General features: G+C 65.8%; 81 protein-coding genes, 1 tRNA gene, 1 riboswitch and 1 other annotated feature (1 of these 84 cut by a window edge). Of the genes, 49 read left to right on the forward strand and 33 right to left on the reverse strand.

Going from position 1 to position 92,251, the window contains the following annotated elements; all coding sequences use genetic code 11:
* From ACR0R4_RS08215 to ACR0R4_RS08230, 4 genes are all read right to left on the reverse strand, one after another.
* On the reverse strand, positions 1–585 hold the 5' portion of the coding sequence (locus ACR0R4_RS08215) for a DUF4192 family protein (RefSeq protein ID WP_433646859.1). It extends 570 nt beyond the left edge of the window; only the first 585 of its 1,155 coding nucleotides appear in the window; its start codon is at positions 583–585; its stop codon lies beyond the left edge, outside the window.
* Between the two features lie 147 nt (positions 586–732).
* On the reverse strand, positions 733–1,200 hold the full coding sequence (sufU, locus tag ACR0R4_RS08220) for a Fe-S cluster assembly sulfur transfer protein SufU (RefSeq protein ID WP_433646861.1): 468 nt from the start codon (positions 1,198–1,200) through the stop codon (positions 733–735).
* Positions 1,197–2,495, reverse strand: coding sequence for an aminotransferase class V-fold PLP-dependent enzyme (locus ACR0R4_RS08225; RefSeq protein ID WP_433646862.1), 1,299 nt, complete (start codon positions 2,493–2,495; stop codon positions 1,197–1,199). Before ACR0R4_RS08225 ends, sufU begins: the two co-directional genes overlap by 4 nt.
* A gap of 82 nt (positions 2,496–2,577) precedes the next feature.
* Complete coding sequence (locus ACR0R4_RS08230; protein WP_433646863.1) at positions 2,578–3,732, reverse strand: DsbA family protein; 1,155 nt, start codon at positions 3,730–3,732, stop codon at positions 2,578–2,580.
* A gap of 42 nt (positions 3,733–3,774) precedes the next feature.
* On the opposite strand from ACR0R4_RS08230, the gene rsmI reads away from it, so the two are divergent.
* From rsmI to ACR0R4_RS08270, 8 genes are all read left to right on the forward strand, one after another.
* A complete protein-coding gene (gene rsmI / locus ACR0R4_RS08235) occupies positions 3,775–4,647 on the forward strand; it encodes a 16S rRNA (cytidine(1402)-2'-O)-methyltransferase (RefSeq protein WP_433646864.1) in 873 nt (290 codons plus the stop codon).
* A 16-nt stretch (positions 4,648–4,663) separates the two neighbouring features.
* Entirely contained in the window at positions 4,664–5,167 is a 504-nt protein-coding gene (locus ACR0R4_RS08240; RefSeq protein ID WP_433646865.1) for a hypothetical protein, read from the forward strand.
* Positions 5,168–5,300: 133 nt separating this feature from the next.
* Positions 5,301–6,284, forward strand: coding sequence for an FKBP-type peptidyl-prolyl cis-trans isomerase (locus ACR0R4_RS08245; protein WP_433646866.1), 984 nt, complete (start codon positions 5,301–5,303; stop codon positions 6,282–6,284).
* A 188-nt stretch (positions 6,285–6,472) separates the two neighbouring features.
* Complete coding sequence (gene dxr, locus ACR0R4_RS08250) at positions 6,473–7,561, forward strand: 1-deoxy-D-xylulose-5-phosphate reductoisomerase (RefSeq protein WP_433646867.1); 1,089 nt, start codon at positions 6,473–6,475, stop codon at positions 7,559–7,561.
* Positions 7,562–7,686: 125 nt separating this feature from the next.
* Positions 7,687–7,777, forward strand: a riboswitch (glycine riboswitch).
* Between the two features lie 143 nt (positions 7,778–7,920).
* Complete coding sequence (gcvP, locus tag ACR0R4_RS08255) at positions 7,921–10,779, forward strand: aminomethyl-transferring glycine dehydrogenase (RefSeq protein WP_433646868.1); 2,859 nt, start codon at positions 7,921–7,923, stop codon at positions 10,777–10,779.
* Between the two features lie 50 nt (positions 10,780–10,829).
* A complete protein-coding gene (locus ACR0R4_RS08260; RefSeq protein WP_433646869.1) occupies positions 10,830–12,047 on the forward strand; it encodes a glycine cleavage system aminomethyltransferase GcvT in 1,218 nt (405 codons plus the stop codon).
* 73 nt (positions 12,048–12,120) lie between these two features.
* Entirely contained in the window at positions 12,121–12,498 is a 378-nt protein-coding gene (gene gcvH / locus ACR0R4_RS08265) for a glycine cleavage system protein GcvH (RefSeq protein WP_433646870.1), read from the forward strand.
* A 40-nt stretch (positions 12,499–12,538) separates the two neighbouring features.
* Positions 12,539–13,870, forward strand: a complete 1,332-nt coding sequence (locus ACR0R4_RS08270) for a M50 family metallopeptidase (protein WP_433646871.1) — start codon at positions 12,539–12,541, stop codon at positions 13,868–13,870.
* 22 nt (positions 13,871–13,892) lie between these two features.
* Here the strand turns inward: ACR0R4_RS08270 and ACR0R4_RS08275 are convergent, their stop codons facing one another.
* Positions 13,893–14,849 (reverse strand): M15 family metallopeptidase, encoded by a 957-nt coding sequence (locus ACR0R4_RS08275; protein WP_433646872.1) that lies wholly within the window; start codon positions 14,847–14,849, stop codon positions 13,893–13,895.
* Between the two features lie 95 nt (positions 14,850–14,944).
* On the opposite strand from ACR0R4_RS08275, the gene ispG reads away from it, so the two are divergent.
* Together ispG and ACR0R4_RS08285 are read left to right on the forward strand one after the other, a co-directional pair.
* Complete coding sequence (gene ispG / locus ACR0R4_RS08280; protein WP_433646873.1) at positions 14,945–16,096, forward strand: flavodoxin-dependent (E)-4-hydroxy-3-methylbut-2-enyl-diphosphate synthase; 1,152 nt, start codon at positions 14,945–14,947, stop codon at positions 16,094–16,096.
* A gap of 13 nt (positions 16,097–16,109) precedes the next feature.
* Positions 16,110–17,288, forward strand: a complete 1,179-nt coding sequence (locus ACR0R4_RS08285) for an LOG family protein (protein ID WP_433646874.1) — start codon at positions 16,110–16,112, stop codon at positions 17,286–17,288.
* On the opposite strand, the gene ACR0R4_RS08290 is transcribed toward ACR0R4_RS08285, so the two are convergent.
* Positions 17,267–19,660: an ATP-binding cassette domain-containing protein gene (locus ACR0R4_RS08290; RefSeq protein WP_433646875.1), complete on the reverse strand. Its 2,394-nt coding sequence runs from the start codon at positions 19,658–19,660 to the stop codon at positions 17,267–17,269. The two genes, ACR0R4_RS08285 and ACR0R4_RS08290, sit on opposite strands and share 22 nt — an antisense overlap.
* A gap of 272 nt (positions 19,661–19,932) precedes the next feature.
* On the opposite strand from ACR0R4_RS08290, the gene ACR0R4_RS08295 reads away from it, so the two are divergent.
* The gene (locus ACR0R4_RS08295) at positions 19,933–20,778 is read left to right on the forward strand and encodes a CPBP family intramembrane glutamic endopeptidase (protein ID WP_433646952.1); all 846 of its coding nucleotides are present in this window, start codon (positions 19,933–19,935) and stop codon (positions 20,776–20,778) included.
* A gap of 65 nt (positions 20,779–20,843) precedes the next feature.
* Here the strand turns inward: ACR0R4_RS08295 and aroQ are convergent, their stop codons facing one another.
* Positions 20,844–21,281, reverse strand: coding sequence for a type II 3-dehydroquinate dehydratase (gene aroQ, locus ACR0R4_RS08300; protein ID WP_433646876.1), 438 nt, complete (start codon positions 21,279–21,281; stop codon positions 20,844–20,846).
* 54 nt (positions 21,282–21,335) lie between these two features.
* Here aroQ and trmB point away from each other — a divergent pair, with 54 nt between their 5' ends.
* Positions 21,336–22,100 (forward strand): tRNA (guanosine(46)-N7)-methyltransferase TrmB, encoded by a 765-nt coding sequence (trmB, locus tag ACR0R4_RS08305; protein ID WP_433646877.1) that lies wholly within the window; start codon positions 21,336–21,338, stop codon positions 22,098–22,100.
* A gap of 21 nt (positions 22,101–22,121) precedes the next feature.
* On the opposite strand, the gene ACR0R4_RS08310 is transcribed toward trmB, so the two are convergent.
* Positions 22,122–22,988 carry an inositol monophosphatase family protein gene (locus ACR0R4_RS08310; protein ID WP_433646879.1) on the reverse strand — a complete coding sequence of 289 codons (867 nt, stop codon included), beginning with the start codon at positions 22,986–22,988 and terminating at the stop codon, positions 22,122–22,124.
* Positions 22,989–23,085: 97 nt separating this feature from the next.
* Positions 23,086–24,303 (reverse strand): ammonium transporter, encoded by a 1,218-nt coding sequence (locus ACR0R4_RS08315; RefSeq protein WP_433646880.1) that lies wholly within the window; start codon positions 24,301–24,303, stop codon positions 23,086–23,088.
* A gap of 298 nt (positions 24,304–24,601) precedes the next feature.
* Here ACR0R4_RS08315 and rpsO point away from each other — a divergent pair, with 298 nt between their 5' ends.
* Entirely contained in the window at positions 24,602–24,871 is a 270-nt protein-coding gene (gene rpsO / locus ACR0R4_RS08320; protein ID WP_433646881.1) for a 30S ribosomal protein S15, read from the forward strand.
* A 272-nt stretch (positions 24,872–25,143) separates the two neighbouring features.
* Here rpsO and ACR0R4_RS08325 read toward each other — a convergent pair whose 3' ends face one another.
* Positions 25,144–26,538: an aspartate aminotransferase family protein gene (locus tag ACR0R4_RS08325; RefSeq protein WP_433646883.1), complete on the reverse strand. Its 1,395-nt coding sequence runs from the start codon at positions 26,536–26,538 to the stop codon at positions 25,144–25,146.
* Positions 26,539–26,540: 2 nt separating this feature from the next.
* Entirely contained in the window at positions 26,541–27,008 is a 468-nt protein-coding gene (locus ACR0R4_RS08330) for an Lrp/AsnC family transcriptional regulator (RefSeq protein ID WP_433646884.1), read from the reverse strand.
* Between the two features lie 123 nt (positions 27,009–27,131).
* Here ACR0R4_RS08330 and ACR0R4_RS08335 point away from each other — a divergent pair, with 123 nt between their 5' ends.
* The 10 genes from ACR0R4_RS08335 (at position 27,132) to ACR0R4_RS08380 (ending at position 38,811) form a co-directional block, all read left to right on the forward strand.
* Positions 27,132–28,562: a gamma-aminobutyraldehyde dehydrogenase gene (locus ACR0R4_RS08335; RefSeq protein WP_433646885.1), complete on the forward strand. Its 1,431-nt coding sequence runs from the start codon at positions 27,132–27,134 to the stop codon at positions 28,560–28,562.
* Positions 28,563–28,839: 277 nt separating this feature from the next.
* Entirely contained in the window at positions 28,840–30,057 is a 1,218-nt protein-coding gene (locus ACR0R4_RS08340) for an ABC transporter substrate-binding protein (RefSeq protein ID WP_433646886.1), read from the forward strand.
* Positions 30,058–30,059: 2 nt separating this feature from the next.
* A complete protein-coding gene (locus ACR0R4_RS08345; RefSeq protein ID WP_433646887.1) occupies positions 30,060–31,241 on the forward strand; it encodes an ABC transporter ATP-binding protein in 1,182 nt (393 codons plus the stop codon).
* Between the two features lie 9 nt (positions 31,242–31,250).
* Entirely contained in the window at positions 31,251–32,111 is an 861-nt protein-coding gene (locus ACR0R4_RS08350; protein WP_433646888.1) for an ABC transporter permease, read from the forward strand.
* The gene (locus ACR0R4_RS08355) at positions 32,108–32,911 is read left to right on the forward strand and encodes an ABC transporter permease (protein WP_433646890.1); all 804 of its coding nucleotides are present in this window, start codon (positions 32,108–32,110) and stop codon (positions 32,909–32,911) included. The genes ACR0R4_RS08350 and ACR0R4_RS08355 overlap by 4 nt, the downstream gene beginning before the upstream one ends.
* A 107-nt stretch (positions 32,912–33,018) precedes the next feature.
* Positions 33,019–34,128, forward strand: a complete 1,110-nt coding sequence (prfB, locus tag ACR0R4_RS08360) for a peptide chain release factor 2 (protein WP_433646892.1) — start codon at positions 33,019–33,021, stop codon at positions 34,126–34,128.
* 65 nt (positions 34,129–34,193) lie between these two features.
* Positions 34,194–35,318 (forward strand): cell division ATP-binding protein FtsE, encoded by a 1,125-nt coding sequence (gene ftsE, locus ACR0R4_RS08365; protein ID WP_433646893.1) that lies wholly within the window; start codon positions 34,194–34,196, stop codon positions 35,316–35,318.
* Positions 35,315–36,229, forward strand: a complete 915-nt coding sequence (gene ftsX / locus ACR0R4_RS08370) for a permease-like cell division protein FtsX (protein WP_433646895.1) — start codon at positions 35,315–35,317, stop codon at positions 36,227–36,229. Before ftsE ends, ftsX begins: the two co-directional genes overlap by 4 nt.
* Positions 36,230–36,310: 81 nt before the next feature.
* A complete protein-coding gene (gene smpB, locus ACR0R4_RS08375; RefSeq protein WP_433646897.1) occupies positions 36,311–36,787 on the forward strand; it encodes an SsrA-binding protein SmpB in 477 nt (158 codons plus the stop codon).
* Positions 36,788–36,915: 128 nt separating this feature from the next.
* Complete coding sequence (locus tag ACR0R4_RS08380; RefSeq protein ID WP_433646898.1) at positions 36,916–38,811, forward strand: FAD-binding monooxygenase; 1,896 nt, start codon at positions 36,916–36,918, stop codon at positions 38,809–38,811.
* Between the two features lie 64 nt (positions 38,812–38,875).
* Here the strand turns inward: ACR0R4_RS08380 and ACR0R4_RS08385 are convergent, their stop codons facing one another.
* The 3 genes from ACR0R4_RS08385 to hrpA form a co-directional block, all read right to left on the reverse strand.
* Positions 38,876–40,228: an NAD-dependent succinate-semialdehyde dehydrogenase gene (locus tag ACR0R4_RS08385; RefSeq protein ID WP_433646899.1), complete on the reverse strand. Its 1,353-nt coding sequence runs from the start codon at positions 40,226–40,228 to the stop codon at positions 38,876–38,878.
* A gap of 165 nt (positions 40,229–40,393) precedes the next feature.
* A complete protein-coding gene (locus ACR0R4_RS08390) occupies positions 40,394–41,602 on the reverse strand; it encodes an MFS transporter (protein ID WP_433646900.1) in 1,209 nt (402 codons plus the stop codon).
* 9 nt (positions 41,603–41,611) lie between these two features.
* Positions 41,612–45,580, reverse strand: coding sequence for an ATP-dependent RNA helicase HrpA (gene hrpA / locus ACR0R4_RS08395; RefSeq protein WP_433646901.1), 3,969 nt, complete (start codon positions 45,578–45,580; stop codon positions 41,612–41,614).
* A gap of 114 nt (positions 45,581–45,694) precedes the next feature.
* Between hrpA and ACR0R4_RS08400 the strand changes: the two genes are divergently transcribed.
* The 3 genes from ACR0R4_RS08400 to ACR0R4_RS08410 all read left to right on the forward strand — a co-directional run bounded on the left by ACR0R4_RS08400 (position 45,695) and on the right by ACR0R4_RS08410 (position 49,597).
* Complete coding sequence (locus ACR0R4_RS08400; protein WP_433646902.1) at positions 45,695–46,531, forward strand: aldo/keto reductase; 837 nt, start codon at positions 45,695–45,697, stop codon at positions 46,529–46,531.
* 30 nt (positions 46,532–46,561) lie between these two features.
* The gene (argG, locus tag ACR0R4_RS08405) at positions 46,562–47,983 is read left to right on the forward strand and encodes an argininosuccinate synthase (protein WP_433646903.1); all 1,422 of its coding nucleotides are present in this window, start codon (positions 46,562–46,564) and stop codon (positions 47,981–47,983) included.
* A gap of 183 nt (positions 47,984–48,166) precedes the next feature.
* Positions 48,167–49,597, forward strand: coding sequence for a hypothetical protein (locus ACR0R4_RS08410; protein WP_433646904.1), 1,431 nt, complete (start codon positions 48,167–48,169; stop codon positions 49,595–49,597).
* A gap of 130 nt (positions 49,598–49,727) precedes the next feature.
* On the opposite strand, the gene ACR0R4_RS08415 is transcribed toward ACR0R4_RS08410, so the two are convergent.
* Positions 49,728–49,976, reverse strand: a complete 249-nt coding sequence (locus ACR0R4_RS08415) for a WhiB family transcriptional regulator (RefSeq protein WP_433646905.1) — start codon at positions 49,974–49,976, stop codon at positions 49,728–49,730.
* Between the two features lie 183 nt (positions 49,977–50,159).
* Here ACR0R4_RS08415 and ACR0R4_RS08420 point away from each other — a divergent pair, with 183 nt between their 5' ends.
* Positions 50,160–50,585, forward strand: a complete 426-nt coding sequence (locus tag ACR0R4_RS08420) for a hypothetical protein (protein WP_433646906.1) — start codon at positions 50,160–50,162, stop codon at positions 50,583–50,585.
* Here the strand turns inward: ACR0R4_RS08420 and bcp are convergent.
* The 3 genes from bcp to aroA are packed head-to-tail and all read right to left on the reverse strand — an operon-like array spanning position 50,582 to position 53,582.
* The gene (gene bcp, locus ACR0R4_RS08425) at positions 50,582–51,055 is read right to left on the reverse strand and encodes a thioredoxin-dependent thiol peroxidase (protein WP_433646907.1); all 474 of its coding nucleotides are present in this window, start codon (positions 51,053–51,055) and stop codon (positions 50,582–50,584) included. The genes ACR0R4_RS08420 and bcp overlap by 4 nt on opposite strands.
* A 23-nt stretch (positions 51,056–51,078) precedes the next feature.
* Positions 51,079–52,143: a ribosome small subunit-dependent GTPase A gene (rsgA, locus tag ACR0R4_RS08430; RefSeq protein WP_433646909.1), complete on the reverse strand. Its 1,065-nt coding sequence runs from the start codon at positions 52,141–52,143 to the stop codon at positions 51,079–51,081.
* Positions 52,140–53,582, reverse strand: coding sequence for a 3-phosphoshikimate 1-carboxyvinyltransferase (gene aroA / locus ACR0R4_RS08435; protein ID WP_433646910.1), 1,443 nt, complete (start codon positions 53,580–53,582; stop codon positions 52,140–52,142). Before aroA ends, rsgA begins: the two co-directional genes overlap by 4 nt.
* Positions 53,583–53,770: 188 nt before the next feature.
* On the opposite strand from aroA, the gene ACR0R4_RS08440 reads away from it, so the two are divergent.
* Both ACR0R4_RS08440 and ACR0R4_RS08445 read left to right on the forward strand, forming a co-directional pair.
* The gene (locus ACR0R4_RS08440; RefSeq protein ID WP_433646911.1) at positions 53,771–54,394 is read left to right on the forward strand and encodes a sigma-70 family RNA polymerase sigma factor; all 624 of its coding nucleotides are present in this window, start codon (positions 53,771–53,773) and stop codon (positions 54,392–54,394) included.
* Complete coding sequence (locus ACR0R4_RS08445) at positions 54,391–54,627, forward strand: zf-HC2 domain-containing protein (RefSeq protein ID WP_433646912.1); 237 nt, start codon at positions 54,391–54,393, stop codon at positions 54,625–54,627. Before ACR0R4_RS08440 ends, ACR0R4_RS08445 begins: the two co-directional genes overlap by 4 nt.
* A gap of 9 nt (positions 54,628–54,636) precedes the next feature.
* On the opposite strand, the gene ACR0R4_RS08450 is transcribed toward ACR0R4_RS08445, so the two are convergent.
* From ACR0R4_RS08450 to ACR0R4_RS08460, 3 genes are read right to left on the reverse strand one after another with little or no spacing between them, the layout of a single operon-like run.
* Positions 54,637–55,041, reverse strand: coding sequence for a Fe-S oxidoreductase (locus ACR0R4_RS08450; protein ID WP_433646913.1), 405 nt, complete (start codon positions 55,039–55,041; stop codon positions 54,637–54,639).
* The gene (locus ACR0R4_RS08455) at positions 55,038–55,898 is read right to left on the reverse strand and encodes an arginase family protein (RefSeq protein ID WP_433646914.1); all 861 of its coding nucleotides are present in this window, start codon (positions 55,896–55,898) and stop codon (positions 55,038–55,040) included. Before ACR0R4_RS08455 ends, ACR0R4_RS08450 begins: the two co-directional genes overlap by 4 nt.
* A gap of 19 nt (positions 55,899–55,917) precedes the next feature.
* Positions 55,918–56,754 carry a DUF3097 family protein gene (locus ACR0R4_RS08460; RefSeq protein ID WP_433646915.1) on the reverse strand — a complete coding sequence of 279 codons (837 nt, stop codon included), beginning with the start codon at positions 56,752–56,754 and terminating at the stop codon, positions 55,918–55,920.
* Positions 56,755–56,809: 55 nt separating this feature from the next.
* Here ACR0R4_RS08460 and ACR0R4_RS08465 point away from each other — a divergent pair, with 55 nt between their 5' ends.
* A complete protein-coding gene (locus tag ACR0R4_RS08465; protein ID WP_433646917.1) occupies positions 56,810–58,153 on the forward strand; it encodes an MFS transporter in 1,344 nt (447 codons plus the stop codon).
* A gap of 55 nt (positions 58,154–58,208) precedes the next feature.
* Here the strand turns inward: ACR0R4_RS08465 and pdxT are convergent, their stop codons facing one another.
* On the reverse strand, positions 58,209–58,883 hold the full coding sequence (pdxT, locus tag ACR0R4_RS08470) for a pyridoxal 5'-phosphate synthase glutaminase subunit PdxT (protein WP_433646918.1): 675 nt from the start codon (positions 58,881–58,883) through the stop codon (positions 58,209–58,211).
* Between the two features lie 2 nt (positions 58,884–58,885).
* Positions 58,886–59,794: a pyridoxal 5'-phosphate synthase lyase subunit PdxS gene (gene pdxS / locus ACR0R4_RS08475; RefSeq protein WP_433646919.1), complete on the reverse strand. Its 909-nt coding sequence runs from the start codon at positions 59,792–59,794 to the stop codon at positions 58,886–58,888.
* Positions 59,795–59,889: 95 nt separating this feature from the next.
* Between pdxS and pdxR the strand changes: the two genes are divergently transcribed.
* Entirely contained in the window at positions 59,890–61,398 is a 1,509-nt protein-coding gene (pdxR, locus tag ACR0R4_RS08480) for a MocR-like pyridoxine biosynthesis transcription factor PdxR (protein ID WP_433646920.1), read from the forward strand.
* A 76-nt stretch (positions 61,399–61,474) separates the two neighbouring features.
* Positions 61,475–62,119 (forward strand): asparagine synthase, encoded by a 645-nt coding sequence (locus tag ACR0R4_RS08485; protein ID WP_433646921.1) that lies wholly within the window; start codon positions 61,475–61,477, stop codon positions 62,117–62,119.
* A gap of 49 nt (positions 62,120–62,168) precedes the next feature.
* On the opposite strand, the gene ACR0R4_RS08490 is transcribed toward ACR0R4_RS08485, so the two are convergent.
* A complete protein-coding gene (locus tag ACR0R4_RS08490) occupies positions 62,169–62,489 on the reverse strand; it encodes a GNAT family N-acetyltransferase (protein WP_433646922.1) in 321 nt (106 codons plus the stop codon).
* Between the two features lie 62 nt (positions 62,490–62,551).
* On the opposite strand from ACR0R4_RS08490, the gene ACR0R4_RS08495 reads away from it, so the two are divergent.
* Together ACR0R4_RS08495 and ACR0R4_RS08500 are read left to right on the forward strand one after the other, a co-directional pair.
* Positions 62,552–63,850, forward strand: coding sequence for an MFS transporter (locus ACR0R4_RS08495; protein ID WP_433646924.1), 1,299 nt, complete (start codon positions 62,552–62,554; stop codon positions 63,848–63,850).
* A 55-nt stretch (positions 63,851–63,905) separates the two neighbouring features.
* Complete coding sequence (locus ACR0R4_RS08500) at positions 63,906–65,387, forward strand: DHA2 family efflux MFS transporter permease subunit (protein WP_433646925.1); 1,482 nt, start codon at positions 63,906–63,908, stop codon at positions 65,385–65,387.
* A 61-nt stretch (positions 65,388–65,448) separates the two neighbouring features.
* On the opposite strand, the gene ACR0R4_RS08505 is transcribed toward ACR0R4_RS08500, so the two are convergent.
* The gene (locus ACR0R4_RS08505) at positions 65,449–66,417 is read right to left on the reverse strand and encodes a LysR family transcriptional regulator (RefSeq protein ID WP_433646926.1); all 969 of its coding nucleotides are present in this window, start codon (positions 66,415–66,417) and stop codon (positions 65,449–65,451) included.
* Between the two features lie 68 nt (positions 66,418–66,485).
* Between ACR0R4_RS08505 and ACR0R4_RS08510 the strand changes: the two genes are divergently transcribed.
* The gene (locus tag ACR0R4_RS08510) at positions 66,486–68,096 is read left to right on the forward strand and encodes an aminotransferase class I/II-fold pyridoxal phosphate-dependent enzyme (protein ID WP_433646927.1); all 1,611 of its coding nucleotides are present in this window, start codon (positions 66,486–66,488) and stop codon (positions 68,094–68,096) included.
* Between the two features lie 5 nt (positions 68,097–68,101).
* Here the strand turns inward: ACR0R4_RS08510 and ACR0R4_RS08515 are convergent, their stop codons facing one another.
* Both ACR0R4_RS08515 and ACR0R4_RS08520 read right to left on the reverse strand, forming a co-directional pair.
* On the reverse strand, positions 68,102–68,977 hold the full coding sequence (locus ACR0R4_RS08515) for an enoyl-CoA hydratase/isomerase family protein (RefSeq protein WP_433646928.1): 876 nt from the start codon (positions 68,975–68,977) through the stop codon (positions 68,102–68,104).
* Between the two features lie 3 nt (positions 68,978–68,980).
* A complete protein-coding gene (locus ACR0R4_RS08520) occupies positions 68,981–69,220 on the reverse strand; it encodes a hypothetical protein (RefSeq protein WP_433646929.1) in 240 nt (79 codons plus the stop codon).
* A 122-nt stretch (positions 69,221–69,342) separates the two neighbouring features.
* On the opposite strand from ACR0R4_RS08520, the gene ACR0R4_RS08525 reads away from it, so the two are divergent.
* Positions 69,343–69,828 carry a YchJ family protein gene (locus ACR0R4_RS08525; protein WP_433646930.1) on the forward strand — a complete coding sequence of 162 codons (486 nt, stop codon included), beginning with the start codon at positions 69,343–69,345 and terminating at the stop codon, positions 69,826–69,828.
* A gap of 124 nt (positions 69,829–69,952) precedes the next feature.
* On the opposite strand, the gene ACR0R4_RS08530 is transcribed toward ACR0R4_RS08525, so the two are convergent.
* A complete protein-coding gene (locus ACR0R4_RS08530; RefSeq protein ID WP_433646931.1) occupies positions 69,953–71,494 on the reverse strand; it encodes a DEAD/DEAH box helicase in 1,542 nt (513 codons plus the stop codon).
* 295 nt (positions 71,495–71,789) lie between these two features.
* Between ACR0R4_RS08530 and ACR0R4_RS08535 the strand changes: the two genes are divergently transcribed.
* A complete protein-coding gene (locus ACR0R4_RS08535) occupies positions 71,790–75,437 on the forward strand; it encodes a TM0106 family RecB-like putative nuclease (protein WP_433646932.1) in 3,648 nt (1,215 codons plus the stop codon).
* A 104-nt stretch (positions 75,438–75,541) separates the two neighbouring features.
* Here the strand turns inward: ACR0R4_RS08535 and ACR0R4_RS08540 are convergent, their stop codons facing one another.
* Genes ACR0R4_RS08540 through ald form a run of 3 tightly spaced genes read right to left on the reverse strand, consistent with a single transcriptional unit; the run spans position 75,542 to position 78,418 of the window.
* A complete protein-coding gene (locus ACR0R4_RS08540; RefSeq protein ID WP_433646933.1) occupies positions 75,542–76,729 on the reverse strand; it encodes a pyridoxal phosphate-dependent aminotransferase in 1,188 nt (395 codons plus the stop codon).
* A 59-nt stretch (positions 76,730–76,788) separates the two neighbouring features.
* Complete coding sequence (locus tag ACR0R4_RS08545) at positions 76,789–77,250, reverse strand: hypothetical protein (protein WP_433646935.1); 462 nt, start codon at positions 77,248–77,250, stop codon at positions 76,789–76,791.
* Positions 77,251–77,293: 43 nt separating this feature from the next.
* Positions 77,294–78,418 carry an alanine dehydrogenase gene (gene ald / locus ACR0R4_RS08550; RefSeq protein ID WP_433646936.1) on the reverse strand — a complete coding sequence of 375 codons (1,125 nt, stop codon included), beginning with the start codon at positions 78,416–78,418 and terminating at the stop codon, positions 77,294–77,296.
* A gap of 225 nt (positions 78,419–78,643) precedes the next feature.
* Here ald and ACR0R4_RS08555 point away from each other — a divergent pair, with 225 nt between their 5' ends.
* Positions 78,644–79,135 (forward strand): Lrp/AsnC family transcriptional regulator, encoded by a 492-nt coding sequence (locus ACR0R4_RS08555; RefSeq protein ID WP_433646937.1) that lies wholly within the window; start codon positions 78,644–78,646, stop codon positions 79,133–79,135.
* Between the two features lie 45 nt (positions 79,136–79,180).
* Here the strand turns inward: ACR0R4_RS08555 and ACR0R4_RS08560 are convergent, their stop codons facing one another.
* Positions 79,181–80,956 (reverse strand): cation:proton antiporter, encoded by a 1,776-nt coding sequence (locus ACR0R4_RS08560; protein ID WP_433646938.1) that lies wholly within the window; start codon positions 80,954–80,956, stop codon positions 79,181–79,183.
* 21 nt (positions 80,957–80,977) lie between these two features.
* Entirely contained in the window at positions 80,978–82,069 is a 1,092-nt protein-coding gene (locus ACR0R4_RS08565) for an oxidoreductase (protein WP_433646939.1), read from the reverse strand.
* Positions 82,070–82,365: 296 nt separating this feature from the next.
* Between ACR0R4_RS08565 and ACR0R4_RS08570 the strand changes: the two genes are divergently transcribed.
* The 11 genes from ACR0R4_RS08570 to ACR0R4_RS08620 all read left to right on the forward strand — a co-directional run bounded on the left by ACR0R4_RS08570 (position 82,366) and on the right by ACR0R4_RS08620 (position 92,220).
* Complete coding sequence (locus tag ACR0R4_RS08570) at positions 82,366–85,068, forward strand: DEAD/DEAH box helicase (RefSeq protein ID WP_433646940.1); 2,703 nt, start codon at positions 82,366–82,368, stop codon at positions 85,066–85,068.
* Between the two features lie 82 nt (positions 85,069–85,150).
* A complete protein-coding gene (locus ACR0R4_RS08575; RefSeq protein ID WP_433646941.1) occupies positions 85,151–86,722 on the forward strand; it encodes a glycosyltransferase family 2 protein in 1,572 nt (523 codons plus the stop codon).
* Entirely contained in the window at positions 86,722–86,931 is a 210-nt protein-coding gene (locus tag ACR0R4_RS08580) for a hypothetical protein (protein ID WP_433646942.1), read from the forward strand. The genes ACR0R4_RS08575 and ACR0R4_RS08580 overlap by 1 nt, the downstream gene beginning before the upstream one ends.
* 455 nt (positions 86,932–87,386) lie before the next feature.
* Positions 87,387–88,088 (forward strand): deoxyribose-phosphate aldolase, encoded by a 702-nt coding sequence (gene deoC / locus ACR0R4_RS08585; RefSeq protein ID WP_433646943.1) that lies wholly within the window; start codon positions 87,387–87,389, stop codon positions 88,086–88,088.
* Between the two features lie 94 nt (positions 88,089–88,182).
* Positions 88,183–89,145 carry a Ppx/GppA phosphatase family protein gene (locus ACR0R4_RS08590; protein WP_433646944.1) on the forward strand — a complete coding sequence of 321 codons (963 nt, stop codon included), beginning with the start codon at positions 88,183–88,185 and terminating at the stop codon, positions 89,143–89,145.
* A gap of 105 nt (positions 89,146–89,250) precedes the next feature.
* The gene (locus tag ACR0R4_RS08595; protein WP_433646945.1) at positions 89,251–89,694 is read left to right on the forward strand and encodes a hypothetical protein; all 444 of its coding nucleotides are present in this window, start codon (positions 89,251–89,253) and stop codon (positions 89,692–89,694) included.
* A gap of 73 nt (positions 89,695–89,767) precedes the next feature.
* Complete coding sequence (locus ACR0R4_RS08600; protein ID WP_433646946.1) at positions 89,768–89,998, forward strand: type II toxin-antitoxin system Phd/YefM family antitoxin; 231 nt, start codon at positions 89,768–89,770, stop codon at positions 89,996–89,998.
* Positions 89,995–90,384: a type II toxin-antitoxin system VapC family toxin gene (locus tag ACR0R4_RS08605; RefSeq protein ID WP_433646947.1), complete on the forward strand. Its 390-nt coding sequence runs from the start codon at positions 89,995–89,997 to the stop codon at positions 90,382–90,384. The genes ACR0R4_RS08600 and ACR0R4_RS08605 overlap by 4 nt, the downstream gene beginning before the upstream one ends.
* A gap of 146 nt (positions 90,385–90,530) precedes the next feature.
* A tRNA-Gln gene (locus ACR0R4_RS08610) sits at positions 90,531–90,605 on the forward strand.
* 134 nt (positions 90,606–90,739) lie between these two features.
* The gene (locus ACR0R4_RS08615) at positions 90,740–90,958 is read left to right on the forward strand and encodes an aldo-keto reductase family protein (protein WP_433646949.1); all 219 of its coding nucleotides are present in this window, start codon (positions 90,740–90,742) and stop codon (positions 90,956–90,958) included.
* 27 nt (positions 90,959–90,985) lie between these two features.
* Positions 90,986–92,220 (forward strand): IS3 family transposase gene (locus ACR0R4_RS08620; protein ID WP_433646411.1). Its coding sequence is split into 2 segments (ribosomal slippage): positions 90,986–91,268 and positions 91,268–92,220, totalling 1,236 coding nucleotides; the frame shifts between segments, so codons are not numbered across the junction.
* Positions 91,258–91,392: a sequence feature (AL1L pseudoknot), on the forward strand. It overlaps the preceding gene by 135 nt.
* Positions 92,221–92,251 lie beyond the last annotated feature (31 nt).

The raw sequence follows: 92,251 nt of genomic DNA on the forward strand, positions 1-92,251 counted from the left end.
CAGCTCGCCCGCGACCTCCGAGGCGAGAGCGGGCTCTGGCAGTGGTAGCTCGCCGATCGTGTCGAGGGGCCCGTGCGGGCCGCCGAGCGCCTCGCCCTCTTTCGTGATCGGACTCGTCCTGATCTCGCTGAGCGGGCGCCCGCGACGGGGCGTCGACGGGTCGCGGTAGGCCGCCCAACCGTCGGGGGCGATGCAGGCGAGCTCGCGCAGCCACCAGCCCTCCCGCACGAACCGTCGCTCGAGCCGCTTCGCGAATCGGCGCCACGGAGCATCGCCCGACTCGGCAAATGTGCGTTCGCAGGTGATCACGAGGGCGGGCCCGTCGAATCCGGCGCCGGTCTCTCGCATTAACGAGCAGATGGCATCAAGGAGGAGGCCGGTGTCGCTTGGGCTATCGCTGGGCGGCAGGTCGACGCGAATGGCGCGGCCGGCGCGACGGCCCTCAAAGAGCACCAGGAAGAGGCTGTCGTGCGCGGTGAACCCGGTGAGGAATGGCAGCGCCGCGAGGAAATCTGCGGTGCCGGAGCAGCGCAGTACCGTGAGGTCGCCGGTGGGGGAGATTTCGGGTGGTGTCGTGAGCGTCATGTTCCGATGCTCGCCGAGATTGGCGAGGCACGAACGGTTATCCCCAGGGTTGTGCTGCCGCCAGGGAAATCACCGGGTGCGACGGAGTGTGAGCGCCGAATGGCGCGAACACGATCCACCCAAACGCGCCCGGTCACTGCCGGAGAGCTACCCGGCGGCCTCAATCTGGCGCATGTCGGCCTCCAGCGCGACCCAGCCGAGCATGGCGCACTTCACGCGCATCACGAACTTGGCGACCCCCTGCAGCGCGATCGCGTCGCCCAGCAGATCCTCGTCGGGCTCGATCTCCCCGCGAGATTGGATCATCTCGCGAAAGGCATCGACGCGAGTTTGCGCCTCGGCCATCGTGAGACTCTCGTCTCGCACCAGCTGGGCCAAAATCGACACCGAGGCCATCGAGATGCTGCAGCCCGCTCCCTCCCAGGCGAGCTTCTCGATCTTGCCCGTTGCAGGGTCGACCGCGATGCTCAACGTGAGTTCGTCGCCGCAGCTCGGATTGAACTCGTGGTGAGCTGCGGTCAGGGTTCCCGCTGGGGCCTCAAGCTCGCCCTTGCCGATGGGGCGTTTCGAGTGGTCGAGAATGAGTTCTTGATACAGTCCGTCGAGCGCGCTCACGCCGACACCTCCAAGCCGAAGTACCGCTGCGCGCCGCGGATCGCGTCGAGGAAACGATCTACCTCGTCCTCAGTGGTGGTTAGATGCACGCTCGCCCGCGTGCTCGATGCGAGGCCGAGGGCGCGATGGAGTGGCTGCGCGCAGTGATGGCCGACGCGCACGAGCACGCCCTGTTCATCGAGGAACTGGCCCACATCGTGTGCGTGCAAGCCCTCGATCGAGACCGCGGCAAGGGCGACGCGATCAGTCATGCCCTGCGGGCCAAGCAGGCGCACGCCGGGCAACTCGAGAATGCCGGCAACGAGGCGCTCCACGAGTTCATGCTCGTGTGCAGCGGATCGGCGCATGTCCGCCTGCTGCAGAAAGTCGACGGCGGCCCCGAGGCCCACCACCTGCGACACAGGCTGTGTGCCTGCCTCAAATCTCAGGGGCGGCGGCATGAACTCGGCACCCTCCATGGTGACCTTGGTGATGATAGATCCACCAGTTCGGGCCGGGGGAAGGGCCGCGAGCATCTCGGGGGTGCCGTAAAGCACGCCGATACCGTTCGGGCCGAGCATCTTGTGCCCGGAAAATGCGGCGAAGTCGACACCCAGCTCAGCCAAATTCACGGGGATGTGCGGCACCGACTGGCACGCATCCAACACTGTGATCGCGCCGACCGCGCGCGCCATCTGGGCGAGTTCTGCCACCGGAGCGACATAGCCGGTGACATTCGATACGTGCGCGAAGGCGAATATGCGCGTGCGGGCATTGATTGCCGCGCGCGCGTCGTCGAGCGACCAGGTGCCAGTTTCATCAGCGGGAATGTAGCGAAACGAGGCGCCGGTCTTTGCCGCGAGCCGCTGCCACGGGATGAGGTTCGCGTGGTGCTCCGCCTCGGTGACGAGAATCTCATCGCCCGGGCCGAGCAGGAAGCGGTCCGACCCTGCGACCCCGAGGCCCGCGTTCGCCTCGCCAATTCCGAGGGCCACGATGTTCAGTGCATCGGTCGCGTTCTCGGCCCACACAATCTGCTCGGGGGTGTGAGCCCCCACAAAATCCGCAACCTTCGCGCGGGCACCCTCGAAGTACTCGGTTGCGGTGCCGACGGCCTGGTAGGTACCGCGGTGCACCGGGGCATTTGCCGTCTCGAGGAAGTGACGCTCGGCATCCAACACCGCAGTCGGGCGTTGCGAGGTTGCACCCGAGTCAAGGTAGGCGACGGGCTTGCCCCCTACCAGTGGAGGGTTGGCGAAGTACGGGAACGCTGCGCGCAGCTGATCCACTTCGTCGGGAGTGAGTGAGGGCTGCATGCTCCCATTCTCCCACCTTGCCTGTTGCGGCACCCCCATCAGGTTGCGCCCAGAGCGAAGCCTGTGCAGGCGGCGCCTAGGTTTAATACCCTGCGATCTCCGAGAGGAACTCGGTGAACGCAAGCGCATCGTCAGGGTTGCCTGGGTATGGGATGCCATTCACCACGACGAAGGGCGTCGCAGTGACCTGCAGCTGCGGGTTCTCCGCGTGCGGCACCGGGGTGGAGAACACCCAACTGTTGAGTGCCTGAGAAAACGGAACGAAACGCTCGGTCGTGATGCAGTCTTCGACCGAAGTATTCAGGCCACCGGTGCTGCCATCGAGGATCGCGAAGAGCTCCTCGTTGGTGTGGCCAGGGCCGCCCTCGGCGGGCTGGACCTCGGGTGCCAGCAGGGTGGAATGTGCCGCCCATGCAGACTCGGGCTGACCGTCGACCACGCAGGCAACGGCCGCCGAGGCGCGCGACGAGTAGTAGCTGCCCTCGGAGAGCTTGTCGAGAAACGTCAACGGCACCAACTCGAGGGTCGCGGCCCCGCCGTGTACGAGTTCAGACAGCATCGGGCCGTTCGTCTGCTCGAAGATGCCGCAGTAGGGGCAGCGGTAGTCGACATACAACCGAATATCGAGCACCCCGCTGCCGCGATCCACCTCGCTGGCGGCGGGTGCCTCGCCCGGCTCGAGCGGGGCCGACGCCACCGGTTCCAGAAATTCGCCGAAGATGATGCCGCCGGTCGCCATGTTTGCGGGCCATTCGATGAGCGCGGGCTGCGTCTCAGCCTCCCCTGGGCTCGACTCGGGGCCCGGGCCTTGCGAATCCTCCGCAACGCCCGGCGAGGCGCTGAACGCCTGCAGCGCCATCGCGCCGACACCGAGCGCGCCGATCACCAGGCCCAGCAGCATCGCCAGGGCGCCGGCCGCGAGGCCCGTGATCCACGTGCCCACAGGCCGCTGTTTCTTCACCAGCGCGATGATGCCGAGCACCAGCGCGATGAGACCGAGGAAGCCGCCGATGAGTGCGGCGGGCGCAAAATACGCTGCGGCAGTCAGTGCGGTGAGGAGTGCGACGAGCCCGACCGCCATGGATGCGATGCCAAGCCCCTTGCCCGGACGTCCGCCGCCCGCCTGCGCGTATGGGTTCGGCGGTGGCACCGGGATCCACTGCGGCGAGGGGGATTGCGGGGTCGCCTGCGGTTGCTGTGGCTGCTCGGGCTGAATCGGGGGCTGCGGGTCGCTCATGCCTCTCATTCTGGCAGGACGCCTCGGGCGTAGCATGGGAGCATGCTCTGGCTCGCCGCGACACCCATCGGAAATCTCGGCGACGCGTCGACTCGGCTGCGGGAGGCGCTCGCCTCGGCGGACGTGATCGCCGCGGAGGACACCCGGCACACCGCCCAGCTGCTGCGTCTGCTCGGCATTGACGCACGGCCCGAGCTCATCGCCCTGCATGACCACAACGAGCGTGATCGCGCGGCTACATTGGTGGATCGCGCGGCCACCGAAGAGGTGCTTCTCGTGAGCGATGCGGGTATGCCGACCGTTTCAGACCCCGGGTTTCGGGTCGTGCAACTCGCCGCGGAGCGAGGTGTGCAGGTGAGCGCGATCCCGGGCCCGAGCGCGGTGATCACCGCGCTCGCCGTCTCTGGGCTGCCGACCGATCGGTTCGCATTCGAAGGCTTCCTGCCGCGCAAGGCGGGCGACCGGTCGCGCGCGCTGCGTGCGCTTGCCGCCGAGCGTCGCACACTCGTGTTTTTTGAGGCCCCCAGTCGCATCGCCGAGACCCTCGCGGCCGCGGCAGAAGCGTTTGGTGCCGAGCGCCCGGCAGCCGTGTGCCGTGAACTCACAAAGCTGTACGAGGAGGTGCGCCGCGGCGGCCTCGGCGAACTGGCCGAGTGGGCATCGGCGGGGGTTCGCGGCGAAATCGTGCTCGTGGTGGCCGGTGCACCCGAGGTCGCTCCCTCGCCCGAGAACGCACTCGCCGAGGTGCAGGTGCGGGTGGCCGCTGGCGACCGGTTGAAGGATGCCACGCGAGAGGTCGCGGAGGCCACGGGCCTCTCCGCCCGCGAACTCTACGCCGCGGCGCTCGCCGCGAGATCCACAACACACGTTGTGACGAAGCAGGACGAACCCGCCAGCTTGCCCCCACGCCGGTGAGAGAAGGAGTAAGACCATGGAGACGAAGCTGCGGCTCGAGATGTGGCGGCACGCGCTGCCGGTGCTGTGGATCGGCCTGATCGTCGCGATTTCGTTCATCGAGGCGCCGCTGAAGTTCCAGGCCGAGGGCATCACGATTCCACTCGGCCTGGGCATCGGCAGGCTCGTCTTTGCCGCGCTCAACATCACTGAGGCGGTGCTGCTGGTGATGCTCACGATCGTGACATTCTGGCCCAGGGTCGCCCGTGTCTCTCGTGACCGGGTGTGGTGGTGGCTCGCGCTGGCCCTCGTGTTTCTCTTCAAAGTGGCCATCGTTCGCCCGCCGCTCAACGCTCGCACCGACTTGGTGCTTGCAGGCGCGGACCCCGGGCAGTCGCTCTGGCACTACGCGTACATTGCCTGCGATCTAGTGACGCTGGTGCTGCTGCTCGTCGTCGCGCTCCAAGCGGGGAAAGCTGTGCGCCGCGTCGCAAGCGAGGCAGTGACCGCTGCGGGTGACGCTTCGGCAAACGAAAGATGACAATTTGGGGGATCGGCGACTGAGCCGCCGCGCGCGCCTCACGGCTCACCCTCAGACACCTCTAACTTGCGTGCGAGACAATCAAGGTGACCATACGGGTGGCATCCGCGACCCCACAGTGAATGAGGAATTAGTGAAGCGCTCCCGTGCCCTGGCCGCCGCCATCCTGCCCGCGACTCTCGTGGGTACCCTGCTTGTGACTGGCTGCTCCGCCGGCACCGATGTGAATTGCGCCCCCGAGGGTAGCGTCAGTAAGGCCATCACCGTTGAGGGGGATTTCGGCGAAGATGTCACGCTCACCTCGGAGACGCCGATTGCGGCGACCGAGTTCGAGCGTTCCGTGCTCGAGAAGGGCGACGGAGAGAAGATCGAGGCCGACGAACTCGTCGTCACGAGCCTCACTGCGATCAACGGCGACACCGGAGAAGTGATTTCCACCGAATCCGCGCAGATGCAGAATTCCGCCGAGACGATGGCCCCGTGGGTCGCTGACTCCCTGAACTGCTCGGCGATCGGCGATCGCGTGGTTGCAGTGTCGCCCGTGGCCGACATCGTGGGCGAGGGCAACGAAGCAAGCTTCGGCATGGAGGCCGGAGGCACCATCGTATTGGTGCTTGACCTGATGGAAAAGGCACCAACCCCTCCAGGTACCCTTGAGCCCGGCGACCTGCTCGAGGGTCCCGATGGCGCAGCGAAAGACGCACCCGAGGGCTTCCCGACGGTCACGGCCGATGCCGACGGCTCGCCGATCATTACCATGCCCGAGGGGGTGGCACCGCCGACCGAGTTGTCGGTAGCGACGCTGATCACGGGCACCGGCGAAGAGGTGCAGCCGGGTGACCGCGTGTATGTGAACTACCGTGGCATCATCTGGCGCACGGGCGAAGAGTTCGATTCGAGCTGGAGCCGCGGCGAGGCCACGAGCTTCCTCACCACCGAGGTCATCGAGGGCTTCAAGGTCGCGCTCGAGGGCCAGACCGTCGGCTCGCAGGTCATCGCGGTGGTGCCAGCGAACGATGGCGGCTACGGCAGCGACTGGCTCGTCTCGCAGGGCTACGAGCCCGAAGATGTGATGGTCTTCGTGCTCGACATTCTGGGTACCGTGCACGCTGGTTAGCCCAGATATTTCTGAGTGGATCGTGGGGGGGGGAGAAAGAGAGGCGGGCGCCCACTCCCCTTTCCGCACCCGGGCTGGGGAAGCGAGTGTTGGTGAGCAGGAGTTTTTGGGGGGGCCTGGGGGCCCCCCCACCCCCCCCCCCCCCCCCCACTTCCGTCTCCGGCGCCTGAGTCGGGCAGAATGGAGACATGAGACGCGTCGTCATTTTGGGGTCCACAGGTTCGATCGGCGAGCAGGCGCTCGATGTGATCCGCGCGAACCCCGGCAGGTTCCAGGTGGTGGGTCTCGCTGCAGGCACCCAGCACGAGCGAGTGCGCGAGCAGGCCGACGAGTTTCACGTCGAGCACACCGCGATGGGGGCGGAAGAGGCGGCGACCCTCGTGCGCGAGGTTCCCGCAGACGTGGTGCTGAATGGCATCACCGGGTCGATCGGGCTCGGTCCGACCATCGCAGCGCTTGAGGCCGGCCGTACCCTGGCGCTTGCAAACAAGGAGTCGCTGATCGTGGGCGGCGACCTGGTGACCGGGCTCGCCGCGCCCGGTCAGATCGTGCCCGTCGACTCCGAGCACTCGGCCATTGCCCAGGCCCTTCGCTCGGGCGAGGCCTCCGAGGTGCGTCGACTCGTGCTCACGGCCTCGGGCGGCCCGTTTCGCGGGCGCACCCGCGAGCAGTTGCGTGACGTCACCCCCGCCGAGGCCCTCGCGCACCCCACCTGGAACATGGGTCGGGTGGTCACGACGAACTCGGCGACCCTCATCAACAAGGGCCTCGAGGTGATCGAGGCCCACCTGTTGTTTGGAATCTCATACGGTGCCATCGACGTGGTCGTGCACCCGCAGTCGATCGTGCACTCGATGGTCGAGTTTCACGACGGTTCGACCATCGCGCAGGCGTCGCCGCCAGACATGCGGCTGCCGATTTCGCTCGGGCTCGACTGGCCGAAGCGCATCGCCGGCGTCGGCGCCCCCATCGACTGGACGCGCGCGACATCGTGGGACTTCGAGCCGCTCGACACCGAGGCCTTCCCCGCGGTCGAGCTCGCGAAGGAGGTGGGGCGGGCCCGCAAGACCTTCCCTGCCGTGTACAACGCTGCGAACGAAGAGGCGGTCGACGCGTTCCACGAGGGGCGCATCGGGTTCACCGACATCGTCGACACGGTACAAGAGGTGTTGCACGCGCACACCGCACCCGAGGTGCTGACTCTCGAGGCGCTGGCTGAGGCCGAACGATGGGCGCGCGAACGGGCGCAACGCGTGATCGCGGCCCGCGCGGCCTGATCCACTCCGCTCACAGTCCGACTTTCCCGAAATTGATGCTCGAGGGGCGTGTATGCATCAACTTGGGGAAAGCAAGCGTGATTCCGGGGTAGAATCAGAAGCGCAGACACAACTCAACACGCCGCTCACCCGTCGCGGGAGAGCCCGGCCCAGGCCGGCGCCGTAGGAGCAATCCCTCCCCGGGAATCTCTCAGGCCCATGTACCGCGACGAATAGGCAACTCTGGAAAGCAGCGGGCACGCGCCCGCTCACCGACGGTGCAAGGGAGCCCACAGGCACCCGAATCTCTCAGGTTCCCTACAGAGCGGGGAGGATCACAGTCGCGAGGCCCGAGGGCCCCGCCCGATCCGGAGAACCCCTTGAGCACACGCGCACACGCCGCCACCTTCGCAGACCGACACATCGGCATCGCCCACCCCGCAGACCGGGCCGCCATGCTGGCGGAGCTTGGCTACCCGAGTCTCGACGCGCTCGTCGACACCGCGGTGCCGGAGAGCATCCGCTCGCACGAGCCGCTCGATCTGCCGCCCGCCCGCAGCGAGCAGGAAATCCTGGCGGACCTTCGGGACTTCGCGAGCCGCAATGTGGTGAAGACCCAGATGATCGGCCAGGGCTTCTACGACACGCACACGCCGCCGGTGATCCTGCGCAACGTACTCGAGAGCCCGGCCTGGTACACGGCATACACGCCCTACCAGCCCGAGATCTCGCAGGGCCGGCTCGAGGCGCTGCTGAACTTCCAGACCATGGTGGCCGACCTGACGGGGCTGCCGATCGCGAACGCGTCGATGCTCGATGAATCCTCGGCGACGGCAGAGGCCGTGCTGCTCATGCGTCGGGCGGGCAAGGCCACCGCCGATGCGGTGACCGTGCTCGACGCCAATCTGTTCCCGCAGACCATTGCGGTGGTGCGCGGGCGCGCCGAGGCCCTGGGCTTCGAGGTCATCGTTGCCGACCTCACCCAGGGGCTGCCAGAGGGTGCGATTTCGGGCATCGTGCTGCAGCAGCCGGGTAACGACGGCGCGGTGGTGGATCACGCGGCCCTCATCGCCGAGGCCAAAGCGCGCGGCGCGATGGTCACTGTGGTGGCCGACCTCCTGGCACTCACCCTCATCGTGCCGCCGGGCGAGCAGGGTGCCGATGTCGCGGTCGGGAACACCCAGCGCTTCGGGGTGCCTCTCTTCTTCGGCGGGCCGCACGCGGCCTACCTCGCGGTGCGGCAGGGCCTCGAGCGCACGCTGCCGGGTCGCCTCGTGGGGGTCTCGAAGGATGCCGCGGGAGCCCCCGCGTACCGGCTCGCGCTGCAGACGCGTGAGCAGCACATCCGCCGCGAGAAGGCCACCAGCAACATCTGTACCGCGCAGGCGCTGCTCGCGATCACCGCGTCGATGTATGCGGTCTATCACGGGCCGCAGGGGCTGAAGGCGATCGCGGAACGCACCCACGCGCACGCCCGCACCCTGGCCGCGGCGCTCGTGGCCTCCGGCATCGAACTCGCGAGCGATTCGTTCTTCGACACGGTCGTCGCCAGGGTGCCCGGCCGCGCGGATGCCGTCGTGGCGGCGGCGGCCGACGCGGGCATCAACCTGCGTCGCATCGACGCAGACAGCGTCGGGGTCTCGGCCGACGAGACCACGACGGCGGAAACCGTCGCGGTGGCTGCACGGGCATTTGGTGCGACGGTCGCGGAGGCGACCGTGATCCACCCCGGAGATCTCGGCTTCGCACCCTCGCTTGCGCGCACGAGCGACTATCTCACGCATTCGATCTTCCACTCGGTGCGCAGCGAGACGCAGATGCTGCGCTACCTGCGCCGCCTCGCCGACCGAGATCTGGCGCTCGATCGCACCATGATTCCGCTCGGCTCGTGCACGATGAAGCTCAACTCGACCGCCGAGATGGAATCGATTTCGTGGCCGGAGTTCGCCGGGATCCACCCGTTTGTGCCCGCGGAGCAGAGCGTGGGCTGGCGCGATCTCATCGCCGATCTCGAAGCGCGGCTCATCGAGATCACTGGGTACGCGGGCATCTCGCTGCAGCCGAATGCCGGCTCGCAGGGGGAGTACGCGGGGCTGCTCGCGATCCGTCGTTACCACCTCGCGAACGGCGACGCGGCGCGCGATATCTGCCTGATTCCCGCCTCCGCGCACGGCACGAACGCGGCATCCGCGGTGCTCGCGGGCATGCGCGTCGTCGTGGTCAAGAACACCGAAGACGGTCACATCGACATGGTGGATCTCGATGCGAAGCTCGCTGCGCACGGTGAGCAGCTCTCGGCGATCATGCTCACCTACCCCTCGACCTATGGCGTATACGACGCCGACGTGCGCGAGGTGTGCGACAAGGTGCACGCCGCGGGTGGGCAGGTCTACATCGACGGCGCGAACATGAACGCGCTCGTGGGTCTCGCGCAGCCCGGCAAGTTCGGCGGTGACGTGTCGCACCTGAACCTGCACAAGACGTTCGCCATTCCGCACGGCGGCGGAGGGCCGGGCGTCGGCCCGGTTGCGGTGGCCGAACACCTGCTGCCGTACCTGCCGGGAGACCCGACCGGCGATTTCGCGACCGCAGACGGCGGCGTGCCCGTGGTGGCCACCCTCTTCGGCTCGGCCGGAGTACTGCCGATTTCGTACGCGTACATCGCCATGATGGGCGGCGACGGGCTGACGCTCGCCACCCAGGCGGCACTGCTGTCGGCGAACTACATCGCTTCGCGCCTTGCCGACTCCTTTCCGGTGCTGTTCACGGGCATTCAGGGGCTCGTTGCGCACGAGTGCATCCTCGACCTGCGCGAGCTCACCGCGAAGTCGGGCGTGACCGCCGAAGACGTCGCGAAGCGTCTCATCGACTTCGGGTTCCACGCACCCACCCTGGCGTTCCCCGTCGCGGGCACGCTGATGGTCGAGCCGACCGAATCTGAAGATCTCGTCGAGATCGAGCGCTTCATCGAGGCCATGATCGCCATACGCGGCGAGATCGACGCGGTGATCGCGGGGGAGGTCCCGCTCGCGGAGTCGCCGCTGCGGAACGCCCCGCACACGGCCGCCGCGGTGGTGAGTGACGAGTGGACGCGCCCGTACACGCGCGAGCAGGCCGCGTTCCCGGTGGATCGCCTCCGGCAAGACAAGTACTTCCCGCCCGTCGGCCGCATCGACGGCGCGTTCGGCGACCGCAACCTCGTCTGCGCGTGCCCCGCGCCCGAGGCTTTCGAAATCTGACACCGCGTGATCCACCTGACAGTGGATCGCGATGAACGAAAGGCGACCCGATGATCGAGGCGCAGCACACCCCGCTTCGCGCCGAGCACGTGAAGCTCGGCGCGACCTTCACCGACTTCGGTGGCTGGGACATGCCGCTGAAGTACGGCTCGGAGCTCGCCGAGCACCGTGCCGTGCGCGAGGCCGCGGGGCTCTTTGACCTCTCGCATATGGGCGAGATCTGGGTCGAGGGGCCGGATGCCGTCGGGTTTCTGAACACCGCGCTCGTGGGTGACCTCGGGAAGGTGGCGGTGGGTCGGGCCAAGTACTCGCTGATCTGCGACGAGCGCGGCGGCATCATCGACGACCTCATCACGTACCGCCTCGGCGACGAGCGGTTCCTCGTGGTGCCCAACGCCGGCAACGCCCCGGTAGTGTTCGAGGCCTTTCTCGAGCGGGCGGCGGGCTTCGACGTCAGCGTGACCGACGCGTCGGCGAGCACCTCCCTGATTGCGGTGCAGGGGCCGGCGTCGGCGCAGATCGTGCGTGAGCTGATTTTGGCGGGTGCGGCTACTGGTGATGTTGCTGGTTCGGGCACACAGTCTGGCGCTCGTGCTGTAGATGCTCCTGCTGTGGGAGCTGGCAGCGCTGACTCCATAGAGACTGCGGAACGCGTGCTGGCGCTGCGCTACTACGCCTGCACCGAGGCGGAAATCGGTGGCATCCCGGTGCTCGTCGCGCGCACCGGCTACACCGGCGAAGACGGCTTCGAGCTGTACGTGCCGAACGAGCGCGCGGCTGAGATGTGGGTCGCGCTGCTCACCGCGGGGGAGCCGCACGGGTTGATTCCGGCGGGGCTCGCCGCGCGCGATTCGCTGCGTCTCGAGGCCGGGATGCCCCTCTACGGCAACGAGCTGAGCCGGGAGGTCACCCCAGTCGAAGCCGGCCTGGGCACGGTGGTGTCGTTCGCGAAGCCGGAGGCATTCGTCGGGCGCGAGGCGCTTGAGCGGGTGCAGGTGCAGGGAGCCGGGCTCGTGCTTGTGGGCCTACGCGGCCTCGGTCGCCGCGCGGGCCGCGGCGGGTACCTGGTGTACCCGGGTGATGCCGCTGATCCCGCGATCGGCCGCATCACCAGTGGACAGCCGAGCCCCACCCTCGGCACCCCAATCGCGCTCGCCTACGTCGAGCCCGAGTTTGCCGAGATCGGCACTTCCGTGAACGTCGACCTGCGTGGCAAGCTCGAACCATTCGAAGTCGTGTCACTGCCGTTTTACCGTCGGCACGCATAGGCGCGCGATCCACCATCGTTCCTACCCACGTCTTTCAACCACATTTTCAGCCCAGCAACGAAAGAAGAATGACATGAGCACAGTTCAGCCAGGCCTGCGGTACTCGGCAGAGCACGAGTGGATCAACGACGACAGCCCAGTGACGGTCGGGATCAGCGCCGTCGCTGCCGACGCGCTCGGCGAGGTCGTCTACGTGGAGCTACCCGAGGTGGGCGCACAGCTGACCGCGGGCCAGGTCTGCGGCGAGATCGAGTCGACCAAGTCGGTCTCCGAGCTGTTCGCTCCCGTGTCGGGAGAGGTGGTGCAGATCAATGAGGCGGCGGCCGCCGATCCCGCGCTGATCAACTCTGACCCCTACGGGGAGGGATGGCTGTTCCGCGTCGCGGTCAGCGACGAAGGCCCGCTGCTCTCGGCTGAGGAGTACGCCGCCGCGAACGACGCGGAGCTGTAGCCCGCAGCGCTCACCAAGCTCCGCGCGCTAGCCTGATCGGGTGCAAGACGTGCTGCTGTATCTCCTGGGCATCCTCATCATCGTGATCGGGCTCGCCGTGTCGATCGGCCTGCACGAAATCGGGCACCTGGTACCCGCGAAGCTCTTCGGCGTCAAAGTCACGCAGTACATGATCGGCTTCGGGAAGACCCTGTGGTCGCGGCGCCGCGGCGAGACCGAATACGGTGTGAAGGCGATCCCGCTCGGCGGCTACGTCGCTATGACGGGCATGTACCCGCCCGAGAAACCGGGCGGCGGCGCGCGCGCCTCGAGCACCGGGTTCTTCGACACCATGGTGCAAGACGGGCGCGACGCGAGTGCCGAAAGCATCGCCGAGGGCGAAGATCACCGCACGTTCTACCGGCTTGCCGTGTGGAAGAAGATCGTCATCATGCTCGGCGGGCCCCTCATGAACCTTGTGCTGGCGTTCGTGTTTTTCGGCATCGTGCTCATGGGGTTTGGGGTTGCGCAGAACACGACGACCCTGGGCGCGGTGAGCCAGTGCCTCATTCCGGCGTCGAGCAGCGCGGTCGAGTGCACGGCGGCGGATCCCGCGGCTCCCGCCGCGGCTGCTGGCCTCACGCCCGGCGATCAGGTCGTCGCTATCGATGGTGCCGAAATCACCACCTGGGAGCAGTTTCGCGACATCGTCAGCCAGGCCCCCGGGCAGGCGCTCCGCGTGACCGTTGAACGGGCCGGAGCCGAACAGACGGTGACACTGACCCCCGCGCCCAATGAGCGTTGGGCGACCGATGAGAACGGTCAAATCGTCGAGGGCCCGAATGGCGACCCCGTAGTAGAGACCGTTGGTATGGTCGGGGTCACGCCCACGGCCGAGATGGTGCGGCAACCGGTTACTGAGGTGCCCGTCTTCGTCGGCGAGAACATCGCGAGCGTCGCCCAAATCATCATCGGCCTGCCTCAGCGCATGGTCGATGTGTGGAACGCGGCATTTGGCGCGGAGGAGCGCGACCCGAACGGCCCGATCAGCGTCGTGGGTGTCGGCAGGCTCGCGGGCGAGGTCGTGAGCATGGACGAGGCCCCGGTCGCCGCGCGGGCGCAGACGATGCTTGGCCTGCTGGGCTCACTGAACGTTGCCCTGTTCGTGTTCAACCTGGTACCGCTCATGCCCCTCGATGGTGGCCACGTCGCTGGCGCATTGTATGAGGGCGCGAAGCGCGGTCTGGCGAAGCTGTTCCGCAGGCCCGACCCGGGCCCGGTTGACACCGCAAAGATGGCCCCCGTCACGTTGGCCGTCGTCATTGTGCTCGGCGCCATGAGCATCCTGCTCATCTACGCCGATCTGGTGAAACCGATCTCGCTCTTCGGCTGACCGTCAAGCGTGATTCACCGCGTTAGTACCCGGGTGCCGCGGGAAGACCGAAGTACTCCTCAAGGTTGACGATACCCTTCGCGCGCATATCGGTGGCGATGTCGATGCCCACGTAGCGGAAGTGCCAGGGCTCGTAGATGTAGCCCACCACGCCCTGCTGCCCGTTGTCGTAACGCAGGATGAAGCCGAACTGGTGCGCATTCTCGCGCAGCCACAGGCCCGTAGCGGTCTCCCCGAAACACGACATGAAGGCGCAGCCGGAACCGTCGTCGAGGTCGGCGGCGAGCCCGGTCTGGTGCTCGGAATGGCTGGGCCGTGCCGAATAGGTCTCGGCCGCGGCGACTCCGTCGCGGGCTGCGTAGTTGTTGAACAGGCTGGTCTGCATCCAGTAATCGCGATGCGCGCTCGTGATGATGAACGGCACGCCTGCTGCGGTCGCCGACTGATACATCTGCTGCAGCGCACCCGCAGCCTCGGATCGCAGGGGCTGCCCGTTGGTATTGGGGATGCCCTGCGGCATCACGAGATCACTCGGTGCCCACTCGGCAGGCTGCAGTGGGCGCTGCTTGTTCACGACGACAGTGATCGAGTTTGGGTCGTCGAGACTTCCTTGCGGTGCCGGGGCCTGCTCGGGTGTGGGTTCCGGTATCGGTTCGGGCGCTGGCTCGGCAGTTGGGGTGGGTGTGGGTGTGGGTGTGGGAGTGGGAGTGGGTGTTGCCTTCTCCGGTGGATCGGGTCGCTCAGCCGCGACTTCGCCGCGGCTGCCGTTCGCCGCAACCGCCCAAGCTGTGGCTCCGCCACCGAGCACCACGAGAAGAGTGACCGCTCCGGCGATGAGGGCGCGACGCTTGCGCGCGAGCGTCCGCGCCGGCCGGCGGCGGAGGTGCGACTCAGGGAGTGCGGTTGCACCCGGAGCTTCGGGGGTGGTCTGATCCTTGCGTGCCGGGTTGGTGGGGTCTTCAGGAGGTGAAATCGACATCAGCTGTTTCCGTGAGTTTCTATGGGGCACTGCGATCCTACGTCAGGAGGCTGGTTCCAAGGTCGCCCCGGGTCGGCCGCGCTAGACTCCATGTCGTGGCTGCAATCAATCTCGGAATGCCGAAAGTACCCGAAGTTCTTGCCCCGCGGCGCAAGTCCCGCGAGATCAAGGTCGGGTCGGTGATGGTGGGCGGAAACGCGCCGGTGTCTGTGCAATCTATGACGACGACCCCGACGACCGACATCAACGCGACACTGCAACAGATCGCCGAGCTCACGGCTTCCGGCTGCGACATCGTGCGCGTCGCGTGCCCGAGCCGGGATGATGCCGAGGCGCTGCCGATCATCGCGAAGAAGAGTCAGATTCCGGTCATTGCTGACATTCACTTCCAGCCCAGCTACGTCTTCTCGGCCATCGATGCAGGGTGTGCGGCGGTCCGCGTGAACCCAGGCAACATTCGCAAGTTCGACGACCAAGTCGGCGAAATTGCCCGCCGAGCAAAAGCCGCGGGAGTGTCGATCCGCATCGGTGTGAACGCTGGATCGCTTGACCCGCGTCTGCTCCAGAAGTACGGCAAGGCGACCCCCGAGGCGCTCGTCGAGAGCGCAGTATGGGAGGCGTCGCTGTTCGAGGAGCATGACTTCCACGACTTTAAGATCTCGGTCAAGCACAACGACCCAGTTGTGATGGTCAAGGCATATCGGCAGCTCGCAGAGCGGGGCGATTGGCCGCTGCACCTCGGCGTGACCGAGGCCGGCCCCGCCTTCCAAGGCACCATTAAGAGCGCGACCGCGTTCGGCATCCTGCTGTCCGAGGGCATCGGCGACACGATCCGTGTGTCACTGTCGGCGCCTCCGGTCGAGGAAGTAAAGGTGGGGCTGCAGATTCTGCAGTCGCTGAATCTTCGCGAGCGCAAGCTCGAGATTGTGTCGTGCCCCTCGTGCGGACGTGCGCAGGTCGACGTGTACACGCTGGCGGAAGAGGTTACGAAGGGCCTCGAGGGAATGAGCGTGCCCCTGCGCGTGGCCGTCATGGGCTGCGTGGTGAATGGCCCGGGCGAGGCGCGCGAGGCCGATCTCGGGGTCGCATCCGGCAACGGCAAGGGCCAGATCTTCGTGAAGGGAGAGGTCATCAAGACTGTTCCCGAGAGCGAGATCGTGCGCACTCTGATCGAAGAGGCCAACCGTCTCGCCGCCTCAATGCCCGCGAGCGAGACGGGCACACCCGAGGTGGTCACCGTTTCGTGAGTGACACCGTTTCGTGAGCAATACTGACGCGCGCGCGTCGGTGGGCGCGCCAGATCCCGAGTTGAGCGACGCACTGTCGTCGTTGCTCGACGAGGCTGGCGTGACCGCGCACAGGAAATTGGTATCGCGGATCCTGGCCACGGGAATCGGGCTTGGCCTCGATGACACCGAACGGCTTGACCTCAAGATCTCCGCTGCAGCCCTCGAAGAAATGCGTGAGGCGTTTCAGGTGTTCGCAGCGCATCGCGGTGTGCCGAAGGTCACGATCTTCGGATCTGCGCGCACACAGTCGCACGATCCACTTTTTGAGCAGGCTGAGGGCGCGGCCCGTGGTCTCGCGCTTCGCGGGTGGATGGTGGTTACCGGAGCCGGGCCGGGCATCATGGAGGCGGCAACCATCGGGGCCGGGCCCGAGCGTTCGCTCGGAGTGTCGATCCGGTTACCGTTTGAGGAGAAGCCCAACGCTGTTGTCGCCCACAACGGGCGACACGTCTCGATGAAATACTTCTTCACTCGCAAACTGATGCTGGTGAAGGAATCGCGCGGATTCGTGTGCCTGCCTGGCGGCTTCGGCACGATGGACGAGACGTTCGAGCTGCTCACCCTGCAGCAGACCGGCAAGATGATGCCCGTGCCGATCATCTTGCTGGATCGGCCTGGTGGAACATTCTGGCGCGGATTCGAGCGCTTCGCGCTTGAGCAGCTCGAGGGCAGCGGGGTTATCTCACCCGGAGATCTCGACCGAGTGTTGATCACCGATTCCGTCGAGGAAGCCGTGGCCGAGGTCACGGGCTTCTGGCGCAACTATGACTCGCTGCGCTGGGAAAAGGAGCGCCTGGTTATGCGGCTCAGGGTGGCACCGACCGTCGCGGAGCTTGACGAGCTGAACCATCGCTTCTCGGGAATCTTGGAGTCCGGTCGCATCGCACACACTGATCCGCTTCCGGCGGAGTTACGTGACAACGACCGGCTTCACCTTGCTCGAGTGGTGCTGGTTCCCAAACAGCGTGCCGTCGGAGAACTCCACCGCCTGGTTCGCGCGCTCAACTGCCTCGCATCTGCCCCGGATGAGATGGGGCTCCCCGGTGCGGAGGCAGAGGGCGGCGACTCGGGGACGACGGTGCCCGCCGAACGCCGGAGTGACAAGGATCCGGTTGAGCCAGGTCTTCCTCAGGATCCGCTCGCCGATTGACCGCTCCCTACGTACTGTGCGAGATGCTGCCCGGTCAGGGTTGATTGTGTCGCAACAAGCTCTGCTGGCGCGCCCGCGAACACCACGCGGCCGCCCGCCAACCCGGCACCCGGACCCAGGTCGATGAGGTGATCGGCGTGTGCCATCACCGCCTGGTGGTGCTCGATGACAATCACCGTTGTGCCGGCATCGACCAGACGATCGAGCAGCGCGAGCAACTGCTCGACATCGGCCAAGTGCAGGCCAGTCGTGGGTTCATCGAGTACAAAGATCGAGGCATTCTCTGCCATCGCGATGGCAAGCTTGAGGCGCTGTCGCTCTCCGCCTGAGAACGTCGAGAGGGGTTGCCCGAGCGTCAAGTACCCGAGGCCCACATCGACCATGCGCTCAAGGATCTTTGCGGCCTTCGCCACCTTCGATTCGGGCGCAGCAAAGTACTCCCGAGCCTCGATCACGCTGAAGGCGAGTACCTCGACGATGTTCCGTCCCCCGAGTCGATAATCGAGCACATCGCTCTGGAACCTCTGCCCCTCGCACACCTCGCACACGCTCTCGACGCTCGCCATGACACCCAGGTCGGTGGTGATGACTCCGGCACCCTTGCACTCAGGGCACGCGCCCTCCGAGTTTGCGCTGAAGAGTGCCGGTTTGACCCCGTTCGCCTTCGCGAACGCACTGCGAATCGGGTCGAGCAGTCCGGTGTACGTCGCCGGGTTGCTGCGGCGCGAGCCCTTGATCGTGCCCTGATCCACCGTGATCACCCCGTCTCGATTCGCCACCGAACCGTCGATGAGGGAACTCTTGCCGGATCCGGCGACTCCGGTGATGACGGTCAGCACCCCGAGTGGAATGTCCACCTCGAGATCGCGCAGATTGTTGCGGGTCGCGCCACGAATCTCCAGCACACCGGTGGGGGTCCGCACTGCGGGCTTCAGTCGCGCCCGGTCATCCAAGTGCCGACCGGTTACGGTGTCGCTGCGGCGGAGGCCGTCGACGGTGCCCTCGAAGCAGATTCGCCCGCCCGACTTGCCTGCCCCTGGGCCGAGATCGACGACGTGGTCGGCGATCTCGATCATCTCGGGTTTGTGCTCGACTACGAGCACCGTGTTGCCTTTATCGCGGAGACGTAGGAGCAACTCGTTCATGCGTTGAATATCGTGTGGGTGCAGGCCGATGCTCGGTTCGTCGAAGACATAGGTCACATCAGTGAGGCTCGAACCCAGATGTCGGATCATTTTCGTTCGCTGCGCCTCACCACCTGAAAGCGTGCCTGCCGGGCGGTTGAGACTCAGATATCCGAGCCCGATCTCCACGAATGACGTGAGCGTGTCGCGCAGGTTCGCCAGCAGTGGTGCGAGCCCGCGCGCCTGGGGCTTCGCAGCGAGATCGGCGATCCACTGCGCGAGGTCACTGATCTGCATCGCGCAGGCATCGGCGATATTCACCCCCTCGATGCGCGATGAACGCGCGGCCTCGCTGAGGCGCGTGCCCTCACACTCGGGGCAGATTTGAAAGGTGATCGCTCGATCCACAAACGCGCGAATATGCGGTTGCATCGCCTCGCGATCCTTCGAGAGGAACGACTTCTGGATCTTCGGAATGAGGCCCTCAAAAGTGACGTTAATGCCGTCGACCTTGATTTTGGTTGGGGCTTGATACAGCAAGGCCTCGAGCTGCTTCGGGGTGAAGCTTCGGATCGGGGTGTCGGCATCGAAGAATCCGCTGGCGCGATAGATGCGCCCGTACCAGCCGTCCATGCTGTACCCCGGGATGGTCAGGGCTCCCTCGCTCAGGGTCTTTTCGGCGTCAAACAGCGCGGTGAGGTCGAAATCGGATACGCTGCCACGACCCTCGCAACGCGCGCACATGCCGCCCGTGATGCTGAACTCGCGCCGCTCTTTCACCGTGCGACCGCCCTGAGTGTGCGTGAGTGCACCGGCGCCGCTCACCGTGGCGACGTTGAACGAGAAGGCCTGCGGTCCGCCAACATGGGGCTCGCCCAGTCGGCTAAACAGGATGCGCAGCAACGCGTTCGCGTCGGTCGCGGTGCCCACGGTGGATCGCGGGTCGCTGCCCATGCGCTGTTGATCGACGATGATCGCCGTCGTGAGTCCCTCGAGCACGTCGACATCGGGGCGTGGAAGCTGGGGCATGAACCCCTGCACGAACGAACTGTATGTCTCGTTGATGAGGCGCTGAGATTCGGCGGCGATGGTCGAGAAAACCAGCGAACTCTTGCCCGATCCTGACACGCCCGTGAAGACCGTGAGGCGGCGCTTGGGCAGTTCGACGTTGATGTTCTGCAGGTTATTTTCGCGTGCGCCCAGCACTCGGATCGTGTCGTGCGTATCAGCGGGGTGCGGTGTATCCATGGCGACAGGGTACTCGCTCGGTCGGGATCAGAGTCGATACGCTGTTGGCTATGCGCCCCGACACTCATGCTCTGGCAGTGAAGAGACCCGTTCGCCTCGGGTACCTGGCTGCGGCGCTGCTGGTGTGCCTTGCGGCCCCGGCGTTTTTTGTCGCCGAGATCGCGTGGCTGGGGTGGGTGCTGCTCGCGGCGGGGCTTGTCAGTGCGTGGATCGCGGAGCGAATCGAGGGTGGGCGAGCCGGGGCGAACGCGCCGGCGATCCACCAACCCGAGATGATGCCGCGACCAGCGTCGCTGCTGCGCGACCTGTCACTGATTGCGATCGGCCTCGCGATCGTGCGTTCGATTCCCCTCGCCGCCGAGCTCGACAACTTGGCGTTCGTGCGGTTTACGCTGGCCCTCGGTGGGGCGGTGCTCGTGCCGTACCTCATCTCGCGGTATGTCTACCGCGACCGCGCGACCGGGTTTCCATGGCGCGGGCGTCAAGCGGCATCACAGAGTGATGTCGCAGCCCGCGGTGCCGCCCACGGCGGCAGCCCACGGAGCGAAGCGCGGGGTGGGGGGCGTCTAGCGGCATCACAGAGTGATGTCGTAGCCCGCGGTGCCGCCCACGGCGGCAGCCCACGGAGCGAAGCGCGGGGTGGGGGAGGTGGACAGTGGGGTCTCCTGCACTGGGGGTGGCTCGTCGCGGTGCTCGTGCTCGGTTGGCTGATCCTGCCCTTCTATTTTATCGGGTCGGGGGTCTACCAGAACTGGCCGGTGGTCGACTCGCCCGAACTCATCGCACGACTCTTCGTGGGTGTCGGTGCCGTCGGCATCTGGGATGAGCTCTTCTTCATCTGCACAGTGTTCGCGCTGCTGCGTCGGCACTTTCCCGACTGGCTGGCAAACGGGCTGCAGGCTATCGTCTTCGTCTCGTTCCTCTGGGAACTCGGCTACCGCGCCTGGGGCCCGGCGCTCACGATCCCGTTTGCGCTCATTCAGGGGTGGATCTTCGTGCGCACACGATCGCTGTCTTACGTGGTCACCGTGCACCTATTGTTTGACGCGGTCGTGTTTGCGGTGCTCGTGCACGCGCACAACCCCGACTTGTTTGCGATATTTCCGACGGCACCGTAGATCGGCTGATTGGGGGCGTGGCGGCGGCACCTGCCGCCACAGTGGGTGCGGCGAGCTCGCTGCGGCTAGCCGAGAAGGTGCGCGAGCCTGCGCACTGCGAACTCATACCCTTGAATGCCTGCGCCCGCGATCACGAACTCGGCGATGGGGGAGATGTAGGAGTGGTGACGGAATTCCTCGCGCGCATGGACGTTGCTCAGGTGCACCTCTGCGACGGGAAGAGCGACACCAGAGAGCGCATCGCGCAGGGCGATCGACGTGTGCGTGAGGGCACCCGGGTTGATGACGATGGCATCGCAGTCGGTTCGGGCGGCGTGGATCGCGTCGATCAGCACACCCTCGTGGTTGCTCTGTACCGCGCGCACGCCGAAGCCGAGCCCGTCTGCGGTTTCGGTGACCAGGTCAACGATGTCGTCTAGGGTGTCGGTACCGTACACGCCGGGCTCGCGCACGCCGAGCAGGTTGAGGTTCGGCCCGTTCACGAGCAAGATCTTCCGCGTCATGCCCCCATGCTACCGATCGGCATCCATTCAGTGCGGCTGCGCTACCGTTGAAGCGTGAACGAGACCACCGTGCAGCCCCTGCCCGCCAAGAGCTTCGACCCGCGCACCTTTCGCGACAAGCCCGTCTCGTTCGTGCGCCGCAGCGGGCGGATGACGCCCTCGCAGGAGCGTGCGTGGGAGGATCTGGGCCCGCGCTACCTGGTTGAGCTGCCCCGCGGGCACGCGGTGACGAGCATTTCGGAGGATGCCAGGCTGCACCCCGCCGAGGCATTCGGCCGTGATGCCCCTCTTGTCGTCGAGATCGGCTCGGGGCAGGGGCACGCGATCGTGCACGCGGCGAAGGAGCGCCCCGAGCACAACTTCCTCGCGATTGAGGTGTTTCGTGCGGGGCTTGCCCGCACGATTATTCGCGCGGATTGGGCCGAGACCGAGAATCTGCGACTCGTCGAGGCAAACGCGCCCGAGGTGCTGGATCAGGCGTTGCCCGCGGGGTCAGTAGATGAGCTCTGGGTCTTCTTCCCCGACCCGTGGAAGAAATCTCGGCACACCAAACGTCGTCTCGTGTCGGAAGACTTCGTGCCCACGGCACAGCGTGCGCTCAAGTCGGGCGGCGTATTGCGGCTCGCGACCGACTGGGCCGACTACGCGAAGCAGATGAGGGAAGTCTTGGACGCGGCACCAGGCTTCGAGCGCGCCTTCGACGGCGACTGGGCCCCGCGTTTCGAGGGCCGGGTGCTCACCGCGTTCGAGGAAAAGGGCGCAAAGGCTGGGCGGGACATTCGCGACCTCACCTACCGCCGCACAGAAGCGATCCTGTAGCTCTGGGATCGCCGAAAGCCTCTAGCCCGCGGCGTAGGCCGCAGCAACCGAGTCGCGAAGCTTGCGCGCGAGCGTAGGTGGCCCGGCGATGAGCAGCGGCTCCCCGGGGAGGGTATCGCCGTCGCGGCCAAGAATCTCGGCTCCCGCCTCGCGCGCGATGAGCACGCCAGCGGCGTAGTCCCACGGTTGCAATCCCCGTTCGTAGTAGGCATCGAGTCGCCCCGAGGCGATCATGCAGAGATCCACCGACGCCGATCCCATACGGCGAAGATCCCGAATCTGGGGGATGATGCGCCGCGCGACGTTTGCCTGTTCGGTTCGACGTTCCAGCGTGTACCCAAAGCCGGTACCCACCAGGGCGAGGCCGAGATCCTCTTCGGTCGAGACAGCGACGGCCACGCCGCCCAACATGGCGCCACCGCCCTCGAAGGCGGTGAAGAGTTCGTCTGTGACCGGGATGTACACGGCCCCCGCGATTGCGCGTCGCCCGTCGTGGGTATTGCCTGACTGCAGGCCAGCTGCCGAACCATCGGCCACGGTGGCCGCCACGCTCACGCCGTAGGCGGGCAGCCCGTACAGGTAGTTCGTGGTGCCGTCGATCGGGTCGATCACCCAGGTGATACCTGTGGTGCCAGACAAGTCGGCACCTTCCTCCCCGAGAAACCCATCATCGGGGCGTGCCGCCAGGATTCCGGCGACTAACAGTTCTTCTGCCTCGCGGTCTGCCGCGGTGACGACATCGGTGAGGCTTGATTTCGTGGCCGCGACATCGACTCCCTGCTCGCGCATCGCACGGATCCGCACTCCGACGCTTCTGGCGAGTTCACCCGCAAGACGAGCCAATTCGGAGGGATCAACGTGCAGTGCGGGGGTGGGGGCGCCAGGCATGACTCCGAGCCTACTCGCGCCGATCCACCCCCGCACATCATAGGGGCGGGCCCAGACGACGCTGCCTGGACCCGACCCGCTTGGTGAGGTGCTTCGCCTACTTGGCGATCGCAACCTCGGTCTCATCGAGAGCGTAGGCCTCTTCCCCGTGGATCGAGTCGATCCCGCCCTCTTCCACCTCGACTGGCACTCGCAGCCCGGTCGCGAGCTTCACGCCGAAGGCGATGAGCAGCGAGACCACGAAGCTGTAGAGAGCGACCGCGAGAACCGAGATTGTCTGCACCAGCAGCTGCCCGCCGTCGCCACCGGTGAAGAGGCCGGTGTCGATCGCAAAGAATCCGAGGTACAGGGTGCCGATGACGCCGGCGACCAGGTGCAGCCCAACCACATCGAGCGAATCGTCGAACCCAAGGCGGTACTTCCAGTCGATCGCGATGGCGCTCGCGGCTCCTGCGATCAGGCCGAGGAGCAGACCCCAGATCGGAGACACATTCGCGCAGGCCGGGGTGATTGCCACGAGACCGGCGACAGCACCCGAAGCTGCGCCGATAACGCCCGGTTTGCGCCCGCGGGCCGCGTCTGTGAGGAGCCAGCCGATGATACCCGCTGCCGGGGCGGCGATCGTGTTGACCACGATGAGCCCGACCTGCACGTCGTCGCCGGCGGTGCCAGCGTTAAACCCGATCCAGCCGAACCACAGGAGCGCTGCACCGATGGTCACGAGTGGCACGCTGTGTGGGCGGTGTGAGCCGCGGGCGAAGCCAACTCGCTTGCCAGCCACCAGCGCCAGTGCCAGTGCTGCGGCACCCGCGTTGATGTGCACGGCCGTGCCACCTGCCCAGTCAATGACCTCTGCGGTGCCGAGCATGGTGCCAAGGGTCTGGATCCATCCACCGCCCCAGACCCATGCGGCGACGGGGAAGTAGACGAGTGCAGCCCAGAATCCGGCGAACAGCACCCATGAGCCGAGGCCGACGCGGTCTGCGATTGCGCCCGAGATCAGGGCGGTGCTGATCATGGCGAAGGTCACGCCGAAGCCGGCGCCGACGAAGCCCGCCGGGTCAGTCGAGATGAGGCCGAAATCCTTCAGCGGATCGCCCGCCCAGATCGGCGCCTCTCCGTCGGCGAAGTACGTCATGCTGTACCCGAAGATGATCCAGAGGATCCCGACCACGCCCATTGCGCTCAGGCTGAACAACATCATGTTGACGACGGATCGCACCCGCACAAGCCCGCCATAGAACAGGGCCAGGCCCGGGGTCATCAGCAGCACCAGTGCGGTGCTGGTAACCATCCAAACGGCATTTGGAGTCATGTCTGCCGCCTTTCTCCGACAAGCTGCCGGGGTTTGAGAGATCGTGTGCAGTCAGTTTGCGCGCCGGGTGTTTCGACAGCGTTACGCGTCAGTTGCCCGGGCGTAACCGTTTTCGAACAGCTTCGCGCCCGGCGTTGTCGAACAGCAGTGGTGGATCGCGCAGACGTCAGGCCGATCCACTGTGCGCCGGCGCTGCAACTCCTGGTAGGCTGTACAGGTTGCCGTCAGAACGGCCGCGGATCGAGAGAGCCACAACATCGTGTTATTGGCGCCGCGCAACAAACGAAAGGGAGCCCCTATGTCATTGAACGCAGAGGTCAAGAAGTCCATCATCGATGAGTACGCAACCAAGCCCGGTGACACCGGTTCTCCCGAGGTGCAGGTGGCAATGCTCACCCAGCGCATCAAGGATCTGACCGAGCACCTGAAGGAGCACAAGCACGATCACCACTCGCGTCGTGGTCTGCTGCTGCTCGTGGGCCAGCGTCGTCGTTTGCTCGGATACCTGCAGCAGGTCGACATCGCCCGTTACCGTTCGCTCATCGAGCGCCTGGGCCTGCGCCGCTAGTCGCGCACGCTCGAAGCCAGAAGCCCCGTTCCGTTTGGAGTGGGGCTTTTGGCGTGCCCGCCTGATTCTCGCGTGTCACTCGTGTGCCACTGGTCTGTCACCGGTGTGTCCCCGGTTGGCGCTCAAGGCTCAACCGGCAGTGTGACCTCTATCCGGCAGATGATGCGAGATTCTGCAGGTTGAAGGTGACTCTGAAGGTAGGAAGTCAGCGAACGCAAATGGCCCGCGCCTGCCGAAGCAGAGCGCGGGCCATTCCGAGGATCACCCGAAGACTAGATCTTCGAGGAGGCATCCTTCAGTACGCTGCGGAGAATGCCACCAATTTCGGCGAACTCGGCCGGGCCGATCGTGAGCGGCGGCGCGAGCTGGATGACGGGGTCTCCCCGGTCGTCAGCGCGGCAGTAGAGGCCGGCCTCCCAGAGTGCGGGGGAGAGGTAGTCGCGCAGCAGGCGATCCGACTCCTCGGCGTTGAAGGTTTCCTTCGTCGCCTTGTCTTTCACGAGCTCGATGCCGAAGAAGTAGCCCTCGCCGCGCACGTCACCGACGATGTCGATGTCGAGCAACTTCTCGAGCTCGGCACGGAACAACGGGCTGTTCTCGCGCACGCGACCGTTGAGGTCTTCTTCCTCGAAAATATCGAGGTTTGCAAGCGCAGCCGCGGCTGCAGCCGGATGGCCAGCGAAGGTGAAGCCGTGGTAGAAGGTGTTCTCGACCGAGTTGAACGGTTCGGATACCTTGTCGCTCACGAGCATCGCGCCCAGGGGCACGTAGCCCGAAGTGATGCCCTTGGCCGAGGTGATGATGTCGGGCTCGTACCCAAGCGCCTTCGACGCGAAAAAGTCGCCGATGCGGCCGTAGGCGCAGATGACCTCATCGCTGACGAGCAGCACATCGTACTGATCGCAGATCTCACGCACGCGCTTGAAGTATCCGGGGGGAGGCGGGAAGCAACCACCCGAATTCTGTACTGGCTCGAGGAAGACGGCCGCCACGGTGTCTTCACCCTCGAAGAGAATCGCCTCTTCGATGCGGTTCGCTGCCCACTGGCCGAACGCCTCGATGTCGTCAGACGGCGCGCCGGCCTCGCTTGCGCGGTAGAAGTTGGTGTTGGGCACGCGGTGACCACCCGGGGTCAGGGGCTCATAGAACTTCTTCATGTCGGGGATGCCGGTGATAGCCAGCGCGCCCTGCGGGGTGCCGTGGTAGGCAACCGCACGCGAAATCACCTTGTGCTTCATCGGCTTGCCCTGGATCTTCCAGAAGTGCTTGGCCAGCTTGAAGGCTGACTCAACGGCCTCGCCACCACCGGTGGTGAAGAACACCTTGTTCATCTCGCCGGGTGCGTAGCTCGACAGGCGCTCGGCCAGCTCGACGGCGGCCGGGTGCGCATATGACCACAGCGGCATGAAGTCAAGCTGCTTCATCTGCTTCGCTGCGGCCTCAACGATCCGGTCGCGGCCGTGGCCGGCGTTGACGACGAACAGGCCCGAGAGGCCGTCGAAGTACTTCTTGCCCGATGCGTCGTAGATGTGGTGACCTTCCGCGCGCGTCACGACGGGGATGCCGTCGTTCAGCACCTTGCGGTTGGTGAAGTGAGGCCACAGGTGTTTCTTGGCGCTCGCCTGAAGGGCCGTGGTGTCGGCCTGGGCTGTTGGATCGTAAGACATGGTTATCGTGTTCCCCAGTCGTATTTCTGTTTCTTCAGTTGGAGGTAGACGAACGTCTCGGTTGTCGAGACGCCATCCAGGGCCCGGATCTTGTGATTCAGGAGTTCAATGAGCGCGTCGTCGTCTTCGCAGACGACTTCGGCAAGGATGTCAAACGAGCCTGCGCTGAGGACAACGTAGTCAACCTCGGGCATTTCGGAGAGTCGGTCGGCAACGACTCGGGTATCACCCGAGACCCGGATCCCGAGCATCGCCTGGCGACTAAAGCCGAGGCGCATCGGGTCAGTGACCGCGACGATCTGCATCACACCCGCCTCGGTGAGCTTCTGCACGCGCTGACGCACGGCCGCCTCACTGAGACCAACCGCCTTGCCAATTTCAGCGTACGAACGACGGCCATCAAGCTGCAGTTGCTCGATGATCGCCTTCGAGGTCGCGTCAAGCGCGACGTTGGTTCGTTTGGTGCTCACACCACTGATCTTGACACCTCGTCGGCAAAAATGCAAAGGAATTCGCAGAGAAGAGGCACCTGCCCAGCTGATTTTCGAAGTTGCCTAGTGTTTGGGCGGTCGATTTCATCTAGGCTGGTTCGCATGCGCCTACTACAGAACTTCATCAACGGTGATTTCGTTCCATCCGAGTCTGACCAGAGTTTTGACGTGATCAATCCGGTCACGGAGGAAGTCATTGCGACGGGTCCGGTCTCCTCTGCTGCAGAGGTGGATCGCGCCTATCGCGCCGCCCAATCGGCCTTTGAGGGCGAGTGGGGTGCGACCACCCCGCAGCAGCGTTCACTTGCGCTGCACAGGATCGCCGCTGAAATGGAACGCCGCGCTGACGACTTTGCCGACGCGGAGTCACTCGACTGCGGGAAGCCACGGCACTCGATCATCGCTGACGAGATCATGCAGTCCGTCGATCAGCTCCGTTTTTTCGCGGGAGCTGCCCGCAACCTTGAAGGTAAGGGCGCGACCGAGTACCTTGCTGGCCACACCTCGTATGTGCGCCGGGAGCCCATCGGGGTCGTCGGTCAGGTGACGCCGTGGAATTATCCGCTCAACATGGCGGTGTGGAAGATCGGGCCCGCGCTCGCGGCGGGAAACACGATCGTGCTGAAGCCGGCCTCGGTCACCCCGCTCTCGACACTTCTCCTCGCCGAGATCACCCAGGGCATTCTGCCCCCGGGAGTCTTCAACGTCGTTCTTGGCGATCGTGTGACGGGACAGGCCCTGACCGAGCATCCGGTGCCCGAGCTCGTCGCGATCACCGGCTCTGTGCGCGCGGGCATGGAGGTCGCGCACTCGGCAATTGACGGCATGAAGCGCACGCACCTTGAGCTCGGTGGCAAGGCGCCGGCGGTGGTCTTCGCCGACGCTGACATTGCGAAGACCGCCGAGGCTATCGCGACAGCCGCGTTTTTCAACGCAGGCCAAGACTGCACGGCCGCGACCAGGCTCATTGTGCAGGCCAGCGTGCACGATGAGTTAGTTTCCGAACTCAAACGCTTTGTGGAATCGACGGTCACGATTGGCCCCGATGTTGCCGAGCCCTTCTACGGGCCGATGAACAACGACCGCCAGTTTGCGAGCGTGCTGGGGGTCATTGAACGGCTGCCAGAGCACGCGACGATTGTCACCGGCGGGACGCGTATCGGCGAGTCGGGATACTTCATCGCGCCCACCATTGTGACCGGCATGCGTCAAGACGACGAGGCTGTGCAGGAGGAAATCTTCGGGCCGGTACTCACCGTGCAGACGTTCGAAACCGAATCCGAGGCGCTTGAACTGGCCAACGGCGTGCGCTATGCGCTTGCCGCCTCAGTGTTCACGAAGGACCACGGCACCGCCATGCGACTGACCAAGCGCCTTGACTTTGGGTGTGTGTGGGTCAACACGCACATTCCCTTTGTCTCTGAGATGCCGCACGGTGGCTTCAAGTATTCCGGCTACGGGAAAGACCTCTCGATGTACGGATTCGAGGACTACACCCGCATTAAGCACGTCATGCACTTCCTTGACGAGTAGCCAGATCCACTAGCGGATCATGAAGCCCCTGCCACCCGGATAGGGTACACGTGCTTCATTCACGACGAGATTCACTCCCAAAGCGGGGATTTGCAACTGATTCCGTAGCTCGAGTTTCGACTGTGTAACTGTTTCATGAAGAATCTTCGGATTTGGGTGCGGTGAGGTTGTCTCATAGGGCGCACCTGTGACATTCTCTGATTACCGACCCCGGCGAGGACGCCACTGGCGACTCGAACGGGATCCATTAGCTGTAAACGAGTCAAGGAGTCCCCTCGTGGTACGTCGCATCCCCCAAGACCCCATCGTCCGCGATCTGGTGAGCATGGTTCGCCAGTCTCAGTTCAACCGGCGCGCCCTCCTGCGCGGCGGCGCTGTCGGTGCCGCGGGTGCCGGCGCGCTGGCTCTGAGTGCTTGCGCGGGCGGAGGTGGCGCGGGGGTCGAGCAGGGCGACGGCTCTGCGGGCTCGATCGTCTGGGGCAACTGGACCTACTACCTCGATTACGATGAGGAAACCGGCACCTGGCCAAGTCTCGATGCGTTTATGGCACAGACCAACATCGGTGTCGAATACATCGAAGACATCGACGACAACAACACGTTCTACGGCAAGATCAAGGATCAGCTGGCGCTCGACCAGTTCACCGGGTACGACACCATCACTCTGACCGACTGGATGAATGGCCGCCTGATTCAGGACGGGCAGGTTCAGGAACTCGACGCGGCGAACATGCCGAACACGAAGAACCTCCTCCCGTCGCTACTGAACAGCCTTGACCTCGACCCGGGTCGGAAGTTTACGATGCCGTGGCAGGCTCCCGCCTCGGGGTTCGTCTGGAATACCGAGGCAGTGCCGAACGGCATCATGACCCTCGACGATTTCCTCCGCCCTGAGCTCAAGGGCAAAGTGGGCGTGCTCACCGAGATGCGCGACACGATGGGCATCATCATGTCGGCGCAGGGTGTCGATACTGCCGGGGCGTGGGGTGATGCCGAATTCGACGCTGCACTCGCATGGCTTGACGACGCGATCCAAAGCGGTCAGATTGCGCAGATCAAGGGCAACTCCTACACGCAAGACCTGGAGCAGGACGTGACGCTCGCGGCGATCGCGTGGACCGGTGACATCGCGATCCTGAACGCTGAGCAGGGTGAGCGGTGGACGCTGGAGGTGCCCGAGTCGGGCGGTATGATCACCGCTGATTCGTTCACCGTTCCCAACGGCACGAGTGCAGAAAACAAGGCCCTCGTCGAGGAACTCATCAACTACTACTACGAGCCTGAGGTCGCGGCGGAGGTCGCCGACTACGTGTGGTTTGTGACTCCGGTTGTCGGTGCACAGGAGGCAATGGAGAAGGTGAACCCGGATCAGGTCAACAACCCGCTGATCTTCCCCGACGACGAAATGAATGCCCGACTGAAGGGGTTCCGCACGCTGACCCCGCAGGAAGACAAGAAGTACACGAGCGACTTCAACAAGGTTCTGGGGCTCTAAAGATGGCCGATGTGCAGGCATTCGCCGAGGCGGGAGCCGACCTGGAATTGGTCGGAATCCAGAAGCGGTTTCCCGGGTTTACCGCGATCGAGCACCTCGACCTGAAGATCCCCGCAGGATCGTTCTTTGCGCTTCTCGGGCCTTCTGGCTGTGGAAAGACCACGACACTTCGCCTCGTTGCGGGTCTCGAGGATCCCACCGCAGGCAATATCCTGATCGGCGGGAAAGACGTGACCGCGTTAAAGCCGCACAAGCGGCAGGTCAACACGGTGTTCCAGTCATACGCGCTCTTTCCGCACATGACGATTCTCGAAAACGTCGCCTTCGGCCTGCGCCGACGCAAGGTCGCTGATCCACTCGCGAAGGCGCATGATGCGCTGAAGCTTGTGGAACTCGATCACGTGGCGGATCGCAAGCCAGCACAGCTCTCAGGCGGCCAGCAGCAGCGCGTGGCACTCGCCCGAGCTGTCGTCAACAGGCCGGCGCTTCTCTTGCTCGACGAACCGCTCGGAGCGCTTGACCTGAAGCTTCGGCGCCAGATGCAACAAGAGCTGAAGCAGATTCAGCAGGAGGTCGGCCTGACGTTCCTCCACGTCACACACGACCAGGAGGAGGCCATGACCATGGCCGACACCGTGGCCGTGATGAACAAGGGGCGCATCGAGCAGATGGGAGCTCCTGCGGAACTGTATGAGCTACCCCGCACGGTCTTCGTCGCCAACTTCCTGGGGCAGTCGAATCTCTTCGCGGTGCAGGTGGTCGGGGGCACCGATCAGGTGCTCCACACCGACCTGGGGGGCCACCGCATCACGCTGCTTCGCAGTCGCAGCGCCCGAGACTCCGGAACGATCACGGTGGGCGTGCGCCCGGAGAAGATGCGGCTGCACACCCAGGCTCCGCCTGAGGATCCAGCGGTCAATGTCATCGGCCCTGGGCGCATCACCGATGTCTCCTTCACTGGCGTAAGCACTCAGTATTCGGTGCAAGCGCCGGAATTTGGGGAGGTGCAGGTCTTCGCGCAGAACGTCGAAGCGGGCCCCGCCGCTCACCTGGGTGACACTGTGTGGCTCAGCTGGTTGGCAGAACATACCTTCGGGCTCGCCGATGACCGACTTGATACGGGAGCTCTCAACGGCGACTTCTCGACTCGGGCCATCGCCACCCAGGCGAGCCTCGCGGAGTAGGGGGAGGCTATGGCTTTCACCGCTTTTGCCGGGAACGCGCCGGTTATCGAGCAGGCACCGCGTACGCGCTCATGGACGGCCCTGGTGCTGCTGGCACCGGGCATCGCCTACATGGCACTGTTCTTCGTTGCGCCGTTCATTCAACTCATCATCACGTCGCTGCAGATGGCACCCGAAAACGCGGGCATCGGCGAGTACGTTACGGCCTTCCAGATCTCCAACTACGGCGCAGCGATTGCCGAGTACTGGCAGCATATTCTGCGGTCGTTCGTGTACGCACTCGTCGCGACCATCGCCGGGTTGCTGATCAGCTACCCCCTGGCCTACCTGATCGGTGTGAAACTGCGCCCGTTCCCGATGCTCCAGGGCTTGGCCCTGATCCTCGTGATCGCGCCCTTCTTCATCAGCTTCTTGCTGCGCACCCTCGCGTGGAAGCAGATACTGCCCGCCGAACTCATCGGCACCGATTTCTCAGTGATTTTTGGCTTGACGTATAACTTCATACCGTTCATGACGTTACCCATCTTTGCCTCGCTCCAATCGCTTGACCTGCGCATGTTGGAGGCGGGTTCTGACCTGTATGCGTCGCCGGTGACCACGTTCTTCAGGGTCACGCTGCCGCTGTCGATGACGGGGGTGGTGTCGGGCACGCTGCTCAGCTTCATTCCGATGTCGGGTGATTACATCAACGCGTCGCGCGAGTTCCTCGGTGGCACCGGAACCGCGATGATCGGTAACGTCATCGAATCGAACTTCCTGTCGTCCCAGAACTATCCAATGGCGGCAACGCTCTCGGTGATCCTGATGGCGATCATTCTCGTGATTGTCGCCACCTATGTGCGTAGGAGTGGAACGGAGGATCTGCTGTGAGAAATTTCAGTCTCGGCAAGGCGTTCGTTCCGACGGTCGGAATCATCGCGCTCATCTACTTACTGCTGCCGATTTTCTGGGTCATCGTGTTCTCGTTCAACGACGCGGGACGCAATAACATCACCTGGCGAGGGTTCACACTCGACAATTGGATGAATCCCTGCGGCGCTCCCAATGTCTGTCAGGCGTTTGGCAACAGCATTCTCGTCGGCGTTGTTGCCACGATTGCCGCGACCGTGCTCGGAACCATGATCGCGATCGCCCTCGTGCGCTACAAGTTCAAGGGTCGCTCGACGGTCAGTCTGCTGCTGTTCACGCCCATGGCCACCCCCGAGGTCGTCTTGGGTGCCGGTCTTGCGGCGCAGTTCCTGCTTGCAGGTGTCGAGAAGGGCATCGGCACGATCATCCTCGCGCACACGATGTTCTGTGTCTCGTACGTCGTGGTGGCAGTCAAGGCCCGCGTGGCAGGACTGAACCCGGCCATCGAGGAAGCGGGACGCGATCTGTACGCCTCGCCAGGTCAGGTGTTCTGGCGAATCACTCTCCCGATGCTCATGCCCGGCATCATCGGGGCGGCTCTGCTGAGCTTCGCATTGTCGTTCGATGACTTCATCATCACGAACTTCAACTCGGGCACGGCAAGCACCTTCCCGAAGTTCATCTACACCTCAGCACTTCGCGGGGTGCCCGCGCAAGCAAACGTGCTTGCCGCGATGGTGTTCCTCACCGCGATCATCCTCGTTATCGCGGTACAGATGTCGCGCATCAACCGAGCAAAGCGGCTTGCGAAGGCCGCGTAGCGACTCCACAGTGGATCGGCCGCGTGCCCTGGCCATGCCAGAGCCGTGGCCGATCCACTGTGCGTGAGGCCGCCCGCTGTGCCGCAGGAAGGTAGGCTTGCAGGATCATGCTTGATCTCGATCTCGGTAGCCGCATCCGCGCGGTGCGCTCTACATACGCTGACATTGCCGCTGTCATGGACCTGCCGAAGCTCGAGCGCGAGATCGGTGAACTTGAGGAGCAGGCCGCCGTGCCCGGCCTCTGGGATGACCAGGAGGAGGCGCAGCGCGTCACCAGTGGCCTGAGTCACCGCAAGGCGCGGGTCGCGAAACTGCGCGGGGTGCAAAACCGGCTCGACGACCTTGAGGTGCTCATCGAGTTGGCCCAGGAAATGGACGACGACGACTCCGCCAACGAAGCGAAGAGCGAACTCGCGGCCATCGAGGCGCTCGTGGGAGAACTCGAGGTGCAGACAATGCTCTCGGGGGAGTACGACGACAATCCGGCGGTGGTGACGATTCGATCGGGTGCAGGTGGTGTCGATGCGGCCGACTTCGCCGAGATGCTCCAGCGCATGTACCTGCGCTGGGCCGAAAAGCACGGGTATCGGGTGCAGGTCATGGAGACGAGCTACGCGGAGGAGGCCGGCATCAAGTCGACCACCTTCGAAATCGATGCCCCCTATGCCTTCGGCACACTCTCGGTTGAGGCCGGCACGCATCGTCTGGTGCGAATGAGCCCTTTCGGCGCAGCAGGCAAGCGACAGACCAGCTTCGCCGCGGTCGAGGTGATTCCATTGATGCCCGAGGCTGTTGAGGTTGAGATTCCCGAGGGCGACCTGCGCATCGATGTGTACCGATCGAGCGGTCCTGGGGGCCAGTCGGTGAACACCACCGACTCGGCTGTGCGCATCACCCATATTCCTACCGGCACCGTGGTGTCGATGCAGAACGAGAAGAGTCAGATTCAGAACCGGGCCGCCGGCATGCGTGTGCTGCAGTCCCGACTGCTGCTGCTGCAGCGCGAGGAGGAAGCCGCGAAGAAGAAGGAGTTCGCGGGCACCATTACCGCGAGCTGGGGCGATCAGATGCGCAGTTACGTGCTCGCTCCCTACCAGATGGTCAAAGATTTGCGCACCGAGCATGAGGTGAACAACCCCCAAGCGGTGTTCGATGGAGACATTGACGGCTTCATCGCGGCGGGCATCCGGTGGCGCTCGCTGGGCAAAGCGAGCTAAGACCTGCCCGCTCCTCCGCGAGTCGCGGGGGAGGAGACCACAGCTCGGCGTAAGGTCGATCCGTCATGATCCTCTTTGAGAACGTCAGCAAGAAGTACCGGGGCACTCAGCGCCCGGCGCTTGACCGCGTCAACCTGCGCGTCGATCGCGGTGAGTTCGTCTTTATTGTCGGGGCCTCGGGTTCCGGCAAGTCGAGCTGTCTCAGGCTTATCCTGCGCGAGGAGCAACCCTCTAGCGGCAGCATCCACGTCTTGGGTCACGACCTGAGTAAGATCTCGAGCCGCAAGGTGCCCTACTTCAGACGCAACTTGGGCGTGGTCTTCCAAGACTTTCGGTTGCTTGCGAACAAGACGGTGTACGACAACGTGGCCTTCTCTCTGCAGGTGATTGGGAAATCGCGCGGCTTCATTCAGGAAGCGGTGCCAGACACACTCAAAATGGTGGGTCTCGAGGGCAAGTTCAAGCGCTTCCCGCACGAGCTTTCGGGTGGCGAGCAACAGCGCGTCGCGATTGCCCGGGCTATCGTAAACAAGCCCGCGATCTTGCTCGCCGACGAACCGACCGGCAACCTCGATCCCGCGACGAGTCTCGGCATCATGCAGTTGCTGCGTGCAATCAACGCCTCGGGTACCACGGTCGTCATGGCGACGCACGAGGCGACGTTTGTCGACATCATGCAGCAGCGTGTGGTCGAGCTGTCGCAGGGTGTTGTCGTGCGCGACGAACAAAGCGGCGGGTACGGCGAAACGGCCTCCATTCCGTTGGCGGATCTCACGGCCGCTGGTGCGCAGGTGTTGCGTGCGAGTGAAGATGTCGTGCGTCAGACTCTTGCCCCTGAGCCCGGCCCCGAGACAGACGGTGCCGAGGCATTGGATGCCGGGCCAGCTCCGTCCGCGCAGTCCACCGCGACCATTCCTGACAGCTCGGCAGAGGCCGCGCCCACGATGGTGAAGCCAGTATCCACGGCACCAGCGCAACCGGCCGAAGCGCTCGCGCTGCCTGAGACACCTGACGATCTCGACCGCACCGTCCGCGCGACTCGGGCCCCCGGTTCCCGTATCCCGGCGTTCTTGGAACCCGGCGAAGACATGGACCCGGTGCGTCTGGCCGAGCGTGGAAGCTTGGCCGAGCGACTGGGGCTGAATGCCCGAGATGACGACGATCAAACAGATGTGGGGCCCGTGCGATGAGGGTGGGGCTTGTTCTCGGCGAGGTGTGGAGCGGTCTCCGTCGCAATCTTTCCGTGGTGATTTCTGTCGTACTTGTGACCTTCGTGTCGCTCACCTTCGTGGGGGCCGCGATCCTGATGCAGCTTCAGGTGCAGCAGATGAAGGCGTTTTGGTATGATCGAGCCCAGGTGGCGATTTACCTGTGCACGGACTTCGACCAGAGTGCAACCTGTTCGGGTGACGATGTGACACCGGAGCAGATCACGGCCATCGAAGAGGCGCTGAACTCTCCCACGCTGCAGCCGTACATTTCCGAGTATTTCTTTGTGGATCACGATGAGGCCTACGCCGAGTTCACTGAGCAGTTCGCCGGTAACCCGATTGTCGACATCACGACCCCCGAGCAACTCAACCAGACGTTCTGGCTGAAGCTTGAGGATCCATCACGGTCGGCAATTATCCAAGAGACCTTCACCGGCATTCCCGGAGTGCAGAGCGTGACCGATCAGCGCAGTCTGCTCGATCGCATCTTCCTCTTCCTCGGTGTGGCCAGCTACACCGCAATCGCCATCGCCGGTCTCATGCTGGTCGCTGCGATGCTGTTGATCTCCACCACCATCCGGCTGTCCGCCTTCTCCCGCCGCCGCGAGATTGGGATCATGCGGCTCGTCGGTGCGTCGAACCGGTTCATCCAAACTCCGTTCATTCTTGAGGGCATCATCTCGGCGCTCATTGGGGCGGTGCTCGCGGGAGTGGCATCGGTGGCCGTGGTGAAGTTCTTCGTACAGGACTACTTGGTGGTCAATCTGCCCTTCACGAGCTACGTCACGGTAGAGCAATCGCTCATTGTTCCACCGATCTTGGTGGGCATCGGTGTTGTGCTGTCTGCGATCGCCGCGAAGATCGCGATCAGCCGATACCTGCGCGTCTAGAACGCCAGGTCCTCGCACGGCCGCGGCGGTAAGCTGAGAGTCCGTGTAGCGATCCACTGTGGGAAGAAACTGGGGTATCCGATGCCGAAAGAGACCGGTCAGAAGTTGATCGCGTCGAACAAGAAGGCGCGGCACGATTACCACATCCTCGACACGCTCGAGGCCGGAATGGTGCTCTCCGGCAGCGAAGTGAAGTCGCTGCGAATGGGGCGCGCATCGTTGCTCGACGGCTATGTGTTTATCGAGAACGGTGAAGCATGGCTCGATGCCGTCTACATTCCCGAGTACCTGAATGGATCGTGGACGAATCACGCGCCCAGGCGTAAGCGCAAACTGCTGCTGCACCGCCAACAAATTGACAAGCTGTATAGCAAGACGCGCGAAGGTGGCATGACGATTGTGCCGCTGCAGCTGTACTTCTTGAACGGCCGCGCGAAGGTGGAAATTGCACTCGCGAAGGGCAAGAAGGAATACGACAAGCGCCAGACGCTGCGCGAACGACAGGATCGGCGCGAGGCGGAGCGTGCGATTTCTTCGCGAAAGCATCTCGGTGAATAGTTCGCGCTTTGCGTTTGGGAATTAGAGGCCTAGAATGAGGATTGCAGTATTTAGAATGTGTGTTCACATAGCGAACATTTAGCGGCGATCAGCCTTCGACGCCGCTCACAGTGCAGTGAGGAGACAGCGTGCAATTCCACCACTACGGGTATGTATCGGAAGACCCGAGGCTCCTGCCTGCCGCGGGAGTCGGGCTGAACCGGCCCGAAGAGTTGCCCGAGGAAATCGATGTGCTCATCGTGGGCTCAGGTCCCGCTGGCATCATCGCCGCGGCTCAGTTGGCCCAGTTCCCGAATGTGGTGACGCGCATCATTGAGCGTCGACCGAGCCGCCTCGTTCTTGGCCAGGCCGACGGAATTCAGGCGCGCAGCGTCGAGACGTTCCAGGCGTTCGATTTCGCCCCGCAGATCGTGCAGGAGGCCTATCAGATCACTGAGATGGCGTTCTGGAAGCCCGACACGAAAAACCCGGGCTCCATCACACGCACCGCGATTACCCCGGATGATCCCAACGGGATCAGCGAGTTCCCCCACCTCATCGTGAACCAGGCGCGTGTCATCGACTACTTCGCCGAATACGCTGCAAAGGCGCCCGCGCGCGGCAAGGTCGACTACGGGTACGAGTTTGTCGGTCTTGAGGTTACCGGGGAGGGCGACTACCCAGTCACCGTGACGCTGAAGCACACCTCAGGTCCCCAGGAGGGGCAGGAGAAGGTGGTGCGGGCCAAGTACGTTGTCGGCGCTGACGGTGCTCGGTCGGGGGTGCGCCACGCGATTGGCGGCAGCCTGAAGGGTGATCAGTCCTTCCACGCCTGGGGCGTGATGGACGTGCTCGCCGAGACCGACTTCCCTGACATTCGCAAGAAGTGCGCGATCCAGTCCGAAGACGGCGGAAACATCCTCCACATCCCGCGCGAGGGAAACCACCTCTTCCGCATGTACGTCGACCTCGGCGAGATCGACGAGAACGACAATGGGAAGGTGCGGGAGACGCCGCTCGAAAAGATCGTCGAGCGCGCGCAGGCGATCATTCACCCCTACACGCTTGAGGTGCGCAACGTCGCCTGGAGCAGCGTCTACGAGGTGGCACACCGGCTGACCGATCGCTTTGACGACGCGGCGACCTCGCCCGACGGCAAGCCACGTGTCTTCCTCCTCGGCGACGCCTGCCACACGCACAGTGCAAAAGCTGGCCAGGGCATGAACGTGTCGATGCAGGACGGCTGGAACCTCGCCTGGAAGCTCGGGTACGTGCTTGAGGGGCGGAGCCCAGAGAGTCTGCTGGAGACCTTCAGCGACGAGCGTCAGGTGATCGCGAAGAACCTGATCGACTTTGACCGTGAGTGGTCGTCGATGATGGCCAAGCGCCCGGAGGAGTTTGATTCCCCCTCGGAGCTTGAGGACTTCTATGTCGCCACCGCCGAGTTCCCCGCGGGCTTCATGACGCAGTACCAGCCGGGAACCCTGACCGCAGACAATGCGAATCAAGAACTCGCAATTGGATACCCGTTGGGAAAGCGCTTCCGGTCGGCCGAGACCGTCCGCGTCTGCGACGCGGTGCCCGTGCAGATCGGGCATCACCACCGCGCCGACGGCCGCTACCGGGTGTACGCGTTCGCCGATGCCGACCGCACGCAGCTCGATGCGTGGGCTGATTGGATGTTGACAAGCCCCGAGTCACCGCTGCAGCGTTTTACCCCGCTCGGCGCAGACATCGATAGCATTTTCGACGTGAAGGTCATCTTCCAGGAGGGTCACCGAGAGGTGGATTTCGGTGGGGTATCGAAGCTCTTCCTCCCGAAGGTGGGCCCTTTCCAACTCGTCGATTACGAGAAGGTCTATGCCGCGGGCTCGGGTGACACCTCTCACGGAACGGGTGAAGACATCTTCGACAGCCGTGGCATCAGCCGTGACGGTGCCGTCGTGGTCGTGCGTCCTGACCACTACGTCTCGCACATCCTGCCGCTGACCGCCACGCAGGAGCTGGCAGACTTCTTCGCTGGTTTCTTGACGCAACGCGCGTAGCCGGAGCAGGCACAAGAAAAGGCCCGGGGGGAACCCCGGGCCTTTTCCCGTTCAGCAGCTGAAACTACTCAGCGAAGCGGAAGAGCTTCTTGTTTGCGAACTCGAGCATACCGCCCTTGCCCATCTCGCGGCCGAAGCCCGACTTTTTCACGCCGCCGAAGGGCACGTCAACGCCCTCGAGGCCGGCGCCGCCGATGAAGACCATGCCCACGTCGAGTTGGTTACCGACGCGCTCAGCGCGCTCCAGGTCGTCGCAGATGATGACTGAGCCGAGGCCGTACGGCGAGGAATTCGCGAGCTTGATGGCCTCTTCATCGCTGGATACGCGGTAGAGCTGCGCGACGGGCCCGAAGAGCTCCTCGCTGTACACGTCCATCGAAGGGGTGATGTCGGTGAGTACCGTCGGGGTGAACACGTTGCCCTCAGGCTCGTTGTCGCCGACAAGTACCGTGGCGCCCTGATCGAGCGCACTCTGCACCTGCGCGGCGAGGGTCTGTGTCGCAGCGTCGCTCGAGAGCGGGCCGAAGTCGTCGCCGTAGCTCAGGCCGCCGATGGCTGCCTTGTACTTCGCGGCGAACTCGTCGTAGTACTTGTCGAGCACCACGATGCGCTTGGAACCGTTGCAAGCCTGGCCCGTGTTTTCCATGCGGCCCATGACCGCGTGCTCGACCGCGTGGTCGAGATTGTCGGTGTCGAGCACGAGGAACACGTCACTGCCACCCAACTCGAGCACACACTTCTTGAGCGCGCGGCCAGCCTGCTCGCCGATGATGGCACCTGCGCGTTCGCTGCCGGTGAGCGAGACACCCTGAATGCGATCATCAGCGATGATGTCTGCAATCTGCTCGTGCGTCGCGAAAATGTTGACATAGGCACCCTCGGGGAACCCCGCGTCGCGGAAGATTGTCTCGATCGCGAGCGCCGACTCGGGGCACTGGTTCGCGTGTTTCAATACGATGGTGTTGCCGAGAATCATGTTCGGGGCAGCGAAACGCGCGACCTGATAGTACGGGTAGTTCCACGGCATGATGCCGAGAATGACGCCGATGCCCTGGTTGCGGACGAAGGTTTTCATTCCGTCTTCAACGTTGAGCACCTCGTCTGCAAGCCACTCTTCGGCGTTCTTGGCGAACGCGCTGATGATGCCAGCCGAGAACTCGACCTCACCGATCGCGTCGGCGAGGGGCTTACCCATCTCGCGATTGATGATCGCACCGAGTTCTTCTTTGCGCTCCACGAACAGGTCTGCTGCACGCTGCGCCAGTGCCGCACGCTCGGCGACGGTGGTGGTGCGCGACCACGCGGTGTATGCCTGCTGGGCCGACGCGATGGCCTGCTCAATTTCAGCGGCGGTGGCATCGGGGTAGGTGGCGAGTTCTTCGCCAGTAGCCGGGTTAATGACGGCGTATTTGCCCATGAATCATTCACTCCTCAGTGCACTTCATCGTTGACGGGTGCAGCCAGTTTGACACACCAGGCCAGGCAACTCCACATCAGGTGGGCGCGGCACTGACGATTCGCAGAATCAATCCTTTTCGATAGTGGATCAGGCCTGCAGCCACGGATTCCGTCGTGCTTTTCGCTACAGCGGGGGAAGCCGTACCGGCTCGGTGTCGGTAAGGGGGCTCGCATCCTTACCGCGAAGATCGGGCACCCAGGGCACCGCGATGACCGCCGTAATTGCGGTGGCGATCAGCAAGGCCGCCGACACGATGATCCCACCATTCGCGCCAACTTGATCGATGGCGACGCCCGCAGCAGCGGAGCCAAGTGCGACCCCTACAAGCATTCCGGTGCCGACCCAGCCGTACGCTTCTGCTGTCTCTGAGAACTTCACAGTTGAGCTCACGATCGCAAGTGACGCGGCGAAGAACGGGGCGATTCCCGCGCCACCAAAGAACAGCACGATTGACAGCCAGATTGGGTTCAGGCTCACCAGGCACAGCAAGGTGCCAACGAGCACGATCATGACCCGCCAGAACATCGACCACGGGCGCACGTCTCGGTGCCCGAGGATCAGCCCGCCCACAACGGATCCGGCCGAGAAGATCGCAAGGATGATGCCCGCTTCGATCCCACCGTGTCCGAAGGCGGCGACGATGCCCGCCTCGACTGCGGCGAAAGACGCGACGAAGAAGAAGGTCAGCACGGTCGAGACCACGACGGTGGGCCGGGTGAGCACCGCCCCCAGGCGGCGACGTGAGGGCGGGACCGTGATCCGCCCCACCTCTGGGCTCAGAATGAACCAGAACCCACCGACAAACATGAAGCCCGCCGCGATGAGCAGGCCCCAGACGGTACTGATCTGGCCCGAGATGACGACGGCAACCACCGGACCGATGATCCAGATGATCTCCTGCGCGGAAGCGTCGAGAGAGAAGAGCCCGGTGAGCCGGTTTCCCGGAACCATGGTGGGGTATAGGGTGCGCACGGCCGGCGTGATCGGCGGCGTTGTGAGCCCAACGACAAACGCGATGGCGGTGAGAAGTGCGATCGGGAAATGAGTGAGGGCTATCGTGACGAGCAGTGCGGTGCATACGATGGTGGTGGCGGTCAACACCGGTCGCATACCTAAGCGGCCCATGAGCCTGCTCGCGAGGGGACCCGAGATTGCCTGGCCGATGCTCTGGGCGGCGAGAATGAGCCCGGCCGAGGTGTAATTGCCATAGGTCAGTTGGATGTGCAGCAGCACGGTGATCGACAGCATCCCGAACGGGAAGCGCGCGAGGAGCTGCGCTGCAAGGATGCGGAAGACCCCCGGGCTGCGACTGAGTTCGCGATAGATGCCCACCGGGTGATTCTAGTGCTCTGTCAGTGATTTCTGTATGCGCGCGAGAGAAGCCGGCTCCGCGGTGCGCAGGTGCTGTGCGAAGAGGCTGACTCGCAGCTCCTCGATGAGCCACCGGGCCCGCACCAGATGCGATGGCGCATCGGCTGGCAGTGGAATCACGCCCCCGGCCTCGGCGAAGAGTTCCAGCGCGCGATCCACCTCGTTTTGCCAGGCGCGGTCGCGGCCGGGCTGCGCGGTGAGCTGATTCATGCGATGGCGGATCGCCTCGAGGTACACGGGCAGACGCTCGAGTCGCGCGGTGCCCGTGCGGGAGACGAAGCCGTCGCCACCAGCCGCGGCCCACACGAGTAGATCGAGTTGCGTCGCTGCGTCGGACACCTGGCTGAGCACCTGCAACGACTTGGCTGACTCGATGGCCTTCCGCGCCTGGCGCGCTCCCTCGAGCACGCGCGCGGTGAGCGCGATCGTGCCATAGATCTCGTCGATGAGCGCGGCCGCGTAGTCATTCGCGATCGCCTCGAATTCGGCGGCCCGCCACACCATGCCGTTCGGGGCATGCTTCCTGATGAGCTTGTCGGCGACCGCGAGCGATACATCGGCGATCGCCTGATCGAGAGAGCGGTAGGGCCCGGCCGCGAGAAGCAGCTTCTCGGAGTTTGACAGGTGTTCGCGAATGTAGCTCGCGGGCGACGGGGAACTGAGCGCCACAAGCCGGCGTATGCCGCGTATCGAGAGCCTGGCCTGCTCACCCGCATCTGCCACCAGCATGAGGTCGACGCTGGTGCGGCGATCCACAATCGCCGGGTAGGCGCGCACAACCCCGCCGCCCCCGCGCCCGCCGGAGAACGCGGTATCGACGTGCTGCGGGAGGTCGCCAAATATCCAGGCGGTGGCACCCTTGTGCTCGAGGTCGCTGCGCGCCTGCGCGGCTGCGGCCACGCGGGCGACACCGCGGGTCGACTGCTCCTTGTGAGCGGCCTGCAGCTCGGTCAGGTTCTTTCCGGTGCCGACGCTGCGGCCACGCGCGTCGACGACACGAAAGGTGGGGGTGAGGTGTGCGGGGAGCCGGGCGACGTCGAAATCAGCCGCGGTCACCTGCACGCTCGTGCGGCGGCGGATCTCGGCCGCGAGCAGCGCGGTGAGCGTATCTGCGGTGTCTGACGGCCCGGTGCCCGCGTGGGTGGTGCCGGATGTCTGAGCGTCGCGGCGGTCGAGCTGCGGGCCCACTGCCTGCAGCAGCGTTCGCGCCCAGTCGCCGGCGGGCACCACGTGTTTGCGGATCGCCTTGGGCAGCGTCTTGATCAGGGCGGTGACGAGTTCTTCGCGCAGCCCGGGCACGAGCTTCTCGAACTCCCGGCCGTCGATGCGTGGCAGGAGCGGCAGGGGAACCGTCACGGTGACCCCGTCGTCGTCGGAACCCGGTTCAAACCGGTAGCGCAACCTGAGCGTCTGGTCGCCGTGCCGCCACTCGCGTGGGAACTCACGCTCGTCGACCTCCGGGGCCTCCTCCTCGAGCAGGTCCTCGCGGCGCATCGAGAGCAGCTTGGGTGTCTCGCGCTGTGCCTTGCCCCACCACCCCTCGAAATCCCGCACGCTGGTGACCTCGGCGGGCACGCGCGCGTCGTAGAACTCGAACACGCGGTCGTCGTCACCCACGAGCCCGCGCTGGCGGGTGCGTTCCTCGAGCTGCTCGAGCTCGCGGCGCAGCTGCCGGTTTGCCCGGTCGAAGGCCTGTGGCGAATCCCAATCGCCCTCGACGAGCGCGTGCCGGATGAAGAGTTCTCGAGCGTGCACCGCGTCGAAGCGCGAGAGCAACACGCGGCGGCGATCCACAATGGGCACCCCGTAGAGGGTGACACGTTCGTAGGCAACCGCGGCGCCCTGCTTGCGCTCCCAGTGCGGCTCACCGAGTTGCCGTTTGGCGAGCGGACCCGCGAGTTCTTCAGCCCAGGCGGGGTCGACTGCGGCGTTGCCCCGCGCGAAGAGTCTGCTGGTTTCAACGAGTTCGACGCTCATCACGACTTCGGGTGGGCGCTTCGCGAGGCTCGAGCCTGGGTACAGCGCGAAGCGGGTACCGCGCGAGCCCAGGTATTCCTGCGGGGGCTTCCGGCGGCCTTGCGAGGCGCGCCGATCTTGCCGGTCGTCGCGCACGCCGAGGTGCGAGAGTAGCCCCGCGAGCACCGAGCGGTGGATCGCCTCTGCCGATCCACCCGCCGCTGTGGGTAGCTCTTGGGGTGTGTTCTGAGGTTTCTCCAGCTTCCGGGACGCCTGCCCGCGATCCGTGGATCGCCCTGGCCGTGCGATGCGCTCGAGCTGGCGCACGAGATCCATCCACTCGCGCACGCGCAGAAAGTTCAGAAACTCGGCCTTGCAGAGGCGCCGAAACGCGCTTGATGAAAGCGCTCGCTGCTGTTCTTGCAGATAGTTCCAAAGGTTCAGCAATGACATCAGATCGCCCAGTGGATCGGCGAATCGTGCGTGCAGTTCGTCGGCCTTGCCCCGCTCTGCCTGCGGGCGTTCGCGCACGTCTTGAATGGTGAGGCCCGCGACGATCGCAAGCACCTGGGGAAGGACATCGTGCCGGCGGGCTTCGATGACCATTCGGGCAAATCTCGGCTCGATGGGAAGGCGCGACAGTTCGCGCCCGACCTGGGTGATGCGATGCGTCTTGCCGTGCTTCGACACCGCTCCCAGCTCAAGCAGCAGGCCCAGCCCGTCGCTCACGCCGCGGCTGTCGGGCGGGGTAAGGAACGGGTAGTCGCCGATCTCGCCGAGATCAAGGGCAAGCATCTGCAAGATGACGCTCGCGAGGCCGGTGCGGAGAATCTCGGGTTCGGTAAATGCGGGCCGAGTCGCGTAGTCGTCTTCGCTGTACAGGCGGATCGCGATGCCGGGGCTCGTGCGACCCGAGCGCCCCGACCGCTGGTTCGCGCTCGCCTGCGCGATCGCCTCGATGGGGAGGCGCTGCACCTTGCTGCGCGAGCTGTAGCGCGAGATGCGTGCGGTGCCGGCATCGATGACATATCGAATGCCCGGAACGGTGAGGCTCGTCTCGGCGACGTTGGTCGCGAGCACGATCCGCCGGGCCCCGGCGCTGGCACCGCTGCGACGTTCAAACACGCGGTGTTGCTCGGCGGCACTGAGCCGTCCGTACAGCGGGAGGATCTCCGTGCGCGCGACACGGCCGTTCGCGCGCAGTCGGCCGTTCAGTACGTCGGCGGCATCGCGGATCTCGGCCTCGCCTGAGAGGAAGACGAGCACGTCGCCCGGCTGCTCCTTCGCGAGCTCGTCGACCGCCTCGCCGATCGCATCAAACATGTCACGCTCGACCTTGCGCACCTTCGGGGGGCCGCCCTTTGGATCCGGTACCTCGATCTCCTCAATGAGTGGGCGATAGCGAATCTCGACCGGATACGTGCGACCCGACACCTCGATGATCGGCGCGGGTTCACCGGTGCGAGGGTCGGCGAAGTGGGCAGCGAACGATGCCGGGTCGATCGTCGCCGAGGTGATGATGACCTTGAGGTCAGGGCGGCGGGGGAGGAGGGTCTGCAGGTACCCGATCAGGAAATCGATGTTGAGGCTGCGTTCGTGCGCCTCGTCGATGATGATCGTGTCGTACGCCAACAGATCGCGGTCGCGGTGGATCGCGTTCAGCAAGATGCCGTCGGTCATGAGGCGGATCCGCGTATTCGCGCTGACCTTGTCGGTGAAGCGCACCTGGTAGCCCACGAGATCGCCGAGCTCCGAACCGAGTTCCTCAGCGATGCGTTCCGCAATGGTGCGGGCGGCGATGCGGCGGGGCTGGGTGTGGGCGATGCGCTCGCGGCCGAGCGCAAGGGCGATTTTCGGGAGCTGCGTCGTCTTACCCGAACCGGTCTCGCCCGCGACGATCACCACCTGATGCTCCGAGATGGCGGCCTCTATCTCGCTCCGCATTTGGCTGACGGGCAGCTCTGGCGGAAACTCGATTTTCATTACTCCATTATCGCGGTCGCGGGGTGGGGTGCTTGACCTGGGGTCGTCGTGGATAAGCTGGGTCCACCCGTAATTTCGTAGTCTGTTTGATAGCCCGTTCACAAGGAGTGCCGCATGACTGCTCTACCGATCCCGTCGATCGCGTTGAATGATGGCAATCAGATTCCCCAATTAGGGCTCGGAGTCTTCATGGTCGAACCCGGTGAGACCGAGCGCATCGTCAGTGAGGCGCTTGAGGTCGGGTACCGCCACATCGACACGGCGTTCATTTACCAGAACGAAGCTGGGGTGGGTCGCGCGATTGCTCAAAGCGGCATTCCGCGCGACGAGTTGTTCATTACCACGAAGCTCTGGAATACCGATCATGAGGATCCGCGCAGCGCGTTCGAGAAGAGCCTCGATCGACTCGGGCTTGATCGACTCGATCTGTACCTGATCCACTGGCCGATGCCCATGCTGGGTACCGCGTTGGAAGCCTGGCGCGGAATGGTGCAACTGGTCGGCGCGGGGCTGACCGAGTCGATCGGCGTCTCGAACTTCGAGGTTGAGCACCTGCGCGAGCTGCACGAGGAGACTGGAGTTGTGCCCGCCGTGAACCAGATCGAACTGCACCCGTTCCATCAGCGGCGTGAGCTGCGCGCATACTGTCGGGCCAACGGCATCGCCGTCGAGGCCTGGGGTCCACTCGCCCAGGGGAAGAGCGATCTCCTGAGACGCCCGGCGATCACGAACGCTGGCGTTGCGCACTCGAAGTCCCCGGCTCAGGTGGTGCTGCGCTGGCACGTGCAACAAGGAACCATTGTCTTTCCGAAGACCACCCGCAAGAAGCGGATGCTCGAGAACGCCGACGTGTTTGATTTCACCCTCACCGAGGCGCAGATGGCGGCGATTGGCTCGCTCGAGGCGGGCCAGAACTTCGGCCCGGATCCTCGCACCTTCGACGTACTGTAGGCAGGGTGTCGGGCCTCTAGACTAGAGGGCATGTCTAAGGTTCTTTCTTCCCTGCCCGTAGGCGAGCGTGTCGGCATCGCCTTTTCCGGCGGTCTCGACACCAGTTGCGCGGTCGCGTGGATGCGCGAGAAGGGTGCGATTCCCTGCACCTATACCGCCGATATTGGTCAGTACGACGAGCCCGATATCGATGGGGTCGCCGGGCGCGCGACCGAATACGGTGCCGAGATCGCGCGCCTCGTTGACGCGAAGCTTCCGCTCGTAGAGGAGGGCCTGGTGGCCCTGCAGTGCGGTGCGTTCAACGTGCGCTCGGGTGGCAAGACCTACTTCAACACCACGCCACTCGGACGCGCAGTCACGGGCACCCTGCTGGTGCGCGCGATGAAAGACGACGGCGTCGACATTTGGGGTGACGGTTCCACCTACAAGGGCAATGACATCGAGCGGTTCTATCGGTACGGTCTCATGGCCAACCCGGGGCTGCGTATCTACAAGCCCTGGCTCGACTCGAGCTTCGTCGAGGAGTTGGGCGGGCGCCACGAAATGAGCGAATGGCTCGTTGAGCGCGGTTTCCCGTACCGCGACGCGACGGAGAAGGCCTACTCGACCGACGCGAATATTTGGGGCGCGACTCACGAGGCGAAGAAACTCGAGTTTCTCGACACCGGACTCGACATTATCGAGCCGATCATGGGCGTCGCCGCGTGGCGCGACGATGTTGAGGTCGCCACGGAAGAGGTAGCGGTCACGTTTGAGGCCGGTCGCCCGGTCGCGATCAACGGGGTTGAATTTGCGGATCCCGTCGCTCTCGTGCTCGAAGCCAATTCCATCGGCGGCCGTCACGGGCTCGGCGTCAGCGACCAGATCGAAAACAGGATCATTGAGGCAAAGTCGCGTGGCATCTACGAGGCGCCCGGCATGGCGCTGCTGCACATCGCCTACGAGCGGTTGCTGAACGCGATTCACAACGAAGATACGGTCGCTTCGTACCACAACGAGGGCCGCCGACTCGGACGACTGATGTACGAGGGGCGCTGGCTTGATCCGCAGTCGCTCATGCTGCGCGAGTCGATTCAGCGCTGGGTAGGATCCGCGATCTCTGGCGAGGTCACGTTGCGACTGCGCCGCGGCGACGACTACACGATCCTGAACACCACCGGACCAAACCTCAGCTACCACCCCGAGAAGCTCTCGATGGAGCGCACCATCGGTGCTGCGTTCGGCCCCGAGGATCGTATCGGCCAGCTCACGATGCGCAACCTCGACATTGCCGATTCCCGCGCTCGCCTGGAGCAGTACGCGCAGCTGGGCCTCGTGGGTGGCCCGACCGCGGAGCTCGTGGGTGAGCTTGAGCGAGGCGGCGCCGAGAAAATCGCCGATGCGGTGTCGGGTATCGACGAGGAAGCCGACGAGCTGGGCCTGTCGGCCGCGTTCGACTCCGGCACCGACTGAGGCAAGCCGCGCGCACACCCCCACACCGCATGCCGCACGCTGGGTATGCGGTGTTTGGTAGGCCCGGATTCAGGGAGGTCGGAGGGTTCTTGGTGCTGATGCGCAAGTGATTGTGATATGGGATTGCTCTTGTTAGGATGCGAGCAATAGGGGAACGACACTTTGTGAGTTGGGACCCTAACCATGTCTACGTTGATCTATCACCGGAAATCGAGTCAGCGGAAGCAGGGGGTTGGCCTTGTCGCCGGCGCCCTGCTCTGCGTCGCCAGTCTGGTTTTTGCGCCAGCAATTGCGTATGCGGACGATGGTCCGCCCGCGGAAGAGGTTGCGTCGGAGACGGTGGAGGCACCGGCGACCGAACCGGCGCCCGAACCGGCGCCCGAACCGTCACCCGTTACTGAACCAGCGCCCGCGCCTGCCCTCGAACCAGAACCCGTGGCTCCACTGGAGGTGGTCACCACCGACGAGGATGTCGAAGCCGTGTTGAAGAGCGAGGTTACAGAACCAACGGTGACCTTGTTCGCGGAGACACCGACGGTCCCCGAACCGGGAGACCCGTGCTACCCGGCGGTCTGCATCGACAATGGCACCATCCTCCTCGCGGTCAACCCCACGGGTGAGCTGAACGCCGATGACGGCACCGGCTCGGAGGCTGGCCCGGGTGATGTGGGGCTGCACTTCATACCCACCGGCAACGAGGCGACGTCGCCCGGGTGCTTGTGCGAGGGATGGGGTGTCGCCGATCCCGCGACCGGAACCTGGGGTGGTGCGAACATTGCAGAGCTCGGAGAAGGCGGGGAGAACCTGACGCTCGAGAGCTTCGAGTGGACGGATTCGACCGCGAAGTCGGTCGTGCTCGTGAACGACGAATCGGGTGCCCCGGTCTTCCGCGTCACGCACGAGTACGTGCCTTCGCCTCTCACGCCGAACCTCTACCAGGTCAACGTGTCCATCCAGAACGTGACCGGCGAGACGATCGCGGTGGTGCAGTACCGACGGGTCATGGACTGGGACATCGAGCCCACCGAGTTTGACGAGCTCGTGACGCTCGACACGGGCACCGCGGTCGCGATCACCTTCACCAGCAACGATGGGTTCGCTTCATCAAACCCGCTTGACGGTCCGAGTGACATTGGCTTCACCGGGAACTTCACCAACGCCGGGCCCGACGATCACGGTGCGCTGTTCGACTTCACCTTTGGCGCGCTGAGCCCGGGACAGGTGTTGACCTTCATCACCTTCTATGGGGCGGCTGCGAATGAGGCCTTGGCAATCGAGGCGCTACGTGCGGTTGGTGCCGAGGCATACTCCTTCGGCAAGCCGAATCTCGAACCCTACGACGGATCACCAAACACCTTCATTTTCGCGTTCGGCAACGTAGGCGGAAGTGTGATCTTCCCGACCGATCCCGAGCCCGAGACGCCGGCCGCGGTGCTACCTGCCCCCGCACCCCAGATTCGGGTGCCCGCGATGATGGCAGCAGCGCCGATGCTCGAGGTGACCGGTGCCGGAGAGGAGACAGGGTTGCAGGGCATGCTCGCGGCAACGCTGTTGCTTCTCCTGGGCGGAGTGGCGCTGGGAGCAGGTCGTCGGCTCGGAAACCAGAGAAGCTAAGGTGCGAAACTGACAGGGCACCAGACGCAGCGACACCCCGGACTGAAATCGTCCGGGGTGTCGCTGCGTCTGACGAGGGAGTCTCGGGCTTTAGCGCACGGTGGTGTGCCAGCCTCACCTTCGCGTGGAACTAGGAGGCGCGGCGCGCGCGAGCGGCGCGACGCTTCAACGCCCGACGCTCATCTTCGCTGAGGCCGCCCCAGACACCAGAATCCTGACCTGTGTCCATGGCGTACTGCAGGCACATCTCGGTAACCTTGCACCGGGCGCACACCGACTTGGCGCGCTCAATCTGGTCAACGGCCGGGCCGGTGTTGCCGACCGGAAAAAAGAGTTCAGGGTCTACTGTGAGGCAAGCTGCCTGTTCGCGCCAGTCCATGTGGTTCCTCCTTGTGTGCATGCGCGAAGAACCAAGGCCGGGTAGGTAATGATCTCGCGCAAATCCTAAATTGCGGGCTGAGATTGCCCACCACGACGTGCGCGAAACTCGATAGATATATAGTTTCATGGTTGAAGGCGCAAATCAATAGCCAATTTGCAACCTCCTGGAAAGGAACCCGTAATGCCGAGTTCACACGATGTTACTGGCCGTGCACGTTCCGCCTGGGGTGTGTTGCTGTCGGTGCTCGCGGTGGAGGCGTTCGGCGGGATTGCCGCGCTCGTTCCGATCACGACGGACTTTCTTGGGGCGAGCGATGAGCCGCTGGGTCCACGCCTGAGCATCCTTCTGGCCGCACTCATCTCCTGGGCGTGGGTACTCATCACCCTTTGGGGCGCAGCGCGCACGCGAGCGAGTTGGGCCCGCGGATCCGCACTCACCATGCACGTGCTGATCTTTGCCGCGGGAACCGGGGTACTGCAGATGGGCGGAGCAATCGGCGGACCCATGCTCGGGTGGGGGCTTGTGGTGCTCGCGCTCGTCGGCTTCTTCGCCGCGCTGCTTGCTCGCCCTGAGGCCACAGACCCTGAACTCAGCGCGGCAGGCTAGACACCCAGAAGCTTCCGCACGCGCGCGACGTGACCGGTCGCCTTCACGTTGTAGAGCGCATGCTCGATGGTGCCATTCTCGTCAATCACGAACGTCGAACGGATCACGCCAACCGTGATCTTGCCGTACATGCTCTTCTCGCCATAGGCACCGTAGGCCTGCAATAGCTGATGGTCGGGATCGCTCAGCAGCGGGTAGGTGAGACCGTCGCGCTCGGCGAAGCGCTGCTGCTTCTCAGGTGCATCGGGGGAGATGCCGAGTACCTGGTAGCCAGCCGCCTGCAGCGGCGCGAGCGAGTCACGGAAGTCGCAGGCCTCAGTGGTGCAGCCGGGGGTCATGGCAGCCGGGTAGACAAAGAGGATGACTCGCTGGCCGCGGAACTCACTGAGCGATACCGTGGTGCCACTTTGATCGAGGAGGTTGAAATCTGGGGCGGTTTGACCGGCTGCAAGTACGACGCGTTCACTCATGTCAACAGCCTAGCGAAGCTGGATCAGTGTAGGAGCCGTCGCAGCGACTCCACGCGGGCCGCGCCAGTGGCATCGAGACGTCCATCTGCGATCGCGGCATCGAGCTCGCAGTCGGGGGCGTCGCCAGAGTGCGTGCACCCGCGCGGGCACTCATCGATCAGGGAAGCGAGATCTACGAACCCACGCAGTACCCCGTCGCTCGTGACATGCCCGAGCCCGAATGATCGCACGCCGGGGGTGTCGATGACCCAGCCGTGGTCGCCGCCCGCACACCCCGGCGTGAGTGCCCGCAAGGCCACCGATGAGGAGGACGTGTGACGGCCACGCCCCGTGACCTCGTTGACGTGCCCAATGGCACGCAGTGCATCTGGCACGAGCGCGTTAATCAGCGTCGATTTGCCGACCCCAGAGTGTCCCACGAACACCGTCGTCTTGCCCGCGAGCGCCTCACGAATTGCTTGGAGTGGCTCGTCTCCCGGGCGTGAGCGAAACACCGGCACCTCGAGCGCTGCGAAGTGGGAGAGAAACGGCTCGGGGTCTGCGACGTCGGTCTTCGTGATGCAGATAAGGGGCGCAATGCCCGCGTCGTAGGCGGCTACGAGGTAGCGATCCACCAGCCGCACCCGCGGCTCGGGGTTCGCGGCCGCGATGACGATGAGCATCTGGTCGGCGTTGGCGACCATCACGCGTTCGAGCCGATCGGAGTCGTCGGCGCTTCTGCGCAGCAGAGTGCGTCGCTCCTCGAGCCCGACGATGCGCGCGAGCGAGCCCTCGTCGCCGCTCGTGTCGCCGACCAGCTGGGCGCGGTCTCCGATCACGATGGGAGTGCGGTGCAGTTCGCGGGCGCGTGCAGCAGTGACGGTGCGCACGTCTCCGGTTGCCGTGGATCGGGAGTCGCCGACGAGCACCTGGTAACGCCCCCGGTCGACTCCCGTGACCATACCGATCACCGCGTCGGCGTGTTCGGGGCGTCGCTTGGTGCGCGGCCGGTTAGCCTTCGGATTCGGTCGCTGACGCACCTCAAGGTCGGCGTACGCGCCGTACGGCTCGTCAGCATCTCCGTCGTCGTCGATAGGAAGCCAGCTCATGCGCCCGACACGCCGCCCATGAGGGGGAAAACCCCGTTGCCGCCGGAGGCGCTGCCAGCTCCCGCACCGCCGAGCATGCGCTCCCAGAGTTGAGTGAACTGCGGGAGGGTTTTCGCCGTGCTTTCGACATCTTCGATCTCAACGCCCGCGGTGCGAAGCCCCAGGAGCGCTCCGGTAGTGGCCATGCGGTGATCGGCGTACGACCTCCACAACCCATCGTGCAGGCTGGCGGGGCGAATTGCGATGCCGTCTTCGAGCTCGTCAGCGCCCCCGCCGAGGCCGCGGATCTCAGCGACAAGCGCCGCGATGCGGTCGGTCTCGTGATGGCGAATGTGCCCAATGCCGGTGATCTCGCTCGGTTCATCGGCGAGCGCTGCGAGCCCCACCAGGGTCGGGGCGAGTTCGCCCGCCTCGGGCACGTGCAGGTGAACCCCGCGAATCTTGCCGGAACCCGTGACGGTGAGCGATCCGCTGCCCGAGGGGCCCGGCGTGTACGTGACCTCGGCACCAAACGCCGGCAGTAGCCCGCGCAACTGGTCGCCGACTTGGGTGGTGGTGGCGGGCCAGTTCGGCACGGTCACGTGCCCGCCCGCGACGAGCGCCGCCGCGAGAAACGGTGCAGCGTTCGACAGATCTGGTTCGATGGTGAGGTCGCGCGCGCGGATCGGGCCGGGTGCCACTCGCCACTCGCCGGGCGCCGGGCTGTCGGCCTCGACCCCGCGGGCGCGCAGCACGTCGAGCGTCATCTCGATGTGGGGCACGCTGGGCAGCCGTGCGCCACGGTGGATCACGTGCACGCCCTCGTCAAAGCGGGCGGCGCTGAGCAGGAGCCCCGACACGAACTGACTCGAGAGCGACGCGTCGAGTTCGACCAGGCCGCCTCGCAAGGATCCCGTGCCGTGCACGGTGAAGGGAAGCGCTCCTCGGCCCTCGTCAGCGATGTCGGCACCGAGGGCGCGGAGCGCCTCCAAGATTGCGCGCATGGGGCGCTTCCGAGCGTACGGGTCGCCATCGAAAGCGGTCGGGCCGAGCGCGAGTGCCGCCACCGGGGGCATGAAGCGCATCACGGTGCCGGCAAGGCCGCACTCGATACTGGTCGATCCGGTGAGTGTCTGTGCGGGGGTGATGCGAAGGTCGGAGCCAAACGGGCCCGGCGTGCCGACCTCTTCAATGGTGGTACCCAGAGCGCGCAGCGCCTCGATCATCAGTGCCGAGTCGCGCGAATGCAGGGGTGCGCGAAGAATGCTCGGTCCGTCGGCGAGTGCCGCCAGGATAAGTTCGCGCCCGGTGAGCGATTTCGATCCGGGAAGTGGGACGGTCGCGGCGAGCGGGCCAGTTGCCTGGGGTGCCGCCCAGGGTGGGGTGACTCCCGCACCAGCATCGCCCTGGCCCGCCGGATCCTCGTCATCACGACCGGAGTTCAGCTTGGCGATCAGCATGTTTCAGGCAGCTCCAACGGGGAATATTTCGCGGGTGACAGTCGTTGTGAAGTGTACCGGCACACGATGGGAAACGGGGAGGTGGCATGGTCACGCTGACATTGGTTGACCGCCCCGACACACGCACTCGCGTCGCAGAGGAGTGTGTGCAGCGAGTGCGGATCCGCCCCCCGGTAAGCTGTGCAAGTGTGAGCCGCACAGAATCTTCGCCAACCGATCGCGCCGATGTCGAGCGCCGGTTCACTCGCGATGCCATGCCGTATCTCGATCAACTCTACGGTGCCGCGATGAAGATGACGCGAAACCCTCAAGACGCGCAGGATCTCGTGCAGGAGACCTTCATGAAGGCCTTCGCCGCTTTCGAGAGCTTCGCCGAGGGCACAAACCTCAAGGCCTGGTTGTACCGCATCATGACGAATGCGTACATCAACACGTACCGAAAGAAACAGCGCGAACCTTACCTTGGGGTCGTCGAGGATCTTGAAGACTGGCAGTTGGGCGGTGCCGAATCCACGACCGCGATGGCCTCGCGCTCTGCCGAGGCCGAGGCGATCGATCGCACCCCGGCGACGGTAGTGACCGACGCGCTGAACGATCTCGCCGAGGAATTTCGCATGGTGGTCTACCTCGCCGATGTCGAGGGCTTCAGTTACCAAGAGATTGCCGACATCATCGAGCGTCCGATCGGAACGGTAATGAGCCGTCTGCATCGCGGTCGAGCGAAGCTGCGCAGTGTGCTCGGCGAGTATGCGCGTGAGCAGGGCGTGGGTCTTGATGCGCAGAGCGTTGCGAACACGGGAGGTGCACGATGAGTGGATGCGGCTGCGAGTACGCACAGGCCAACCTCGAAGAACTCATACGCGGCGAGCTGTGCGCGACTGATTCGGAGACCATTCGCGAGCACCTCGACGACTGCCCCGAATGTCGAGACGAGCAGCAGGTCTTCGAGAAACTCACCGTTGCCGTGCGGCGCGCGTGCGAGGGCGCGGCGCCGCCGACCCTGCGCGACGCGATCCTCGGGTCGATGCGCGACCTGCACGCGTAAGGAGCAGGTCTATCTGCGGCCCCGCGATTTCGGCAGGTATCCGCCGTCTTCGAGACCAGCCTCGATTTCAAATCGGTTGCGCAGAGGATCGCGCCCGGAGAGCAGGTAGAGAACGGGCAACGCCATGCCGTAGTGCCGCCACTGTTCGCGGTGCACACGCTCGTGGCGCAGCACCGACTCGCTGACGTTGTGCGCGGTGAGATAGCACCCTCCGACGCAGCTGCCGCCACGGCCAAAGGTCCACTTCGGCATGCCGGTGAAGACCCAGAGCCCGCCGCTGCGCCTGATGCGCCCCGTGCTCCAGAGTGCGCCCCAGGCGAATCCAATGGCTGTGGCGTAGAGATACCCAAGCCCGGCGAATGGCCACGGGCGCGTGCTGCGGCCGGGAGCCGGTGCCGCCTGTGACCCCGTCACGCGGTCTGCCGCCCGCCCGAGGTCAGTGCTGCGAGCACGCGCAGCACGCTCGGGAGATCTGCCGCCGCGGCCTCGGCATCACGTGGCGCGAACTCGCTGATGGTAGCCCCGGCAAGGGGGAGGGTCGCAACCGCGCTGCGCACCGCCTCGGTGAGCTGCGCGAGACTCAATCCAAAGGGCTCCGGGGCGTGCACCGCAGCGAACTCGGCTGGGTCGAGCACGTCGAGATCGATGTGCACGTAGACGTGCGTCGCGCCGGTGGATCGGAGTCGTTCGCCTACCGCATGAGCGAGGGTGTCATGCCCGGAGTCCGTGGGAACCGCGATGTGGGTAATGCCGCGCGATGCGACCTCAATAACTTCCTCGTCGTCAAATGCGCGCGTGCCGATTAGCGTGAGCAACTCATGTCGCACCGGATCGGCGAAGGCCAGGTCTTCAACACCATCCCCGAGCGCGTGGCGCAGTGCCATGCCCGAGATGGCACCATTCGGAGAGGTGGCTGGGTGGTGCAGATCGGGGTGCGCATCAAACCACAGCACGGCGAGGCGATCCGCACCGTGTCGCGCGATCGACGCGGCGAGCCCCGCAAAGGTTGAGGCGCAGTCGCCCCCGACCGTGATAGGTGGCGCGTCGATTTCGCGGAGCGCCTGCGCCGCAGCGTCGCGCGAGCGGAGCACGCTGCTGAGTCGGAGAGCCGGCGTGCCGAGCGCGTCGCCAGCGCCGAGCGGAACGGGTACCTCGACCGTCGTGGAAGGCAGGTCTTCGCGAATGGCGGAGGCGCCCTCGACGAGCTGCATCGCTCGCGACGAGGACGACCCCTGCCACTCGGCCATCAGAATGTATGCGGGCCCAGGCATATTCTTCCCTCGCCTTCGGTCAGGATTCTACGGTGACGAAATCGATGAGTTGCTCAACCCGGCCAACGAGGCTCGGTTCAAGGTCGCGAAAGGATCGCACGCGACCCCGAATGCGCGACCAGGCATCCGCGAGGTCGGCGGGATCATCTGCGGGCCAGCCGAGCGCGCGACAGATTCCGGTCTTCCACTCCACGTTCCGGGGAACCTCCGGCCACGCGGCGAGCCCGAGTCGTTCCGGCTTGACCGCCGCCCAGATGTCGACGAAGGGGTGGCCAACGATCAGTACGTTCGAGCCGAACTGGCCGCGTGTGATCTGGTCAGCGATGCGAGTCTCTTTGCTGCCCGCAACCAGGTGATCGAGCAGTACCCCCGCGCGTCGCTCCGGTCTCGGTCCAAACTCGGTAAGTACCTGCTCGAGATTGTCGGCGCCCTCGAGCAATTCGACCACCACGCCCTCTACGCGGAGGTCGTCGCCCCACACCTGTTCGACGAGTTCAGCGTCGTGCTTGCCCTCGACGAAGATGCGGCTGGGCATCGCGACCTTGGCGCGATGCTGATCCACAGCGAAAGAGCCCGACGCGGTGCGCTGCCGCTGCGGAGCGCGCTGCGGCATGGCGAGCGTGACGGGCGTGCCATCGACGAGGAAGCCGTCGGAGAGCGCGAACGCGCGCACCTTGCCGCGAAAGTCCTCGAGCTGCACGAGTCCATCACGCGCACCCACCACCGCGCCGCACCACTCGGTCTCGGTGTGTTCTACGACGAGGCCACGTGCGAGGGTGACCTGTCGCCGCGGGGCGGACACGCGGCGAGGCTTCATCGCGTTCACCGGGTCGTGATCGTATCGGTCGTCGTACACGCCCCGAGTTTACCCCTCCGCGCAGGGAATCGGCGGTGCGGTGTAGGGTTCGGGGGTGGGTGAACTGGAGACATCGGGGGACCAACCGAGCGCGCGCCGGAGTCGCCTCGCGTCACTGCTCGTCGATCTCAGACCCCTGCAGCAGAGCCCCCAATTCGCCAGACTGTGGATCGGCACTTCCGTCGCGCAAATTGGCGCGCAGGTGACGATTGTCGCCGTTGGTCTGCACGTCTACGCGCTGACCCGATCCACCCTCGCCGTCGCCCTCGTCGCGCTGTGGGCGCTCGGCCCAATGGTCCTCGCCGGATTCGTCGGCGGCGCACTCGCCGACCGCTTCGACCGTCGCGCGGTCTCGCTCGTCACCGCCGCCGTTGCGTGGCTCAGCATCGGCGCAATGACGACCATCGCGTTTTTCGACGTCACCGCGACCTGGCCGTACTATGCGCTCGCGGCCATCAACGCCGCCTCCGCCACAATTCTCGGAGCCACCCGCGGCGCGATCCTGCCCCGCCTGCTACCGACGCAGCTCCTTCCGGCCGCCGCCGCGCTGAGCGGCATCACGATGGGGCTGTCGGTAACGGTGGGCCCGGCCATCGCCGGGGTGCTGGTCGCCACCGCGGGATTCGCTTGGACCTACCTGCTCGATGCCGTGCTCTTCACCGCGGCCTTCATCGGCATTCTGGGTCTTCCGGCGATGCGTCCGGAGGGCAGGCCAAGCGCCCCGGGGTTCTCCTCTCTGGTCGAGAGCCTGCGCTTTCTGCGTCGCGCACCCAATGTGCGCGCGACCTTCATCTTCGACCTGGTGGCGATGACGCTGGGTACGCCGCGCGTGGTCTTTCCCGCGGTGGGTGCGCTCGTGCTGGGGGGCGGTGCCGTCACCGTCGGTCTGCTCACCGCAGCGTTCGCGGTGGGTGCGCTCGTGAGCGGGCTCCTGTCTGGGCCCCTCGGCCGCGTGCGACGACAGGGCCTGGCCGTGACGTGGGCGATCGCCGCGTATGGCGCATTCACCGCCCTGTTTGGCTTGGTGCTGCTCATCACCGGTATTGTTCTGCCCGCACCCCCGGGGGTGGATCGCAACACCGTCTGGCCCGCACTGCTGCTCGCGGGCACAGCGCTCGCGGGGGCGGGCGCGGCAGATAACGTGAGTGCGGTGTTCCGCACCACGATTCTGCAGGCGGCAGCCCCCGACGAGGTGCGCGGGCGCATGCAGGGGCTTTTCTACGTGGTGGTCGCCGGCGGGCCGCGCGTCGGCGATCTTCTCGCCGGAGCTCTCGCGACCGTGATCGCACTCTGGGCGCCCGCGCTCCTGGGCGGCCTCGTGATTCTCGCCCTCATGATGGTATTTCTTCGCGAATTTGGCGGGTTTCAACGCTACGACGCGCTGCATCCCACCCCGTAGTCGAACGTCACAGCGACGCGCGCTGCCGTGGCGTCGCCGACGCCTCTCTCGCGCCTTACCGCGCCTGCGCGAGAAGCGCCCGATGGAAGGCCGGATCTCCCGAAATTTCGGGGTGGAAAGCGATGCCGGTCATTGACCCGAGCGGCAGACGACTTTCCGGGGTGGTTGCCCCGGGTGTCGCACCAGGCGGGAGTGAGGTTGCCGCGAGGATCCGGCCGTCGCGCACGGCAAGCACCCGGGCACCCGCTCCGACCGACACGATCTCGGGAGCGCGGATCAGGGCGCCGCGCACATCTCCCAACGCGCCGAGCCCCGACACTTCGGCAGCCTGCACGGTGAACTCGGCCTCGATGGACGCGACCTGCGCTCCGAGCGCGTTGCGCCGCACGCGCACGTCGAGCAGGCCGAGCGTGCGCTGCCCTGGCGCGGGATCCTGTACCGCGCGCGCGAGCAGAATCAGCCCCGCGCAGGTGCCAAGCGTGGGGAGTCCGCCCGCGATGACCTCGCGCAGTGGATCCGCAATATCGAAGGTTCGCAGGAGCCGGTCTTGTGTGCTCGACTCGCCGCCGGGCAGTACGAGAGCATCGAGTCTTGGTCCGTCGGGCCCGATGAGATCGCTCGCGCGCCGCACCAGTGTGACCGTCGCGCCCAGCTGTTCGAGCATTGCCGCGTGCTCCGCGACCCCGCCCTGCAACGCGAGTACTCCGGCGCGGAGCGTCTGGGCCCTCATGCTTACCAGCCGCGCTGGGCGAGACGGTGGGGGGCTGCGAGATCAGATACGTTGATGCCGACCATGGCCTCCCCAAGCCCGCGTGATGCCTCGGTGATCGCTCGTGGGTCGTCAAAACGGGCCGTGGCCTTGACGATTGCTGCGGCGCGCCGGGCGGGGTCGCCCGATTTGAAGATGCCCGAACCGACGAAGACACCGTCGGCGCCGAGTTGCATCATCATGGCCGCATCGGCCGGGGTGGCGACGCCACCCGCGGTGAAGAGCACCACGGGGAGCTTGCCGGTGGCCGCGACCTCTGCGACGAGGTCGTAGGGTGCCTGCAGCTCCTTCGCAGCGACGTAGAGCTCGTCGGTGCCGAGTGAGGTGAGCCGGGCGATTTCGCCCCGGATCGTGCGAATATGATTGGTCGCCTCCGACACGTCGCCGGTGCCCGCCTCACCCTTCGAGCGGATCATCGCCGCACCCTCGGTGATGCGCCGCAGTGCCTCGCCCAGGTTGGTCGCCCCGCACACGAAGGGCACGGTGAAGCCTCGCTTGTCGATGTGGTTGACGTAATCGGCGGGGGAGAGCACTTCGGACTCGTCGATGTAGTCGACCTCGAGTGTCTCGAGAATCTGGGCTTCGACGAAGTGGCCGATGCGGGCCTTGGCCATGACGGGAATCGAGACGGTCGCCTTGATCCTGTCGATGAGATCGGGGTCGCTCATGCGGGCGACTCCTCCCTGTGCGCGGATGTCGGCCGGCACGCGTTCGAGTGCCATGACGGCGACGGCACCCGCGTCTTCGGCGATCCGCGCCTGCTCGGGGGTGACCACATCCATGATGACCCCGCCCTTCAACATGTCGGCGAGGCCGCGCTTCACGAGCGGTGAACCGGTGATGGGCGGGTGGGTAGCAGAGTTCTCAGTCATGAGTTCTACTCTCGCGGGCCGCGTGGTACCTCACAAGTGCCAAATTTAATTTGTTCTGGTAGACCAAGACACAGGATGGGTGTCAGAATATTCGTATGCCCGACGCACGCTCCGCAGCCGAGCTGCCGATCCACCTCGACCGCAGCGCCGAGGCTCCACTCCCCGCGCAACTCGCGGTCGCGCTGCGGAGTGCGATCGACGCTGGTGCGCTCAGGCCCGGGGAGGTCGTGCCCGCGACCCGCACTCTCGCCTCGCGACTGGGGGTCGCCCGTGGGGTGGTCGTCGAGGCCTACGAACAGCTCACCTCAGAGGGGTACCTCCTGGCTGGCCACGGCCGAGGCACACGCGTGAGCCCAGATCTCGGGGTGGCGCACACGGCGGCTTTCTCGTCTGGCAGCGCTTCAGCCGCGATGCCACGCACGGAGCCTCGGCGTGCGGATCGCCCGCAGGCTCGCCCTGTCGACGCGGAGACGTTACGCCGCGCTGATCCACTGCCGCTCGCACCGGGTGTGCCAGACACGAGCTCGATCGATAGACCCGCGTGGCGCACCGCGTGGCGGCACGCTGCACTGCGCGCCCACGTCGAGGCCCCGGAGCTTGGCGATCCAGATCTCCGGCTCGAGATTGCCGAACACCTGCGCCGCATGCGCGGCACGACACGCCCGGCGGAGGATGTGATCGTGACTGCGGGCACGCGCGAGGGGCTTGGACTACTGCTCACCGCGCTGGGCACCACCAGCGGTCGCGGTCTGGTTGTGGGCGTGGAAGATCCCGGCTACCCCTCGCTGCGGCGCGTCGCCGCGCGGCACGGTGCGCACATCGTCGCACTCCCCGTTGACGCTGAGGGGCTCGACCCCGGGGCACTGCCCGTGGGCATGCTTGACGCCATCATCGTGACACCCAGCCATCAGTATCCACTCGGTGGATCACTGCCACTCGCCAGGCGCCGCGAGCTTCTGGCCTGGGCGAAACGTACCGGAGCGGTGATCGTCGAGGATGACTACGATTCGGAGCTGCGCCACGCGGGGAGCCCGCTGCCGGCATTGGCGGCGCTCGACGACCCCGAGTCGGGCTCGGTCGTGCTGCTCGGCACCTTTTCGAAGACGGTGTCGCAGTCGCTTGCCGCGGGGTATCTCCTCGCCCCGCCCAGGCTCCGCGATCTCATCGAGCCGGTGCGCCGTGACCTGGGCGGGGCGGTTTCGGCTGTCGTGCAGGCCGCCCTCAGCGACTATCTCGGAAGCGGTGAGTTGCGGCGCCACACCACGCGCATGCGACGCCGCTATGCAATGCGGCGCGAGTTGGTGGTCACGCACCTGTCGGATGTGCCGGGCCTCTCGGTTCGCCCGATGAGCGGCGGACTGCACGCCGTGCTCGAACTGGGGGAAGGTGAACGGGCGCCCCACGTGGAGTCGAGGGTGATCTCGCGATCCACGGAATGCGGGCTCGGTGCGGTGCCCCTCAGCGGATACTGGCAGCGGCACAGCCACGCCACCGAGAGGTTCGGGCTGGTGATCGGAACGGGTGGGCCGGATGTCGTGCAGTTCGAACGAGCGCTCGTCACGCTGCGCGAGATTATCGCCGAGGAAATCGGTGCCGGGAAGTGAGTCGCGAAATCGGTGCCGTGCAGACCCCGATCTGAGAGATACTGGGAAGACTATTGAGAGCGGTGGGAGAAACATAGTGGTCAGCTGGTTCAAGCGTCGCGGGCGCAGGCTTCCGCGGAGGCTTCCCCAGCGTCAGCTTGCTCCCGTTGCAGACATAGTTGAGCAAGGCTTGCTCGTCGCCGATGTCGCGGTGCGTATGAGTGTGAAAAATACGATCATCATGAACGCACTCAAGCGCAAGGTCGACTATGACGAGCAGGAGATCGTCGACATGGTGCGCGACTCGATTACCGAACTCGCACTCGAGCGCGAGCGCGACGCGCGACACATCGAGCAGATGCGCAAAGAGATTCGGAAGACGGGCCGCAGCTCTTGGAGTGATTCGGAGTATGGCGACGGCGATAACCGCACACTTCGGCACCGGCAAGAAGTCTACCAAGGCGTGGCGGTTGAACTGCGCGCGCGGGCGACCGACCCGGAGTATCTGAAGGTCACCACGGCGCGTGCTCGAGAAGCTGCCTGGCACGAAATTGGTGATTCACTGAAGGAGCGCGCGACGCATCCGTACTATTCGGGTGGGGCGAGCGAGGAGTATCAGGCAGCGCGTGACGAGCGCATCGAGCTTCTGATTTCCCGCGATCTGACAGAACTCATTCGGCAGCAGGGCGCTCGCTCGGACGGCGGAAAGAAGCGTCGCTTGGGAAAGAAGGCAGACGCGTGAGAGCGGTCTCGATGCAGCCGCACAGGGCCACTCGGACCAGAAATGCTCGTTACTGATCAGGAGCGTCGAGCAGTTCGGGGTGCTTCGCGAGGTAGTCTTCGATGAACCAGCACGAGGCTGCGATCTTGCGCCCCCGCACGATTTCGTCGGTGACCGCGCGATGCGCAAGTCGCGTCGAGAGGCCGGTGCCGCGGTAGCTCGGTGCGACGACTGTGTGGTCGAAGTTAATGCCGGTCTCGCCGAGCAGACTGTAGTGCGCCTCTCCAATGACCTGCGAGTTCTTGATGAGGGCGAACCGCTGCAACTGAGGCTCGTGGACGATCTGGAAACCGTCGCCTGCCGCGTCATCGTCGGTGAGGTATCTGACCATACCCTCACCCTACGCCGAAGGAGGGTCGTTGCCATAGACTCGGCACGGCAAGGGAGGCGGAGATGAACGAACCCGAAGTGCACCCAGCGCCGGCACAGCTGTCACTGCAGGCAGCTCGCAAGGTCGCGCTCGCCGCGCTCGTCGGCACCGCGATGGAATGGTTTGACTACTACCTCTTCGGGCTCGCCGCGGCGCTGGTGTTCAACCGGCTGTTCTTCACCGAGCTTGACCCGCAGGCCGCAGCGCTCGCCGCGTTCGCGACCTTCGGCGTAGGGTTCGTTGCCCGGCCCCTGGGTGCGGTGCTCTTTGGGAGCCTCGGCGATCGCATCGGGCGCCGACCCACCCTGATTCTCAGCGTCGTGCTGATCGGTGTCGCGACCGCGCTCATCGGCATGTTGCCGGACTTCTATGCGATCGGAATCGTCGCACCGATCATGCTCGTCGTGTTGCGACTGCTGCAGGGGGTCGCGGTCGGCGGCGAGTGGAGCGGTGCCATGACCATGGCGGTCGAGCACGCCCCGCTGGCGTACCGCAACCGCCTCGCCGCGCTGGTGCAGCTTTCCTCGCCGATCGCCACGCTCCTGTCGAGTGGCGCGTTCACCCTCGTGCTGCTCCTGCCACCCGAATCGTTCGATGCGTGGGGCTGGCGACTCCCGTTCCTCGCGGCGCTCCCGCTCCTGCTCGTCGCGGTGTTCCTGCGCGTGGGCATCGAAGAATCTCCGGAGTTTCAGCGGCTCGTCGCCGCCGGCGAGCGGGTGCGCGTGCCGGTGATCGAACTCTTCCGGCGCACGCCCGGCCGACTCGGCATCGCGATCCTCGTGTCGCTTCTGGGCGTTGGCGGTTTCTATTTCATGAACACCTTCCTCGTGAATTTCGGCGCCAACGAGCGCGGCCTCGACCGGCAACTGATGGTGAACGCGACCCTCATCGCCGCGGTCGTGCAGGTGGGTGTCACGCTGCTCTCGGGCCGCCTCGCCGAGCGCTTCGGTCCCGGGCGCGTCACCTCCTGGGGTGGCCTCGCGACCGCGCTCGTCGCGTTCCCGGTGTTTTGGCTGATCGACAGTGGATCACCCGGCGCCGCGATCGCCGCAGTCAGCCTCGGGCTCGCCGCCGTGATCCTCGCGTACGGGGTCGCGGGCCCGACGCTCGCCATGCTCTTTCCGACCGAGCTGCGGTACTCGGGTGTCAGCCTCGGCTACAACCTGGCCGCGGTCGTGGGCGGCTTCCTGCCGCTCGCCGCGCAGGCCTCGCTCGGCTGGTCCGGTGGGGGATCCTGGGGCCCGGCGATCCTCTTTGCGATCTTCGGACTCGCGACCGCGCTGGGTGGCATCCTCGCACGACGGGTTGTCGCGCATGACTGAACTCTGATGCGCACACGTGCTGGCAGTTGCTTGAATGAGATAGCATTGTTCTCTTATGCCTGCGCACCCTGAACACACTTCCTCCCCGCACGACTCGGCGACCGAGAAGGTGTTTGGTCCGCGCGAGCGACTGGCCATTTGGCTGCTCTTAGCGAGTGCGTTCGTGGTGATCTTGAACGAGACCATCATGAGCGTCGCGCTGCCTAAGCTGATGTCGGATCTCGACATCACCGCGGCCGCGGGTCAGTGGCTGACGACCGCGTTTCTGTTGACGATGAGTGTCGTGATTCCCATCACCGGCATGCTCATTCAGCGCATGAAGACGCGCACGCTGTTCATGATCGCGATGGGCCTGTTCTCTCTGGGAACGCTCATCGCCGCGCTCGCGCCGGGGTTCTTCGTGCTGCTGCTCGGTCGTGTGGTGCAGGCGGGCGGCACCGCGATCATGATGCCGCTTCTCATGACGACCGTGGTGGTGTTGGTACCTGAACAGCAGCGTGGCAGGCTGATGGGGCGGATCGCGATCGTCATTTCCGTGGCCCCCGCGCTCGGCCCGACCGTGTCCGGGCTCATTCTGCAGTGGCTCAGCTGGCGGTGGCTCTTCATCTTTGTTCTTCCCATCGCGCTCACCGCGCTCATCATCGGTGTGTTGCGGCTGCCCAACGTCGGCACGCAACGCAAGGTGCGCGTCGATTTCCTCTCGGTGCTCCTCTCGATCGTTGGCTTCGGCGGCATCGTGTGGGGGCTGAGCGCCGTCGGCGAGAGCGCGAATGCCGAGCACTCGATTCCGCCGCTCGCCCTCATCGTGGTGGGCGTGGCTGGCCTCGCGCTCTTCATCTGGCGACAGCTGCGACTCCAGCGGCAAGACCGCGCGCTGCTCGACCTGCGCACGTTCCACACACGTCCGTTCGCGCTCTCGGTGATCCTCTTCACCTTCGCCTCGATTGCCCTCTTCGGCAGCCTCATCCTCCTGCCCATCTATGGGCAAAACGTGCTGGGATTCTCGGTGCTCGAATCGGGTCTGGTGCTGCTGCCTGGCGGCTTGTTGATGGGGTTTCTGGGGCCGATAGTCGGGCGCTTAGTTGATCAGCGTGGGGCTCGCTTCGTGCTGGTTCCTGGCGTGATCGTCGCTGCTTTGGCGCTGTGGAGCATGGCGCTGTTGAGCGACACGAGCACCATTTGGCAGGTGCTCGCCTCGCATATCGGATTGAGTATTGGCCTCGCGGGCACGTTCACGCCGCTCTTTTCCGTTTCTCTCGGCTCTCTTCCCAGTCGCTTGGCCTCTCATGGCAGCGCGACCCTGTCAACGGTGCAGCAGGTCGGTGGCGCGGCTGGCACCGCGCTGTTCGTGACGGTCATGACGGTGGCGTCGACCGCCGCTGCGGGGTCGCCCGACGCGGTTGACGCGCACGCGCTGGCCGCGGGCACCAGGGTGGCCTTCATGATTGGCGGGCTGGCGATGACGGTCGGAGCCCTTATTGCTCCGTTTGTGACCGAGGTTCCGAAGTCTTCCCAGGTGGCTCCCGCCCGAGATTAGGCTGTGCTGCCCATGGGCGCACCGGGCACGACGCGTCTCTGGTCAAAACCAATCGCCCGGGCTAGTCCAGTGCGGCGATCGCCCGCCGCACGGCCTCGGCGAGCTGTCGCACGGCGGGAGAGGGACCGCCCGGTGACGCCGGGGTGGCGAGGAGTATCTCGCGTGCGAAACGCGCGTCGTCGATGGGCCTGAGTACCACGCCGATCGGCACGTGTTCGGTCGCGAGCCGGGGCACGAGCCCGACCCCCAGGTCGGCCGCGACCATCCCGAGAGCCACGGCGTAGTCGTCGGTGCGCACCGCCACCTGAAAGGGCTGAGATGCCGCAGCGAACACGTCGCGCACCACGTCGTCGAGCGTGTCGCCCGGAGTTGCGCTGAAGACCCATGAGGAATCGCTGAGCGCGAGCAGGCCCTCCACGTCGATGCTGGCCCGCCCCGCGGCGGGGTGCTGCGCGGGAAGGGCAAGCAGGAGCGGGTCGGTGAGGAGGTGCGTGGTCTGCACGTCCGAGCGGAAGGGCAGGGAGAACCCGCTCGCCGTGTACACGAGGGCGGCATCGAGGGTGCGCTGATTGACCTGGGCAACGAGGGGTGAGATCTCCTCGAGCACCGCAGCGAGTTCAATGCCGACCTCCCGGAGTCGTGTGGCGATCGCGGGCAGCAGTCGTGCCGCGGCCGTCGGGAAGGAGCCAAATCGCAGCTTGGTGCGGCCAATCTGTGCAAACTCCCGCACATCGGTGAGGGCCCGGTCGGAGAGCGCGAGGATCTCAGCGCCTCGCTCGAGCAAGAGCCGCCCTGCCGCGGTGAGCGTGCTTCCCCGTGTGGACCTCGCGACCAGTGGACTGCCGACGAGGCGATCGAGCGCCTTGAGGTGGTAGTCGACGGTGGGCTGGCTCCAACCCAGGCGGCGAGCGGCGCGTGAGACGGAGCCTTCAGCGGCAACCGCGGAGAGGGCCTGGAGCTGTCGAGGGTCGAGCACAGGCTCACCAGCTTTCTTGATGAGTAGAGGGCTGATCCACTGCTCTTGATGCATACAGTATATGGGGGCATCGAGACATCTGGCGGGTACCGAATACGGCTCACGGCGGACACTATGGAAGCATGCTGCAGCAACTGAGTGACTCGATGGTGCCCGGAGAAGAAACAGGCGCGCGGGCCCAGGCCTACGCGCATGCCGAATTCGGGGCGACCCCACAGGCGCACGCCGAGGCCCAGTCGCGCGCGCCCTATGTCGAGGCGCTGCAGCGACACGCTGACTCGCACCCGATGCACGTGATGGTGCCGGGGCATGGAAGTGATGCCGGCGGCGGCGCGGCGCACCTCGCGGCGGTGTTTGGTCCCCGCGTCACCGAGCTTGACGTGCCGCTGATGCTTGACGGGATCGACCTGGGCGAGGGTTCACCCCTAGCCGAAGCGTTGCAGCTGGCGGCGGATGCCTGGGGTGCCTATCGCGCGTGGTATCTCACGAACGGCGCGTCGCAGGGCAACCGCACCGCGGCGCTCGCGGTGCGGGGGCTCGGCGAACGCGTGCTTATGCAGCGCAGTTCGCACTCGAGTTTCACCGACGGGGTGCTGCTGGCCGGCCTGATTCCGGCCTTCGTGGCCCCGAGCATCGACGCACGCAACGGGATCGCCCACGGTCTCACCCCCGCACAGCTTGAGGCCGCGCTGGCACACGAGGTCGAGGCGGGGCGCGCCGTGTCGAGCGTGTATGTGGTGTCGCCGAGCTACTTCGGGTCGACCGCCGATGTCGCCGGCCTCGCGGAGGTGGCGCATCGCTACGATGCCGCACTCATCGTTGATGGGGCGTGGGGAGCGCACTTCGGGTTTCATCCCGAGCTGCCCGAATCACCGGCGAGAGTGGGTGCGGATCTCGTGATCTCCAGCACCCACAAACTGGCCGGGTCGCTCACCCAGTCAGCGATGCTGCTCCTGGGCGATTCACCGATTTCCGAGCGACTCGAGCCGCTCGTCGCACGCGCCTTCACCATGACCTCCTCGACCTCCGCCAGTGCGATCCTGATGGGATCGCTCGACGCGGCCCGGCACGCGCTCGTGCAGGGCACGGAGGCAATTGGCCGCGCGATCCACCAATCGAATCTGTTGCGACAGTTCTTGCGTGCCGACCCGAGGTTCAGCGTGCTCTCGGATGATTTCGGGCAGTATGCCGACATCGTGGCGATCGACCCGCTGCGGGTGCCGATCGATGTCTCGCGGCTCGGGCAGAGCGGGCATTGGGTGCGCGAGCGATTGATCACGGCGCACGGGGTGTACCTCGAGATGTCGACCGCGACGAGTGTGGTCGCCGTGATCGGGGCGCTCTCGACGCTGGATCTTGAGCGGCTGCAGGCGGCGCTCGTGTCGGTTGCCGACGAGGCCGCGTCGGTGCCTGTCGACCCAGTGGAGCAGGCTGCTTTCCCGCCGCTTCCGGCGGCCGGAACCCTGCGCATGTTGCCGCGTACGGCCTACTTCGCCGAGAGCGTGGTGATGCCGGCCGAGCAGGCCATTGGTCGCGTCTCCGCGGATACCCTCGCGGCGTACCCCCCGGGAATTCCGAACCTCGTGCCCGGCGAGGAGATCACCGAGGAGACGGTCGCGTTCTTGCAGGCGGTCGCAGCATCGCCGACCGGGTTTGTGCGGGGTGCGGCGGATCCGCGAGTCGCCACACTCCGCGTCGTGCGAGACCCGGTGAGTGCCAGCCTGCAGAGTTGACCGAACTAGTTGCCGGGGAAGTTTGGCTTGCGCTTCTCGATGAAGGCGGTCGTGCCCTCAATCATGTCGCCCGTGCCGAAGCAGGCGGCGAACGCTTCACGTTCGATTACGAGCCCCTCATCGGTGGGCAACGACTGAGTAGCGCGCACGGCCCGCTTGGCCATCGCCACGGCCACTGGTGACTGCTTCGCGATGAGCCGCATGGCCTCCTCAGCGCCGACGTGAAGCGCGCCGGTATCGGGGAAGACGTGGGCCACGAGGCCGAGTTTCTCGGCCTCGAAGGCATCGATACGGCGGCCGGTGAAGATCAGGTCTCGCGCCGCCGCGATCCCGACATACTGCTGCAGACGCACGCAGCCACCGAATCCGGGGATCAAGCCGAGACCGACCTCAGGCTGCCCGAAGCTCGCATTTTCGCTCGCGTAGATGAAGTCGCACGCCATCGCGAGCTCGCAGCCCCCGCCGAGGGCGAATCCGTTCACCGCCGCGATGACGGGCACCGGCAGTGTTTCGATCCAGCTAGTGAGTTCTTGCGCGCCCGCCGCATACTGTGCCGACTGCTCGGGCGTCATGGCGCGCATGACCGAGATGTCGGCCCCGGCGACAAACGACCTGCTGCCCTCGCCCGTGAAGATGACGCCGCGGATCGACCAGTCGTTTGCGGTGTGCTCGGCGGCCTCTCCGCCGGGCTTGCCGGGCAGAGTCGGCTGGCCAAGCGATTCGTGCAGCTCGCCGAAGACCTGGCGCAACTCGGCGATCACCTGAGGTGAGAGCGCGTTGAGCACCTCCGGGCGATTGATGGTGACCGTGAGGATCGCATCGCGAACCTGCAATTCGATCGTCTCGTACGTGAGCGCCTCAAGCCGCGCGGCGGTGTTCAATGTTTAGGCGTCTTTCTTCTCGAACAGGTTGCCGACCACCTGGGATGCCCCGAGTATGACGACCAGCAGGATCGCTCCGACGATGAGAATGGCGACCACGTTCACCGGGTCACCCGCCGAGGAGAACTGCTCGCGAGGGTCGAACTTCTCGCCCCCGCCCTCGGATGCGAACGCTGGAGCCGCCGCGAAGAGCGACACGACGACCGCGACGATGGCGGTGGTGATACGGGTGAGAGTCTTCACTTCGGTTCTCCTCGCGGTGATGCGATGTCGGGCGCGGCACGTCGCCGCACGCGTCTGATGCTCACTCTATTCTGCCGTGCTCGTGCGCTTCGCGCGAACTCCCGCTGCTCTAGGCTCGTGGCATGGCTCTGGCAGACAGTGACACCCCGCATTTCTCGGTGGATCAGCCCTGCCCCTGCGGGCGCGGCGAGGCGTACGGGGCGTGCTGCGGCCCCCTGCACTCGGGCGCGGCTGCACCCACGGCGGAACGCCTGATGCGCTCACGGTACAGCGCCTTCGCTCTGGGCAAGGCCGAGTACCTGTTCGACACCTGGCACTCGTCCACGCGCCCGGACGATCTCGAACTCGACCCGGGCTGGGAGTGGCGACGCCTAGTGATTGAGGCAACCACTGCGGGCGGCCCCTTCGATGACGCGGGTACGGTGACGTTCACGGCGATCGCGCGCACCCCGGAGGGCCGTGTGTCGCAGCGCGAGCGGAGCCGCTTCGTGCGCGAGTCGCGCTCAGGTTGGGGTGCGGCCGCTGGTGAGGGCGGTGCGCGCGTTGGTGGCGCTGCGGTGACTGGGTCCCGCTGGGTCTACCTCGATGGAGACCAGCTCGAGGGCTAACTCGGAACCCCGTGCCCTCTTCTCGGGCTCGTGCCCCGCGCCCGCGCTCGTGCCCCGCGCCGAGGGGTCGCAGATCCACCGTGTTCCCTCTCGGGGTGGTGGAATTGCGACCCCTCGGTGGATATCAGCCCTGCGCGCGGCGCGAGCCCTGGCTGCGCGGTGCGGAGGCCTTGGAGCTGGTCGAGTACAACGCCCCGCCGGTGCTGCCCGCGCGGCGCGGCGCGGATCCACTGGTTGCACCCCGACGCTGGCCGCCCTGCGGCTGGCCCTGCGAACGGGACTGACCCGACTGGCCTGACGCAGCCGAACGGCCGGTAGCTGCACCCTGGCCGCCACCCTGGCCACCTTGGCCGCCACGACCGCCGCGCGAGCGCTTCCGCTTCGCGTTGGCACCCTGCGACTGACCCTCGCCTGACGGGTTGTGACCCGCGGCACGCTGCTGCGCGACGTGAGCCTCATTGCGCTTGCGCTCGATCTCGCGCGGGTCGACGCGCGGCGCGACCTCGCCGATCAGCGACACCACCTCGGCATCGGCGGCCGTGACGGGGCGAGGCGTTACCTGAATCTTCGCGGCCTTCAGCAGCTGACGCATCTCGGAGCGCTGCTCGGGCAGCACCACGGTCACGACATCGCCCTCGTTGCCCGCACGCGCGGTGCGGCCCGAGCGGTGCAGGTACGCCTTGTGCTCAACGGGCGGATCAATGTGCACGACCAGCTCGACCCCGTCGACGTGCACGCCACGTGCCGCGACGTCGGTCGCGACGAGCACGCGTGACTCGCCGCTCACAAACTCAGCGAGGTTGCGGTCGCGCGCGTTCTGCGAGAGATTTCCCTGCAGCTCGACCGCGGGAATCCCGGCGGTGGTGAGCTGCTTCGCGAGTTTCTTCGCCTGGTGCTTCATGCGGGTGAAGAAGATGCGGCGGCCGGTGCCCGAGGCGAGTGCCTCGATGAGGGCTTCCTTGCCGGCCTTGCTCTGCACCTCGAACACGTGGTGGGTGAGCTGGGGCACGGGCGATTCGGCACTGTCGACCGAGTGCATGATCGGATCGTGCAGGTACTTCTTCACGATGTTGTCGACCCCGTTGTCGAGGGTCGCGCTGAACAGCAAACGCTGCCCCTGCTGGGGGGTCTTGTTCATGATGCGGGTGACGACGGGCAGGAAGCCCATGTCGGCCATGTGATCCGCCTCGTCGAGCACCGTGATCTCGACCCTGTCGAGGTTGACCAGGCCCTGCTTCATCAGGTCATCGAGACGGCCGGGGGCTGCGACGATAATGTCGACTCCGCGCTCGAGTACGATTTCCTGACGACGCTGCGGCACGCCGCCGAAGATGGTGGTGACGCGCACGCCCACCGGGTCGGCGAGCATCTTCACGGTCTCGGCGATCTGCGTGACGAGCTCGCGGGTCGGGGCGAGCACGATGCCGCGGGGCCGGTTCGGCTGACGCTTCTTGTCGACGTCTTGTGCGATGTTCGCAACGAGCGGGATCGCAAACGCGATGGTCTTTCCCGAGCCGGTGCGGCCGCGGCCGAGCACATCGCGGCCCTTGAGCGTGTCGGGCAGGGTGTCGCGCTGAATGGGGAAGGCCTCGGTCTTGCCGGTCTTTTCGAGGGCGTGAACGAGGGCGGTGGGCACGCCGAGATCGGCGAAGGTAGGAGTGGTCACTGGGACCTTTCATGCTGGCGGCATGCCGCGCGCAGCTCAATTCGATCGTGTGATCGTGAGTGTCTGCGCGTCGCTGCCGATATTTCGAAGGCGCGGGATCGCGCTTCCGTTCGCCGCAGATCCGGCCGAACGGCGCCCAGGCTCGTAGAGCGGGCGGTACGGTGAAAGCGACGCGTGACGCCAAGAAAGGCATCACTGGTTTCCAGCATAGCCTATGCAACATGTCGGAGGCCTGAGGTAGCTTCGAATTGACCCCCGGCGGCGACAGCAACTCGGGCCAGCGAAGGGAATCCGCATGTTTGTGCAGCACCTCACGGGCGATGACCTTCGGCTGGTCACGAGCGCGAGCGACCTGACCGCGGCGAGCACCTGCGAGTTCGCATTTCTGCGCCGCGTCGACCGCAGGCTCGGCCGCGACATCGAGGTGCCCGACAACGACGACGCGATGCTCGCTCGGGCGGCCAAGCTTGGCGAGGCTCACGAGGCTCGGGTGCTCGCGAGCTACGTCGCAGAGTTTGGCAGCGGATCGGCGGGCGAGCCCGGCGGGGTCGTCGAGCTGCCGCCCCGCGGCGACATGACCGCGGAGGCGCTGACCGGGCTCGCCGAACTGAGCCGGCGCGCGCTTCTGGGTGATGCCGACATCGTGTTTCAGGCCACGTTTTTTGACCCCGAGGTGCGCCCGGCCGATCCACATACCGGCGACCCGGCAATCGGGTTCGTGGGCTTCGCCGATTTTCTGGCGCGCACCCCGGACGGCGCATACGAGGTGCAAGATTCGAAACTCGCACGCCGGGCCAAGGTGACAGCGCTCTTGCAGCTCGCGGCCTATGCCGAGCAGCTCGAGCGCATCGGCGTGCCGGTCGCACCCTGGGCGGTGCTCGTGCTGGGCGACGGGGCGCGCAGCGAGCACAAGCTCGCCGACATCGCCCCCGTGTTTCGCTCCCGCCGCGACCGGCAGCATCAAATCCTGCTCGAGCGGGCGTCGGCGGTCGGAGCGGACGGCCGACGCGAGAGCGCCGAGCCGCTCGCCTGGGGTGCCGCAGGCGTGATGGCGTGTGGCCGCTGCGAGGTGTGCGTGCCCGAGGTGGAACAGGTGCGTGATCCACTGTTGATCGCGGGATTGCGCACCGCACAACGCGACCGCCTGTTCGCCGCCGGGCTGACCACCATCGATGAGGTCGCCGCAGCGCTCCCCGAGATTGCCTCGGGTGCGCTCGCCGTCTCTGGCATCGGCCAGGCCGCGCTTGCGCGCATCGCCGCGCAGGCCGCGGTGCAGATGGCGGCGGTGTCGGGGGAGGCGCCCCCGGTGTGGGTGATCGACCCGGCGGCGCTCGCCGCGATCCCGGCACCGAACCCGGGCGACCTGTTCTTCGATTTTGAAGGCGACCCGATGTATCGCGAGCCTGGGGCGGAAGGAACCGCGCGCTGGGGCATCGACTACCTGTTTGGCATCGTGGATGCGCACGAGCAGTTCTTTACGATCTGGGCGCACGATCTCGATGCCGAGCGGCGCGCGCTCGAAGAGTTTCTCAGCTTCGTCGCCGAGCGGCGCGTGCGGTTTCCCGAGCTGAAGATCTATCACTACGCGTCGTACGAGCGCACCCACCTGTCGAGCATCGCCGCCCGGCACGGCGTGGGCGAGCAGGAGGTCGATCAGCTGCTGCGCGAGCACGTGCTCGTTGACCTGTACCCGATCGTGCGCCAGGCGCTGCGCGTCGGCTCCCGCTCGTATTCCATCAAGAAGCTCGAGCCGCTGTATATGGGCGACGAGCTACGAGACGAGTCAGGGGTGACGAACGCAGGCGACTCGGTGGTTGAGTACGCGGAGGCAAGCGCGCTGCGCGTCTCTCTGTCGGCGGTGGATCAGGCGGAGGGTGAGCGGCGCCTCGCCGACATCGCCGCATACAACCGCTACGACTGCGTCTCCACACTCCGCCTGCGCGACTGGCTGCTGCGGCTGGCCCGCGAGCACGGGGTCGTGCCAGTCGCCCCCGGAGAGGCGAATGAGGAGGGTCGCGAGCCGAAGCTGCAGAGTTCGACCGCGCTGGCTCTGGCGATGCACGCGAGCGTGGCCGACGACGCGCGTGATCGCAAGGCCGCGGCCCTCGCGGCGAGTGCGATCGACTACCACGCCCGCGAGAACAAGGCGTTCTGGTGGGCGCACTTTGCGCGCCTCGTCGACCCCATCGAGGATTGGGCCGACACACGCGATGTGCTCGTGGTCGACGAGTCGCGCAGTGAGGTCATCGATGACTGGCACGTGCCGCCCCGGGGCCGCGCACAGCGGCGCAACCTGCGGCTGCGCGGCGAGCTGGCACCGGGCAGCACGCTCAAGGTCGGTGCCAGCGTGTACGCCCTCTACGAGTACCCGCCGCCGTTCGTCGAGCGCGGGGCGGCCCCCGGGGCGCGGGGCGCGCGGAGGGCCGAGATTCTCGAGGTCGACGATGATGGAGTGACCGTCACCGAGACGTTCCCGCTCGGCGACCTGCCCTTCATTGACCTCCCCTCCGCGCTCGCCCCCGGTTCACCCCCGCCGGGGCTCACCCAGCCCGGCGCGATCGAGGAGTGGGGGGCGAGCCTTGCCAAGTCGCTCGACGAGGGCTACTTCCTCGCCAACCCGGTGGTCGACATCATTAGGCGGGAGCCGCCGCGGCTCGTGGGCGGGCGGCCGCTGGTGGATCCGGGCTCCGCCGAGGCGCTCGCCGCAGCCGGCGGGTTCGACGAGGCCCGCACCATTGGCGCGGTGGTGGCCACCCTGCGGCAGCTCGACCGCTCGGCGCTCGCGGTGCAGGGCCCGCCGGGCACCGGCAAGACGTACCTGGCCGCGCGGGTGATCCGCACCCTGGTTGAACAGAACGGGTGGCGAGTCGGGGTTGTCGGGCAGTCGCACAAGGTCGTCGAGAATGTGCTCGCGGGGGTGGTCGCAGCGGGGCTCGACCCGGCTCTCGTCGGGAAATCGCTGCAGCGTGGCGCGTCGAAGAGCGAGCCGAGGCTCTTCACCGTACTGCCCTCCACCGGGCACCTGAACTTCGTGGGGCTGCACCGGGATGCCGGGCGCGGATGCGTCATCGGCGGGACGGCCTGGACGTTTAGCAATGCGGCCCGGGTCGAACGGGGCAGCCTTGACCTGCTGGTGATCGACGAGGCCGGGCAGTTCTCGCTCGCGCCCACGATCGCCGCATCGGTATCGGCCGAGCGGCTGCTGCTGCTCGGAGACCCGCAGCAGCTGCCGCAGGTGTCGCAGGGGTCACACCCCGAACCTGTGGACACCTCGGCGCTGGGCTGGCTGCTGGGCGCGCACGAGACGATCCCCGACGGTCACGGCTACTTTCTCGCCGAGACGCGGCGCATGCGTCCCGAACTCACCGAGGTCGTCTCCGAGCTCGCGTACGAGGGGCGGTTGAACGCCCACTCGACGGCCGCGCTGCGCGAGGTACGCGGCGCGGGTTCCGCTGGCCTGCACTGGCACCCCGTGCAGCACGCGGGCAATTCGACCCGTTCGCCTGAGGAGGCGGCCGAGGTGGTGCGCATCGCGACGGCCGCGCTGCGCGGTACCCTCTCCGAACCTGGCGAACCAGACCGCGGGCTCACCGAGGCTGACATCATCGTGGTCGCCGCGTACAACGCTCAGGTCGAGTGCCTCGCGAACGCGCTCGCGGTGGCAGGCCTCGGCGTGATCCGCGTTGGCACGGTTGATAAGTTTCAGGGGCAGGAGGCGGTGATCGCGATCGTCAGTCTGGCCGCATCCAGCGCGGAAGACGTGCCGCGCGGGCTCGAGTTTCTCCTCATGCGCAACCGCCTGAACGTGGCGATCAGCCGAGCCCAGTGGGCCGCGCATCTCGTCTCCTCAGACCGGCTTGGTGCGGGGCTCCCGGCGACCGCGGAGGGTGTCGCCGCGCTCTCGGGGTACCTGCGCCTCACCGAGCGCGGACAGCGCAGCTAGCAGCCATCGAAGAGTCGCAATACCACCACAGGCCCGGGGAGAGAGGTGGAATTGTGACCCCTCGATCGTGCCGCGGCAGCGGATCGCGCCTCGGCGACGCTGCCTTAGCGGGCCTGGAACGCCAGGATGCGCGCGAGCGCCTCCCGCACGGCGGCCTCGCCAGCCGCGTTCGAGATGCGCACGGCGCGGTCGCCCGCGATCGGGTCGAAGTCGACGCCGGGCACGAGCGCCACTTCGGCCTGCTCGAGCAGCGCCTGCGCGTACTCGGTGGCGCTGCCGAAGCGCTCGAGCTGCGGCCCGAGCTCGGAGTAATAGTAAAACGCACCGTCCGAGGGTGCCGCGACGCCCCAGTTCAGCGCGGGCGCGGCATCGAGGATCAGCTGGCGCGCGCGGGCGAAGCCTTGCACCACGAGGTCACGCTCGGCGTAGGTCTCCGCGGTGAACGCGGTCATCGCGAGCTCCTGTGCCGGGGCGGGCGGTGAGAGGGCAAAGTTTGATGCCAGAGCCTCGAGCGGCCCGACGAGATCTTGCGGCAGCAGGGCCCAGCCGAGGCGCCAGCCCGCCATGCCCCAGTACTTTGAGAACGAGTTGATGACGATCGCGTTCGGGTCGAGCTCCACCGCGGTGACGCCGCGAGGATCGGGGTCAGCGGCCGCGGGGAAGGTGATGCCGTGGTAGATCTCGTCGCTGATGAGGCGTGTTCCGCGTGCACGGCACCAGTCGACCAGCGCGGTGAGGTCGGCCCGGCTCAGCATCGTTCCCGTCGGGTTCGCGGGGGATGCGACAACCAATCCCGCGAGGTGGCCGTGCGCAGCCTCGGCCGCGTCGAGCAGCGCCGGAGTGGGCTGGTATCGGGTCTCGATCGTCGTCGGAATCTCGACGACCTGCACGCCCAGCGCCGTCAGAATGTTGCGATAGGCGGGGTAGCCAGGGCTCGCGAGTGCCACCCGGTCGCCCGGGTCGAACGCGGCGAGGAACACCAGCTGGAACGCCCCCGAGGAACCGGTGGTCACGGCGACATGGGCGGGATCCACTGCGACGTTGTACCAGTTGCGGTAGTGGCCGGCGATGCCCTCGCGCAGCGGCGTGGTGCCGAGCGGGCCGGTGTATCCGGCGGGCTTGAGCGTGCCCGGTGTGGGCCGCGCGCTCGGCTCGCCCGCGCACAGCGAGACGACATCGTGCCCAGCGGCCCGGCGCGTCGCGATCTGGTCGGTGATGCGCATCACCTCGAACGCTGGCACCGCCGAACGCTTCGATGCCTGCATGAGCCTGGGCCCGCCATGTATCGTCATGCTCTGCTGCCTCCGCAATTCGTCGTGCTGGGTTGCTGCGTGATCGCCGCCCGGTGCCGCTACGCGCCGACGCGCTCCAGCCGGATCGGGGTGCCGGCCGAGATGCCGGTGCGGGCCTGCAGCGACTCGCTGACGGCGGGGTCTGTTGCGTCGAGCTCGAGCTGCTCCAGCACGGCACCAGTCTGCTCGCCAAGCGCGAGCACCACCGCAGACACCGTGCCCACGAGCGGGTCGCCCAGCTCGGCCCCCGCACGCGCGATGGCTGAACGGACGGCGGCGGCGAGGCCGGCGGGGCTCAGATCCACAGTGGATCGCGTGGCCCGCGCATACGACACCCCATTGCCCGACAGCGCCTCGGCGATCACCGCTTCGCCCGCGAGCGTCACGCGTACCTCGAGCACGGTGGAGGCCGGGGTGAGCGACGTGGCCGCCCCGGCGAAGGGCAGCGGAATGCCCGACGGGGCACCACCGTGATCGTGTTGATCGGGTGATGCCCCGCCGAAGGAGAATTTCAGATCCATGGCTGCAAGGCTACGCGAGTTGCCTGGCCCATGCCTGCGCGAACTACGCGTTCGCGACGATCTCGGCGTACGGGGTGTACGCGAGCTCGGGGAACGCCTCGGCGACGCCGGCGTTGGCCAGAATGCCGTCGTGTGCGTTCAGTCCCTTCGCGAGCGCCTCGTCGGCGGAGAGTGCGGCCACCCAGCCCTTGTCGGCGAGTGCGACGACGTAGGGGAGGGTCGCGTTGGTGAGCGCCGCGGTCGAGGTCTCGGGCACCGCGCCCGGCATGTTTGCGACGCAGTAGTAGATCGAGTTGTGCACCGGGAAGGTGGGGTTGTCGTGCGTGGTGGGCACGGAGTTCTCGAAGCAGCCGCCCTGGTCGATGGCGATGTCAACGAGCACCGAGCCGGTCTTCATCTGCGCGACCATCTCGTCGGTGACGAGCTTCGGAGCCTTTTCGCCCGGGATCAGAACGGAGCCGATCACGAGGTCGGCATCCTTCAGTGCCTCGCTGATGTTGTGGGCGTTCGAGGTGCGGGTCTGGATGCGTCCGCCAAATTCGTCCTCCAGCTGCTTCAGTCGGGGGAGGGCGATGTCGATCACGGTGACCTCGGCGCCCATGCCAAACGCGATGCGCGCGGCCTGCTCGCCGGCAGCGCCGCCGCCAATGACGACGACCTTGCCGCGACGGGTTGCGGTGACGCCGCCGAGGAGGATGCCACGGCCACCGTTCGCCTTCATCAGCGAGTAGGCGCCGACCTGCACCGAGAGCCGCCCGGCGACCTCGCTCATGGGGGCGAGCAGCGGGAGGCCGCGGTTCGCGAGCTGCACGGTCTCGTAGGCGATCGCGGTGGTGCCCGAGGCGAGCACCGCGTCGGTGAGCGTGCGATCCGCTGCGAGGTGCAGGTAGGTGAAGAGCACCTGCCCCTTGCGCATCTGGGCGTACTCCGAGGCGATGGGCTCCTTGACCTTCAAGATCATGTCGCTGTCGGCCCACACCGCATCGGCGGTGGCGACGATCTTCGCGCCCGCTGCCTCGTACTCGGCATCGGTGATCGCCGAGCCGAGCCCGGCACCCGCCTGCACGAGCACCTCGTGGCCGCGACGCGCCAGCTCAAACACGCCCGACTGCGTGATGGCGACACGGTTCTCGTTGTTCTTAATCTCGGTAGGAATGCCGACGCGCATGAGCTGCTCCGATGCTTCTGTGTTTGGTGGGTGTTGTTTCGAGGGGGGTGTGTGTGGATCCGCACGGCCCGCGGCACTGCGGTGTCTTGCGGCCTCAACAGGGCGCGCGATCCACTTTCCCAACTGCGATGATTCTGCACTATATTCGTTTCAAGTGGATTACGGGGGAATTCTCTTCGGAAATCGTTGAAAATCAACTTCAAATCATCTGAAACGCGGGGTGCAGTGGTGGAACGATCGAAGAATCTGCGAGTCGAGCCAGCGCTCGACGAGGTGGATCGCCTCATCGTCGAGGAGCTCCAGCTCAACGGGCGCATGACCAACGCCGAGCTCGCCGAGCGCGTCGGCATCGCCGCGTCAACCTGCGTCGCGCGCGTGCGCAGCCTGGTCTCGCGACGTGTGATCACCGGCTTCACCGCGCAGGTCGACCCGGGCGTGATCGGCATGACGCTGCAGGTGCTTGTGAGCGTGTCGATTCGCTCGGGCGCGCGCCAGCGCATTTCGGAATTCATGGACGAGCTGCGGGGGCTACCAGAGGTGATGCAGTTGTTCTTCCTCGGCGGTGTTGAGGATTTCATCATTCACCTGGCCGCGCGCGACTCCGATCACGTGCGCGATTTCGTGATGGAGCACCTCTCGGCACACCCGGCGGTGTCGTCGACGCGCACGAGCATCGTGTTCAGCCACCACCAGAACCCGGTGCGCATCGCCGGCTAGTGCCGACGGTGCGAGCGGGGCTGGGCCGCCGACGCAGGCGGACGGTCAGTGGCCGGCGACTGGCGGAGCAAGCCGCAGTTCGTGCGCGTCGAGCGCCTCCTCGGCGAGGCGCAAGGCCGCGCTGTCGTACTGCCCGATCGCGCGCTCCTCGAGCAACAGGGAGCGCTGGGCTTCGAGCGCGGCGCGCGCGAGGCGCAGGTAGGTGAGCGACTCGTGTTCGCTGGCTGACCGCGCGGCATCCGAGGTGCGGGGGATCGAGTAGCCAAGCGGAGCGACCGCGTCGTGTACGCTCACCTTCGCGCGCTGAATCGTGCGGTCTGACGGTTCCGGGTGCCGTGGGTCCTCGAGCGCGAGGGCGCGCTCGTTTTCGAGTGCCGACTCCACAGCTGTGGCACCGGCGCGCGTGAGATCCGTGTAAAGACCAACGAGTTCCTCGGCTCGATCGCTGTGGGTCGGTCCGCTCGGCCGAAGCCGGCGAACCACCATGGGTAGCGTCAACCCGTGCAGCAGCAGGGTGACAACCGCGACGACGAACGCGATGAGCACGAGGTGCGAACGGTAGGGCACCTCGGTGGGGATCGACTGTGCCGCGGCGAGCGTGACGACGCCGCGCATTCCGCTCCAGCCGAGTGTGAATCCGCCGCGCCAGTTCAGCCCTTGACTGCGGGCGTGCTCGAGATCTGCGGCACTGCGCCTCGCACGTCGATCAGCCCGCAGCACCCGGATCTCCTGCGTGTCAGTGAGGGCCTCAGCGCGAGCGAGTTTCCGGGCTCGGCTCGCCGCGCGTTTCGTGCCGGCGGCTCGCACACGGTGCGTGTTGAGTGTGCGCTGGAGCGACCAGAGCAGCGGGGCCATGAACGCCATGCGCAGCAGGAGCAGCACCATCACGATGCCGAGCCCGATGAGTCCGGTATGGGCGAGGGTGAAGCTGCTCGCGCCGACATCAGCGAGGAGCGCCTGCAGCTCGAGCCCCATGAGCAGGAACACGCCGTGCTCGAGCAAAAACTGCACGGTGCGCCAATTCAGACGCTCATTCACCCGGGCCCTCGCGTTGAGCTTCTGTGCCGTATGGTGGCCGGAGTAGAGCCCGGCGACCACCACGGCAATCACGCCTGAGCCGCCCGCGGCCTCGGCGGGCACGAACGCAATGAAGGGCACGGTGAACGAGATGACGGTGTCATACACGGGGTTGGCGAGTTTCGATCTGACACCCATGGTGATGAAGCCGATCGCGAGCCCGATCAGCGTCGCCACGACCACGGCGTACACGAAGATTCCCAGAGTCTCCCAGAACGCGAAGGTGCCGGCGGTAGCCGCGATGGCGGTGCGGAGCAGCACGAGCGAGGTCGCGTCGTTGACGAGACTCTCGCCCTCGAGAATCGCGACCAGACGCGGAGGCATGCCCAGACGCTTGCCGATCGCGGTGGCCGCCACGGCATCTGTCGGGGCGACGACGGCGCCGAGAGCGATAGCCGCTGCCAGCGGAATCGCGGGCACAACCAGGTGCAGGAGCACTCCCACCGCAAGTGCCGAGATAATGACGAGCGCCACGGACAGGCCCGCGATGGGGCCGAGGTTTCGGCGCAGGTCAAGAACCGGCACGTTGACCGCCGAAGAGTACAGGAGCGGCGGCAGCACGGCGACGAGAATGATCTCGGGGTCAATCTCGATGAGTGGGATCCCGGGAAGGTACCCGACCCCCATGCCGAGCACCACCAGGAGGAGCGGTGCCGCGATGCCGATGCGACTCGAGAGAAGTGACACGGCCACGACCACGATGAGCACGGCAGCCGCGATAAGCAACCCCTCGGTGAGTTCCATTCTGAGAGCGTACTGGTTCGGCTAGAAGCGCGCGCGCCAGTACTGCGCGGGCACGAGGTGTGCGGCGTGCTCGTCGCGCAGGGTGTGCGCCCACTCGAGCGGCAGCGCGGGGTTCACGAGCGCCGCGCGCCCGATCGAGATCACGTCGGCCTGCCCGCTAGCGAGGATGCCCTCGGCCTGCTCGGCGGTGGTGATGAGGCCGACCGCTCCGACGGGGAGGCCGTGGCCGCGCAGGCGCTGCGCGATCCACACTTGGTATGACGGGCCCACGGGAATGCGCGCGTCGGCCACGTTGCCACCCGAGGAGGCATCGACGAAGTCGGCGCCGTCTGCGGCGATCCACTCAACCACCTGCGCGGCTGCGGCAGTATCGAAGCCGCCCGCCGTCCACTCGTCGCCGGAGACGCGCACGAGAATCGGCAGTTCGGGGTGCGCGGCGCGGATGCCACGCACGATCTCGCGTAGCAGCCGGGCACGGTTCTCGGGGGTGCCGCCGAACTCGTCGTCGCGATGGTTCGAGAGCGGCGAGAGAAACTCGTGGATCAGGTACCCGTGCGCGGCGTGCAGCTCGACCGCGTCAAACCCGGCCCGCACCGCGCGGGCGGCGGCCGCGATGAATGCCTCGATCACGTCGCGCACCTCGGCGGTACTCAGGGCGCGTGGATCGGCCAGCCCGGTAAATGCCTCGGCAGACGGGGCGACGGTCTGCCAGCCGCCCTCGGCCTCGGGCACTGAGCCGCCCGGGGCGTCGCGCAGCCAGGGGTGCGTGGAAGCCTTGCGCCCCGCGTGACCGAGCTGGATCGCGAACCTCGCGCCGTGCGACTTCGCGACCGGAAGCATGCGGGCGAAGGCGGCTTCCTGGGTGTCGTTCCAGAGGCCCAGGCAGTTCGGGCTGATCCGTCCCTCGGGCACGACCGCGGTCGCCTCGACGACTACCAGCCCCGCGCCGCCTCGGCCGAGCGCGCCCCAGTGCACGAGGTGCCAGTCGTACGGCACCCCCTGCTCGGGCCCCTCGGCCATCGCCGAGTACTGGCACATGGGCGGCACCCAGAGTCGGTTGCGCACCTCCATGCCGCGAATTGAGATGGGCTGGAACAGGTGCGGAGTGGCCATGAGTCGACTTTACCCAGGCCGCCCGTCTGGTTCCCGCCGAGTGGTCAAGATTCCACCACATACGCCCGCGGGATGGTGGATTTGCGACCCCTGGATGACTGGCTGCGGTGGCCGGCGTGGCTTGGCGGGGTTGGGGCAAACTCCGGCACGCGGTGTCGCTGGGGTATGACACGCTTAGAGGGAAGGCGCGGCGCGCGCCCAGTATGGATCAGCCCGGCCACCACGCCGCTCGCGCCACTCGGGGCGGGAGCCATCCCGGCCCACATGCCTCAACACACACGAAGATGGGACGCTGCATGAGCCTCGGCCGAATGCTCGACGAGATGCTCGATGACGCACGCGCGAGCGGAGCGACCCCCGAGGCCGACGAGATCCACGCCCTATTTGAGAGCTGGGCTCTCGAGGAGCGCGGGCTCAGTCTCTACCCCGCGCAGGAGGAGGCGTTGCTCGGCCTCGCGCTCGGCTCAAACGTGATCCTGTCGACGCCGACGGGCACCGGCAAGTCGCTCGTGGCGATCGGCGCCCACTTCGTCGCGCTCGCAGAGGGTCGCCGCACCGTCTACACCGCCCCCATCAAGGCGCTCGTGAGCGAGAAGTTCTTCGATCTGGTCGAGGTGTTCGGCGCCGAGCGGGTGGGCATGGTGACGGGCGACACCTCGATCAACGGCGACGCGCCGATCCTGTGCTGCACGGCCGAGATTCTCGCGAACCTGGCGCTGCGAGACCGCGAGACCGGCGGCATCACCCAGGTCGTGATGGACGAGTTTCACTTCTACGCCGAACCCGAGCGCGGTTGGGCGTGGCAGGTGCCGCTCTTGCTCATGGGTGACGCGCAGTTCCTGTTGATGTCGGCGACGCTCGGCGACGTGACCGAGCTGGCCGAAGACCTCACCCGCCGCACCGGGCGCGACACCGCGCGGGTCACGGGTGTGGAGCGCCCCGTGCCGCTGCACTTCGCCTACGAGGTGAAGGGCGTGCACGAGGTCATCGAGGAACTGCTCGAGACGCGCCGTACCCCCGCCTACCTCGTGCACTTCAACCAGTCGCACGCGGTCGAACAGGCGCAGGCGGTCGCCAGTATCAAGCTGGTGGATCGCGCCGGGCGAGACGAGATCGCGGCCGCCATCGGCGAGTTCCGGTTCTCCACGGGCTTCGGGGCCACCCTGTCACGGCTCGTGCGCTCGGGCGTGGGCGTGCATCACGCGGGCATGCTGCCGCGGTATCGCCGCCTCGTCGAGCAGCTCGCGCAGCGCGGCCTGCTGCGGGTGATCTGCGGCACCGACACGCTCGGTGTGGGCATCAACGTGCCGATCCGCACGGTCGTCATCACCGCGCTCGCGAAGTACGACGGCACCCGCATGCGGCGGCTCTCGGCACGCGAGTTTCACCAGATTTCGGGGCGCGCCGGCCGGGCCGGGTATGACACCGAGGGTGATGTGCTCGCGCTGGCGCCCGAGCACGAGGTCGAGAACGCGCGATCCGCTGCCAAAGCCGAGGCGCAGAAGGCCGGCGGCAAGAAGGCCAAACCGGCGAAGAAGAAGGCCGCGCCGCAGGGGTTCGTGGCCTGGAGCGAGCAGACGTTTGAGAAGCTCATCGTGGCGGAGCCCGAGCCGCTGGTGAGTCGCATGCGGGTGACCCACTCGATGCTGCTCGGGGTGATCGCGCGCGGTGAGGAGCGCGAGGGGGAGGCGCTCGATGTGATGCGCACCCTCATCTTTGGCAGCCACGAGCCGCGGGCCGAGCAGTTTGCACACGCTCGCACCGCGCTCGGCATTTTCCGCACGCTGCGGCAGGGCGGCATCGTCGACGTGTACCGCGACGAGCAGGGGCAACGGCTGTTGCGACTGACGATCGACCTGCAGGCGAACTTCGCGCTGAACCAGCCGCTCTCGCCGTTCGCGCTCGCCGCAATTGAGTTGCTCGATCCCGATTCGCCCGAATATGCGCTCGACGTGATCTCGATCATCGAGGCGACGCTCGAAGATCCGCGGGCGATCGTGCGGCAGCAGGAGCACCGGGCACGCGGCGAGGCGGTTGCGGCGATGAAGGCCGAGGGGATCGAATACGAGGAGCGGATGGAGCTGCTCGAAAAAATCACCCACCCGCAGCCGCTGAAAGAGCTGCTCGGCGAGGCGTTCGAGGCGTACACCCGCGAGGTGCCCTGGGCGCGCGACTATGAGCTGCGCCCGAAATCGGTGGTGCGCGACATGATCGAGCGTGCCTTCAACTTCCGCGACCTCGTGTCGTTCTACCAGCTTGGGCGCTCGGAGGGCACGGTGCTGCGCTACCTGAGCGACGCGTATCGCGCCATCGAGCGCACGGTGCCCGAGCAGTCGAAGAGTGAGGAACTCGCGGCGCTGATCGACTGGCTCGGCGAACTGGTGCGTCAGGTCGACTCGAGCCTGCTGGATGAATGGCAGGCGCTCGAAGCCGGAAGCATCGCTTTCGGCCGAGCGACTGGTGCCGCCGACGGCGGCAGCCCACGGAGCGAAGCGAGGGGTGAAGAGCTGGCACACCCCGACCCCGAGGCGCATCGCGCGGCGATCGCGGCGCGGGCCGAGGTCGATACCGCGCCGCCCGCACGGTCGCTGCTCGCGAACGACCGCGCCTTCCTGGTGATGGTGCGCAACGCCGTGTTCCGGCGGGTGCGCGCGGCCGCCTTCGACCAGCTCGACGAGCTCGTAGCGCTCGACGGGCCGCACGGCTTTGGCGAGCAGGCGTGGGGGGCGGCGCTCGACGCGTACTTCGCCGAGTACGACACGATGGGCACGGGCGCCGAGGCGCGATCCGCTGCATTGCTCTCGATCGACAAGGCTGGCGCGAGCGGGAGCGCGCCGACCGGCGAACCGGGCGAGCGAGTCTGGCGCTTCCGGCAGGTGCTCGACGACCCAGCGGGCGACCACGACTGGGCGATCGAAGGGGTGGTGGATCTCGCGGCCTCGGAGGAGGCAGGTGAACCGGTGATCCGCGTCGAACGGGTGGGGGCCTTTGGGGCCTGATCCGAAGCATTTTTCGCGCCAGAAGCATAGGAAACCCGCGTAGTCTAAGAGCACAGGTAGAGCCATCCGGGGGGACGCGGCTATGAACAGGTTCTTTCAGCGAATCGTCGGGCTCGCGGTCATGCTGGTCGTCTTGGCCGCGGCGGGCCTGCTCTGGTGGGCGGTGACCGTCGAGCATCCTGAAACAATGTGGGATCCCGTTTCGGTGACCATCGGCGGGGCGTGGACGCTGATGTACAGCACGGAGTTGCCCAAACTGCGCCTCCTCGCGGTTGCCCTTGCCCTCGCGCTCGTGATGATCCTGATCGTGGTCGCCGCCGAACGCATCGTCTCGCGCCGCTACCGGCGCACCCCGCCGCACCGGCGGGATCGTTCGCTCGCACCCCGGCAGATAATGGCGCGCACGCGCGGAGTGTTTGCCGGTGAGGTGACGGTCACCGCGCTGATTCCTGCCCACAACGAGGAGGCATCGCTGCCCGCGACGATCGCGTCGTTGCGGGCGCAGACTTCGCCGCCCGATCGGGTGATCGTGGTCGCCGATAACTGCACCGACGGCACCGTGCGCGTCGCACGCGAGGCGGGCGCGGAGGTCTTTGAGACGGTCGCAAACACCCACAAGAAGGGTGGCGCGCTGAACCAGGCGCTCGCGGGTCTGCTGCCTGAGCTCGGCGACAACGATTCGGTGTTGGTGATGGATGCAGACACCCAGCTCGGGCCGGAATTTGTCGCGACCGCGAAGCGGTACTTCAGTAACGACCGGGCTCTGATGGCCGTGGGCGGGTTGTTCTCCGGCGAAGAGGGGCACGGCCTGCTCGGGCAGTTCCAGCGCAACGAGTACTTCCGCTATCAGCGCGAGATTCGGCGCCGCGATGGCCGCGTCTTCGTGCTGACGGGCACCGGCACCGCGTTCCGAGCGACCGCGCTGAAGGCCGTCGCCGACTCGCGTGGACGTGCGATTCCTGGGGTTCAGGGCGATGTGTACGACACGTTCGCCCTCACCGAAGACAACGAGCTCACGATCGCGATCAAGTCGCTCGGCGGGCTCATGGTGTCACCGCCCGAGTGCACGGTCGTCACCGAACTGATGCCGACGTGGCGCATGCTGTGGGCGCAGCGGCTGCGCTGGCAGCGCGGGGCGCTTGAGAATCTTGGCGCGTACGGGATGACCCCGCAAACGTTCCGCTACTGGGCGCAACAGGTGGCCATTGGCTACGGCGTCTTTGCGCTGGCCGCTTATTTCGTCCTCATTTTGCTGATGATTTTCGCGATGGACACCTGGGTCTGGTTCCCGTTTTGGCTCGGCATCGGCTTCCTATTCGCGGTCGAACGCATGGTGACCGCGTGGCGCGGGGGATGGCGGGCCCGCGGGCTCTCGGTGCTCATATTCCCCGAACTGGTCTATGACTCCTTCCTCAACCTCGCATTCCTCAAGGGTGTCTTCGAGATTTCCTCGGGTCAGCGGCCGACGTGGAAGCACGTGCAGCACGCGCCCTCTTCGGCATCGGCCGCGGCGGCAGAGCCGAGTCTCCTCACCGAGCATGTGCTGGGTGAGGAGGTCGGCTCGGTCGTCGATCTCACCGCGCCGGGCGAGCCGGCTGGCTCAACGGTGGCTGGACGCCACGCCGAGTCTGAAAACACGGAGGTGCGGGCCTGATGGTGGTGCAAGGAATCCTGTTTCCGGAGGACTGGTTGACGACCGACTGGTTCTCTATCTTCGCGACCGTGGTCGCAATTAACACCCTCGTATACGTCGTGCTGGGTGTCTCGAAGTTGTTGCCCGTATGGCACCTGAAGTTCTTCAAGCGTGACGGTCGCAACCGCCGCGGCGAGACGCGCAGCATATACCCGGATGCTAAGCCCTGAGCCGGTGTGATCCAGCACCCGTCGTGACGATCTGTGACCGAATATTGCGCCTCGTGACGGCGCGTTTCGTGGGGTGACGGGGGCGCTTTTCAAAGCGGGGGGAGAACAGGCACAGTGGGTGACACCGCGAGAGCGGATCCCGATCCTCACCCGGCGCACCAGCCCGGGCGAATCCAAATCTCCGCCGAAGAAGGGCACCCTGATGAGCCCCACCGCAATCCCCGTTTCCGAAACCCCCACCGTCGATGCGCACTGCCCCGTGCTGGATCTCTTCGCGAACTCCACTCCGCTGCAGAGTGAACTGATCGCCAACTAAGCGCGGGTTACTCAAGTGGGCAGTAGATGTCGCTTTGCCAGGGGAAAACGACATCTACTGCCCACGTGCGTGGTCGGCGGGCAGCGGGTGAGTGTCAGGGCATCGCGAACGCACACGACAGGTGAGCTAGGGTCGAGGCGTGACTCTCACCGCCTCGGATTTCCTCACCATCGCCGACCACACGCTGCTGAATCCCGGAACTACCGAGTCTGCACTTCACCAGTTCCTCGGTGAGGCGCGCGCGCTCGGGGTGGCGCGTGTGTGCATCAGCCCGTCGCTGCTCCCAGTGGATCCTGCCGCGCTCGGCGAGCTCGAGATCGTGACGGTCGTGGGGTTCCCATCCGGAGCGCACACGGCCCCGGTGAAGGCGTTTGAGGCCGCACGTGCGGTGGCGGCCGGAGCGCACGAGATCGACATGGTGGTAAACCAGGGACTCGTGCGGGCGGGGGAGTGGGACGCGGTTCGGGCCGAGATCGCGGGGGTGCGGGCCGCGGGCCCCGGCCAGGTGTTGAAGGTGATTCTCGAGACCGCGACGCTCTCAGACGATGAGATCGTGGGGGCCTGCCGGGCAGCCGAGGAGGCCGGTGCCGACTTCGTGAAGACGTCGACGGGTTTCAGCCCGGCCGGCGGTGCGACGGTGCACGCGGTGCGGCTCATGGCGGCAACCGTGGGCGGTCGGCTCGGTGTCAAGGCATCTGGCGGGATCCGCACGGCCGACGCCGTGCGCGAGCTGTGGGCGGCGGGTGCCACGCGCTTCGGTGTCTCGGCGACGGCCGCGATCGTCCACGGCTGGGAGGCGGGGGAGCCGCCAGCGGTCTTAGCGTCGCCACACACGTACTGAGGCGACGCTCGCGCAGGGTTCCCGCTCACTGAACCGTGCGTCGGTGTCCACCCGAGCGCGGTTTTGAGCTGGCACCGCGTCATACACTGGGGGGATGCGCCTCGGAGTGATCGACGTCGGATCCAACACCGTCCACCTGCTCGTCGTTGACGCGCACGCGGGCGCAAGCCCGGTGCCGTACCACTCGCAGCGCTCGACCCTTCGACTCATGCGCTACCTCGACAAGCAGGGCGCCATCACTGATGAGGGTCAGCGGCTCATCATCGGCGCGATCCGCGAAGCGCTCGACACGGTCGCCGAGATCGGCGTCGACGACCTGATCGCGACCGCCACCTCGGCGATTCGCGAGGCGACCAACGGCGAAGAGGTGCTCGCGCGCATCACTCGCAAGACCGGCCAGGTGCTGCAGGTGCTCTCGGGCGAAGACGAGGCCCGCATCACAATGCTCGCGGTGCGCCGCTGGCTGGGCTGGTCGGCGGGCGAGATCCTGCTGTTTGACATCGGCGGCGGCTCGTTCGAGATCGCGCAGGGTGCCGACGAGTACCCCGACGTGCAGGTTTCGCTGCCGCTCGGTGCCGGCCGTTCGACGATCAACTTTTTGCCAGAGGATCCGCCGCAGCGTGAGGCGGTGTCGAAGCTTCGGGCGCACGCCCGCGCCGAGTTCACGAAGGTGCGCGACACGCTCTTCGCCGACCGCCCGAAGCCGAAACGCGTGGTGGGCACCTCGAAGACGATCCGGTCGCTGGGGCGGCTCGTGGGCGGGCCGGCGGACCCGGTGACGGGGGATCTGGCGCCGATCCACTACACGGGTCTGCGCGAGTGGGAGCCGACGCTGCGCGACATGCCCTCGAACGTGCGCCAGTACCTGCCGGGCATCACGCCCGAGCGCGGGTATCAGATTCTGGCGGGCGCGATCGTGCTGCGCACCGCAATGAAGGTGTTCGATGTGCCGACCCTCACGGTGTCGCCGTGGGCGCTGCGCGAGGGCATCGTGCTGCGCTACATCGACGCGCTCGATTCGCCGGGCGCGGCGGCTCCTCCGCTGGGCGCACCATAGGGCACTCGCCGCTCACAACCTGGATCAGGCATCCGACCGCGGTGACTTATCCACAGATTGGCACTTCTGCCACTCGGAATTGACCTGCACCAGCAGGCTGGAGGAATGAATCACAACTCCACGCCAACGAAAGACCGTGCATTACCAACCGATGCCGAGCTGCGAGACCAGCTGAACATCATGCTGGATCGTGCATCTCGCATCCAACTCTGGATGCTCTTCATGAGCAGCGATCACCGGATTCTCGATCCGATTGTGCCAATGGATGGCCTTCCAAAATCACCCGATGTGCTGTGCGATACCGAAGACCTTGGCAAGGCGCCTTTCTCTCGGGTGCTTGTTGACCGTGCGAACGCGATCCGGCAGATGGTCGGTGCGGAATCGGTCGTGCTTGTCTGGGAGCGTCCCGGCCTGGCGCGGCCGACCTCCAAGGATCTCGCTTGGGCGCGGGCGGTCGCCCACGAAGCGGCGGATCAGGGGCTCCACCTGCGCGCACAATTCACCCTCCACAGTGGCGGCGTGCGACGGATGGTCGAAGAGCAGCTGTGAATCGGCTACTGCCCACAAAATTACTTGACTAACTTAGGTTGACCAAGTTGAGGCTCGAGCCTACTGTTGGGACATGGAGCACGTGAAGATTCAGTACGCAAAAACACACCTCTCCGCACTGCTCGCCTTGGTCGAGCGAGGGCAGGAAGTGATCATCTCGCGAGGGTCGACGCCCGTCGCGAAACTGGTTCCACTTGAGCCACACCAGGAGCGGGAGCTCGGCTTCGTCCACTACGCCGTGCCAAACGAATTCTTTGATGTCTTGCCAGAGAATGAGCTGCAGGCCTGGGAGGGGCGAGTATGAGGTACCTCCTCGACACTCACGCGCTGTTGTGGGCGCTGACGGAACCTGATCGACTTGGCGACAGAGCCAATGAAGTCATTGCTGTCCAGTCGTCAAATCTGGTTGTTTCGGCCGCTACTGCTTGGGAGGTGGCGACAAAACGCCGATTGGGGAAGCTGCCAAAGGCCGATGCCTTGGTCGCGACCTATTCGCGGCACCTCGATCGACTGGGTGTCGAGCGGCTCGAAGTTACTGAAGACCATGCACTTCTGGCAGGTTCCCTCGAGTGGACCCACCGCGACCCCTTCGACCGGATGCTCGCGGCCCAAGCCATGATCGAGTCGATGACACTCGTCACGCGAGACCGTGCGTTCAGCGAAGTTGTGGGTGTGAAAACTCTGTGGTGAAGGATGCGTCCGCGCGATGCCCATGCGCGCGGCTTTCTACATGCACAGTTAGTTGAGCGGGCGCGCGTGGGAGCCCCGCTTTTGGCAAGTAGAGGCAGATGGGGTATCGTTGAGCCTCGGTGCTGCACTGCTTGCGGAGTAGCCCTTGGGGTATGGTGTAATTGGCAACACGGAGGTTTCTGGTACCTTTGTTCTTGGTTCGAGTCCAGGTACCCCAGCCAGTGAAGTCCTGATCTTCTTCGGAAGATTGGGACTTTTTCATTTCAGTGCAGGCGTAGTTCTTGCCCCGTCTAAGGGTCAGCTACAGCACAGATGCCGATGATGTCGCCGCATCGAAAGGGAAAGGCAGAATCTCATGACACAAGTTCACACCGCATACAGCGGGTTCACCCTGCCCGCAATCGGGTTTGGCACGTGGCAGTTGTGGGGCGCCCAGGGGTCCGCCACCGTGGCGCGCGCGATCCACAATGGGTACACGCTCATCGATTCTGCCGTGAACTACGAGAATGAGGGCGCGATCGGGCACGGGGTGCGCACCTCGGGAGTGAATCGTGTCGTGTTTGATGGAGGGTAGAGATTCCCGGAAGGAAACCTACCCCTCATGCCCAAGCAATACCCCGCCGAGCTCCGCGAGCGCGCAGTACGCCTCGTTCGCGAAGCGCAACAGAACTCTGACTCCCCTTATGGGGTGCCCACGAGGACCGCCAAGCAACTCGGGATCAACCCAGACACTCTGCGCGGCTGGCTGAGCCAGGCCGAGGTCGACGGCGGCACACGCCCTGCCATCACCACGAGCGAGGCTGCTCGGATCGCGGAGCTCGAACGTGAGGTTCGTGAGTTGAAGCGCGCGAACCAGATCCTCAAGAGCGCCTCGGCTTTCTTTGCGGCGGAGCCAGGCCGCCCGTCACGATGACCGAGAAAGTGGCCTACATCGACGCGCATCACGCCGAGTTCGGGGTCGAGCCAATCTGCCGCGCACTGGAAGACACTCCCGCGCAGATTGCCCCGTCCAGCTACTACGCTGCGAAGTCACGTCCGCTCTGCGCACGAGCGGTTCGTGATGAGGAATTGTGCGCCGCGATCGTCCGGATCCACGAGGCAAACTACGGCGTATACGGGGTGCGGAAAATTCATGCGGAGCTCCGACGTGAGGGACGGCGCGTTGCAGAGTCGACCGTGCGCCGGCTCATGCGGCAACTCGGTTTGCGGGGCATCGCGCGGGCGAAGGGCCCGAAGACAACGAAGCCTGCACCCGAGACCGACCGACCCACGGACTTGGTGCAGCGGCAGTTCGTGGCATCACACCCGAACGAGCTATGGGTCGCGGATTTGACCTATGTGCGCACGTTCTCCGGGTGGGTGTACGTCGCGTTCGTGCTCGATGTGTACTCGCGCATGATCGTCGGTTGGCAGGTCTCGACCAGGCTCTACACTGATCTCGCACTCGATGCGCTGAGTAGGGGGATCTGGCGGCGCGAGCACTCCGGCCAGGACCTCACTGGTCTTACCCATCACAGTGACAGAGGCGTGCAATATCGTGCGATTCGCTACGCTGAACGCCTTGACGAGTGCGACGCGGTCGCCTCGGTGGGTTCCAAGGGCGACTCGTATGACAATGCCATGGCCGAGGCGCTGAACTCACTCTACAAAGCCGAACTGATTCGCAACCGCGGCCCCTGGACATCAATCAACGACGTCGAGATCGCGACCGCCGAATGGGTGGACTGGTACAACGAACGCCGCCTCCACGGCGAACTCGGCCACGTCCCACCGGCAGAGCACGAAGCCGCTTACTGGGCGGCGAATCCCCAACCCGTTCTACTCGAAACCCGATAAAAGAACCCTCTACCAAACCCGACACTTGACA

Origin of the sequence: Leucobacter fengyongliangi (genome assembly GCF_050971685.1) — a bacterium.
In the GTDB taxonomy this organism is placed as follows: Bacteria; Actinomycetota; Actinomycetes; order Actinomycetales; family Microbacteriaceae; genus Leucobacter.

Coding starts and splice junctions, on each gene's coding strand:
- ACR0R4_RS08225 (WP_433646862.1), bottom strand. CDS start 2,495: ATGCAGCCCTCACTCACTCCCGACGAAGTGGATCAGCTGCGCGCAGCG.
- ACR0R4_RS08230 (WP_433646863.1), bottom strand. CDS start 3,732: ATGAGCGACCCGCAGCCCCCGATTCAGCCCGAGCAGCCACAGCAACCG.
- rsmI (WP_433646864.1), top strand. CDS start 3,775: ATGCTCTGGCTCGCCGCGACACCCATCGGAAATCTCGGCGACGCGTCG.
- ACR0R4_RS08240 (WP_433646865.1), top strand. CDS start 4,664: ATGGAGACGAAGCTGCGGCTCGAGATGTGGCGGCACGCGCTGCCGGTG.
- dxr (WP_433646867.1), top strand. CDS start 6,473: ATGAGACGCGTCGTCATTTTGGGGTCCACAGGTTCGATCGGCGAGCAG.
- ACR0R4_RS08260 (WP_433646869.1), top strand. CDS start 10,830: ATGATCGAGGCGCAGCACACCCCGCTTCGCGCCGAGCACGTGAAGCTC.
- gcvH (WP_433646870.1), top strand. CDS start 12,121: ATGAGCACAGTTCAGCCAGGCCTGCGGTACTCGGCAGAGCACGAGTGG.
- ACR0R4_RS08275 (WP_433646872.1), bottom strand. CDS start 14,849: ATGTCGATTTCACCTCCTGAAGACCCCACCAACCCGGCACGCAAGGAT.
- ACR0R4_RS08290 (WP_433646875.1), bottom strand. CDS start 19,660: ATGGATACACCGCACCCCGCTGATACGCACGACACGATCCGAGTGCTG.
- ACR0R4_RS08295 (WP_433646952.1), top strand. CDS start 19,933: ATGATGCCGCGACCAGCGTCGCTGCTGCGCGACCTGTCACTGATTGCG.
- aroQ (WP_433646876.1), bottom strand. CDS start 21,281: ATGACGCGGAAGATCTTGCTCGTGAACGGGCCGAACCTCAACCTGCTC.
- ACR0R4_RS08310 (WP_433646879.1), bottom strand. CDS start 22,988: ATGCCTGGCGCCCCCACCCCCGCACTGCACGTTGATCCCTCCGAATTG.
- ACR0R4_RS08315 (WP_433646880.1), bottom strand. CDS start 24,303: ATGACTCCAAATGCCGTTTGGATGGTTACCAGCACCGCACTGGTGCTG.
- rpsO (WP_433646881.1), top strand. CDS start 24,602: ATGTCATTGAACGCAGAGGTCAAGAAGTCCATCATCGATGAGTACGCA.
- ACR0R4_RS08325 (WP_433646883.1), bottom strand. CDS start 26,538: ATGTCTTACGATCCAACAGCCCAGGCCGACACCACGGCCCTTCAGGCG.
- ACR0R4_RS08335 (WP_433646885.1), top strand. CDS start 27,132: ATGCGCCTACTACAGAACTTCATCAACGGTGATTTCGTTCCATCCGAG.
- ACR0R4_RS08345 (WP_433646887.1), top strand. CDS start 30,060: ATGGCCGATGTGCAGGCATTCGCCGAGGCGGGAGCCGACCTGGAATTG.
- ACR0R4_RS08350 (WP_433646888.1), top strand. CDS start 31,251: ATGGCTTTCACCGCTTTTGCCGGGAACGCGCCGGTTATCGAGCAGGCA.
- prfB (WP_433646892.1), top strand. CDS start 33,019: ATGCTTGATCTCGATCTCGGTAGCCGCATCCGCGCGGTGCGCTCTACA.
- ftsE (WP_433646893.1), top strand. CDS start 34,194: ATGATCCTCTTTGAGAACGTCAGCAAGAAGTACCGGGGCACTCAGCGC.
- ftsX (WP_433646895.1), top strand. CDS start 35,315: ATGAGGGTGGGGCTTGTTCTCGGCGAGGTGTGGAGCGGTCTCCGTCGC.
- smpB (WP_433646897.1), top strand. CDS start 36,311: ATGCCGAAAGAGACCGGTCAGAAGTTGATCGCGTCGAACAAGAAGGCG.
- ACR0R4_RS08385 (WP_433646899.1), bottom strand. CDS start 40,228: ATGGGCAAATACGCCGTCATTAACCCGGCTACTGGCGAAGAACTCGCC.
- hrpA (WP_433646901.1), bottom strand. CDS start 45,580: ATGAAAATCGAGTTTCCGCCAGAGCTGCCCGTCAGCCAAATGCGGAGC.
- ACR0R4_RS08400 (WP_433646902.1), top strand. CDS start 45,695: ATGACTGCTCTACCGATCCCGTCGATCGCGTTGAATGATGGCAATCAG.
- argG (WP_433646903.1), top strand. CDS start 46,562: ATGTCTAAGGTTCTTTCTTCCCTGCCCGTAGGCGAGCGTGTCGGCATC.
- ACR0R4_RS08410 (WP_433646904.1), top strand. CDS start 48,167: ATGTCTACGTTGATCTATCACCGGAAATCGAGTCAGCGGAAGCAGGGG.
- ACR0R4_RS08415 (WP_433646905.1), bottom strand. CDS start 49,976: ATGGACTGGCGCGAACAGGCAGCTTGCCTCACAGTAGACCCTGAACTC.
- ACR0R4_RS08420 (WP_433646906.1), top strand. CDS start 50,160: ATGCCGAGTTCACACGATGTTACTGGCCGTGCACGTTCCGCCTGGGGT.
- bcp (WP_433646907.1), bottom strand. CDS start 51,055: ATGAGTGAACGCGTCGTACTTGCAGCCGGTCAAACCGCCCCAGATTTC.
- rsgA (WP_433646909.1), bottom strand. CDS start 52,143: ATGAGCTGGCTTCCTATCGACGACGACGGAGATGCTGACGAGCCGTAC.
- aroA (WP_433646910.1), bottom strand. CDS start 53,582: ATGCTGATCGCCAAGCTGAACTCCGGTCGTGATGACGAGGATCCGGCG.
- ACR0R4_RS08445 (WP_433646912.1), top strand. CDS start 54,391: ATGAGTGGATGCGGCTGCGAGTACGCACAGGCCAACCTCGAAGAACTC.
- ACR0R4_RS08455 (WP_433646914.1), bottom strand. CDS start 55,898: ATGCCTGGGCCCGCATACATTCTGATGGCCGAGTGGCAGGGGTCGTCC.
- pdxT (WP_433646918.1), bottom strand. CDS start 58,883: ATGAGGGCCCAGACGCTCCGCGCCGGAGTACTCGCGTTGCAGGGCGGG.
- pdxS (WP_433646919.1), bottom strand. CDS start 59,794: ATGACTGAGAACTCTGCTACCCACCCGCCCATCACCGGTTCACCGCTC.
- pdxR (WP_433646920.1), top strand. CDS start 59,890: ATGCCCGACGCACGCTCCGCAGCCGAGCTGCCGATCCACCTCGACCGC.
- ACR0R4_RS08490 (WP_433646922.1), bottom strand. CDS start 62,489: ATGGTCAGATACCTCACCGACGATGACGCGGCAGGCGACGGTTTCCAG.
- ACR0R4_RS08495 (WP_433646924.1), top strand. CDS start 62,552: ATGAACGAACCCGAAGTGCACCCAGCGCCGGCACAGCTGTCACTGCAG.
- ACR0R4_RS08500 (WP_433646925.1), top strand. CDS start 63,906: ATGCCTGCGCACCCTGAACACACTTCCTCCCCGCACGACTCGGCGACC.
- ACR0R4_RS08505 (WP_433646926.1), bottom strand. CDS start 66,417: ATGCATCAAGAGCAGTGGATCAGCCCTCTACTCATCAAGAAAGCTGGT.
- ACR0R4_RS08510 (WP_433646927.1), top strand. CDS start 66,486: ATGCTGCAGCAACTGAGTGACTCGATGGTGCCCGGAGAAGAAACAGGC.
- ACR0R4_RS08525 (WP_433646930.1), top strand. CDS start 69,343: ATGGCTCTGGCAGACAGTGACACCCCGCATTTCTCGGTGGATCAGCCC.
- ACR0R4_RS08535 (WP_433646932.1), top strand. CDS start 71,790: ATGTTTGTGCAGCACCTCACGGGCGATGACCTTCGGCTGGTCACGAGC.
- ACR0R4_RS08540 (WP_433646933.1), bottom strand. CDS start 76,729: ATGACGATACATGGCGGGCCCAGGCTCATGCAGGCATCGAAGCGTTCG.
- ACR0R4_RS08545 (WP_433646935.1), bottom strand. CDS start 77,250: ATGGATCTGAAATTCTCCTTCGGCGGGGCATCACCCGATCAACACGAT.
- ald (WP_433646936.1), bottom strand. CDS start 78,418: ATGCGCGTCGGCATTCCTACCGAGATTAAGAACAACGAGAACCGTGTC.
- ACR0R4_RS08560 (WP_433646938.1), bottom strand. CDS start 80,956: ATGGAACTCACCGAGGGGTTGCTTATCGCGGCTGCCGTGCTCATCGTG.
- ACR0R4_RS08565 (WP_433646939.1), bottom strand. CDS start 82,069: ATGGCCACTCCGCACCTGTTCCAGCCCATCTCAATTCGCGGCATGGAG.
- ACR0R4_RS08570 (WP_433646940.1), top strand. CDS start 82,366: ATGAGCCTCGGCCGAATGCTCGACGAGATGCTCGATGACGCACGCGCG.
- ACR0R4_RS08575 (WP_433646941.1), top strand. CDS start 85,151: ATGAACAGGTTCTTTCAGCGAATCGTCGGGCTCGCGGTCATGCTGGTC.
- ACR0R4_RS08580 (WP_433646942.1), top strand. CDS start 86,722: ATGGTGGTGCAAGGAATCCTGTTTCCGGAGGACTGGTTGACGACCGAC.
- ACR0R4_RS08590 (WP_433646944.1), top strand. CDS start 88,183: ATGCGCCTCGGAGTGATCGACGTCGGATCCAACACCGTCCACCTGCTC.
- ACR0R4_RS08595 (WP_433646945.1), top strand. CDS start 89,251: ATGAATCACAACTCCACGCCAACGAAAGACCGTGCATTACCAACCGAT.
- ACR0R4_RS08600 (WP_433646946.1), top strand. CDS start 89,768: ATGGAGCACGTGAAGATTCAGTACGCAAAAACACACCTCTCCGCACTG.
- ACR0R4_RS08605 (WP_433646947.1), top strand. CDS start 89,995: ATGAGGTACCTCCTCGACACTCACGCGCTGTTGTGGGCGCTGACGGAA.
- ACR0R4_RS08615 (WP_433646949.1), top strand. CDS start 90,740: ATGACACAAGTTCACACCGCATACAGCGGGTTCACCCTGCCCGCAATC.